This is a genomic window from uncultured Polaribacter sp. (assembly GCF_947495205.1).
Lineage (GTDB): Bacteria > Bacteroidota > Bacteroidia > Flavobacteriales > Flavobacteriaceae > Polaribacter.
Map to the genome: position 1 here is coordinate 1 of NZ_CANLXV010000005.1, position 115,343 is coordinate 115,343.

The following is a 115,343-nucleotide window of genomic DNA, read 5'->3' on the forward strand; positions in this document are numbered from 1 at the left end:
ATATCAAAAAGAGGAAATTCCAGAATCCGACGAGCCTTGTATATGCCTTCTTTAGTTGTTATTCAATGTGAAGTACAGCAATTTAAAGATTTATATGATAGAACTTATAAAAAACACGGAGTGAAGATGAAAAGCTATGTTGCTGTTCAGAAAAAGCTATTAACGATGATTTATTATTTATGGAACAAAAATGAAGCTTATAATCCAAACTATAAGGTAAAATTCCAAGAAGAGGAGCAGAAGCTTTACTCTCTGTTTGCCTTTGAAAAAGGCATAAAAAGTAGCCCCAATAAAATTGAGGCTACACAAGGTAAACTTCCAGTGAATGATCACAGTGAGCTTCCTCTCTGTTAAATCAAAAATAATAAAAATTAAGACAATAAAATTAGGAATTAAAGATAGTACCTAGCCGTGTTTGCCAACTTTTAGAATTAATGAATTGTTTTAATCATTCACAAACATAAGAGGTTTTAAAAACCTGTGAGGTCTAAAAAAGAAAAATGGGAGGTTTATTTTTTATTTTAATTGTTTTACCAATTTCACTATTGTTATTAATAATAGCTGGCATCACAAATAAAAAAATCTACGCCCAACTTGTTTTATATTTTTGGTTATTTTTAATTACTATTTCCATTTTAGCAGAAATTACACGTCCTCTTTTCACTAAAAAAGTATTAGAAAAATCAGATTTTTACGGAGAATACATAATTGATAGAAGTTATTTTCCAGGAAAACAAGCAAATTGGCAGTACAACAATTTCCGATTTGAAATCAAAGAAAATGATTCTATTTATTTTTATGTTACAGATAACAAAATCATCCTTAAAACTTATAAAGGCAAATTTTCAACCAAAAAAACATTTACATCAGAGCGTCCAAAATTTAAAATGCAAACGCCTAATCATCATATTTTAACCACAAATCCAACGGTTTATAGAGAAATTTGGGATTTTTATTTGGTTTTTAATTCTCCTAAGTTTAAAAATATGTATTTTCGAAAAGGAAAATGGAAAACAATAGATTAAAAAATGATATTTAACCTAACAGACCAGCAAAAAGTAAATTACACTAGAATAATAGCAGTTTTAGCAATACTGGTGCTAATGCTTTATGCTCCTAAATTATGGATTTCTACAAAAATTTTTCCAGTAATTCCATTGTTTGATTGGTTGCCAATTCCCACAAATCCATTAGATTATATTTTAGCAATTTTCTTTTTCGGAATTCAAATTGTGTACATTTTTCAAAATAAAAGATGGCAAGGAATTACAATTATAGTACTCTACCTTTACTTGGCTCTTGTAGATCAAAATAGGTTACAACCTTATTTTTATCAGAGTATTTTAACCATTTTAATGATCGAAATTTTTCCAAAGAAAACCAATTATAAAAAAGTTTTATATGCCGTAATTTTAGTTTTTTTTGCTACTTATTTTTGGAGTGGCATTCAAAAATTAAATCATTCTTTTTACGTACAATGGTTATCTGCTCTAAACAAACATTTTAGTTGCGTAGCAAATTCTAATTCGGCTTTAATATGCTTACCACAAAAATTTCTAGAAATTTTTACCTATGCAGTACCTTGGTTAGAAGCGCTAATGGGCGTTCTATTATTGTTTAATAAAACCAGAAAATTTGGTATTGTATTTGTGCTTTCCATGCACGGAATTATTACTTTTTTATTATTCTATTTAGGTTATGGCTACAATGTTGTACCTTGGAATATTCAAAATATGTTTTCTGTAGTTATTATATTCTGGACGTTAAAAACCACAAATGCATTGGCTTTTTTCGCAGAATTTTTTGACAAACAGAAAATAGTAGCCTTGTTTTTTACTTGTATTTTACCTTTTGCCAATTTTACAACTGGCTTTTATGATAATCTTTTATCTTTTCATTTTTTTACGGCAGATTTAAATTATTACAACATTGTTTTAAATGACGAATTAGAAGACAGTTTACCAGAACATATTAAAGCTTTTTACAGGTATAAAAATAGTAGTGCTTATTTAAACGTTAATGAGTGGGCGCAATATGATAATAAAGTACTTTTTTATCCAGAAGAAAGAATTATTAAATCTCTAGACGCATACTTAAGGTCTTTTGCTAAAAATCCGCAAGAAAAAGGTTTAACAGAATTGGTTATTTACAATCACGAAGGAGAATAGAATTTTAGTGAAGAAACCCATCTAAATAACAAATTCTAATTCAATCTGTACGAATTCTAAAACAGCTAAAATTTACCTTTGTTTTGGTTTTACTTTTACAGTGTATTCACACTTTAAAACATAAAAAATCATGAAAACACTTGTAAAAAACACCGTAATTTTTGGATTAAGTATTTTAGCTACTACCGTATTTATTAGCTGCAATTCTAACGAAATTGAAAAGCAACCAGAAACACAAATTTCAGCTCAAAACACAATTCCTGTTGCACAAAAAGTTAAAGCTATAACATATCAAAAACCAGTTGTATTTATAGCAGGTTTTGACAAAGGCAACGAAACCTTTTACAACAATGCTAGAACCTATTTTAAAGAAAAAAACCTTAAGGTTATTGATGGTAAATATTCTTTAGAAGAAATTATTCTTTGGTTAAATACTAATGGTAAATCTAGTTTATTTAGTGAAATTCATATTGTAAATAAAAGCAATCCATTTAAAGGCATGAATTTAGAAACAGTAATTCATGGAGATAAAATTACTGCAGAAACGTTAAGAAGAACTATTACCCAAGGCACATTACCTAAACTACAAAACGTAGTAAACACAAATTCTAAAATTATATTTCATGCTTCTGGTTTGGTAGAAAATTTAGAATTATTAAAAACAATAAAAGATGCATTTCATGCTAAAGAAAATCCAAAAGTTATAGCATCTCCTTATCATACTGTTTTTGGCGGCGCTTTTTCCAATCATTATTTAGCACAACCTTATTATGTGTTTTACCCAACCGCTAATTCTCCAGGAATTACAGATTTATCTAAGGAAATTGCAAAAAAATATCCAGAAGAAACAGAAATAGAATGGTTTAATGCGCTAAATAATGAAGAAGAAAGATATGTGGGTGAAGCTTACACTACACAATTTACAGTGCCAATTCTTTGGGAATTCGATTTTCATAATACAGATAATGAAATGCCAAAATTTAAAATTGCAGAAGAAGTAATGGATTGGATTGAGCAAGATGAACAACTTATGGCAGAATTAAAAACATACAACATACCACTGGAAAAATTTAGATGGAATTGGAAAGTAAAAGGAAGCAAATTAACCATAAAAGGAAGAACAACAGGTCTTTGTGTTTTAAAGCCTTTAATTAAGCCTTATGGAGACTTAAAACACATAAAACCAGATACAAACAACAAACGTTTGTATGCCATGAAATAGCATATGTAATAGCAATTGGAAGTAAATAAACGTCATTACATAAAATTTATAACCTTGTAATGACGTTTTAATTAGTAAGTTTGTTTTATGAAATTAATTTTTCAAAATTTGTTTTTATTCTTTTTAAAACTCTCTTTAATCTGGAATGGGTTTTTACTTACTATCCTACTATTTTTATCACTAAATAGTAAAGCACAAGAAAATAATTTCAAAAAAATAAATGACTCTGAAAAATTTGTAGTTCATAAAATTGCACAAGACAGCTTTAATAATATTTGGTTAGGAACCAACAATGGATTCATTAAATTTGATGGAGTTTCTTTAAAAAGTTATGATTTTAAAATTGGTAATTCATCTAGAGCAATACAATCTCTTTTTAGTAAAAACGATTCTATTTTCATTGGTAAAAACAAAAACCTTTACCTAAAAACCAAAAACAATATTTTTACTTTTGATGCTAAAAGTGTAAACACAATATGTAACAGGAAAAACGAATATTATTTTGGTACTAACCAAGGTATTTTACATTTTAGAAAAGATTATTTACAACCTTTAAAAACCACTTACAATTTAGATTTTTCTGTAATTAATACTATTGTTTTTTACAAAAATCATTTTTTAGTGTCTTCAAATAGTGGGCTTTGGCAGTTAGACGAGTTAATTCAGCCTAAAAAAGTAACTTTAATTGCTAAAGGTAATTTTTCTTCCTTATTAAAAGCAAAAAATAATTTGTATGTGCTTAAAAACAATACTGAAATCTTCGCATTAGATTCCAAAAACAAGCTACAATTAAAATACACACAAGCTGAAACAAAGAGCATTAAAAAAGTGCAAAACTATATTTATGTAATTTCTAAAAATGAAGGTATTAACATTTTAAATGACACTACGTTTATATTCCAAAAAAGAATTAATAAATACAACAGCAATCTAGATTCTAATACAATAAACGATGTATTTGAAGATGCAGAAAACAACATTTTTATTGCCACAAATACAGGTTTATTTATAAAACAAAATAGAATTGTTTCTGAAAAACCACAACTACAAATTGCAAGTATTAGCGTAAATTACAAACAGATAGACACCATTAATACAAATAATTACAACAAGCTATTAACACTGGAAACAGATCAAAATAACGTTTCTTTTCTTTTGCAAAGCATTTCTATAAATAACGCTAAAAATATACAATTTCGTTATCAGCTAAATAATGCTAACTTCTCGCCTTGGAGTGCAGAAAATCAAATTAATTTTGCAAACTTAAGTGCAGGAAAATATATTTTAAAAGCACAAACTAGGTTTAAAAACGGTGGTAAAACCTCCACAAAAATATTCTCTTTTAGTATAGACCAACCAATTTATAAAAAAACTTGGTTTATAAGTTTAGTATTTATTATGGTTTGTTTGGCAATTGCAGGTTTTGTAGAATTATACATTCGTGGCATTAAAAAGAAAATTAACAAACAAGTTAAGGCACTACAAATAGAAAATAAATTAATCTCTTTAGAGCAAAAAGCCTTGCAGTTACAAATGAATCCTCATTTTATTTTTAATGTATTAAACGGCATAAAAGCTTTAGGAAATTCTAATGATAAAAAAGAACTAAACACGAGCGTTAACCAATTTGCCATACTTTTAAGAAGTGTTTTAAATAATTCTAGATTAAAAGAAATCAGTTTACAAGAAGAAATAAAAACGGTAGACAATTATTTAAATTTAGAGCAAAAAATGAGTGCTTTATCTTTTGATTACGTTATTGAAAAAAAATTAAATGGTATTGATGCAGAAGAAATTTTAATTCCGCCAATGTTATTACAACCTTTTGTAGAAAATGCCATAAAACACGGTATTTCTAAAATAAATAAAAAAGGAAAAATCAAAGTTAGCTTTTTAGTAAAACATAGTTTTTTAGAATGTTTTATTTCAGATAATGGAATTGGGTTTTACCAATCACAAAAAAATAAGAAGAATACAAAACACATATCTCTAGCTTTAAAAATAACAAAAGAAAGAATAGAAAACATATCTAAATACAGCAATTTTTCTATAATAGAAGTGGTAGAAAACAAGGTTGTTTCAGGCACAGAAGTTTGGTTTAAAATTCCGTTAAAAACAGATTATTAAACAAATGAAAAGAAGAAAATTTATAAAAAAATCGGTTTTAGGAATTGCTGGTATTGGTTTAAGTACAGCTATTTATTCTTGGCAAATTGAGCCTTTTTGGTTAGAGTTTGTGCATAAAAAAATGCCTATAAAAAACTTACCTAACAATTTAATTGGAAAAACACTAATGCAAATTAGTGACACACATGTTGGTAATAGGTTTGATTATCAATTTATTATTGATTCTTTTAAAAAAGCAAAACAACTAAAACCAGATTTTGTAGTGTATACAGGAGATTATGTTTCTTATGAAAACGAAAAACAATTTGCACAATTAAAAGAAGTTATGCAATCGGCTGTTTTAGGTAATTTGGGTACTTTTGGTATTCTTGGAAATCATGATTATGGCATTAATTGGTACCAACAAAAAGTTGCAAATCAGATTACTTCAATTCTAGAAAATTCTAAAATCAAAATACTTAACAATCAAAAAGAAGAAGTTAACGGATTGCATATTATTGGTTTAGATGATTATTGGGGTTTAAACTTTAATCCTAAAAAAGTATTATCAGAGATAAACCACAACCACGCAAATTTGGTTTTATGTCACAATCCAGATGTTTGTGATCTTGATGTTTGGTCTAACTATAAAGGTTGGGTTTTATCTGGCCACACTCATGGTGGTCAAGTAAAACCACCTTTTTTAAATCCTCCTTTATTACCTGTAGAAAATAAAAAATATACTGCCGGAAAATTTAATTTAAGTGATGGCAAAACTTTATATATTAATAGAGCATTAGGTAACAGTAGACAAGTTCGTTTTAATGTAAGACCAGAAATTACTGTTTTTAAACTTGAAAAGGTCTAATTATGAAAAAAACAACAGCAATTTTAGTTGAAGACAATGTATTGGCGTTAGAAATGTTACACCAAGAAATTATTGATAATTTTAAAGAAATAGAAATTATTGGTACTGCAAAATCTGTTGTAGAAGCTGCCAAACTACTACGAGCCAAAACACCAGATATTTTATTTTTAGATATTATGTTGGGAGATGGAACTGGTTTTGATATTTTAGAGATTTTTCCAGAATTAACTTCTAAAATAATATTTGTAACGGCAAGTGATGCTCATGCAATTAAAGCCTTTAAATTTTCTGCAATAGATTATATCTTAAAACCATATTCAGATACAGATTTGGCAAATGCAATTACAAAAGCACATTCTCAAATTCAACCAGAAAATGAACAGTTAAGTGTTTTAAAACAAGTAATAACAAAGCCGAATACAACATTAGAAAAGATTTCTTTACATACATCAGAAAAAATAATAGTTGTAAATATTTCAGAAATTATACGTTGTAAGGCAGATAATAATTATACCACATTTTATTTTAAAGATAATTCTAAAATATTGGTTTCTAAAACTTTAAAGTTTTATGCAGATTTATTAAAAGAAGTTGGTTTTTTAAGAGTACACCAAAGCCATTTAATAAACACAAAGTACATTAAAGAATTCATAAAGTCAGATGGTGGGTATTTAATGCTTACAAACAACGCTAATGTTCCTGTTTCTGTTAGAAAAAAAGCAGAAGTTCTGGAAGTTTTAAATTCTTTTTAAGAATAATTTAAAGAGACTACAATGCACTTTTTGTTTCATTTCAACTAGAGAAATAAAATTTACTGAGGACAATACAAACTAAGTTTTCTTAAGCTGCATTTTATTAAGCTCAAAGTAACACTTGAATTCAAGAAAATTTTACGCACAAAAAAAGCTTCTTATTTCTAAGAAGCTTTTGTTTTGGGTGGAAGACGGGACTCGAACCCGCGACACTCGGTACCACAAACCGATACTCTAACCAACTGAGCTACAACCACCATATAATTGCGGGTGCAAATATAAATGTTTTTTCTATTTTTACACAATAAAAATTTAAATTAATTTATCTAAACTTTCTACAGCAACATAACGTTCTGTGTTAAAACCTTCTGCAAACTCTACTCCTATTAATCTTCCACAATCTCTAGCTCTGTAATGTATGCTATCAATAAAATTTTTGCTTGTAATTGGGGTTTCTGGTTCTTTACTGTTAGGGTCAAAAAACTGAGAAGAATAGGCTTTTACAGCCGCTGTTTTTGTAGCTATAAAACCAGTAACATTTACCACAAAATCTGGCTCTAAATTTTTCCATTGCATATAATGATAAACTAGTTTTGGTCTCCATTTTTCTTGTTTATCGCCTTGTAATGTTGTTTCTATTTTTAAAAGTCCACTTAAAAAGCAAGCATCAGAAACCAATTTACTTCCTTTACCATGATCTATATGCCTATCTTCTAAAGCATTACATAATACAATTTCTGGCTGGTATTTACGAATCATTTTTATAATCTCTAGTTGATGCTTTTTATCATTTGTAAAGAAACCATCTGCAAAACCTAAATTTTCTCTAACAGCAACTCCCATAATTTTTGCAGCATTTTCAGCTTCAATTTTACGCAATTCTGCAGAACCTCTTGTACCTAATTCTCCGCGTGTTAAATCTACAATTCCTACTTTTTTTCCAAGAGAAACTTCTTTTGCAATAGTTGCACCACAACCTAATTCTACATCATCTGGATGCGCCCCAAAAGCTAAAATATCTAATTTCATTTTTCTTTTATTTCTATCTTAATTTTATGTTTAGACTATTATTATCAATTTTATTTACAAAAAATCAATAAAAATATAATCCGAAGTTCAAAAATAATGCTTTTCAAAAGATTATATAAATTAGTTTATCATCTATTTCGTTTTTAAATTCATATTTAGATAAAAAAATAGGTTTGTTTTTATCATTATCATAAAAATGTATAGCGTTAGTTTAAGTATGATTATTATCATAAATTAGGCAAAGGAATACATTTAATTTTACCTGAAATTAAAAACCAAATTTTACAATTATGATGTATATAATGTTAACCATTTTAGTAATTACCATTGCACTTTTTGTTTGGGGCAAATACTCTCCAGATGTTATTGCCTTGGTATCTATGATTAGTTTATTTCTTTGCGGAGTGCTTACTTTAAAAGAAACTTTAAGCGGCTTTAGCAACGCTACAGTTATTATGATTGCTGCCCTTTTTATAATTGGAGAAGGCTTATCTCAAACAGGTTGGACAGCTTTGGCTGGTAAAAAACTAATTGAATTAGCGGGTAAAAGTGTACCAAAACTATTGGTAATTATTACATTAGGCTCTGGTGTTTTATCTGGTTTTGTAAGTAATACTGGTACAGTAGCAACGTTATTGCCGGCCACAATTTCTTCTGCTTGGAGCATTGGTACAATGCCTTCTAAAATATTAATTCCTGTAGCATTTGGTTCTAACACAGGTGGTTTATTAACTTTAACAGGTACACCACCAAATATTATTGCAAATAATGCTTTAATTGATGCTGGTTTTGATGGGTTTTCTTTTTTTGAATTTGGGTTAATTGGTTTGCCGCTTTTAATTATTGCCATTGTTTATTTTAGATACATTGGTTTTAAATTACTTCCAAAAAATAAAACAAACAACAAACCTATTAATATAGATTCTACTTTGCATGAATGGATAGAAGCTTATCAAATTGAAAACGATTATTACCAATTAAGAATTCGTTCTAACTCTCAGTTAATTAATACTCAAATTAGCAAATGGGATATTGAGCACAATTATAACGTAAATATTATTCGTTTAAAAAGAAGGCATCCTAATAGATTAAAAGGCAATTTACCTTTTATTGAAATGCCAGAAAATGAAACCGAATTAAGGTATCATGATATTTTAACTATTAAAGGACATACAGAAGATATTAATAAGTTAATGATTGACTTTAAATTGGGGCTTTTACCAAAAGAATCTGCTGAAAAAGAATTAAGAAGTAATTTAATTAACCAAGAAGTGGGTATGGCAGAAGTAATTGTTACTCAAAAATCTTTTTTAATTGGTAGAGAAATTAAACTGCATGACTATTTTAAAAGATATGGCATACAATTATTGGCTACTTCTAGACATCAAAAACCTTATTTAGAAGATAATTTAAGGGTAAATCCAGGTGATAGTTTTATTATTAGAGGTTCTTGGGAAGATATTGAAAACTTAAATACACAACACAAACACGTGGTTATTGTTGGTAGTCCAGAAGAAATGCAAAAAGATGTAGATGAGCTAACGCCAAAATCTTATATTGCTTTAGGTGCTTTACTTTTAATGATTGGTATGTTGGTTTTTAAAATAGTTCCTGGCGCAATCGCAGCTTTAATTGCTGCAGGTATTGTTTTATTTGCTGGTTGTGTACCCTTTACAAAAGCATACAAAAGTATTAGTTTTACAAGCGTTGTAATGATTGCTGCCATGATACCAATGGGAGTTGCAATTCAAAAAACAGGTGCAGCAGAACTAATTTCTAATTCTTTAATAAATTTCTTAGGAAAAGACAATCCAACTTTATTGCTAGCGGGTATTTTTATATTAACTACAACTTTTAGTCAATTTATAAACAACTCTGCAACGGCAGTTTTAATGGCGCCAATTGTTTTATTAGCAGCAAGTAGCGTGGGTATTTCTCCAGAGCCGTTATTAATTACAGTTGCTATTAGTGCTTCTACCGCATTTTTAACGCCAATTGGTACCACAACAAATGCTATGGTAATGAGTTCTGGAAATTATAAATTTGTAGATTATTTAAAAGTTGGTTTTCCATTATTGATGATTTTTATAATAACCACCATTATTTTAGTGCCAATAATTTGGCCTTTTTAAAGAAAAACATTTTACTTTTTTAAGCTAGATTATCTTTATTAAATAAGAAAATCTAGCTTTTTTTTTATTTTAAAGTGAAGCTTTTATGGCCTGTTCTATATCTGAAATTAAATCTTTTGGCTCTTCAATTCCTACAGAAAAACGAATTAAACCATCTCTAATACCACGTTTTAAACGTTGTTCTTCTGTTAATAAAGCATGTGTGGTTTGGGCAGGAGAAACCATTGTACTTTCTAAACCTGCTAAACTCATAGAAGGTTTTATCAATTTTAAATTATTTTGAAAAACCATGGGGTTTATACCTTCTTTTAACTCAAAAGACAACATGGCTCCAAAACCTTTCATTTGTTTTTTTGCCAATTCATAATTAGGATGACTTTTTAAACCAGGATAATACACACGATCTATATTTGTACTACCTTCTAAATATTCTGCCATTTCTTGAGCATTTTTAGTTTGCTCTTTAACACGTAAGTTTAATGTTTTTAGACTTCTTTCTAACAACCAAACTGTTTGATCGCTTAAATTTCCACCAAAATTAATCGCTGTTTTCCAGATTTGGGCAATATGTTCTTTAGTTGCTGCAATTGCTCCCGCAGAAATATCTGAATGTCCTCCCATATATTTTGTAGCCGAATGCAAAACAATATCTATACCAAAATCTGCTGGATTTTGGTTGATAGGACTTGCAAATGTATTGTCTATCATGGTAATGCAATTGTTGGCTTTTGCTAAATTTGCAACGGCTTGCATATCTGTAATTCCTAAAAGCGGATTAGACGGCGTTTCTATATAAATTACTTTTGTATTTTTTTTTACTAAAGGAATAAAATCTTTAATAGCATCTGATTCTGTGAATGAATATTCAATTCCATATTTTTCAAATTCTTGCACAATAAAATTATAGGTTCCACCATAAATTACCTGCTGAATTATAACATGGTCCCCCGTTTTTAAAAAAGCAAAAAGTGCTGCAGATATTGCTGCCATACCAGAACCAAAAATTAAGCCATCTTCTGTGTTTTCTAAAGCAGCTATTTTTTTACACAACATTTCTTGATTTGGTGTATTAAAATAACGCGGATATCTTTTAACATCTACACCATCAAAAGCATAAGAGGTAGCTGTATAAATTGGAGAAACTGCGCCTTTAAACTGCTCATCTTTTACCTCTCCTGTGTGTACACAAATGGTGTTTATTCCGTATTTTTTAGATTCTTTCATTTCCTATTCTTTCTAATTGCTAAATTAACAAATCTTAAATAATGTTTTCTTAAAATTATAATATCTTCGTTATAATGATATCAGTATTAATAATAGGTAATGGAAATGTAGCCACGCATTTATATAAAGCTTTTTTAAAGGCTGATAATATTAAGATTACCAAAATAAAATCTAGAAACATAGTAGATATTCCTAGTGCAGCTATTACAATTATTGCCGTTTCTGATGATGCCATTGCAGCAGTTTCTGCAAAAGTTAACAACTCTTTTGTAGTGCACACTTCTGGCGCCTCTAGTTTAAATACACTAAAAAACAAAAGCAACAAAGGTGTTTTTTACATGTTGCAATCTTTTTCTAAAGGTAAAAAAGTAGATTTTTCTAAAATTCCATTTTGTTTAGAAGCAACAAATGAAAACGATTATAAATTGCTGGAAAACTTGGCTAAAACTATTGGCAAAAAAGTGTATCATATTTCTTCGGAACAAAGAAAAAAAATACATGTTGCTGCAGTTTTTGTAAACAATTTTACCAATCATTTGTACAAAATAGGCCAAGATATTTGTGAAGAAAATCAAATTCCGTTTGAAATATTACAACCTTTAATTCAAGAAACAGCAGTAAAAATTAAAACAGTAGCACCAAAAAATTCGCAAACTGGTCCTGCAATTAGAAAAGATGAAAAAACAATAAAAAATCATCTAGAAATCTTAAATACACAACAACAAGATATTTATAAAATACTAACAGCATCTATTCAAGATACTTTAAAATAAAAATTATGGAAATTAGTTACAAACAATTATTGCCCAAAATAAACACCTTTATATTTGATGTAGATGGCGTTTTAACCAACGGAATGTTAACCATAATGCCAGATGGCGAATTGGTAAGACACATGAATGTAAAAGATGGTTATGCCATGAAAAATGCACTAAACAAAGGATATAGAATTTGTATAATTTCTGGTGGAACCAATTTAGGCGTTAAAAATAGATTAATGGCTTTAGGAATAGAAGATGTATTCTTAGGCGCTCATGATAAAATAAAGCAATACAATCTATTGTTAGAAAAATACAATTTACAACCAGAAAATATTTTATATATGGGTGATGATGTTCCTGATTATCCTGTAATGAAATTGGTTGGTTTACCAGCTTGCCCTAATGATGCTGTAAGAGAAATTCAACAAGTTTCTAAATACATTTCAGATAAAAAAGGTGGCGATGGTTGTGTTAGAGATGTAATTGAGCAAGTTTTACGAGTACAACAAAAGTGGGACGAAAACTTTGATGCAAGTCTATAATTTTTAAAATGAAATTTTTTTTATAAATTCACAAAAACAATCTTTAGATATGAAAAACGGTATATTATTCATCTTTTTTACAATTTTTTCAATTTCAATACATGCACAAACTATTTTTGGTAAATGGCATTCTAAAAATGACGATACAGGAGAAGTAGATTCTGTTATAGAAGTTTACGAAAAAAACGGAAAAGCATTTGCAAAGGTAATTGAAGTAAAAGATCCTGAAAGACAAGACGCAGTTTGCGAATTGTGTGAAGGCAAAAATAAAGGAAAAAAAATATTAGGTTTAGATATTTTAACGGGTTTAGAAAAAGATGGTAACGAATGGTCTGGTGGAACAATTTTAGACCCAAGAAACGGAAAAGTATATAAATGCTACATAGCATTAGAAAAACCAAACAAATTAAAATTAAGAGGTTACATTGGTTTTTCTATGTTTGGCAAAACTGCTTATTGGGAAAGAGCTAAATAAAGTTTGTTTTTCTTTTTAAACATATTTTCATGAAATTGAAAATGAGTAAAAAAATAGACCAAAGAATAAAGCGCAGCTTTTTTATGCTGATAGTGCTAGAAATAGTTGCTTGTTATTTTGCGTATTATACTTTAGGAGAGGTAAAGCAAATGTTATTGATATTTCTATTTTTTTTAAACGTAATTCCTATAATATTATATTTTTTAAGAATTAAAATAATTTCATTAGTAACTGCATTCATAATTGGGCTTTTCTTAATTCCAAATCAATTTTTATTATTAACAAAGTGGAATCAATTAAAAAGAGAATCTTTAGAAATAAAGAAGTATGTTTATCAATACAAAAAAGAAAATGAAAAATTTCCGGAAAACATTTTAACATATTCCTTTAAAAACAAAAATCTAATGGCTAATTTTTCTTATCAAAAAAGTAATAAAGAGAATTTTAAATTGCAATATTTTATTGGCACAAAGGGCACAACACATTTTTACAATCACAATTTGGGTGAGTGGGCATATTATGCTGACTAGGAAGAATATGAAAACAAATTTTTGAACTAGAAATCCAATTCTTGTTTACAATCCTAATTGTGGCTTATGGTATTTTGATAATAATTTTATTTCAATCTAAAAAATAAAAGCCCCTTTTAAAAATACTACAGGCTTAATTTTTCTCTTCTAGCATGGGCACAAAAGCAAAATCACCCAATTCTTTCTTTTCAAATTCTTTAGCAGATTTTCTAATAAAAAGTGTCATTATTTGGGTTTTATCACCCACAGGAATTAATAACATCCCTCCTATTTTTAATTGAGATAATAAAGGTTTAGGCACATAAGGTGCACCTGCTGTTACTATAATTTTATCAAACGGAGCTTGTTCTTTTAAACCTACATAACCATCACCAAAAATAAATTTTTTAGGCTTATACCCTAATTTTGGTAAAAAAAGTGATGTTTTTTTAAACAATTCTCTTTGTCTTTCAATAGAATAAACCACTGCTTTTAATTCTAGTAAAACCGCCGTTTGGTAGCCAGAACCTGTGCCTATTTCCAACACTTTTTCTCCTGGTTTTATAGCCAAGGTTTGCGATTGAAATGCAACTGTGTATGGCATAGAAATGGTTTGTTCTGCAGCAATAGGAAAAGCTTTATCTTGGTAGGCATGAGACTCAAAACTAGAATCTATAAATAAATGTCTAGGTATTTTACGAACTGCATTTAATACATTTTTATCTAATATACCTTTTGCTTCTAATACAGTAGCCAATTGATTTCTAAGCCCTTGATGTTTTGATGTATCTTTCAATTTTAACAAATTTCTAAGAGCTAAAAATAAGAATAAATATAATTACACACTCATAAAATTGTATCTTTGTTTTCATTCATTTTTTTTATGAATAAAGAGAACTAACACAAACTTATAACTCAAACCGAGTTAAACAAAATAATTTTTATGCTAAAAGCAGGAGTTTTAGGTGCAGGTCATTTAGGCAAAATTCACTTACGTTTACTACAACAATCTAATAAATACCAATTGGTTGGCTTTTATGACCCTTTTACAGAAAACGCAAAGAAAGTTGCAGATGAATTTGGGTATAAACTATTCAACTCTATAGAAGATTTAATTGCAGCAGTAGAAGTTGTAGACATTGTAACACCAACATTATCTCACTTTGATTGTGCAAAAAAAGCAATAGAAAATGGCTGCCATATTTTTGTAGAAAAACCAATTACTACCACTGTTTTAGAAGCAGAAGCAATTAGAACATTAGCTAGTCAATATCACGTAAAAGGGCAAGTTGGTCACGTAGAAAGGTTTAACCCTGCATTTACAGCTATTAAAGATAAAATAAACAATCCTATGTTTATTGAAACACATAGATTGGCAGAATTTAATCCTAGAGGAACAGACGTACCAGTAGTTTTAGATTTAATGATACATGATATTGATATTATTTTATCGGTTGTAAAATCTAAAGTAAAAAATGTACATGCAAGTGGTGTTGCTGTAATTTCTGAAACACCAGATATTGCAAATGCCAGAATTGAGTTTGAAAATGGTTGTGTTGCAAATTTAACTGCCAGCAGAATTTCAATGAAAAACATGCGTAAAACCCGCTTTTTTCAAAAAGATGCTTATATTTCTGTAAATTTTTTAAGCAAAGAATCTGAAATTGTTAGAATGAATGATGTTCCTGAAAAACCAGATGAATTTGCAATGATTTTGCAAAATGCAGAAGGTGTAAAAAAACAAATTTATTTTGATAAACCAGAAGTAGAAGACAATAATGCTATTTTAGATGAATTAGATTCTTTTGCAGACGCTATAAATAACAATACAAAACCCGTAGTTTCACTAAGTGCAGGTACTGAGGCTTTGCGCGTTGCTCAAATGATTATTGATTGTTTTTAGCATAAATTAGAAAATTAATAAATCAAAAACATTAAATGCAACCTAAAAACTTATCATTAATTCGTTAATAATTTAAGTTAAAAACCTTTTTTGTTTTAATTTCAGAAATTCGTCTTTTTAGGTGAAATTCTAGCGCAAATTAATAAAAAATATTGTAGTGAAAAGTCTTGTAAAATGCTCAAAATCATATATTAAAAATTATTATTGATGAAAAACATAGCTGTAATTGGTGCAGGTACCATGGGAAATGGAATTGCACACACATTTGCTCAATTTAATTATAATGTACATTTAATAGATATTTCTGAAGATTCTCTAACAAAAGGAATGGCTACAATTTCTAAAAATTTAGATAGAATGGTAGCGAAAGAAAAAATCTCTGAAAGTGATAAAGAAAAAACTTTAGCAAATATTAGCACTTTTACAGCAATAAAAAATGGAGTTAAAAATGTAGATTTAGTAGTTGAAGCCGCTACAGAAAACACAGACTTAAAGCTAAAAATATTTAAAGAATTAGATAAAAACTGCGCTCCAAAAACAATTTTAGCTACCAACACCTCTTCAATTTCTATTACACAAATTGCTGCAGCAACAAATAGACCAGACAAAGTAATTGGTATGCACTTTATGAATCCTGTGCCAATAATGAAATTGGTAGAAATTATTAGTGGTTACAATACTGCTGATACAGTTTTGGAAACCATAATAAATTTGTCTAAAAAAATAGCAAAAACTCCTGTAGCCGTAAATGATTATCCTGGTTTTGTGGCAAACAGAATTTTAATGCCCATGATTAATGAAGCTATAGAAACCTTATACAATGGTGTTGCTGGTGTTACAGAAATAGATACTGTAATGAAACTTGGTATGGCGCATCCAATGGGACCTTTACAATTGGCAGATTTTATTGGTTTAGATGTTTGCTTGTCTATAATGAAGGTACTTTATAACGGTTTTAAAAATCCCAAATATGCACCTTGTCCGCTTTTAGTAAACATGGTTATGGCTGGTAAATTGGGCATAAAATCTGGCGAAGGTTTTTATGATTATTCAGAAAACAGAAAAGCAGAAACGGTTGCTAAAATGTTTGCCTAAGAAAAAACTATGATAAAAAAAATAAGCAGTATTTTACTTATAATTATTAGCTTTTCTCTCTTTGCTCAAAAAAAGAAGAAAGGAATAACCAATGTTAAAAAAGTTGGTATTTTATATAATTATACAGATCAAAATAATTTTGTTTTCAACGATCCTGATTTTTTATATACTGGTGAAACTATTAAACTACAGGCTTTTTATGATTTAGGTAAGTGGAAATCTTTTGATTTTGAATTGATAGCACAACCACAATTTCAGCGCATCAATCATCAACTCATAAATTCTTTTTTCGTTTTACCTACAGAAGAAAATTTTTTAGATAAAATAGAAGAATTTACAACTCCTAAAAAGATAAATTTTTATGCTTTTGAGTTAGGTTTTGTAATGAAAAAAGAAATCTTCAACAACTTTAATGTGCTACTAACTGCAGGTTTAGGCTTAGGAAGTATAGACACTAGAACAGAGCGTTTGGCAAAGGGTTTTACCTTTTTAGAGAACTTATCTTTAGGTTTATCTTATAAGGCTTTTGCAAAAACAACTTTTTATTTAGGTAGTAATATTGGTCATATTTCTAATTTAGATACCCAAAAACCCAATAACGGTTACTCTTTTTTAGGTGCAGAAGTTGGTATTGCTTATCATTTATAAAAAATAAAAACCTCATAAAAGTACATTTTATGAGGTCTTAGTAATGTTTAAAAAAAGATTAGTTCCCTAACCAAGAATTTAGCATCCAAATTGTTTTTTCTTGTGTTGCTATAAAATCACTTACCATTGCGTTGGTACCTTCATCATCTGCTTTATCTGATAATTCTAAAATTTCTCTTTCAATTTTTAACAATTCAGATAAAGAATTTACTACCAATTTTACAGCATCTATATCTTTAGAAATGTTTTTACCAACGGGCACAGAAGCATTTGCTATATAATCTGTAAAAGTATGTAATGGTTGGCCTTGTAAAGTTAAAATACGTTCTGCTATATCATCTATTTTAATTTGAGAATCTGTATAAAACTCTTCAAACTTGGCATGCAACTCAAAAAAATTATTTCCCTTAATATTCCAATGTAATCCTCTTAAATTTTGATAATATATTTGAAAGTTTGCCAACAAACCATTCAATTTATTCACTAAATTTGCACTATCATTTTTATCTAATCCTATTATAGATTTATTCATTTTTTTTCATTTTTGTTCTACCACAAAATTAATCGAAATTTAAAAGTTTAAACTATAAATAATATTGATAGTTCTAATATATTTATAAGAAAATATTATACCATGACAATCACCCAATTAAAATATGTATTATCTGTTGCAGAATACCAAAATTTTACAATTGCCGCAGAACATAGCTTTGTAACGCAACCTACGTTAAGCATGCAAATTCAAAAATTAGAAGATGAGTTAGATATTAAAATATTTAATAGATCTAAAAAACCTATTGAATTAACAGAAGTTGGAAAAAAAATAGTAGAACAAGCCAAAGTTGTGGTAGATGAAAGTAACCGAATTCTAGATATTGTACATCAACAAAAAGGTTATATAGGTGGAGAATTTAAATTAGGCATTATACCTACAATAATGCCAACATTACTGCCAATGTTTTTGCAGAATTTTACCAACAAATACCCCAAAGTAAAGTTAATTATTGAAGAATTAACTACAGAAGAAATGGTAAGAAAGTTAACAGATGGCCACATAGATGCAGCCATTGCTGCAACTCCTTTAGAAAATGAAGCCATTAAAGAAAAACCATTATATTATGAACCTTTTATAGGACTTATACCAGAAAACCACCGTTTATTTGGTAACAAACAAATTAATGCTGATGAGTTAGAAGTAGAAGATATTTTACTATTAGAAGATGGCCATTGTTTTAAAGATAACATTATAAATCTTTGTAGAAATCATAAAATAGATAACAAAAAAAGGTTTCAATTAGAAAGCGGAAGTTTTGACACTTTAATTAAACTTTCTAAAGAAGGTTTAGGCATGACGCTTTTACCTTATTTACATACTTTAGATTTAAATGATGCAGATAAAAAGCATTTACGAGAATTTACAGCTCCATCACCTGCAAGAGAAGTTAGTATAATTTACCACAAATCTCAATTAAAAATGCAATTGATAGAAGCTCTTAAGAAAACTATAGATGGCGTGGTTAGAGGTGCTATTTCTTTTTCTGATGTAAAAATTATTAGTCCCTTAAATAAAAAGTAGTTTTAATTTTTAAAGTATTAAAAAAGTTCAGTATTTCATAAATCCTGAGCTTTTGAAATTTACGCCCTTTATAGAACACTAAAGCAAAAAGGGTGTTTTTCCCTTTATTTTAATCATCTTTTTAAAATAAATTTGAAGCATAAAATAGAAGAGTTATTCTAAAAGAAATCATTTACTAAATCAAACTAAACTCTTTATTTTTTTAATCCTTTAAAATAAAAAAGATGAAAGCATTTTACACAAAACGTTATTTATTAAGTTTCTTATTAGTATTTTTTTCAATTATTACGGTTTCATCTCAAAAACAGTCTAATACAGTTTCTGTTGGTAATAACAGTATTTATAAATCCACATCTATAAGTTCTGCAGATACTGGTAGTATATTTAAATATGTTATTAATTTTTCTATTTATGGAGGCGATAACGTTGTTATTACAGATCAAATACCTAATAATTTAGAAATTGCTGGTAATATAGTTGTCTCTCCAAGTTATCTTTTAAGTGGAAGTAATCCAATTACAAATAGCAACAAATTAATAACTATTTCATTAAAAGAAACTACAATTGGCTCCGTAACTAGCGGTGTTATAGAAATTCCTGTAAAATTTAAAGGAGGAATAACACCAAATGGAGAAATTGCTTATAATAGTGCTACCTTAAATGTAAACGGGCAAAATGCGACTACACAACCTATTTCTATTGCAGCTAATGCTGTTTCTCCTTGGAAAATTACTAAAAGTATAATTCCACCAACACTAAAAGATAGTCTTGGAAATTATTTTGTGTTACCAGGAAATATTGCTACTTATAGAATAAGAATAAGTAAAAGTAATATAACAACTGGTGTTTTAAATTTAAGTAATATCTCCATACAAGAAAACGTAATGCCAACAAATGCAAATTTAAGAATTAGCAATGTTTCTGGAAATGTTGGTATAGGTTCTTCGAATGTAAATTTAACAGGAAATATTATTACTGTAAGTGGGGTTTTATCTGCTTTAAATAGTTCAAGCTTTTTAAATATTGATTTAGAAATTACATATCCATCAAATGTAATTATAGGTAATTTATATACAAATAAAGTAACCTTAAATGGTACAGTGCCAGGTACTAATAATAGCCAAATACCTTTAAAGAATCCTAGCACTTCAATTACTAGTATAAAAATTGAAGATCCTAATACACAACCATCAACTCCAGACTATACTATAAATTTTGTTAAAAGACTTATTGCTACTCCAAATAAATCTCCAGGTTGTGGTGGTATTTATAGGATTAGTTTTGATAATCAATCCAAAACAAATGATACTATTGTAAATTTTAAATTGAGTGATATAATTCCAAATAATATAAATGTTACAAGAATAACTTCTTCGCCTTTGTACGGTTTTACTGGAAACTACACAAGTAATGGAACCTCTTTACCTTTCACTAATAATCGTTTAAGTATTATAACTAATTTACCAAATTCTGGATCTAATTTTTCTTTAGATTTAAATGGAAACTTATTATCTAATAAAGGTTTTATAATAGATATAGCTTTTACAATTAATAATGGTGTACAAGTAGGTTCTACAATATTTAATACTGCAAATATTAATTATACCTTTAAAAATAATACAAATCCTTTATCTGAAATTGCTACAAATAATTTTGTTATTGAACAACCGAAACCAAAAATTACATTAAAGAAAGATCTTTGTCAAGGAAATAATAGTTTATTTAAACCAGGTACTATTTTAAGATACAAGTTAGAGATAACTAACTCAGGTTCTGGAAATTTAAATTCTGCAATTATAAAAGATAAATTAGATTCTAATTTAACCTACATTGGCAATGCTAGCTATTATAAAACTAAAAATTCTACTGTAAATACTTGTTCTCCTCCTATAGATAATAGTTACGCTATTTTTGATTGGCCGATAAGTTTAAGTAGTAATTCTATAACCTCTTCTGGTACAGAATTAATTTGGAATGTTGCAAATATACCACCAGACTGTACATCTAATTCTGTTCATTACAGAGAAAAACATTACATTGAATTTGATGTAATGATAAAGGAAAATACTCCTCCAAATAGATACTCAAATGAATTTACCATAGAAGGAGACCAATTCCAAACTCAAACTTCTAATAAAGTATATTTTAATGTAGATGTTAACGTTGGTATAACTATTACCAAACTAATTAGTTTAGATAATGGTTTAACTTTTACCAACTCTACTCAAACGCCAAATGTAATTCAAGGTCAAAATATATTGTATAGGCTAAATATAAAAAATAAAGGAAATTTAGAATTTAAGAATTTAAAATTTACAGATGTTTTATCTAATCAAGTTTTATACACCTCTGGGTCTGCAACCTTACCTCTAAACTTTAATAATTCATCTTTTTTAGCTGGAACTTTTGAAGCAACTTCTAATAATAATCTACTATTAAAATATAATGATGAACTTAATATTGATATTCCTGTTACCATAAAAACATCTACTCCAAATAATACCCAAATATGCAATTTATTCAATTTATATGGAGAAGATCAGCTAGGTAGGTATAATCCAATAAATGTAAACTCTGTAGCTGTTTGTGTAATTATTTCCGACAATTGTCCTGGTATTGACAATAACCAGTCTGATATTGATAATGATGGACTTGGAGATGCTTGCGATAATTGTCCAACAATTGTTAATCAAAATCAAATAGATTCAGACAATGATAGTATTGGAGATGTTTGTGATAATTGCCCTAAAATTAAAAATACAACTCAAATAGACTCAAACAACAATGGCATTGGAGATGCATGTGAAGTTATAACTGAATGTCAAGATTTTGAAACAGATGAACAATTTATTAATTGGCAAGATGACTCTTCAGCCAAGATTCAAAAAGGCATTCCAACACCTAGTGGTCTAGGAATTGGATTTAGAAATAATTCGGATGCTTCTGGAATTTTTAACAATAAAGATTTCTCTGGAAATTGGACTATAAATTATAAAGATAAATGCCTTTGTTTTGATTTTAAACTAGACTACAATCCAGCAGATACAAATGCAGGTTCTGTCCCTAATATCGTAGTATATTCTGGTGCACCAATTACGTCTCAATTAGATACTAGAAATAGAAATAGACTTGTATTTGTTGGGGAAGCTTCAAATCCTAAAATCCCCGCTAACCAATGGGTTAAATATTGTTTACCACTAGAAATACAACAAGGCCAATTACCTTCTAATAATCTAGGTAAATGGATTATTCTTACACCCAATTTCAATACCATTACTGGAAATCAAATGATTACAGAGTGGAATTCTATAATGACAAATGTTACAGGAATAGCTATTTTAGGCAACTACTTCCCTTACAACAAAGAAATAAAATCTTCAATAGATAATTTTTGCTTTTCAGATTGTGAAGAAACATGTATTGGAGACGACAGAGACGAAGATGGAATTAAAGATATTTGTGATAATTGCCCTGATTCATTTAATCCCAAACAACAAGATTCTGATGGAGATGGAATTGGAGATATCTGTGATATTTGTCCTGACAGATTCAACCCAGACCAATTAGACGCAGACGGAAACGGTATTGGAGATGTATGTGAACAAAGTTGTGGAGATAAAGATTCTGATAAAGATGGCATTTTAGATTTATGTGATAATTGTCCGGAAACTATAAATCCAGATCAAAAAGATACTGATGGAGATGGAATTGGAGATAATTGTGACAATTGTTTAACGGTATACAATCCAGATCAATTAGATTTTGATGCTGATGGTATTGGAAATGTATGCGAAAATAAATGTGGAGAAAAAGATGTTGATAATGATAAAGTTTATGATTTGTGTGATAATTGTCCAACAAAATTCAATCCATATCAAATAGATTCTGATGGGGATGGTATTGGAGATACATGTGACAATTGTCCTAACACTTACAATCCTAATCAAAAAGATATAAATAATAATGGTATTGGAGATATTTGTGAAGATAATTGTGGAGAAAAAGACTCTGATAAAGATGGCGTTAAAGATTTATGCGATAATTGCCCAAATACATACAACCCAAAACAAGAAGATAAAAATAATGATGGTATAGGAGATGCTTGCTCAAATAATATTTGTTGTAAAAATGAACTTGAAATTACTGATAGTAATATAGATTCAAAGATTTTAGATAATAAAATAATTATTAGAGATGAATATAAACTTACAATTTCACCAAGTTCAATAACACAACTTAACGTTAATATGATTTATTTCGATTTAAAATCTGATGATCAAAAATGTAATGAAATATTAAATAATAGTATATACTCACAAGGAAGTTTTATACCTTTAGAAAGTAAAATGTCTGGTAATTTAAATTTAATTACTCCTACTTATGGTAATATTATTAATGAAAACTCATCTTTTAGAGAAGTAATTTGGAAATCTAATACTGGATATAATTTATCTAATGGTGAAACATTGTTACTTTCATACAATTTACCTTTCAATAAAGAATTAGAAGACTGTAATTTTGAAGCAACTTTATATTTTAGAATCTCATATTTAGATGAAGATTGCAACTATTGTGAAGAAATAGTAGTAAGAAAAATTAATTATAAAGATAATGTTCTAAAAACTGATACGGTGTCAAGCAAAGAAGAATATTTATTATATCCAAACCCGACAAAAGATAATTTAATAATATATTTAAATAAGCTAGGAAATGCAACTATTTACGATATTAATGGCAAGTTTATTAAAAAGGTAAATTTAAGTTTAGGCACTAACACAATTGATGTGAAAAATTTATCCAAAGGGAATTATATTGTAAAAATCAAAGCTGAAGGTTTCAGTAAAACTTCTAAAATTATTATTGAGTAAGTAAATGTAAAATAAATAAAGAGGCTATCTAAAAATTAGAACAGCCTCTTTTTTTTTATTATTAATTCTTCAATAAAACTCAAATTAAATAGTCTTGTTGAATTGTTTAAGCTTTTTAAAGTTTTTTTGATAAAATTAAACGAATAATTATCAGCATATACTTTTCAGACAGCCTCTTTATTCTTAAGCATACATTTTCTCACGCAACTCTTTTACTTTTGGGTCAGACAAATAATCATCAAAAGTACTATATCTATCAATAACACCTTTTGGTGTAAGCTCTATAACTCTGTTTGCCACAGTTTGTGCAAATTCATGATCATGTGTAGAAATTAGAACAGTTCCTTTAAAATTTATTAATGCGTTGTTTAAAGACTGAATCGATTCTAAATCTAAGTGATTGGTAGGTTCATCTAAAACTAAAATATTTGCTCTTTTCATCATCATTCTAGACAACATACAACGTACTTTTTCTCCTCCAGAAAGCACATTACTTTTCTTTAACGCTTCTTCTCCAGAAAAAATCATCTTTCCTAAAAAACCACGTAAAAAAACTTCTTCTCGCTCTTCTTCTGTTTGCGCATATTGTCTTAACCAATCTACTAAATTTAAATCTCCGTTTTGAAAGAAAGAAGAATTATCTAGTGGCAAATAAGATTGCGTAGTGGTAACTCCCCAAGCAAACTTGCCTGCATCTGCCTTTTGGTTGCCGTTTATAATTTCATAAAAAGCTGTAATTGCTCTAGAATTTTTAGAAATCACAGCAACTTTATCGCCTTTATTTAAATTGATGTGTACATCACTAAATAATTTTTCACCTTCAAAGTTTTTTTCTAAACCTTCTACGTTTAAAATTTGATCTCCTGCCTCTCTATCACTCTTATAAATAATTGCTGGATAACGTCTGCTAGAAGGTTTTATATCTTCTACATTTAATTTATCAATCATTTTTTTACGAGATGTTGCTTGTTTAGATTTAGCAACATTGGCAGAAAAACGTCTTATAAACTCTTCTAATTCTTTCTTTTTGTCTTCTGCTTTTTTGTTTTGCTGTGCTCTTTGTTTTGCTGCCAACTGAGAACTCTCATACCAAAACGTATAATTACCAGAATAATGATTTATTTTACCAAAATCAATATCAGAAATATGCGTACAAACGGCATCTAAAAAGTGTCTATCATGAGAAACCACAATTACACAATTGTCATAATTTGCTAAAAAGTTTTCTAACCAACCAATGGTTTCAAAATCTAAATCGTTGGTAGGTTCATCCATAATTAAAACATCAGGATTACCAAAAAGCGCTTGCGCCAAAAGCACACGTACCTTTTGCTTACCATCTAAATCTTTCATTAAAGTATAGTGCAACTCTTCAGAAATACCTAAATTAGATAGCATTGCAGCAGCAGCAGCATCTGCATTCCAACCATTCATTTCTTCAAAAACAATTTGTAATTCTCCTATTTTTTCTGCGTTTTCATCTGTATAATCTGCATACAAAGCATCTATTTGCTTTTTAATAGCAAATAACTCTTTGTTACCCATTACTACTGTTTCTAAAACAGGAAACTCATCAAACTCATTATGGTTTTGAGTTAAAACAGACATTCTTTTGCCTGTTTCTAAATGCACACTACCAGAAGTAGCTTCTTGTTTACCAGAAAGAATCTTTAAAAAAGTAGATTTTCCTGCTCCGTTTGCTCCAATAATACCGTAACAATTACCGTTTAAAAATTTTGTATTTACTTCATCGAATAAAATTCGTTTCCCAAATTGTACAGATAAGTTAGAAACTGATAACATAATTGTTGTTTTTAATTTTGTGCAAAAGTACAAATTCCATTCTTTCTAACAATTTTTAAAGCGTTTAGATTTAAGGGCTTAATTCTAAAATTTTGGCATTAATTTTAAGCCTATTTTAACACTCAATTAACACCAACCCGCTGCAATTGCCTCTATTTTTGTTGGTATAAATTTAATAAATGCTAAAGTTATTTTACACTTTTTTTCTTCTTATAACCATAACACTTTTAGGTAGTTGTGGATCTAATCTAGAAAGTAATACTACTTTTTTTGGTGGTAAAATAATTAATCCAAAAACAAAGTATGTAGTACTTTTTTCTATGGATAAAGTTATTGATACTCTAATTTTAGATAAGGATAATAAATTTTTAGGCAAATATTCTACCTTAAATGAAGGCTTGTACTACTTTAAGCATGGTAATGAAAATCAATATATTTATTTAGAACCCAAAGACAGTTTAATGTTAAGATTAAATACTTGGGATTTTGATGAATCTTTAGTTTACGCTGGTAAAGGTGCAGAAAGAAATAATATTTTAATAGATATTTTTATTGAAAATGAAAACAAGCGCTCTCTTTATTATAGTTTTAATAAATTGAAACCAGAGGTTTACCAGAACAAAATGGATTCTATTATAAACGACAGAATGCTTACCTTTAAAGACTATGCAGACAAACACCCAAATGAAACTCAGAATTATTTTAATATTTTAAAAACAGCATTAACATACCCTATTTATTCTAGAATAGAAAGATATTCTATAAATCATATTAATTTACATAATAAAGAAAACCATGTAGCCATAAATAATGACGCATTTTACAAATACAGAAAAAACATACGTTATAACAACGATAGTTTAATGTATTATACACCATATACCAGATATATTAGAAATTATTTATACAATTTAACTTATGCATTAGGCCACAAACCTATGAATGGTGCATATTCAGAAGACTTTACTGTAGACTTATTAAAAACAATAGATAAGGAAATACATGCTGAAAATTCTAAAAATGCTTTTTTAAAAAGAACCGTTTTAGATCATTTCTATAGAAAGTCTAGTTGTAATATTAATGCAAATACTTTTCAGACTTTTTTTAAATTATCTTCTAATAAAAATGACAAATTATTAATTGAAAAATTAGTTAAAGATAATAGCGTTATTCATAAAGGAGATCAAATTAAGGGTTTTAACATTTCAGATTTTACAGATAAAGCAATAAATATTCAAGATTTTACGCTAAATAAAAATTCGGTTTTGATATTCTGGAATAAAAAATATTTTTCTGAATCTTTTTTAAGTAGCAGATTGCCTTATTTAATTGCAAGTTTTCCAGATTTAAATTTTGCAATTATAGAAATTGATGGTTCTAGTGACAATCGAATTCAAAAAGTAGACATTAAAAACCAATATTACATAAATACAACTGCTCTAAAAGAAAATTTTTTAAAAAGCAAAATGCCTAGAACTATTCTTGTAAATAAAAACGGAATTATAGAAAATGGATACGCTTCTTTATCTTCTAAAAATTTCTTTAATCAACTTAAAAACTTCAACAAAAACAATTAATTAGCTCAAAATTTGCGTTCTATTTAATTTACTGTACCTTTGCACGGTTTTAATTTTGAGGGTTCTCAATAAAAAATCAAGTCGAAATTTATAATAAGATTTGCAGGTGGGCGTTCTGTGAATCTACAAAAACACAGTAATGTCAACATTTTTAGAATTAGGTCTTAAAGAACCTATAAACAAAGCATTAACAGATTTAGGTTACGAAAAACCAACTGTTATTCAAGAAAAAGCAATTCCGCAAATTATTGCTTCTACAGACGATTTAAAAGCATTTGCACAAACAGGAACCGGTAAAACTGCCGCTTTTAGTTTGCCAATATTAGAGCTTTTAGATGAAAACAACTCTAATGTACAAGCAATTATATTATCTCCCACAAGAGAACTTGCCGTACAAATTGGTAAAAATATAGAAGATTTTTGCAAATATTTAAAAAACGTAAAAGTTACTACAGTTTATGGTGGTGCAAACATGGATACGCAGATAAGATCTTTAAAAAGAGGATCTCAAATTGTAGTAGGTACACCAGGTAGAACAGTAGATTTAATAAATAGAAGAGCATTAAAATTAGGTAATGTACAGTGGTTGGTTTTAGATGAAGCTGATGAAATGCTGAACATGGGTTTTAAAGAAGAATTAGATAAAGTTTTAGAGGCTACGCCAGAAACCAAACAAACTTTACTTTTTTCTGCTACGTTTCCTAGAGAAGTAGAAGCTATTGCAAGAAATTACATGACCAAACCAGTAGAAGTTACTTCTGGTGAAAAAAACCAAGGTTCAGACAATGTAAGTCATGAGTTTTACTCGGTAACAGAAAGAACACGTTACCCTGCTTTAAAAAGAATTGCTGATTTAAACCCAAATATTTACGCAATTATTTTCTGTAGAACCAGAAGAGAAACCCAAGAAGTTGCGGATAATTTAATAAAAGATGGTTATAGTGCAGATGCTTTGCATGGAGATTTATCTCAAGGGCAAAGAGATTCTGTAATGGGTAAATTCCGTAAAAAAACAGTACAAATTTTAGTAGCTACAGATGTTGCTGCCAGAGGTTTAGATGTTACAGAATTAACGCATGTTTTAAATCATAAATTACCAGATCAAATAGAAAATTATACGCATAGAAGTGGTAGAACTGGTAGAGCTGGTAATAAAGGTATTTCTATTGTTTTAGTAAACGGAAAAGAAAAAGGGAAACTTAGAGCTATAGAAAGAATTATTAAAAAGAAATTTGTAGAAACTAAAGTACCTACAGGAAAAGAAATTGTAGAAAATCAATTAATGCATTTAATTGATAAAGTAAAAGCTACAGCTGTAAATACTTCTGAAATTGAAGAGTTTTTACCAAATATCTATAGCAAATTAGAAGATTTAGATAGAGAACAATTAATTCAGAAATTTGTTTCTTTAGAATTTAATAGCATGTTAGCCTATTATGAAAACGCTAAAGATTTGAATGATTTATCTTCTAGAGACAACGCTAGAGCAAGATCTACAAATGAAAACATGACGCGTTTCTTTATTAATATTGGTAGAAAAGATAGCTTAAACCCAGGAAAATTAATTGGTTTAATTAACGAGCAAAATATTGGCGATAAGATAGAAATTGGTGCTATAGATATTTTAGACACGTTTTCTTTCTTTGAAATTGATAAAAATTTCGAAAATGAGACTTTAGATGCATTTGGTAGCAATCAACCAGAGTTTGAAGGTAGATCTGTAAATGTAGAAATTACCAAAAAAGAACGTTCTGGTGGCGGAAGACGCGGTGGAAAAAAACCTTTTGGTAAAAAAGATGGTGGTTTTGGAAGACGTAGAAATTCAGAAAATTCTGCAAGAAGAAGTGGTGGAAGTGATTCTGGAGGAGGAAGAAGATCTGATAGACGTTCTTCTGGAAATTCTGGAAGTGATAGAAAATCTGGAGGTTTTGGAAGAAAAAGAAAAGATCGTTCTTAAAAAAGAATTTTAGAAAAATAATAATAGAAAATCGTTTAGTAAGCACTAAACGATTTTTTTGTTTTGCAAACAATTTATGAAAATTGTATTCCTACTTTCATATTGCTAGTTAATTGAATTTTATATAAACTAAAATAGTAGTATCAACCATAAAATTCGTTAAAACACAAGCAATTTAAAAATCAAAAAAATAAATCTTAAGCAAACTTAATAGACTTTGCAGGGTTTATTTTTGTGATGATATAAGAAGGAATAATCAACATTAAAAAACACAACACCAACGTACCAATATTTAATGTTAGTATTGCCCAAATAGAAATATGAACAGGCATTACAGAAACATAATAGGTTTCTGGATTTAGGGTAATAATTTCAAAGAAATATTGCATTGCCAAAATAGATAAACCAATAATGTTACCCCAAAACAATCCTTTTAAAATTAAATAAGAGGCATTGTATAAAAACACTTTTCTAATACTTGCATTGGTACTTCCTAAAGCTTTTAAAATACCAATCATTTGAACCCGTTCTAAAATTAACACCAACAAAGCAGTAATCATATTAATACCAGCAATTAATATCATAATAGCAATAATAAACCAAACATTATTGTCAAAAAGTTTAATCCAATCAAAAACGGTTGGGTACAAATCTATAATGGTTTTACTATTTAAAGTTAAACTAATTTCTTGGTAAATCTCCTCCCCTTTCTCCTGTATAGCATCAAAATTATCTAAAACTATTTCAAAACCACCAACTTGGTCTTTAGTCCATTTATTTAATTTTTGCACTTCTCTAATATCACCAATCATCATATTTTTATCAAATTGGGCAAAACCAGAATTATAAATCCCAACAATTATATACTTTCTGTTAGATGGTAATTTACTATTTGCTGTTTTTAAAAAAGTAGCACTTATAGTATCATTTAATTTTAGTTGTAAGCGATTTACTACCGTTTCAGATAACAAAACGCCCTTTGTTCTTGGTAAACTAAAATCTGGCAACCTTCCTTTAGTAATATATTCTTCAAACAAAGACCAATCATAATCACTAGAAATTCCTTTAAAAACAATGCCTTCAAAATCTGTATTTGTGCGCAAAATTCCGCCTTTAGACGCAAAAACTTGTACATTTTTAATACCTTTTATATTTTTAAATTCAGGATAAAAATCTTGTGTTTTACTTATTGGAGTTGTAGAGACGTCTGAATTATTATTGTCATAATTCAAAATTTGAACATGACCTTTAAAACCCGCCATTTTATCTCGAATTTTTAATTGCGCTCCACTAGCTGTTGCCACTGCAATTAGCATAATAATAGTACCCAACGTAATTGCCGTAATTGCAATTTTAATTATTGGAGAAGATATGCTATTTTTATACTTTTTGCCAGCAATAATGCGTTTTGCAATAAATAACTCGTAATTCAAATTGATGATTGATTTTAACCTTCGTAAAAGTACCTATTTATTTTTATTTTTATTAATGAATTTACAACTGTTTTCTTGTGCTAAGAAAATTGAAAAATCAAAAAATAAAATCTTAAAAATCAAAAAAGATACTATAGTAAAAACGGGTGCAGCAAGTACAGATTTGTATTTAAATTTATTAAAAGGTAAAAATATTGCTGTGGTTGCCAATCAAACTTCAGTAATTTTTAAAGGAAAAGATTCCATCTTTTGGGTAGATCTAGAAACTAATAAAACTGGCTTTGATAAAACTTTTAATAAAAGCACGCATCTTATTGACAGTTTGATTTCTTTAAACATCAATATTAAAAAAGTATTTTCTCCAGAACATGGTTTTAGAGGCAAAGCAGATGCCGCAGAATTGGTAAAAGATGGTTTTGATACAAAAACAGGGTTACCCATTGTTTCTTTATACGGTAAAAACAAAAAACCAACGGCAAAACAGCTAGAAAATATAGATCTTGTTGTTTTTGATATTCAAGATGTGGGCGTTCGTTTTTACACCTATATTTCTACCTTGCATTATGTTATGGAAGCTTGTGCTGAAAAAGGAATTCCTGTAATTTTATTAGACAGACCCAACCCAAATGCCCATTATGTAGACGGACCAATATTAGAAATGCAACATAGCAGTTTTGTAGGAAAACATCCTGTTCCTTTAGTTTATGGAATGACTATTGGTGAATATGGACAAATGATAAACGGCGAAAAATGGTTGAAAAACGGTATTAAATGCGACTTAAATGTGATTCCTCTAAAAAATTATACGCATCAAACAAAATACAGTTTAGCCATTAGACCTTCGCCAAATTTACCAAACGATAAAAGTATAAACCTTTACCCTAGTTTAGGTTTTTTTGAAGGAACAACGATAAACGCAGGAAGAGGAACAGAATTTCAGTTTCAAAGATATGGTGCACCTTTTTTCCCAAAAAACAACTTTACATACACTCCAAAAGCTAATTTTGGAGCAAAATACCCAAAGCATAAAAACAAAATGTGTTTTGGTGTAGATTTATCTAAAGCTAAAACACTAAATTTTGTAAATTTAGAATGGTTAATTGACGCTTATAACAAAACACCAAAAACCGAAAAATTCTTTGGTAAAACCTTTACCATACATGCAGGAAATACAAAACTGCAAAAACAAATAGAAAAAGGTTTATCTGCAAAAACGATAAGAAAAACTTGGCAAAAAGACATCAAAGCATTTCAAAAAATTAGAGAGCAGTATTTGATTTACAAATAGTTTTTATGCTCTTAAAAACTTTTCTATTTTATCAACTTAAAAATAAGTGGTAGATTTATATTTTTAAAACGATAAACCATGAAATGGAGAACAAAAAGAACAAGTAGTAATGTAGATGATAGAAGAGGCGCATCTTCTGGCAGAAGTTCTGGCGGATTAAGTGGTGGTTTTGCAAAGCTATTAATTCCTTTAGTTTTAAAGTTAATTACCACAAAAAAAGGGCTAATTATTTTAGCCGTTGGTATTGGTATTATGTACTTTACAGGTAATAACCCGCTTAATTTTTTAACTGGTAACACTAATAATCAAACACAAAATACTACTTATAAAGGCACTGCTAAAGAAAATGAATTAGCAGAATTTAGCAACCAAGTATTGCGAAGTACAGAAGATGTTTGGAACCAAATTATACCCAATTACAAAGAACCTACCTTAGTTTTATTTACCAATACTGTTTCTTCTGCTTGTGGCGCTGCATCAAGTGCAACAGGACCTTTTTATTGCCCTGGAGACGATAAATTGTATATCGATTTAAGTTTTTTTGAAGAAATGGCCAGAAAACTAAACGCTCCTGGAGATTTTGCTCAAGCTTATGTAATTGCTCATGAAGTTGGGCATCATATTCAAAATCTTACAGGTATGAGCAGAAAAGTACAATCACAAAGAGGAAGAATTAGTAAAACTGAATACAACAAATTATCTGTAATGCTAGAATTACAAGCTGATTTTTATGCTGGTGTTTGGGCACATCACGCAAAATTTGACAACTTAATTTTAGATGATAGCGATTTAAGAGAAGCTTTAAATGCTGCAAATGCTATTGGAGATGATCGTTTGCAAAAACAATCTACAGGCAGAGTTGTGCCAGATTCCTTTACACACGGTACTTCTGCACAAAGAATGCGTTGGTTTAAAAAAGGTTTTGAAACTGGTGATGTAAATCAAGGCGATACTTTTAATGCAAGAATTTTATAATTTACTACTGTAAATATTAGCATGATTACAATTAGAAAGGCAACAGCTAAAGATGTAAAAGCCTTAGCTGAAGTAAGTAAAAAAGCATTTTATGTGCCACACAAAGATGTAATTCCAGATCATATAATGCAAGACTATTTGAAAAATAGTTTTAATGAAAAAACACTTTTATCTGAAATAAACAACCCTAATTTTAAATACAATTTAATTCTTAAAGATGCTGTTTTAGCGGGTTTCTCTAAAATAATCATCAACACAAAAAACAGCAACATTAAAGCAGAAAATGTTACTAAATTAGAACGTATTTATCTTACAGAAGAGTTTTATGGTTTAGGTTTAGGAAAAGAATTGTTTGCTTACAATTTAAAATTAATTAAAGAAGCCAAACAAAAAGGCGTTTGGTTATACGTTTGGATTAAAAACGATAGAGCCATTAATTTTTACAAAAAAGCGGGTTTCAAAAAAATTGCCATGTACGATTTTCCTATTTCAGATGATGAAACAAGACCAAATGATGTTTTGTATTTAGAACTTTAGTAATGTTTTAAATGTATGACTCTTATTAAGATGAAAAATTTCTAATATCTATTTGTTTATTTACTGCAACATATATGCTTAGCCATCTAAAAATGTTTTCGTTTTTTGAAGATATAGAAATAGACCCTAAGTTGGCAACTGCAAACGAGCAACAATTTAAAGCTGCAATTATTTAAACTATAAAAAATGGTAAAATAATTACCGCTACTTTTGTGTAAGAAATTAAATTTTAGAGATTTTTGGATTAAACATTCAGATTCAGAACAACAACTAACAGCTTGGTACAGAGAAACCGAAAAAGTAAACTGGGAATCCTTAAACGAATTAAAAAATGAATATCCAAGTGCTAGTATTTAACATAAAAGGAAATAGCTATGGATTAATTGTTAAATTTAATTTAGAATACAAAATTTGTTGGATAAGATTTATAGGTACTCATGCAGAATACGATAAAATAAACGCAAACAAAATTTAGAATGAATATTAAGCCAATAAAAAACGAAACAGATTACTTAAAAGCTCTTGAAAGATTAGAAGTAATTTTTGACGCAAAAAAAGGAACTAAAAAGGGAGACGAATTAGAAGTTCTTTCAATATTGATTGACAAATACGAAAACGAAACTTCTCCTATTGGTTTTCCTGACCCTATTGAGGCCATTAAATTTAGAATGGAACAAATGGGTTTAAAACAAAAAGATTTAGCTGAAGTTATTGGTTTTAAAAGTAGAGTTAGTGAAATACTAAACAAAAAAAGAAAATTGACATTGGAAATGATTAGAAACTTAAATCTTAAACTACATATTCCAACTGAAGTTTTAGTTCAGGATTATTAGAATTATTGGTATTAAGCCATATAAATTTTATTAGCTTTAAGCTAAATCAAGGCAGGAAACTTTATACTAGAACATTACAAACCAACTATGAAAAAAAACGAATTGAATACTAAAATAATTTTTCTGATTATTTTTATGGTATTTTATAATTGTAAAAATAAAGAGGAGGAAAAAGCTTTATATAAAGAAGAAGAGAATGCATTAGCGAAACGAATGAGTATGGCAGTTCCCAAAAATTTCAGAGAAAGACTATCAGCCAATACATTTCCTAAAGACTCTGTTATTAAAGTACAACAAGAAATAAAGCAAAGTTTTATTAAAGAGTTTCCTAATTCTGCTGTAAGTACAGATATTCTTAATAGAAGTAAAATTGGTTATGGAAAATCATTAACTCAAAACCTATTTAATTTACTAACAAGAAAACAGCAAAAATCAAAAAAAGGAAAACTTATATCAAAATACTTGGAATTAAATTCAGAAGTTAAATTGTACGACCAATTTATTGATTTTGAAATGGAAGATATTAAAGGAGAGAAAAATAAAATCTCTGAATTAAGAGGGAAATATACCCTTTTAGAATTTTGGTCATCTACTTGCAAACCTTGCAGAGCATCAAATAAAGATTTAGTTAACATTTATAAGAAGTATCAACCTAAAGGTTTTGAAATTATAGGTATATCATTAGACAACAATAAAGAAAGATGGACTAACGCCATAAAAAAAGATAAAATTACTTGGAAAAATTTAAGCGAATTAAATGGTCATAATAATGCCGCTGCTTTTATTTATAATGTAAATGGAATTCCAGACAATTTCTTAATTGACCCAAATGGAAAAATTATAGCAAGAGATTTACCTTCAATCTTTCTTGAAAAAACATTAGAAATACTAATTGATGGAAAACGAAAAAATGAATTACCTTTTTTACTTACAAAAGGAAATACCTTACAAGATACTATAATTTACATTGAAAAAAGAAACATACGCTTGTAAGCTGTGTATAATTAATTACTACTCTTTGCAACGACTTAATTATGGATTATTTACCTTATGTAATCCTAATTTTGAAAGTGTTTTCATACCTAAACGCAAGAAATAATATGTAACCAAAATGTAAAACATTATGAAAAAAATACTCGCATTAATAATAATCTTATGTTCAACAATAACCTTTGGACAAGAACATACGAGAAAAATTAAAATTACTTATGGAGCTGAAAAAGAAATAATTCCAAAAATTGGAGATACAATAAAGGAATATTATTCAGAAAAAAAAGTTAGAAAAATAAAATTTAGAAATTTAGCAAAACTTACAATTCAGGAATTTAAAGAAAGTGGTGAAATATATAAATCTACGACTTTTCCCATTGAAAATCTGAAAAATAAAACATTGACTAAATATCACTCAAATGGGAATATTGTTTTAATTGCTAATTATAAAAAAGGAATAGTTAACGGCTATTTCCAAAAATTTCACTCTAATGGAAAACCAATGAAAACTGGAAATTACCTAGAAATGAAAAAAATTGGAGAGTGGAAATATTTTAACATAAATGGAGTTGTAACAAAAAAAGAAAACTACGAAAACGGAAAGCTAATTGAATAACAAAATATTTTATAACATTGTTTCTAAAACATTACTTAATTAGTTTTCAGGAATTACTCAAAATAATAGATAAGAATTCTATAACCTTTGTAAATAAATGAATAGAATAAACTCAAAACACCAATTAATTAGATGAAATTAATTCTAAAAAAATTTAAAGAACCAGTAATCATTTTAATTTCATTTATATTATATATTTTTAATCAGAAAATTTATCGACCACAAGTACTTTCAAATATTGAATCTAATAGGTATTTAGTTTTTATACTAGGAGTAATTCCTAATTTTTTAGGAGCAATAATGACTTTTCTTACTTGTCTATTCCTTCTTAAATTGCAAAATAAACAAAGTCTTGGAAAAATAATTAATTTTTCATTTTTAACAACATTAACATTAGTAATATTTATGGAGCTGGAACGATTTATTAATCAGAATATAAAATTTGATGTTTTTGATATCTTAGCATCTATTTTAGCCTTAATCACTTGTTTAATATGCTATAAAAAAGAAATTGAATTTTATAATTGAAATTGAATTAAAAAAAACGTTTTACAACACCATATAAATTTTATTGCTTTTAATGGCTTATTTTGGATAAATCCTCCCAAACTTTTAATTCAATAAAAACTTATTCACTTTAAACTAAAACAAAAATACTTTTAGAACAGTTTTGTTTCATAAAAAAATTCAACTTTCTAAGATAATTCAAAGTAATGATTGTATTTTTGATACTATCAAATGATAGTATCAAAAATGAAACCACCTTATGAAATAACAACCTCTATTTTAAAGTTAATAACTTCCATTTCTGAAAAAATAGGAGCAATCAATGCCAATTTATTAAATAAACCATCTCCTAAACTTAGAAAACAGCATAGAATTAAAACTATTTATTCATCATTAAAAATAGAGGGAAATACACTTACAGAAGCGCAAATTACAGCACTTTTAGAGAACAAAAGAGTTATTGGTCCTAAAAAAGATATTCTAGAAGTTTTAAATGCAATTAAAATCTATGAGAATTTAGAAGCATACAAACCTTCTAATGAAAAATCTTTTTTAAAAGCGCATAAAAACTTAATGGAAGGGTTAATTGAAAACGCTGGAAAATATAGAAATCAAGGTGTCGGAATTGTAAAAGGTTCTAAAGTTGAACATTTAGCACCACCTTTTGAAAATGTACCCTATTTAATGAAAGATCTTTTTGAATATTTAAAAAGGTCTAATGAAATTGAATTAATTAAAAGTTGTGTTTTCCATTACGAAATGGAATTTATACATCCTTTTTTAGATGGTAATGGCAGAATGGGAAGGTTATGGCAAACTTTAATCTTAATGGAAAAACATCCAATCTTTGAGTTTTTACCCTTTGAAACTTTAATTAGTAAAGACCAAGACAAATATTATAAAGCCTTGGCTGAATCTGATAAATCTGGTAAATCGACTAAATTTATTGAATATATGCTAAATGTAATTGATATTTCAATTGGTGAATTATTAGACTTTAATAATCGAACGTTAAATGAAAAAGAAAGGTTAAATTATTATGTTTCATTGAATAAAACAGAATTTACAAGAAAAGATTATATGGATATTTTTAAAAACATTTCTTCTGCAACAGCAAGTAGAGATTTGAAAAAAGGTACTGAACTTGGTTTATTTGAAAAAATAGGAGAAAAAAACAAAACAACGTATCAATTAAAATAACGAAACACAACACCTTATAAATGTTATTGCTTTTAATGGCTTATTTAAAAAATTCTCGAACACTTTTAATTCAGTAAATATTTATTAATTTTAGGCTAAATCAAAAAAAAAATGTAAAATAACTTTGTGTTTAATGCAAAAGAAATTTTGTGTGAGACAACCAATTGGATAAATATTGCGTCTATTTAATAAATGAACGTTAATTAAAAAACCAAAAAATGACGAAATCAAAATTCTGGAATCAACTCGCAATATTCGTAATTACTCTTTTAGCAATTTTAAGCATTAGAGAATACTTTTCTTACCAACTTATAGAAAAAGGAATTGACTCTTATCAAACTCATACATTTTTGAAGATTGGAGCAAATTTACTTTTAATCTTTGTTTCTTATTATCTAATCAAGCAAAATGGACTTACCAAAATTTCTGGATTAAAAGGAACGCAAGTTAAGATGTGGTATCTCTTAATATTTCCGCTCGTTTATTTAGTACTGGTAAATGCCATATTTATGGACGACCCAAAAATGGATTTACTTTTGCCCAATATTGGTTTACTCGTAATTTATGCAATATCAATTGGACTTTCAGAAGAATTAAGTATTCGTGGTTTTTTACAATCACACCTAATAAATGAATTTGGAAAAACAAAAAAAAATATAGTGCTATCAATTTTTGTTTCATCATTATTTTTTGGTTTAATCCATTTCATAAAATTTGACAAAGGAATATATGGGGAATTATCCCAAGTTTGTTTTGCTACTTTTATTGGTGCTATGTTTGGAGCTTTACTGGTTATTACAAAAAGACTATATCCATTAGTTATAATTCACGCATTAATAGATTTTGTAGCAAAACTAGACTCTGCAGGAAATCCTATTAAACATAGAATAGCGAATTCGATATCAATAGAAAGTGCTGTTTTAACGACATTATTTATTTTGCCGTGTTTGATTTACGCACTATTTCTAATGAAGAAATATAAATTGATTGAACAGGCGAAAATCAATAAACACAAATAAAAACCTACTCCAACTCTATATTTTTAGAATTTTCAGAATACGTTCTCCATTTCTCTAAACACGCTGTTATATCTTTTGGAACTTCAGAATTAAACTGCATAAACTCACCCGTTTTTGGATGTGTAAAACCCAATGTTTTGGCATGTAAGGCTTGTCTTGGTAAAACTTTAAAACAATTGTGTACAAATTGTTTGTACTTGGTAAAAGTAGTTCCTTTTAAAATATCGTTTCCTCCATAACGTTCGTCATTAAAAAGAGTGTGTCCAATATGTTTAAAATGTGCTCTAATTTGGTGCGTTCTTCCTGTTTCTAACTTGCATTGTACCAAAGTTACGTATGTTAAACGCTCTAAAACTTTAAAATGTGTAACTGCGTGTTTTCCAAAATCACCATCAGGAAAAACAGCCATTTGCAAACGGTTTTTTAAACTTCTACCAATATTTCCTTCTATTCTACCTTCATCTTCTTCTATATTTCCCCAAACTAATGCGTAATAAAGTCTTTCTGTAGTTCTGTCATAAAATTGTTTCGATAAATGTGCCATTGCAAATTCGTTTTTTGCAACTACCAATAAACCACTAGTATCTTTATCTATTCTATGCACCAAACCTGGCCTTTCGTTAGAATTTGTTGGTAAATTTTCTATGTGATGTATTAAGCCATTTACCAAAGTTCCAGAATAATTTCCATGTCCTGGATGTACAACCATACCTGCTGGTTTATTTACTACAATTACAGTATCATCTTCAAAAACAATATCTAAAGGAATAGCTTCTGCAACTAATAAATTTTCTGCTGGCGGATAAGACAACACAACACGAACTACATCTTTTGGTTTTACTTTATGATTTGATTTTACAGCAACATCATTTACCAAAACATTACCTGCTTTTGCGGCTTGTTGTACTTTATTTCTAGTAGCATTTTCAACAAAATTCATTAAAAATTTATCTACACGCAAAGGCTCTTGTCCATCACTTGCCACAAATTTATAATGTTCATATAAATCGTCGTTTTCTATTTCTTGATTTTTATTTTCTTGCAAAATGCTTACTTTCTTAAACTATTTATATTTCTCTCAACCTTCATACTTCCAACTTCACGCTTTCAACTACCTCCCTTTGCCATCACCTAAAACCAAATCTACAATAGAATTTAGTGGTAACTTATCACCTTCATTTACAATTTTACCATTAAAACGCAAACCTCTTACTACATCTTTACCAATGTCATTTACATAAGTATAATTTATGCCCACATTTAAACCCATTGCTCTTAACTGAGAACTGGCTTGTCTTTTGGTTCTACCATTTAAATTTGGTATGGTAATATCTCTGTATTTAGACGGGTTTAAGGTTAAATAAATTTTACGTTTTTCCTTTACAAAATCTCCTGCTACTGGTGTTTGTTCTATAACAGATTTTTTAGGATAATCTGGGTTATAACTAGCACTATCTATAATTTTATAACTTAAATTAAGTTCGTTCAATTTTCTATCTACTTCATTTAAAGACATTTTTTGCAAATCTGGTACTTGTATTTTTTGATTATGATTGGTAGTAATGCCCAACCAATATTGCAATGCAAATACAAAAATTAGCAAACCAATAACAGCAATAGCAATTTGTATAAAAAAAGTTTTACTTTTTAAAAACTGAAACAAACTCATTCTTAGATATTTTTAACACTACAAATATATAAAAAGTAAACGTTGCTGTTTCTATTTATATTTTGATAAATTTGTTTTATTATTTTTACCAAAATGAAGAAAAATATTGCCATTGCAATGGGTGGTTATTCATCCGAAAAAGACATTTCTATAAAAAGCGGAAATGTAGTTTATAAAAATTTAAATCCTAAAAAATATAATGCATACAAAGTATTACTTTTAAAGGAGAAATGGGTAGCTTTAGATGCAACTGAAAATGAATATGTAATTGATAAAAACGATTTTTCCTTTATTATAAACGGAAAAAAAATTAATTTTGATTGTGTTTTTAATGCCATACATGGTGCTCCTGGAGAAAATGGACAATTATTAGCCTATTTTAACCTTATTAACTTAAAACACACTTCTGCCCCATTTTATCAAATGGCACTAACCTTTAATAAAAGAGATACTTTAAGTGCTGTGAAAGCTTATGGAATACAAACGGCAACTTCTATTTATTTGAATAAAGGCGATAAAATAAACCTAGATGCTATTATAACAAAAGTAGGTTTACCTTGTTTTATAAAACCAAATAATGCAGGCTCTAGCTATGGAATTTCTAAAGCGCATAGTAAAGATGCTGTTTTACCTGCCATAGAAAAGGCGTATAAAGAAGATTCAGAAATTTTAATAGAATCTTTTTTAGAAGGTACAGAAGTCTCTGTTGGTGTGATTCAATATAAAGGAAAAATTAAAGTTTTGCCAATTACAGAAATTGTTTCTGAGAACGATTTTTTTGATTATGAAGCCAAATATGAAGGAAAATCCCAAGAAATTACACCCGCAAGAATTAGCAGTATTCAGCAAGAAAAAGTAGAAAAAACAGCCAAAAAAGTATACGAAGTTTTAAATATGACTGGTTTTTCTAGAGCTGAATATATTTTTGTAAATGATGAACCTTTTTTCTTAGAAATAAATACAGTACCTGGTTTAACCGAAGAAAGTATTTTGCCACAACAAGCACAAAAAGCAGGTATTTCTTTAGAGGAGTTGTTTGACAATGCTATTGAAGAAAGTTTGAGTTAAGTTGGAAGTTGGATAAGTAATTTAAAATTATACCAGAAAACATCAAAATTTAGAGAAGCTATTGAAAAATAATTTTTAAAATTCTAAAAATTCTGTTTTGTAATTAAATAAGACAAAAAAGTAAAAGCATAATTTATGAAAAGAGCAATATTTCCAGGATCTTTTGATCCATTAACTTTAGGACATTATGATATTATAGAAAGAGGTGTAAAGCTTTTTGACGAACTAATTATTGCTATTGGTGTTAATTCCAGTAAAAAATACATGTTTTCTTTAGAAGAACGTAAAAAATTTATAGCAGAATCTTTTAAAGACAATCCTAAAATTAAAGTAGTTACTTACCAAGGTTTAACAGTAGATTTTTGTAAAAAAAATAATGTAGATTTTATATTTAGAGGCCTTAGAAATCCTGCAGATTTCGAATTTGAAAAAGCAATAGCACACACAAATAGAGATTTAGCACCAGTAGAAACTGTGTTTTTATTAACAGCTGCAAGTACTTCTTACATCTCTTCTTCTATTGTAAGAGACGTTATTAGAAATAATGGAGATTATACCAAACTAGTTCCTAAAGCAGTGCGCGTTAAATAATTAAGAATGAAAAAAACACTATTTTTAGTACTTACTATTTTTATTATTTCTTGCAATTCTAAAACGGAAAGTGAAGTTGATTTTACCACAATTTTCGAAAAATCTAACGGAAAAGAAACGCCAGAATACAAAGATGTAATTTCTTATTATGAAGATTTGGCGAAAGAGTATTCGCAAATATCTTTGTTTTCTTTTGGTCAAACAGATGCTGGTAAACCTTTACATTTAGTTGTTTTTAATAGTAATGCTATTTTTAATGTTGATGAAATTACGAAATCTACAAAAAATAGAATTTTAATAAATAATGGCATTCACCCAGGAGAATCAGATGGTATTGATGCCTCTATGTTGCTTTTAAGAGATATTGTACAAAATGATTCGCTTCAAAAAAAGTATAAAAACACTTTAATTGCAGTAATTCCTGTTTACAATATAGGTGGTGCTTTAAATAGAAATTCACACACAAGAGCCAACCAAAATGGTCCTGTTTCTTATGGCTTTAGAGGAAACGCTAGAAATTATGATTTAAACCGAGATTTTATCAAACAAGATACCAAGAATGCAGCCGCTTTTGCAGAAATATTTCACACGGTAAATCCAGATGTTTTTATAGACAATCATGTTAGTAATGGTGCAGATTATCAATATGCTATTACGCATCTGTTTACACAACATAACAAGTTGGGTGGCAATTTAGGTGCATTTTTAGAAAATGAAATGCGGCCACAAATAGAAAAGTCTTTAGAAGAGAAAAACATTTTAATTACGCCTTATGTAAATGTTTGGGGCACTACACCAGAAAAAGGATTTTCTCAATTTTTGGACTCACCAAGATATTCTACAGGATACACAACTTTGTTTCACACACTGGGTTTAATGGTAGAAACACACATGCTTAAACCTTATAAAATACGTGTTGAACAAACGTATCAATTAATGCTATCTGCCTTTGATTTTACTGAAAACAATTCAGCAAAAATTAAAGAATTACGTAAAAATGCTGTTGCTGAACTCTTAGCAGAAAAAAGTTACGCAATTGCTTTTAAAGAAGATAAAGAAAACCCAACAAAATTGCAATTTAAAGGTTATGAAGCTCAAACTTTAGAGAGCAAAGTTACCAATGGAAGACGCTTATTTTACGATACAACTAAACCATTTACGAAAGCAACAAATTATTACAACAATTTTATAGCTACAAAAGAAATAGACATACCAAAAGCTTATATTTTAAAACAAGGTTGGCACAAAATTGTAGAAAGATTAGATAATAATAAAATTGAATATACGCGTTTAAAAAAAGATACTAGTCTTATGGTTGAAACAAACCATATTGCAGATTTTAAAACAAGAACTGCGCCTTATGAAGGGCATTATTTGCATTACAACACCAGTATTACAAAAAGTAAAAAAGAAATTCATTTTAAAGCAGGAGATTTGTATATTTCTACAAACCAAAAAGGTGTTAGATATCTGTTAGAAACTTTAGAAACAGAGGCTACTGATTCTTTTTTTAATTGGAATTTTTTTGATACTATTTTACAGCAAAAAGAAGGTTATTCTGCATATGTTTTTGAAGATATTGCTGAAAAAATTCTGCTAGAAAATACTTCAATAAAAGCAAAATTTGAAGAAAAAATGAAAGATGATTCTTTTGCTAAAAGCGCAAGTGCTCAATTAGATTTTATTTATAAAAATTCACCTTATTACGAATCTGCACATTTACAATTACCAATTTATAAAATTTATTAATGAAATATTTTACCACATTTATACTACTAATTGCATTTTTTGGATGTAAGCAAGAAAAAGAGACAATGAACACAGCACAAACTTTTTACGTAGGTACTTACACCAAAAAGGACAGCAAAGGTATTTATAAATACGGCTTATCTAAAGCAGGAAAATTAAGCAAAATTGGCTTACAAGCAACTATTGTAAATCCTACTTTTTTAGTAAAATCTAACGATAAAAAATCATTATTTGTTATTGGTGAAACAGATAAAAATGGTGTTGGATTTATCCGTTCTTTTAAAATTGAAAAAGATTCTTTAACACAAATAAGTAAAGAAAAAACTGGTGGTGCAGGACCTTGTTTTGTTGGTATAAATAAAGATAATTACATTGTCACCGCCAATTATAGAGCAGGCACTGTTGGTTTACTAAAAACAGATACAAATGGTAAATTAAGTAAATTATTAGATGTACAACAACATTTTGGTAAAGGCACCACAGAAAGACAAAAAGCACCTCATGCACATTCTGCTTGGTTTCATCCAGCAAAAAAAGAAGTAATTTCTATAGATTTAGGAACCAATGAAATTTGGTTTTCTAAAATTGAAAATGACAAATTTACATTTACAGCGCAACAAAAATTGGCAATGCCAATAGGTTCAGGTCCAAGACACTTAACCTTTCATCCTAACAAAAAATGGATGTATGTTTTAAATGAATTAGGAAATACCGTTTCTCTAGTAAAAGAAAACAACGGAAAATATTTTGTAGAAAGTACCATTACTACATTACCAGCAGATTTTACTGAATTTAGCAAATCTGCAGATATTCATATTACAAAAGATGGTAAATTTTTATACGCCTCTAATCGTGGGCATCAATCTATTGCTATTTTTGAAGTAAACAAAGAAAACGGGTCTTTAAAAACCATTGGATATGAAAATGTTAGAGGCGATCACCCAAGAAACTTTTCTTTATCGCCAAATGAAGATTTCTTAATTGTTGCAAACCAAAATACAGATAATATTATTTCTTTTAAAAGAGATGAAAAAACAGGTAATTTAACTTTTGTAGATGAGATTAAAGCACCAATGCCAGTTTGTATTTTATTTTAAAAATTACTATTTCAATTGAAAAGCGATTTGTAGAAACTTATGCTTTATGCAATATTATTACCTGAATTACTATAATTAATGGGAATTTTAATTCTTAAATTCGCTTTAATTTTTAACAAAAATTGCTGTAATTCATATAGAAGTTATCTAATTTTATCTAATAAATCACTTAACATTAGCGCTTCTAAATCGGTTAATTTGTCTAAAAAAGATAAGTTTTTATTTTTATCTATATTAGTAAGTAATGCCAAGCCTTGTTTAGATATTTGTACATAAACTACGCGCCTATCATGTTCGCTGCGTGTTCTTTCTATTAAGTTTTTATCACACAATTTATCCATTAAACGTGTTGCGTTAGGCGCTCTTTCTATCATTCGATCTTTTACAACTTGCACCTTAACTGTTTTTTTTGCGCCTCTTAAAATTCTAAGAATATTGTATTGTTGTGGCGAAATACCATAAGGTTTAAAAAACTCATTTTCTTTACTGCTCAACCAATTGGCTGTATATTTTAAGTTGATTAAAGCTTTTAACTTATCACTTTTAAAAGTAGATTTTATGTCTTTAGATATATCTCCCATATCTTATTTAAATGTTGGGTTTTTGTTTTATACATCCTTAAAAAAAATACGAAACCAAAATAACTGTTGTTAAAAATTATCTATTGTCAGTTTTGGGTTGTATTTGATTTCTTTTTCTAAAATTAAAAAACTACGCTCTTAACTTTAAATCTTGCATTATTTTATTGAATTCTTCTGTTGTAGGTGTTAAAAAAACTTGGTCATCTACAAACAAGGTTGGGTATTTTGCAATGCCATTGTAAAGTGTTTTACTATGTTCTCTGGCATCAACATCTTTAGAAATGTCTCTATAAACATAAGGAACATCTGTAGAATTTAAGAAATTTTTAAATGCAACTGTATATGCATGCCCTTGTTTACCATATAAAACTATTTTCATATTTTATTGATTTATCTTGTTTTCAAATTGTACTACTTTTTTCTGCAAATCATCCAAAAGACTACTATTGGTGAGTTTACCAAATTTAAAATTATCGGAAAAATTTGGTAAAGAAAAAGTGACTATTTCTTTAGCAGCATGTCTTGGAAAACGTTGTTCAGCTGCAGCTAATACAAATCTGCCTCCCATAGCACCAGGTGAAGTTGCCATTAACAATACTGGCTTTTCTCTAAATATTTTACCATTTACTACAGAACACCAATCAAAAATATTTTTAAAAGCGGCAGCATAAGATCCATTATGCTCTGCTAAAGAAACTATAAAACCATCATAATTATCTAAACTTTTAGAAAAGTTAACAATATCTTCTGGTATCCTATTTTCTTTCTGTTCATCTTCACTATATATTGGTACAGTAAAATCCCTAAAATCTAGAATATCAAAATTAGTTTTAGTTAAAATGTTAGTAGTAAAATTTACCAGCTGTTTATTTATTGAAGTTGAACTGGTAGTGCCTGCAAAAGCTAATATTTTTTTCATACTGTTATTAAGATGAATTTTAATTATTAATTTATTCTATAATCTTGGTAACTATTGGTGTTTCTCCTTTTACCATTTTAGCAACAGGACATTTACCGGCAAATATTAACAAGCTTTTTTTTGATAATCAGAAACTTCTTTCTCAAATGAAATTTCTTCAGATAATATATAACTTCCGTCTTCATTTTTAATTTGCGTAACATCTACAGCAATTGCTCCTAAATCCCAACCTTTTCTTTCTGCATACATTCTTAAAGTTATAGAAACACAGCCGCCAATTGCAGATAATAAATATTCTACAGGTGATGGTCCTGTATCTCCTCCTCCATAAAAACCAGGTTCGTCTATTACCGCAAAATGATTTCTCATTTTTGCTTCTGCCAAGTACTTTTTAGTGCTTAAAACTACTTTTGAATTTGCCATTATTGTATTTTTTTACTGAAAAAGTAGGAAACCAGTAGCAAAACTAATGCGATTAAAGCTCCCATTTGTTCGCCATCTGAAATCATATAATGTGCAAAAAATGCCAAAACAAAATTGAAGAAAAAACCTGCATAAGCCCATTCTTTAACAGTTTTATTTTTTACAAACCAAATTGCAATTAATCCTAATATTTTTGCAGTTGCTAAAGGATAAATAATGTAGGTTGGATACCCAAAACTTATAAATGCTTTTGTAATGGCATCATTATTAAAAAGATACATACTTACAGAAAAAAGCATTAGTAGAGTTAATAAACCAGTAGCTATGTAATAAACTATTTTATTTGTTTTCATTTGAAATACTTCTATTTATAAACAAAAATACGGTTTTCTAATTTATTTACCAAGGAAAATAACTCCGTGGAAATATAATATTTAGAAAATAAGCAGTTTTAAGTCAATTTTTAAGTCAAAAACGGTATAACTAAAACGTCTTAGTTTTACAACTAAGACGCTTACAATATATTTAGCTATTTCTTATCGGTAAGTGTATCGTTCTTTTTCTCCTTTAGGATTTTGCATTTCTAAAGTAATTCTATATCTATTTGCGCCTAATTTATCTAATAAAATAGCGGTTTCTTTTGCGTTTTTCACTTCCATGTCATTTACCTTCGTAATCACGTAGTTGTTTAAATTTTCTTCCTCATCATCTTTACCAGTTCTTATAATTTTTACACCACTTTCTAAACCTAACTTTTTTAATTCTTTTTTTGTTAAATCTTTTAATTCCCATTGAAAAACGGAAGTAATATATTGTTCTATGGATTCAGATAGTTTTACTTTTTTAATTAAAGTTTCTCCATTTCTATCAATTGTAACAGCTACATAATCTCCTGGTCTTTTTGCCGTTAATTGCCCTTTTAAATCAGAAAATTTAGCAATTTTCACGTTATTTATCATCTTAATAATATCACCAGATTGCAAACCTGCTTTTTTCGCATTTTCTGTTTCTTCTGCAACACCAATTACCTTAACACCTTCTTGATCAAATTCAGGATCGTAATTAATACCTAAAATAGCCTGTTGTACTTTACCAAATTCTAAAATATCATCAATAATTTTTTTAGCAATATTAGAAGGTACTGCAAACGAATATCCAATAAAAGAACCCGAATTAGAAGAAATTGCAGTATTAATACCAATCAATTCTCCATTTGTATTTACCAATGCACCACCACTATTACCAGGATTTACAGCTGCATCTGTTTGTATAAAAGACTCTATATTTCTGTTGCCTTCTAAATCTCTTCCTTTAGCAGAAACAATACCTGCAGTTACTGTAGAAGTTAAATTATACGGGTTACCTACTGCCAAAACCCATTCGCCAATTTTTACAGAATCTGAATTTGCAAACGGTGTGTATGGTAAATCCATATCTGTGTTTATTTTTAATAATGCAATATCATTTGAAGCATCTGCACCAATTAATTCTGCTGGATATTTCTTTTGATTGTTTAAAGTAATCTCAATATTAGTAGCATTAGCTATAACATGATTGTTAGTTACAATATAACCATCTGGAGAAATTATTACACCACTTCCTGTACCAATTTGTTCGTATTTTCTAGTACCACTACCACTGCCATAAAACAATTCTGCCCAAGGATTGCTTTGAGTTCTAACAGCCGTATTTTTTACGTGCACTACAGAATGTACTGTTTTTTCTGCAGCTGCTGTAAAATCTGTAGTTGTTTCAATAGAATTTACTTTTTTATACGTTGGTATATAATTGGTTTTTACAATTTCTGATGATGGAGTTTGTGCAGTCTGTTCAATAACTACAGGTTCTTCAAAAAGCAATTTATAACCACCTAGAGTTAAGGCACCTCCTAAAATTGCCATACTTATAAAACTGATTGTTTTTTTCATTTTAATTCTTTTTTTATTACTCAAATATATAATTTTAACAGATTAAAAAAATCTGTTTAACTACATTTTAACTGTCTTTAACCGGTTTTTAACAAAGCCAATTTACGCTTCAAATACTTATATTTGTGTTTATGAATTTAGCATTTTACAAATATCAAGGAACCGGAAATGATTTTGTTATGATTGATAACAGAGCAAATACCTTTCCAAAAGAAAATACTGACAAAATTTCACTTTTATGCAATAGGCACTTTGGTGTTGGTGCAGATGGTGTTATTTTAATTGAAAATGATCTTAATTTTGATTTTAAAATGCTGTATTTTAATGCAGATGGTAGCCAAACCTTTTGTGGTAATGGAGGTAGATGTGCAGTTGCCTTCGCAAAAAAATTAGGTATTATTAATACTGAAACTAATTTTATGGCTTATGATGGGCCACATTTTGCAACTGTAAAAAATAACATTGTTTCTTTAAAAATGATTGATGTAAGTGAAATCGAAGTCAAAGAAAAATCGGTTTTTGCATATACTGGTACCCAACATCATGTAGAATTGGTAGAAAACTTAAGCGATTATCCTGTTTTTGAAAACGGCAAAAAAATAAGATATTCTTATGATAATCCTGGTAGTAATGTAAATTTTGCAGAGCAATTAGATGATAAAACTTTTAGAGTAAGAACATATGAAAAAGGTGTAGAAAATGAAACCTTAGCTTGCGGCACAGGAGTTACAGCTGTAGCAATTGCCATGCATAAAACTGGTAAAACTAAAAGTAATGAGGTTACATTACCTGTAGAAGGTGGTCTTTTAAAAGTTTCTTTTAGTGAAGAAAATAGCTTGTATACAAATGTGTTTTTAACAGGGCCTGCAACATTTGTTTTTAAAGGACAAATAGTAATTAATGAATAAAATTAAAAATAATTCCATTCTACTAAGGGCATTAGAGCCAGAAGATTTAGATTTTTTATATCAAATAGAAAATAATGAAAATTTCTGGCAAATAAGTCATACGCAAACCCCATTTTCTAAATTTATTTTAAAACAATATTTAGAAAACGCACATTTAGATATTTATGAAGCCAAACAACTGCGTTTACTAATACAAGAAAATAAAACAAACAAACAAATTGGTATGATAGATTTGTTTGATTTTAATCCACAACACAAAAGAGCAGGAATTGGCATTTTAATTCATCCTGATTATCAAGGTAAAGGTTTTGCAAATCAAGCACTAGCACTTGTAATAAATTATAGTTTTTCTCATTTAAATTTGCATCAATTGTATGCAAATATCACTTCAGAAAACAGAAAAAGCATTGGTTTATTTGAGAAAAATAATTTTAATAAAATAGGTGTAAAAAAAGATTGGCTTTTTTCTGAAGGAAAATTTAAGGACGAATTATTGTTTCAATTGATAAACTCGTAACTTTACAACCTAAAATTATTTCAATTGAAAAAAAAATCGTTTTATCTTTTACTTTTTTTTATAGCTTTAGGCAGTATTTTAAGCTATAACTACTATCAAAAAATTTTTGGGAAAGCTATTACAAAAGAATTTATATTGTTTGTTAAAGAAAATACTACTTTAATAGATATTAAAGAAAAAATTAAAGATTACACTAAGCATCCAAACACTTTTCTTTGGGTTGCTGCAAGAAAAGATTTTATAAACCCAAAATCTGGACGATATGTTTTAAAAGAAGGCATGTCTAACAACGATTTGGTAAATATGTTACGCAGTGGCAACCAAACTCCATTAAAAATAGCTTTTAATAATCAAGATACATTAGAAAAGTTTTCGGGTAGACTAGCTTCTCAAATTGCTGCAGATTCTATTGCATTATTAGAAAGTTTTACGGATAAAGAATTTTTAAAGAATAACAATTTTACAAAAAAATCTGTTTTACAAATTTTTATTCCTAATACATATGAGGTGTATTGGACTATTCCTGCAAATCAATTTAGAGCTAAAATGTTATCGGCTTACAAACGCTTCTGGAACAAAAGCAGATTACAGAAAGCCAAAGATTTAAATTTATCAAAAGAGGAAGTAATTATTTTAGCATCAATTGTACAAAAAGAAACTGCAAAAAATACAGAAAGACCAATTGTTGCAGGTTTGTACTTAAACCGATTAAAAAAAGGCATTCCTTTGCAGGCAGACCCAACCATTATATATTGTGTTAAAGCGCAAAAAGGACAAGATTATGTTGTAAAAAGAGTTTTAACGGCAGATTTGGCTATAAAATCGCCATACAATACTTACAAAAACAGAGGCTTACCTCCTACTTTAATTGCCATGCCAGATATTTCTGCAATAGACGGAGTTTTAAACGCACAAAAACACAATTATATATATATGTGCGCTAGTGTAGATAAAATAGGATATCATGCTTTTGCAAGAACATTGGCACAGCATAATAGAAATGCGGCAAAATACCATAGATGGCTAAATAAACAAAGGATAAATAGATAGTTGTTGGCCGAAGTTTCATAAAAAAGAATTTTAAATACTGAAATGGATTTTAGTAATCGCACAAAATGGTTCTTAATTACTTTACTTTTAATTTCTGTATTTATTTACGGACAAAACGCTCCATTTTTAAAAAAATCAGATACCCTAAATAAAAAAAGGCGCACTAGTGTTATTGTAACAGAAAGTATTTTAGCCGGCGGAACTTTATTGGCTTTAAATGAACTTTGGTATAAAGATTTTCCTCAATCTAACTTTCACTTTATAAATGATAATAAAGATTGGAAACAGATGGATAAAATGGGCCATATAATGACATCTTATTATTTTGGTAAAGTTGGTATGAACGTTTTAGATTGGGCGGGAGTTTCCAAAAAAAATCAATTAATTTATGGCGCTACTTATGGTTTCGCTTTTTTAACTGCTGTAGAAGTGCTAGATGGTTTTTCTAAACAATGGGGTGCATCTATAGGCGATATATTAGCAAATGCAACAGGAACAGGCTTACTAGTTGGCCAAGAATTACTTTGGAATGAACAAAGAATTATCATGAAATATTCTTTTAACCAGACCCGTTTTGCAGAATTAAGACCAAATACTTTAGGAGAAAATTATTTACAACAAGCCTTAAAAGATTATAACGGACAAACGTATTGGCTCTCTGCAAATATCTGGTCTTTTGCTAAAGAAAGTAATTTTCCTAAATGGTTAAATGTTGCGTTTGGATATGGCGCAGAAGGTATGTTATATAGCAGAACAAGATCTACAAACTCTTTATCGCAAGATCCATTTAGACAATTCTATGTTAGTTTGGATGTTGATTTAACTAAAATAAAAACAAAATCAAAAATCTTAAAATCTTTGTTTTCTGTTGTTAATTTCATAAAAATACCGTCTCCTACCCTAGAAATTAACACCAAAGGTAAAATAAAATTTCATTATTTGTATTTTTAAAAAAAATTAACATATTGATAATCAATTACATTCATATTATGTTATACTTTTGCACCCGCTAAACAGAAAGATAGTTTTTTATCAAAAATAAAATCCTTGTTTTAAGTATTGTATTTCTTTTTATAAATGCAGCACCAAAAACTAAAAAAAGCAATTTTAAAGTAGCTAAAATGGTTACTTTAAATTATCCAAAACCATTAAACAAAAACCTGCTTTACTTAAGAAAAGATTTTGTAGCGTTTAAAGAGGCACTTGCTTTTAAAGAATCTCAAGGCAAATATAGTGTTGTAAATACTTTAGGATATTTAGGCAAATACCAATTTGGCAGCACTACTCTGCAACGTTTTCGCATTTATGATACCCAAAGTTTTCTTAGAAACCCAGAATTACAAGAAAAGGCATTTGTAGCTTTATGCAAAGTAAACAAATATATTTTAAGAAAAGATATTAAGCGTTTTAACGGTAAAACCATAAGTGGAATTAAAATTACAGCATCTGGTATTTTAGCTGCAGCCCACTTAAGCGGTGCAGGAAATGTAAAAAAGTTTTTGAGAAGTAATGGTACTAAATGCTTTTCAGACGCTTATGGCGCAACTATTAAATCTTACTTAAAAAAGTTTAATGGTTATGATGTAACCAACATAATTGCAGATAAAAAAGCGCGTATATAATTACTTGTGAATTATAAAAATAGCTGGTTTTTTATGTAAATCTGGTTGTTGTTGTTTCCAATCTTTAACAGCTAATGTTTTTATATATTCTGAAGGTAAAGTAATATCTGCAGCAATACACAAATTTGTAGTTGGTGATAAAGTGGTTTTTAAATCTGCAAACATTTTATCATTTCTATAAGGTGTTTCTATAAAAATTTGAGATTGGTTTTTATCATTAGATAAGCGCTCCAAATCTTTAATGGCTTTTTTTCTATCTGTTTTGTCTATTGGCAAATAGCCATTAAAAGCAAAATTTTGTCCATTAAAACCAGAACTCATCATTGCCATTAAAATAGAACTTGGTCCTACCAAAGGCACAACCTTAATATTGTTTTCGTGCGCTAGCTTTACAATGCTAGCACCAGGATCTGCAATTGCAGGTACACCAGCTTCAGATAACAAACCAACATTTATGCCCTCTTTACAAACATCTAAATACTTTCTAGTTTCTAACTCTTCTGCATATTTGTCTAAAGACATAAGTTGTAATGCAGGTTGTGATTTTTTTGGGCTTATTTTTTTGATAAATCTTCTGGCAGACTTTTCATTTTCTACTATATAATAATCTATTTGTTCAATTACTTTTTTTACAGATAACGGCATTACCTCTAAAGGTTCTGTTTCGCCCAAGGTAGTCGGAATTAAATAAAGCTTACCAAACATATTTTTAAAATTAAAGTACTATTGTAAAACTAAGGCTTTTTTATAGGATATGCAGAAAATCTTCTGAAAATAAAATTTGAATTACTTTAATTTATCTGCAATAACATCACAGGCATCATCTAGCATTCTATAAACGTTTTCAAAACCTGCATCTCCTCCATAATAAGGATCTGGAACTTCGTAATTTTTATTAGGTTTAACCTCGTTTAAAATCATTTTTACCTTTAACAATTCTTCTTCACTGATAGATAATGCTATTATATTTTGATAATTATTTTTATCCATTGCATAAATTACATCAAATTCTTTAAAATCATCAAAAGAAAACTTTCTTGCTTTCTGATTGGTAATGTCTATACTATATTTTTTTGCAACTGCAATAGAACGAGAATCTGGCAAATTACCAACATGATAAGCTCCAGTACCAGCAGAATCTACAAAAACTTTATTCGAATTTACTTTAGATTTTAAAATACCTTCTGCCAAAGGAGATCTACAAATATTGCCCAAACATACCATAAGTATCTTTTTCATAACTATAAAGTTTAAATTAATTGTAATAAAAAATGAATTTTATAAACTAGTGAAAGCCTATAAAATTCATTAGAAAAATTCAAAAATAAAAGTATTAAAAGGTTAACTTTTTTGTTAAATCTTCTACATATTTTTTAAATTGCTTATCTGTTTCTGTAAGATTATCTACAGTTTTACAAGCATGTAATACAGTAGCATGGTCTCTTTGCCCTATTTGATTACCAATACTTGCCAAAGAAGTTTTAGTTAATCTTTTTGCAAAAAACATAGCCAATTGTCTTGCTTGTACAATATGCCTTTTTCTTGTTTTAGATTGTAAAGTGGCTACATCCATATCAAAATACTTAGAAACTTCTTTCTGAATATAATCTATAGAAACTTCTTTTTTGGTGTTTTTTACAAACTTATCTACAATTTGTTTTGCCAATTCTAAAGAAAACTCTTTTCTATTGAAAGAAGCTTGGGCAATCATAGAAATAATAACACCTTCTAACTCTCTAACGTTAGATTTTATGTTTTTTGCAATGTATTCTACAATATCATCTGGCATTTCCACACCATCTCTATACAATTTGTTTTGTAAGATAGAAATTCTAGTTTCATAATCTGGTGCTTGTAATTCTGCAGATAATCCCCATTTAAAACGAGACAATAAGCGCTGTTCAATATCTTGCATATCTACAGGAGCTTTATCTGAAGTTAAAATTACTTGCTTACCATTTTGATGTAAGTGATTAAAAATATGGAAAAACACATCTTGTGTTCCTGCTTTACCAGATAAAAACTGAACGTCATCTATTATTAACACATCTATCATTTGATAAAAGTGAATAAAATCGTTTCTGGTATTAGACTTTACAGAATCTATAAACTGTTGTGTAAATTTTTCTGATGAAATGTATAAAACCGTTTTATCTGGATATTTATCTTTAATATCTACACCAATAGCGTGCGCCAAATGTGTTTTACCTAAACCAACACCTCCGTAAATTAATAACGGATTAAAAGAAGTTCCTCCTGGTTTGTTAGCAACTGCCATACTTGCAGAACGTGCTAATCGGTTAGAGTCTCCTTCTATAAAGTTGTTAAAATTATAATTAGGATTTAACTGAGATTCAATTTTTACTTTTTGTAAACCTGGTATTACAAAAGGATTTCTTAACTCTCTTTTGTTAGATTCTAAAGGAACTGTAACTTTTTGAGGTTTTAAAGGATCTCTGTTAGAACTTGGTATTTTAACTATTTGCGGCCTATTACTGCTATAGTTATTTTCCATTTTAACATCATAAATCAATTTCGCATCATTACCCAACTGTCTTACCAATGCTACTCTTAATAATTTAATGTAATGTTCTTCTAACCATTCGTAAAAAAATTTACTTGGCACCTGAATTGTTAAAGCCTCCCCAGACAATTTAACAGGTTTTATTGGTTCAAACCAAGTTTTATACGCTTGTGGTTTAATGTTGTCTTTTATAAAAGACAGGCATTCATTCCAAACTGATTCAGCAGTTAAAGTCATTTATTTTATTGGATGCTTTGGGATTATTGATAATTATTACGTCGCAGTAATTTGCGTTTCTTAGGGCAATACAAAAGTGTGAATAAAAAACAGGATAAAAAAATGAAATTACTATTGATTATTAACTTTTTTTTGCGTAAAATGAAAAAATAAATTTTATCTATTACAATTGAAAAAATCATCAACAAAAACCAGAATAAGATATTCTGAAACAGATCAAATGGGCGTTGTTTATCATGGCAATTATGCTCAATTTTTTGAAATGGGCAGAACAGAATGGTTAAGATCGCTTGGGGTAACATACAAAGATATGGAAATGAATGGAATAATGCTACCTGTAATTTCTTTATCTTGTAATTTTATTAAATCTGCATTGTATGATGATGTACTAACAATAACTACTTTTCTAAAGAAAAAACCTTTGGTTAAAATTGAATTTGATTATGAGATTGTAAATCAAAATAACGAATTAATTTGTACCGGTAATTCTGTTTTGGCTTTTATGAATTCTAAAACAATGAAACCTACACGTTGTCCAATTTATTTATTAGAAAGCTTAGGGTTTTAAATTACTATAGTTTTTTAATAGAAACTTTATACAAGTTATTAAAAATAGTAAAAAATGCTTCTGCGTTTTTTTTTCGAATGGCAAGCGTATACTGGCAATCTAAAGCTAATTTTTGTTGTAAAATTCTTAGTTTTTTTTCTTTGATAATGCGCTGTACTTTATTCATCATGTCATAATCAAAATTTAGTAGATAATACACGTCTATTGTTTTTTCTTTAATTTCAGACGCCTCTAAAGCCATTTTTGCAGAAAGTTTATACGCAGAAATTAAACCTCCAACGCCTAATTTTGTTCCACCAAAATAACGCACAGAAACTACTAAAATATTGGTAACTTCAAAAGATTGAATTTGACCATAAATTGGCAAACCTGCAGAATTATTAGGTTCTCCATCATCATTTGCTCTAAACCTTTGTATTTCTGTACCCAATTGCCACGCATAACAAATGTGTCTTGCAGAAGAATGTAATTTTTGTAAACTTTCTAAGGCTATTTTTATTTCTTCTTCAGAGGTTACAGGAAAGGCATAACCAAAAAACTTACTCCCTTTTTCTTTAAAAAGTGTTTCTTTTGATGGTTTTTCTATAGTTTTATAAATATCGCCCATTAAGTAGCTTTTTATCTTTTTTGTCTTTCAGAAATTTTTCCAAAGAAAAAAAACGAACCAATCCTAGTTTGTATTAATTATTACCTTTTATCATCTTCATAAAGCCTTCAATCTTTAAAACCTTAATAATTTAATACTGAAAAGAATTAAGCAATCGCAACAATTACAATACCTAAAATTGCCAAAGCCACACCAATTATATTTTTAACGCTAAATTTCTCTTTAAACAAAAGCAATCCTATTAAAGTAGATACAATTACAATAGCTACATTATTCACAGTAAATAATGTTGAACTTTCAAAATTTTTATTTTGTAATGCTTTTATTAGAAATATAATAGAAAAATAATTAGGAACACCCAATACAATACCAGCAATTACATTCTTTAAACCAAAAGGCGTACTCTTTTTTAGACTTTTTATGCCTAAAATTACAATTCCAAATACAAAAGCAATACCAAACAAAGTACCAGAAAATATAGAAATATCTCTATCATCTACATAAGTACTTTGTATGTATTTAATTAAAGTATCTATGGCGCCAGATCCTAAAAATAGTAAAACGGGGAGAAGTAATGTGCCTTTATTTTCTGATTTTTCATCTTTTACAGATGATAAATAAACTGCTATTAAAGCAATAATAATTCCTGTTATTTTTAAAAAAGTTACAGATTCATTATATAAAATAACCCCAAAAAAAACAGGAACCACAACAGACATTTTACCTGCAATAGATGTAACAGAAACGCCATTCTTTTGAGCTGTCATAGCCATAACAAAAAAAATGGTAATAAATAAAGCCCCTAAAACTAGAGCTCCAGGAAACCAATTTTGCGTATAAATTTCTGTAATTGGTATTTTTCTTTCAGCAAATAAAAACCCCAAAGAAAAAGCAACCATGTAATTTACAATAATAGCTTTTAGAACATCTACTTTATAAATGCCAAAATATTTAAAAATTACAAATAAACCCGATGAAAATAAAATACTTAGTAGTAAATAAAACAAATTATAGCAAGTTTTTGGTTTTTAAATCAGTTACATCTTCTTTACCAGGAATTAAATTCCAAATATGAATTCCTAAAGTTTTTGCGGCATCTGTATTTTCTTTAGTATCGTCTATAAAGAGCGTTTCTTTGGCATTTAAATTATTTTCTTTTAGCACAAATTGATAAATATTTGTGTTGGGTTTTTTTAAATTTATTTGGTGCGTTAAATAAAATTGTTGAAAACAATTTTTAAATTTGGTATACAATTCTATACCCCAATTATTCTGAATCCAAGAAATATGCATATCATTAGTGTTGCTTAACAAAAATAATCTGTATTTTTTTTCTTTGGATAATTGCTGAATAAAACGCAATCTTTCCTCTGGAAAATCTAGTAAAATTGAAGTCCAAGCTGTTTTTAACGTTTCTTTAGAAATGGATAATTTTTCTTCAAAATAATTTAAAAATTTATCGGTTGTAATAAGTCCCATTTCATAATCGTCTAAAATGGGCTTCCATTTTTTATCTAAGGGAGAAATTCCTAATTTTTCTAATTCTTTGGCAAATAACTTTTTATCTAAATTGATAAATATATCTCCAAAATCGAAAATGATATTTTTAATCATTTGTATATTTTTTTAAAATATCGTTTTTAATGTTTTTTTGAGTAAAATCTCCTTGTAAAACTGGCGCTTTTATTCCTCTTTTAAAAGAATTATCGCCAATAAAAACAAAAGCTTCATCCCAAAGATTTTCGTCTATAAAAGTTTGTAAAGTTTGTGTACCACCTTCAATAATTACAGACATTATATTGTGTTTGTGTAAAATATTACAAACTGTAGCCGCTTTTAATTTCCCCAAAGGGGAAAAATCTGCTTGTTCAAAAATTGTATTCTCAAGAGGTTGAAACTCCTTGTTATTCCGTTTAATATTCTCATCGTAAATAACAATTGTTTTTACACTTCCGTCTAAAATGTTACCGTTTTTAGGAATTCTTAAAGTTCTGTCTAATACAATTCTAATAGGATTTTGCCCAGACCAACTTCTAACATTTAATTTTGAATTATCTGCCAAAACAGTGTTTGTACCTACTAAAATAGCATGTTCTTTAGCGCGCAATTTATGCACTACTTGTTGGGAGTAAGCGTTAGAAATCCAAACTGGTTTTGCGTCATTACGAATTATGCTTTTTTCAGCTTTATTTGGCAATTCATTAGTAAATTTATTTACTTTTTCTTCACTTTTGCTTTCTGCTAAATATGTATTCTTAAAATCTTTTATAGGAGCAATAAACCCATCTTTGGTTTCTGCCCATTTTAAAATTACATAGGGTCTTTTTTTATGCTGATTGGTAAAAAAACGTTTGTGATGTGCCAAACATTCTTTTTCTAAAACACCTACTTTTACATTAATTCCCGCTTTTTTAATACGCTCAATTCCTTTTCCTGCAACCAAACTATTACTATCTACACAACCAATAACTACTGTATTTAATTGGTATTTTACAATTAAATCTGCACAAGGTGGGGTTTTACCAAAATGCGAACAAGGTTCTAGAGTCACATAAATGGTAGCTTGTTTTAAAAGTGTTTTATCTTCAACTGCATTTATAGCATTTACTTCTGCATGGTTTTCGCCATAAGGCGATGTAAAACCTTCACCAATAATTTTATGATCAAATACAATTACAGCGCCAACAGATGGGTTTGGTCTTGCAGTTCCCAACCCGTTTTTAGCAATTTGTAAAGCTCTTTTAATAAATTTTTCGTGTGTTTTTTGCATGATTAAAGAAATTCTTAAAATTTAATTTCTTGCACCTTATCTACTGCATACACTTTAGAAAAACCAAATACTTTGTACTTTAAATCTCCTTTAAATTGCACTTTTATAGATTTATTTAAAACCGAATTTAACAAACCTCCTAAAATGCCTCCTTTGCTATTTTCAAAAATTTTTCTTGTTGGTATTACCACTTTTAAAGGTACTACAAACGCTTTTCTTGCGGGCACTTTAAATTCTCCTGAAGATACTTGGGCAACATCTGCCCCATTTACAATTACCTTAATTCCATCTGTAGCAATTTTGCCACCAATATCATTTGGGTTTTCAAAAAAAGCTTCTGCTTTTAAGTGAATTGTATCTCCTTTAAAAGAAATTACTTTTATATGATCCACTTTTTTAAATATGGGTTCTTTGTCTATAGAACAACTTGTAATTACTAAAAATAAAAGACCAAAATAGATTGTGTTTTTCATCGAAAAAAAAATTAAATTAGGTAACTTGCTGCTGCAAAAATACAGTAATAAATGCCAAGTGAAAATTTTATTATTAGAGAAATAAAACCAACAGATAATTTAGCTATATCTAAGGTAATTAGAACTGTAATTTTAGAAATGGGCGCACCAAAAGTAGGCACAGCTTATGAAGATAAAGCTACAGACAAAATGTTTGAAACCTACCAAAAAAACAAAGCGGTTTATTACGTTTTAGAGCATCAAAATAAAGTAGTTGGTGGTGCAGGTATTGCGCAATTAGATAATTTTGATGGTACTATTTGCGAATTACAAAAAATGTATCTTTTACCCATAGCAAGAGGCAAAGGTTTGGGTTCTAAAATGATAAACAAATGTATAAAAACTGCAAAAACATTTGGTTTTACATCTTGTTATTTAGAAACCTTACCTTACATGACAGCTGCCGTAAAATTGTACAAAAAAAATAATTTTAAACATTTAGATGGGCCAATGGGAAATACAAACCATTATTCTTGTAATGTTTGGATGCTTAAAAAAATATAAAATTTGATATTTTACACACTTTTTTTAATTCATATTCTATTTTTTAGTTGGGCATTTTACAACATTCTTTATTTTGGTGTAAAACCTTCTAAATCTTTAAGTTGGATTTTAATCACCTTCTTTTTTCCGTTTATTGGTGTGCTTAGTTTTATAATTTTTGGTATTAATAGAAGGCGATTAAAGTTTTTTGAATTAAAAGAAACTAAAAAACGTAAAAACTACATAAAAGCTTCTTTTACGAACAAAGAAAATTCTCAATTAGACGGATTAGCATCTGTAAAAGCAAAAAAAATATCAACATTAATCTACAATAACACTAATTTTCCGCTAGAAAGCAATAACAACGTAACAATTCTAAAAAACGGAAAAGAAACTTTTAATGCACTTTGCGATAGCATTTCTAAAGCTGAAAAATTTATTCATCTGCAATATTTTATCATAGAAAATGGAAAAGTTTTTAACCGCATAAAAAAATTATTGCTAGAAAAAAGAAAAGAAAATGTAGAAGTTAGAATACTGTACGATTCCTTTGGAAGTTATTATTTAAACAAGAAATCTATAACAGAATTAAAAGAAGCCGGTTGTAAAATATACCCAGAAACCCCTTTAAAATATGGTACTTTTTTATTCTCTTTAAATTTTAGAAATCATAGAAAAATTGCTGTAATAGACAATAAAATTGGTTTTACGGGTGGTGTAAATATTTCTGATGAATACATTACAAAAGACACCAATTTAGGTATTTGGCAAGATACTCATGTTAAAATTGAAGGGAAAAGTGTATCTCATTTGCACAAATCTTTTATAAAAGATTACTATTATGCTACCAACAAAGATTTAAGCAAAAACAAAAAATACAATATTATTTATAAAAGTGAAGGCCACACAAAACTACAAATTATAAATAGTGGGCCAGATTACAAGCAAGCTATTGTTATGCAACAATATTTAAGTTTTATAAACTTAGCAGAAAAAAGTATTTGTGTTTTAAACCCCTATTTTATTCCTACATTTTCCATTTTAGAGGCATTTAAAATTGCAGCGTTAAGCGGTATTAAAGTGCAGTTATTATTACCCAAAAAAGGAGATTCTAAAGTTGCTACCTATAGCATGTATTCTTATTTTGAAGTTTTAATAAATGCAGGTGTAGAAATTTATTTGAGAGAAGATTTTTCGCACAGTAAAGTAATTTACATAGATGATGAAATTTTATCTATAGGCTCTACAAATTTTGATTGTAGAAGTTTTGAACATAATTATGAGCTAAATGCGATTATCTTTGATAAAGAAAAAACAAAAGAGGTAAAACTAGAGTTTGAAGAACGCCTAACAAAAGCCACAAAAATAAACCTAGAAACTTTTAAAAATCGTTCTAAGAAACAAAAAACTTTAGAACGTTTGTGCCGTTTCTTTAGCCCTTTATTATAATTGTATGACCCTAAAAGATTTCAAATTTTTTTTTACTGATGAATTGGTTTCCATTTATCCAACTACAGAAATAGATACATTTTTCTTTATTTTAATTGAAGAGAAACTGCAACTGCAAAGAATTGATACTGTTTTAAAACCCAATTTCTTAATAGCTGTTGAAAAATTAAAAGTTCTAAAAAAAATTATTGATAGATTAAAAAAAGAAGAGCCATTACAATATATTTTAGGAAATACAGAATTTTATGGCTTGCCTTTTTTGGTAAATAAAAATACATTAATTCCAAGACCAGAAACAGAAGAATTAGTCGCCTGGATTCTTTTAGAGAGTGAAGGAGAGAGAAGAAAGAAAAAAGAAAGCAATCTTTATATTATAGATATTGGCACAGGAACTGGCTGCATACCAATTTCTTTGGCTAAAAACCTAGAAAATGTAAAAATTTCTGCAATAGACATTTCTAATAAAGCCTTACAAGTTGCCAAACAAAATGCCAAATTAAATAAAGTTGAAATTAACTTTTTGGAGTTAAATATTTTAAAAGCGGACAAATTACCAGCAAAGTATGATATTATTGTTTCCAATCCGCCTTATGTTAGAGTATTAGAAAAAGTAGCAATTAAAAACAATGTTTTAGAGAATGAACCTCACTTGGCTTTATTTGTAGACGATGATAATCCGCTTATTTTCTATAAAAAAATAGCAGATTTAGCAAAACAACATCTTACAAAAAATGGATTGTTATTTTTTGAAATTAATCAATATTTAGCGCAAGAAACTGTAGAAATGTTAAAGCACAAAGGGTTTTCTAATATCGTATTGAAAAAAGATTTTTTTGGCAATTATAGAATGATAAAGTGCGAATTCATTTAGTTTGTTTTTAAATTTTAAAAAACTAAAATCTTTATGCATCATAAAGTTATCTAAGACTTAATTTTTTATTTGAGTTGTGCACAATGCGAAAAACGCATAAAAACCAACACACAAACAGCACATTTATTTTTTGCCAAGACGTATAAAAATATTTTGAGGCTTACTATATTAATCGTAATATTGCAATGAATTAATAAATAATAAAAATGGGATTAGCAAAAACTGAAATGTTTACCGATCAACAAAATGAAATTTCTCTTTTTGCAAAAGTCTTTGGTCATCCTGCAAGAGTTGCAATTTTACAACATTTATTTAAAATTAACTCCTGTGTTTGTGGAGATTTGGTAAACGAAATTGGCTTAGCACAACCAACAATATCACAACATTTAAAAGAACTAAAACATTTAGGCTTAATTAAAGGTAATGTAGAAGGAACAAGTGTTTGTTACTGCATTCACAAAGAAAACTGGACCGCAATGAAAACAGTAATGAATGAATTTTTAAATCAAGACTTAACAGAAAAACAAGATTGCTGTTAAAAAAATTTGAATCAATTAATCGTATAATCGCAATAAACTAATATCATTACAAAAATGACCACAACAAAATCAACTTTATTTTCAGCAATAGAAAATTTAGTCAAATCATTACATCCAGAAACTATTTCAAGCGAACGTAAAACTGTTTTACAACCGTTGGCTGATTTTATTCAGTCAAAAGTTTCTGAAAACAAAGAAATCCGCATCAATTTCATTTGTACTCACAATTCAAGAAGAAGTCATTTATCTCAAGTTTGGGCGCAGACAATGGCAAATTACTTCCATATCAAAAACGTGTTTTGTTATTCAGGCGGAACAGAAGCAACAGCGCTTTTTCCAATGGTTGCAGCAACTTTACAAAATTCTGGTTTCCAAATAAACAAAATTTCCAAAGACCAAAACCCTGTTTACAGCATTAAGTACGCTAATAATGAACATCCCATAATAGGATTTTCAAAAAAGTTAGATAACGATTTTAATCCAAAATCTGAATTTGCTGCAATTATGACTTGTGATTCTGCAAATGAAGCTTGTCCTTTTGTTCCAGGTGCAGAAAAACGTATTCCCATAACTTTTAAAGATCCAAAAGCATTTGATAACACACCACAACAAGCAGAAAAATACAATGAAAGAAGTGTACAAATAGCAACTGAAATGTTTTATGTTTTTTCACAAATAAATTCTTAAAAAATGGCTTCAAAAAAATTAAGTTTCCTTGACAGAAATCTAACACTTTGGATATTTGTTGCAATGGCCCTTGGCGTTGGACTTGGATATTTTATTCCAACTTTTCCAAATATTATAAACTCATTTAGCAGTGGAACAACAAATATTCCGATTGCCATCGGTTTGATTTTAATGATGTATCCACCTTTAGCAAAGGTTAATTATGCTTTGTTGCCAAAGGTTTTTAGAAATACAAAAATACTTTCTATCTCACTTATTCTAAATTGGGTAATTGGTCCTGTTTTAATGTTTGTTTTGGCAATTACATTTTTACGAGATTATCCAGAATATATGGTTGGTCTAATTTTAATTGGTTTGGCGCGTTGCATTGCCATGGTATTGGTTTGGAACGATCTCGCAGAAGGAAGTAGCGAATATGGTGCAGGTTTAGTCGCATTAAATAGTATTTTTCAAGTATTTGCATACAGTTTTTACGCTTGGCTTTTTATAACCGTTCTTCCACCCTATTTTGGTTTTGAAGGAGCTATTGTAGACATTTCAATTGGTACAATTGCAGAAAGTGTAGCCATTTATTTAGGCATTCCGTTTGTAATGGGAATTTTAAGCAGACTAATTTTAGTAAAATTAAAAGGAGAAGATTGGTACACAAAAAAGTTTATTCCAACAATTTCGCCATTAACTTTAATTGCACTTTTATTTACAATTGTAGTTATGTTCTCTTTAAAAGGAGAATTGATTGTGGAAATACCAATGGATGTTTTAATTATTGCAGTTCCTTTACTTATCTATTTTACACTTATGTTTATTATTGGATTTTTCTTTACTAAAGCAACAGGTGCAGCATATGACAAAACAACTTCGGTTGCATTTACAGCAGCAGGAAATAATTTTGAATTAGCAATTGCTGTTGCAATTGCCGTTTTTGGTCTAAATTCTGGACAAGCATTTGCAGGAGTTATTGGTCCTTTAGTTGAAGTACCTGCATTAATTTTATTGGTTCGCGTTTCTTTCTGGTTAAAGAAAAAATACTATTCTTAAAATAAAAAACTATTGTTTTGGACTACCATATAAATTTGGTAGTCCAAAATAATATTAGTGCTGCTAATTAAAAAAACATACAATTAATCTATTGAATTTCAATATTTTAAAAGCATACAAATTTTCTAAAAATTTTAATATTGTAGTTTTTCAATCTGCCTTATGTTAGAAAAAATATTTTTAGGAACAAACTTAATTTAGCTTTGTTTGTAGATAATTAAAAACCGCTTATTTTCTATAAAAAATAGCAGATTTAGCAAATAGTGTATAATAAAATTTGAATTAGTTTAGTTCGTCTTTAATTTTTAAAATTAAATCCGTTTATTCGTCTTAAAGAGGAATGCAGCTTAACTTATAATTTAACTAAGTGGCTAGTAAGAAGCTGATCTAATTGAGACTTTATATTTTCAAAATCTGTATAACCATTAGTTAATACAACTTGTTTGTTTTCGGTTTCTAAAACTAGCGTAGGCATTCCAGAAAAGTTACTTGCACCAAATTTTTCAAATTCTTTTTCTGCTAATTTCTTGTATTTGGTATCTTTCATTTTAACCAAAAACTCACCTTTATCCAATCCTATTTTTTCAACATATTTAGTGTAATTATCCAGATTTATGGGATTTATTCCATCAAAATAAACAGCATGCAATAACATTTCTGCAAATTTCAATTCTTTTTCAGGAAATTTTTCTTTAACAATGCATAAGGCAATTGAAGGAGGTAAAGAGTTTAATACTATTTTTTCTTTACCAAACAAATCCTCTAAAAAAGATTCTCCAAATTTTACACCAGTCCTTTCCTCTACACTTTTATATGCACCTGCTTTTATATATGGCGCAACTTCATTTACTAATCCTGTTCTATTTCCTAAAAACAAACCACCACTTACTACTTCAATATTAAATCTATCTGCATACGCTTCACTTATTTTTGACATTACTGAACTAAAACCAAAACACCAGCCACAAAGTGCATCATAATAATAAATCAGTTTTGTCTTAGGTAACTGTATCGCATCAATATCTTCTGATTTTTGTTGCTTAGTTATTGGGGCATTAGAACAAACCCCTGTTTCTTTATCACAAAAGAAACTTTCATTTTCTTTAGTTTTCATATTTTGTTTTTTTTTTAAAACAGACTATTACTTAGTTTAAACAATAGTTTGTTTCTTTCTATTGATTGTTTTATGATCAATTAACAGACTTCGTATACGTGTTTAAATCTTGTGAATCAGCACCAAACAATTTATTTGTATACTTTAAATCTTTAGTAATTAAAGCATCCTAATTTGCATTTAAAAATCTATATAAATTTGAATTTTCTTTTCCTGAAAATCAATTATAGTTGACTCAATTTGTTACTCAAAATCATTTGATATCATTCTTACAAAGTTAACTATTTTATCACTTTAGTAGATATTGCTGATGGAGTTTCTTCTCCATTCCAAATATTTCATAAAAAAGATAAAACTTGAACTACCAATTCTGACTGATTAATAGCTACTGATTCAAAAATTAAAAAAATTAACCAAAGTTGGAATTTTACATAGAAAATCCGGTAAAAAAAAATCCACAAAAAGTTAAGTATTGATGAATATAACAAGATCTGAAATCACTTGCTGTAAAAAATCAAATAAATGAATTTGGTGCTGGATTAATCAATAAAAACAACCGGCAACAAAATGTATAATTAATTATTGTTTTTTTGTATAATCAAAAAATCTTAAAGATTACATTCTATTTCATAATCATTTATTTTCTTTAAGACTGCCAATTCAATAAATTTTATACAACAGCGCTGGCAAAACCTCTAAAAAACACTCAAATTTCTTTTAAAAAATCATTTTAAATTTAAGTACTTTTGCCAAATGGTTAAAGAGATTCAGCTTCGTGTAAATTTAATAGAAGAACGCAAAGAAAACGTTTTGGCTTTTAAAGCGAGTAAACAACTTAAAATTGCCGAAAAAGAGATTTCTGCAGTTAAAGTTTTGCGTAAATCTATAGATGCTCGTAAAAAAGACATCATTTTTAACTACAAAGTAGCGGTTTACATTAATGAACCGGTTCCAGAAAAATCTGACTATGAATTTGATTATAAAGATGTTTCCAACGCAAAAGAAATACACATTGTTGGTTTTGGTCCTGCAGGAATGTACGCTGCTTTGCGCTGTATAGAACTGGGTTACAAACCTATAGTTTTAGAAAGAGGTAAAAACGTACAAGAACGCAGACGAGATTTAAAAGCGATTAACAGAGATCATGTTGTAAATCAAGATTCTAATTATTGTTTTGGTGAAGGTGGCGCAGGAACCTATTCTGATGGTAAATTGTATACCAGAAGTTTAAAACGTGGCGATGTAAGACGTATTTTTGAAAACCTGGTTTTTCATGGCGCAACAGAGCAAATTTTAATTGATGCGCATCCGCATATTGGTACGAATAAGTTGCCAAAAATAATTCAGAATATTAGAGAAACAATTCTAAATTTTGGTGGCGAAGTTCATTTTAATACCAAAGTTGAAGATTTTATTATAAAGCAGAATAAATTAAAAGCCATTCACTTACAAAATGGCAAAGAAATGCTTGTAAATTCTGTTATTTTAGCAACAGGCCATTCTGCAAGAGACATTTACGAACTCTTAGATAAAAAGAAAATCCATTTAAAAGCAAAATCTTTCGCTATGGGCGTTCGTGTAGAACATCCGCAAGAAATTATAGATCAAATACAATACAGTTGTTCAGGAGAAAGAGATGAACTTTTACCTGCTGCTGCATACAGTTTAGTGCATCAAGTAAACAATAGAGGTGTATATTCTTTTTGTATGTGTCCTGGTGGTTTTATTGTACCTGCAGCTACTGCTAATGGTGAAGTTGTGGTAAATGGAATGTCTCCTTCTAGAAGAAATAATAAATTTGCCAATTCTGGTATTGTTGTAGAATTAGACATTGATAGAGATTTTAAAAAGTACGAAAAATTTGGCGCTTTAAAAGGTTTAGAATTTCAAAAAGATTTAGAAAAAATTGCTTTTTACGCAGGCGGAAGAACACAAACGGCACCTGCACAAAGACTAACGGATTTTGTAGATGGTAAATTATCTGCAGATTTAAATGACACCTCTTATCAACCAGGTTTAAACTCTGCTCCACTACACTCGCTTTTACCAAAAATTATTGGAGGTAGATTACGAAAAGGATTTACAGCTTTTGGCTCAAAAATGCATGGTTATTATACCAAAGAAGCCAATATAGTTGGTGTAGAATCTAGAACTTCATCACCCGTAAACATACCCAGAAAAGAAAATTTAGAGCACACACAAATTACAGGTTTATTTCCTTGTGGAGAAGGTGGTGGCTATGCAGGTGGTATTGTTTCTGCTGCTATGGATGGTGAACGTTGTGCAGAAGCGGCAATTGCAAATTTGTAAGAGATTTCTAAGGCTATTCCATTTACAATCTATAAATTTACAGCAAACAAATAATATTTATGAAACTTATTATTGGAAGGGAAGATAAAGCAGATTTTCCTGAATTTAATTTAGAAAACATAGCTATTAAAATAGATTCTGGTGCCTACACCTCTTCTTTAAGTTGCTGTAATATAGAAGAAACAATAAAAGACGGTGAAAAAGTACTTAAATATAACGTTTTAGATAAAAAACATGAGCAATACAAAAGTGAAGCATTTTTTACTAAGTTTTATGACCTTAAAAAAGTAAAAAGTTCTAATGGTATTGTTGAAGAGCGTTACAGAATAAAAACAGAAATTATTATTTTTAATGAAAGATTTAATATTTATCTAACATTAACCGAAAGAAAAAAGATGAAATTCCCCGTTTTATTGGGAAGAAAATTTTTAAACAAAAAATTTGTGATTGACACCGCAAAAAAAAACATATCACACAAATTAAAATACAAAAATACATGAGAATTGTAATTTTATCTAGAAATCCAAAACTCTATTCAACCAAAAGATTAGTGGAAGCTGCAGAAAAAAGAAACCATGAGGTTTTTGTTGTAGACCATTTAAAATGTGATATTGTTATTGAGAAAAAATCGCCTAAAATTTATTATAAAGGCGCATATTTATCTAACATAGACGCTATTATTCCAAGAATTGGGGCGTCTGTAACTTTTTACGGTACAGCAGTAATTCGTCAGTTTGAAATGATGAAAGTTTTTACTTCTGTAACCTCGCAAGCCTTAACCAGAAGTAGAGATAAATTAAGCAGTTTGCAAATTTTAGCTAGAGCTGGTGTAGGTTTACCAAAAACGGTTTTTACCAACTACACTAAAGATGTAGAGCATGTTGTAGATTCTGTTGGTGGTGCACCTATGGTTTTAAAATTACTGGAAGGAACCCAAGGTTTAGGCGTAGTTTTAGCAGAAACTAAAAACGCAGCAACTTCTGTTTTAGAAGCTTTTAATGGTTTGGGCGCAAGAGTAATAGCTCAACAATTTATTAAAGAGGCTGGCGGTGCAGATATTAGAGCATTTGTAGTAGATGGTAAAGTTATTGGCGCTATGAAACGTCAGGGAAAAGAAGGAGAATTTCGTTCTAATTTACATAGAGGTGGCAATGCAACTGTTATAGAGTTAACAGAAGAAGAAGAGAGAACTGCTCTAAAAGCAACCAAAGCAATGGGCTTAGGTATTGCAGGTGTAGATATGTTACAATCTTCTAAAGGTCCGTTAGTTTTAGAAGTAAACTCTTCTCCCGGTTTAGAAGGTATTGAAGTTGCCACAGGAAAAAATATTGCAAAAGAAATTATACGTTATTTAGAATTACATGTCGAGTAATCCATTTAAAATATTAGGCAAAGATATTCCTGAAGGTAAAAGAACCATAATTGATTTAAAAGTTGCCAAATTACATACCAGAACTACTGTAAATGTTCCTGTAATTATAGAACATTCTAAAAACCCAGGACCTGTAGTTTTATTGCTAGCAGGTATTCATGGAGATGAAACCAATGGTGTTGGTATTATTAGAGAAATTATAAATTTAAAATTAAACAAACCTCAAAAAGGTACTATTATATGCATTCCTGTGTTTAATATTTTTGGGTATTTAATTCAAACTAGAGAGTTTCCTGATGGTAGAGATTTAAACCGCATGTTTCCTGGCACTCAAAACGGTTCTTTAGCCAGCCAATTTGCCTATCAATTTTCAGAAAAAATAGCTCCTTTTGTAGATTATGTTATCGATTTTCATACTGGTGGTGGAGAACGAGATAATGTGGCTCAAATTCGTTGTAATAAAGATGACGAAAAGGGTTTAGAGTTGGCAAAAATATTTAATCCACCAATGATTATGTATTCTAATACTATCATTAAATCCCTTAGAGAAACCTTACACAAAATGGGTAAAACAGTGTTGCTTTTTGAAGGTGGAAAATCAAATGAATTAAACCCGACTATTATTAATGAAGGTGTAAATGGCACTAGAAATGTTTTGATACATTTAGGACTAATCTCTGGAGAAATTGCTGTTAGAGAAACACCTATTTATGTAAAAAACTCTAAATGGTTAAGAGCTTCTGATTCTGGCATGTTTAAAATTAGCATTGCCAATGGTAGTTTTGTAAAAAAGAAAGAAGTTTTAGGTGTAATACAAGACCCTTTTGGTGAATTTAAAAAAAAAGTTTATGCTCCTTTTGATAGCTATGTTTTTTGCATAAATAAAACGCCAATTGTAAATAAAGGTGATGCTTTATTTCATTTAAGTGTAGAAAAATAATATTTTATTACTCATTTGCTTTTTTAAATGTAGCAATTATCTTTTTAAAATTACTTTTTTCTGACAGTGAAGGAAATAATTCTTGTAAAACAATATGGTAATCGAAATCTGTTTCTAATCCAGAAATTAAATGCGTTTTTGCATAACGCTCTTTATTTAAAATAGAAAATAAACCTGCAAAACGATATGAAATTTCAGCAAGATTTCCACAAGATTTATATGCTTCAAAAATAATACGTAAAGCTTCTTTAAACTCACCTAAAAAAATTAAAACATCTGCTAAACCAATATAAATTTCTAAAGAAATATCGCCTAATTGCAAACAGTTGCTAAAACCAACAATAGCCTCTTCAAAAAAACTAAGTTTTAAGTTTATTTCTGCATAACGTTTCCAATATAATGCATTATCATCTTCTATCTCTATGGCTTTTGATAAGTAATATAATGCTTTTTGATATTTTTTTTGATCAGCATAAATATTGGTTAACAAAATCCAACCTTTATCTAAAAGCGGATCTTCATGTATTGCTTTTTTATAATAGGTAATTGCAGTATCTAATTGTCCTAATTTTTGGTAACACTCTCCTACTCTTACATAGGCAAATGAAGTTGGGTCTCCAAGCTCTAAACTAATTAAATAATTATCTATCGCCTCTTTATAATTACCTAATTGCTCTAACGTTTTTGCTTTTTCTAAATATCCACCAATAAAAGTTTCATCAATTAAAACAGCATAATCAAAAGCTTGTAATGCCTTATGATACCTTTTTAAAATAAAATACTGCCTTCCTATTTGGTGCCACGCAACTTCGCAATACGGATTTTTGTCTACATAAGCAGTTAAATAAGTTATGGCTTCGTTGTGTTTTTCTTCAATATCAAAACAATACACAATATTATACAATGCTGCATAATCTTCTAAATCTTCTGCAACACATTTTTCAAAATTAATACGTGCCTCTTCAAAATTATCTAAATACAGAAACTCCATTCCTAACAAAGACCAAATATCAAAAGGTTCATTAGTTAAAGTTAATGCTTTTTCAAGATAAACTATCGCTTCTTTATGCAAACCTTTTTTAGAAGCTATTGTGGCTTTTTGAATATAAACCTCATCATTATTAGGAGAAATTAAGGCAATTCTTTTTAAAAGTTTAGAAGCTTTATCTACCTCATTATCTGTTAAATACAACTCTACTTGCAACAACTTTAAATCTACAGAAGTTGGGTGCTGTTCTAAGCCTAATTGCAACGCTTTTTTTGCCAAAGAAATTTTACCCACATCTAAATAATGGATAATTATCTCTTCGAATTCAACCAAATCAAAAAAATAAATGCTATTGGTTTTTAGCATCGATTCAAACTTTATATGCGACATAATTATTTAAGCTTTGAATTGCCCGATTAAAACTACATTAATAATGGCATTTTACTTGAAAAAACACTTTTTGTTTTCAACAATTTAATTAACAAACAAGCCATTTTATTTAAGGCTAATAATTTTGCGCATAGATATATTTACATTAATTTTGATTTTCAATAACCATCTTCTTAAACTGATGGATTTCTTATGAGCAGAAAAAACTTATTAAACTCAAAAGATATTGAAATTATATTACATCGATTAGCGTGTCAGTTAATTGAAAATCATGATGATTTCTCAAACACCGTTTTAATTGGTTTACAACCAAGAGGTACTTTTTTAGCCAATAGATTAGCCCAATTACTAAATACAGAATACGCTATAAAAGATTTAAAATTAGGACTTTTAGACATTACTTTCTATAGAGATGATTTTGGTAGAAAAGACAAACCTTTAGCTGCAAAAACCAATGAAATGGATTTTTTAATTGAAGGTAAAAAAGTTGTAATTATAGATGATGTTTTGTTCTCTGGAAGAAGTATTAGAGCCGCTTTAACGGCTTTGCAATCTTATGGTAGGCCAGAACAAATTGAATTATTAGTGCTCATAGACAGACGTTTTAGCAGGCATTTACCCATACAACCTAATTATAGAGGCAGACAAGTAGATGCTATTAATAAAGAAAAAGTACTGGTTACTTGGGCAGAGACACATAAAAAAGATGCAGTTTACATAGAATCACTATAATATGTCAGAATTAAGCGTAGAACATTTATTGGGTATTAAATATCTAAAACCAAATGATATTGATGTAATTTTTAAAACTGCAGATCATTTTAAAGAAGTAATTAATAGACCTATTAAAAAAGTACCTTCTTTAAGAGATACTACCATTGCAAACTTATTTTTTGAAAACAGTACAAGAACAAAACTAAGTTTTGAGTTGGCAGAAAAAAGACTTTCTGCAGATGTTATAAACTTTTCTGCAGGACAATCTTCCGTTAAAAAAGGAGAAACGTTAATAGACACTGTCAATAATATATTGGCAATGAAAGTAGATATTGTAGTAATGCGTCATGGTAATGTTGGTGCAGGTGTTTTTTTATCTAAACATGTAGATGCAAAAATTATAAACGCGGGCGATGGCACGCATGAACACCCAACACAAGCCTTATTAGACTCTTACTCAATTAGAGAAAAGTTAGGAACTGTAAAAGGAAAAAAAATACTTATTGTTGGCGATATTTTACACTCTAGAGTAGCACTTTCTAACATTTTTGCCTTACAATTACAAGGAGCAGAAGTTAAAGTTTGTGGGCCAACTACTTTAATACCAAAGTACATTTCTAGCTTAGGTGTTACTGTAGAAACCAATCTTAAAAAAGCATTAGAATGGTGCGATGTTGCCAATGTTTTAAGAGTGCAACATGAAAGAATGGATATTAAATATTTTCCGTCTACAAGAGAGTACACGCAACTTTTTGGAATAAATAAAGAAATTTTAGACAATCTTGGCAAGAAAATTGTAATAATGCATCCAGGACCAATAAACAGAGGTGTAGAAATTACTAGTGATGTGGCAGATTCTAATGATGCAATTATATTGAATCAAGTAGAAAATGGAGTTGCTGTAAGAATGGCCGTTATATATTTATTGGCACAACAAATAAAAAGATAAAATGCAAATTCAAAATAAAGAAAATTATATTTTTATTTCTTCGGAAGAAAATACGTTTGAAGAATTTTACAATGCTTTATTAAAAGAAAAAACAACATGGATAAATACACACACTATTGTCCAAATTTCTGATAATATTAATATAACGACTAAAGATTTTTTGTTATTTTTGGATGTTGTAGAAGAAAAAAGAGCCTTAAAAACCTCTTTTATTATAATTTATAGTGCTGTTGATGTAGATGAAGTTTCAGAAGAAATTAGTATAGTACCAACATTACAAGAGGCAGAAGACCTCTACGAAATGGAAAATATTGAAAGAGAATTAGGGTTTTAGATAATTAAAAAATGATTAAAAAAATACTTTTTATTGCTTTATTAAGTGTTTCTTTTATTGGTTTTTCTCAAAATATTGCAGAAAAAACAGTAAAAGAGCTAACTGCTAGCCCAAATCCTTTTACAAATAACACTAAAATAACATTTACTGCAACTCAAAAAACTAGTGTTTTTTTTACTGTGAAAAATGTTTTAGGTAAAACAGTATTTAAAAAAAACATAAAAGTTATTCAAGGTAAAAATACGATTCCTTTTTACAAAAATAACTTATCAAATGGTATGTACATTTACAGTATCAGAGACAAAAAAAATATTACCTCTAAACGTTTTGTAATTCAATGATAAACCTAACCATACTAGGTTGTCATTCTGCAACACCGCGTGTAAAGGCATTTCCTACATCACAGTATTTAGAAATTAATAACAGACACTTTTTAATAGATTGTGGCGAAGGCACACAACGCCAAATGCGTAAATATAAAGTTGGTTTTGCTAAAATTAATCATATTTTTATTTCTCACTTACATGGCGATCATTTTTATGGTTTAATGGGATTGCTATCTACTTATGGTATTTTAAGTAGAGAAAAAGACATGCATATTTTTGGGCCAAAAGGTATTAAAGAAGCTACCCTTCAAATTTTAAAAATATCTGAATCCCACGCAAAATTTAAAATGATTTTTCATGAATTGTCTTCCAAAAAAAGTGAAGTTATTTTTGAAGATGATAAAGTTACTGTGCGTACAATTCCGCTAAACCACAGGGTGTATACAAACGGATATTTATTTACAGAAAAAGAAAAACCTAGAAAATTAAATATGTTAAACATTTCTGGATATCCAGAAATAGACAAAGCAGATTATTTAAATATTAAAGCGGGTAAAGATGTAATTTTAAGTTCTGGTGAAGTTATTGACAACAACAAATTAACCACAGACCCACCAAAATCTCTAAGTTTTGCTTTTTGTAGTGATACTGCGTACAAACCAGACATTATCCCAATTATACAAAATGTAGATTTACTTTACCATGAAGCTACTTTTTTAGCAGATAAAGAAGATTTAGCAAAAAAAACAAAACACGCTACAGCTGCACAAGCAGCTCAAATTGCTAAAGATGCAAATGTAAAAGAATTGATTATTGGCCATTATTCTGGCAGATACAAAGACATTTCTGTATTTAAAACTGAAGCTAAAACCATATTTGAAAATGTTTTTTTAGCTGAACCTGGTAAAAACTTTAAAATACATAATTAATATTGCTTTGTAGCCAATAATACCAAAGTACAAGCCACCTCTGCTTTAATATCATGTGCTTGCAAAATGTTTACAAAATCTAAATTTTCTGTTCCTGGGTTAAAAATTACACGCTTAGGTTTTAAATTTACAATAAAATTGTAATACGCTTTTTGCCTTTTGGGGTTTAGGTACAATGTTACTGTATCTATATTTTTATAAGCTACTTCTGTTGTATCTATATTTACATCTAAAACACTCCCTTTTTTTAAGCCAATTGCAACTACAGGTATGTTATTTTCTCTAAGCTTTTTAATTGCTTTGTTAGAATATCTTTCCGCTTTTAAAGAAGCACCAATTACTAGCGTTTTCTTTTCCATAAAATTATTTCTTATTTACTTCGTTAAAAGAAGCTCTTAATGCAATAGCAATATTGGCCATAGAAAAAACAAATATTAATGTACCATTTATCCAAGAATTAGGAAAAATAATAAAACCCACAAAGGCATTTAATATAAATACTAACAACAAAAGATTAGCGAGCAATAAAAGTAATTTGTATTTCTTAGTCATATCAATTTATAAACCACAAATATCAATAAAAAAAGATTAACCTCTTCTTCTTCCTCTATTATTTCTCATATCTAACATTTTAGCTTTTATAGTTTCAGCATATTTGGCTTTTGTAATTTCTAAACCTTTTTTAGGTGGTTTAATTGCTACCACTTCATTTTTGTTAATCACAATTTCTGTGCACAATAATGTAGTATTCTGAGCACTAACTTCTAAGATAAAACCTGGTAAACCCCAAAATTCTGCTGGCCCATGTGCTAAAGGTATTTGTGGTGTATACCAAGCCTCTACAATTACCATTTTTTCTTCTTGCTCCTGCCCTTTCTCTTCCTTAGGTTTTCTTAAATCTCCCCAAGAAAAATTATACCAATTCAACTCTTTGTAAGGCACAAAGGCTTTTGCTTTAAAGCAGGTGTAATTTCCTATTTGTTTCGTTTCAGTACCAATAGTCCAATCTATTTTATATAACTTATCTTTTATTAAAAACCATTTTCCATAAAACTCTTGGGCTTGTACTATTTTGTTTTCAGAAATATTTTTATACTGATTTCCTCTAGAAAAATAACTTCCCCAAGAGTCTGTAGCTCCAGAAATAGCGTCAATTTTAACATCTTCCACAAAAGAAGCTTCCTGTTTATTAAAATTTAAAACATAGGTTTTTTCTAACCTATTTTTTAAACGTTCAGCAATTTGTTTTTTTTGAGCTTCACTCATGCGAGCGCCCCAATTTCCTAATTCCATTTTAGATTTAGACATATACACTGCTTTGCCACTAAAATTTTGTGCTTGAAACGATATTGAAAAAACACCTACAAATATTAGAATTATAATTTTTGAAATGGAAATTCTCATAAGATAAAAGTTTGCGTAATTGTTTAAAGATTAATCAAAAATAGCAAACAAAACCTGCTATTGTGTTAAAATTGATACAATATTTAGCAGCAACAGCCAAAAGGACTTTTAGAAATGAAGCGTATGATTATATGATAAATTACCCTTTCACAACTTTAATTCTGTAATTAATCACTTACTTTAGACATCAACATAAAACCAAGTTTTAAAATTGATTACAGAAATTTGTAAATGCATTTTTGTGCAAAAAAATACCTAGATTTTTAGCCATAAAAAAATCAAAATTATGAGAAAAACAATCTTACTTATGTTAACTCTATTTTTATTTAATAGTTGTACAAATAACAATCAAGATGAAATTGATTGTCGTCTTTTTGATCCTGTTATACAGCATCTTTTAGTAGTACTAGTAGACGAAAATGGAATTAATTTATTAGAAAACGGAACTTTTGATAAAGAAACCATTAAAATACGTTTGAATTCTGCAGAATTTCAAGCAACAAAATTAGACATTTTTGAAAATAGCATTGCCATACAATTGTTAGAACAAGGAGCTAACACCTACGAAATTGTACTTTCTGAAACAGAAACTGATACACTTGTACTTAACTTAAGTATAAGAGAACAAATTTGTGGATTTCAATTTTATAATTTAGATAAAGCCATTTACAATGGAGAAGCACAAACCATTATTTTTGAAAACAATTCTGATCCTAAAATACGCGTAATCAAATAATAGAGCGAATTTATATTAAGTTCTAAATTCAAAAAAAATAGTAAAGAACCTATTAATCAATCATGTTTTTAAGATAAAATTGTTCTACTTTTTCTCTAGCCCAAGGCGTTTTTCTTAAAAATTTTAAAGAAGATTTATACGTTGGGTTGTTTAAAAAAGCTTTAATTCCTAAAGAGTAGCCTAACTCTTCCCAACCATATTCTAAATATAATTGTTCTAATATTGTGGCTAATTTAATGCCATGTAAAGGATTATTCGGTTGTTCTTTACTCATTATTATTCATCTAAATTGGGTAAAACAAAATCATCTAAAACAGACTTTTTTGCCATCATTTTTTCAATAGCCTTCACAGTTCTTGGTGCTCCTTCAGAAAGGTTTACGGGACCATTTTTAGTAACTAAAATATCATCTTCTATTCGAATTCCAATTCCCCACCATTTTTTATCGCAATTACTACCTTCTGGTATGTAAATTCCAGGTTCCATGGTAACTACCATATGTTCTTCAAAATTACCATAATTACCAGGATCATGAACGTCTAAACCAATGTGATGAGATGTACCATGAGGAAAATAAGGATGTTTTTCATCTTTAGATTTAATAATTCCTAAATCAAACAATCCTTTATTTACTATTGCTCTTGCAATTTGATTTGGTTTTGCCATACTTTCTCCTATTTTGTAAGCTGCAATACCAGCATTTTGTGCCTCTAAAACAATGTTGTAAATTGCTTTTTGTTCTTTGGTAAATTTACCGTTTGCAGGTATAGTTCTAGTAACATCTGCAGTGTAACCTCTATATTCTGCACCCAAATCCATTAAAACCAAATCGTTACCTACTTTTGTTTTGTTATTTTCTATATAATGTAAAATACAACCATTGTTTCCTGCGCCTACAATACTAGGATAACCTTCGTATTCTGCACCATATTTTTTGTATACAAATTCATGAATTCCCTGCAATTCTGTTTCAGACATGTGTGGTTTCATGGCTTTCATAACCTCTATTTGGCCAACTGCAGAAATGCGTATAGCTTTGGTTAATAACTTTAGTTCTGCTGCTGTTTTTACTTCTCTTAAAGTTGCAAGATTGTTAGATAAAAAAGAAACATCAATATTGGTTTTGGCATCTAATTTTAAGGTTATTTTTTCTTTTAAATCTTTTTTTACAGCAATTTCAGTAGCATCTTTAAAATTCATTAAATCTGTATCTGACTTTAATGACGGATCATAAGCCAAAGCTCTACCAATTATTTGTGCAACATTGGCACTGTTTTCTATTGGTGTAGATTTTACCAATTCATAAATCTGTTTTTTTAAGGGCGATAAAAAATTCTTTGGATTGTAATTTGCCTGCTCTTTAAAAGCTTTTACCAAATCATAAATTTCCCCTTTGTTTCTGGCAGAGTTTCTATAATCATCATTAAATTTTTCAATAAAAACTCTATCAAACGCTTTAAAATTGATATTTGCCGATTTAAAATCTTCACCATTCATAACCCTATTAAAACCCAATTCGCTTTTTGCACCTTCAATTCCCAAACGTTTTCCATCCCATTGTTCTGCTCTTTTATCCTTTTTTTGAACAAATAACATTTCATTGTATGTTTTACCATCTTCTGTTTGCTGCATATCAGAAAACAAAACCAAAACACCATTGGGTTCTCTATAACCTGTTAAATAATAAAAATTTGGATCTTGATGAAACACAAAATCTACATCATTTGCTCTATTTCTTAAAGGGTTTGCAAAAATAACTGCTACAGAATTTGTTGGCATTTTTGCGCGTAATGCCTCTCTTCTACTTTCGTGAAAATCTTTTGGCAAATAATCTGCAGGAATTTGGCTATAAGCCTTAAAACCCATCAGTATAAAAAAGACAAAAAGCAATTGATTAACCTTCATTTTAAGTATTTTTAATATTGAAAATCAAAAATAGCGGAAATTAAATTGTGAATGAAAAAATTTAAGAAAAAATAATGCTACTTTTTTATACTTTTTTCAATAATTTAGCTGAAAACTTAAGAATTCTATAGCAATGAAAAATATAGCTTTAAATGATATACATGTTGCCTTAGGCGCAAAAATGGTTCCTTTTGCAGGTTATAACATGCCTGTACAATATGAAGGTGTTACTGCAGAACATTTAACAGTAAGAGAAAATGTTGGTGTGTTTGATGTAAGCCACATGGGCGAATTTTTAGTTAGTGGAGAAAATGCTTTGGCTTTAATACAAAAAGTAACCTCTAATGATGCTTCCAAACTAGCTATTGGTGATGCACAATACAGTTGTTTTCCTAATACAGAAAATGGTATTGTAGATGATTTAATTTGTTATAGAATTAAAGAAAACACCTATTTATTGGTTGTAAATGCTTCTAATATTGAAAAAGATTGGAATTGGATTTCTAATTACAATAAAGATTTTAATGCAGATTTAAAAGATTTATCTGAAGGATATTCTTTACTAGCCATTCAAGGACCAAAAGCAATTGAAGCAATGCAATCTTTGTCGTCTTTAGATTTGGCGGCAATACCTTTTTATAAATTTAAAGTGGGTGATTTTGCAGGAATCGAAAACGTAATTATCTCTGCAACAGGCTATACAGGTTCTGGTGGTTTCGAAATTTATTGCAAAAACAATGAGGTAGCACAAGTTTGGAACAAAGTACTTGAAGCTGGTGCAGCTTTTGGTATTAAACCTATTGGTTTGGCTGCAAGAGATACCTTAAGAACAGAAATGGGTTATTGTCTATATGGCAATGATATTAATGAAACTACATCTCCAATAGAAGCCGGTTTAGGTTGGATTACAAAATTTACCAAAGATTTTGTAAATGCAGATGCGCTAGCAAAACAAAAAGAAATGAAACCAAAAAAACGTTTGGTTGGTTTTGAGTTAGATGAAAGAGGCATTCCAAGACATGGCTATGATATTGTAGACGAAAATGGAAACCTTATAGGAAATGTAACCTCTGGCACTATGAGCCCTTGTCTACAAAAAGGAATTGGTATGGGCTATGTACCTGCTTTATTTGCAAAATCTGGTTCTAAAATTTACATACAAGTGCGTAAAAAAGCAATACCAGCAACAGTAGTAAAATTGCCTTTTTATAAAGGGTAACTTGCTTATCTCTTAAAATTAACAAAACCTTACGCGTACAAAATTTTAGATAACAGGTTTTTTTATTTTTAAAGAAGTATTTTTACCACATTAAAGCAAATATTGCAGAATTATGAATTGTCTTTTAACCGGCGGAACAGGAATTGTAGGTAGTCATGTTATTTTTGATTGGATACAAAAAGCACTTGTAGAAAAAACGGTAAACCATTTATATGTAGTTATAAGGGCAAATGAAAAATCTGCAAAACAACGTTTAATAGATATTTTACAAGACAATTCTAGACCACAATTTTTAAATAACTTTAGTTTAGAACAATGTTTAGAGAAAGTAACTGTAGTAAGCTCAGATTTGGCTACGATTTCTAAAAAAAACCTAGTTAATCTTAATTTTGATACAGTTATACATTGTGCAGGTTCTACTAATTTAGCCAATACAGCAGATTCAAAAAACACGGTACACAATCAAAATTTTTTAGTAACTCAACAACTTTTAAATCAATTACCAGATTTTGTAAAACGCTTTATTTACATTAGTACGGCTTACTCTTTTGGTATTCAAAAAAACAAAGTAAATGATGCTATTGCCAATTACAAGGCAGAAAAATTTAGAAATCCGTATGAAAAATCTAAATATGAAAGTGAGCGTTTTGTAAAGGAAATTTGTGCGGCTAAAAATATAGATTCACAAATTTTAAGACCGAGTATTATTTGTGGACGTTTAATTGACAAACCTTTTTTTGAAACACCAAAATTTGATGTTTTTTATGCGTGGCCAATATTTTTAAATAAATATGCCAATACAACTTTAGACAATTTTAGAATTTGGATTGATAAAAAAAGTGGGCTAAATATTGTTCCTGTAGATTTTGTTTCAAAAACAATTATACATGCCTTTTTAAATCCATCTATAAAAGAATTAAATATTGTAAATCCTAAACAGATATTGCATAAAAATTATGTAGGTAAAGTTTTAGAATCTTTTAAAATGACTTCTTACGAATATGTAACTCAAAAACCAGAAAATTTAAATGGTTTTGAGCAATTGTACTATAAAACAATTGGTGCAATTTTTGAAAACTATATATCTATACCCGATTTGCAATTCAATTCAGAAAAAATTGTAAAAATAATTCAGCAATTACAACTCGATGTTACCTTAGGTGTTCATGATAATTTTATGAACTTAATTAATTTTTCAGTAGAAAAAAACTTCAAGAAAAGTTATCAATCTAGCTAAATATTAAAACTAAAACCTTTGGATTCTTTAACGCAAATTGTTTTAGGTGCTGCTGTTGGTGAAGCTGTTTTAGGCAAAAAAATAGGCAATAAAGCGCTTTTGTATGGTGCTGTTGCAGGTACAATTCCAGATTTAGATGTTGCAGCTTCTTATTTTACAGATACTGTTACTGCTTTAGAAATTCACAGAGGTTTTACACATTCCATTTTATTTTCTGTGCTGTTTGCACCAATTTTTGCTTTTTTAGTAAGTATATATGAGTCTTATAAAAACATAAAAAACTGGAGTTGGCTTTTCTTTTGGGCTTTTATAACGCACCCAATTTTAGATGCCCAAACCACCTGGGGCACACAATTGTTTTGGCCTTTAGATGTAAGATTAGCATTTAAAAATATTTTTGTAATAGACCCTTTATACACTATTCCTTTTTTAGTTTTTCTAATTCTAACAATGCGTCAAAAAAGAGGAACTCAAAAAAGATGTTTCTACAATAATTTGGGTTTAATAATTAGTAACAGTTATTTAATTATTACATTAATTTTAAAAAGTATTGCTTTTACTAATTTTAAAAAAGAATTAAAAATTCAAAATATTACCTACCAAGAGTTAGCAACCAAACCTAGCCCTTTAAACACTATGTTATGGACAGCAAATGTGAAAACTAAAGATGCTTTTTTAATAGGAAACGCTTCTTTTTTTGATACAAAACCGACTTATTTTTCTAAATATTATAAAAATCATCATTTATTAGGTGAACTTGCAAATCACCAAAAAATTAAAAGAATGATTGCCATTACCAAAGGTTGGTACACCATTAACAAAATAGAAAATCAACTTTATTTTAATGATTTAAGATTTGGAACTTTAAGTTTAGCACCAAATGCAGAAAATTTTGTTTTTAAGTATAAAATTAAAATTGATGCCAAAGGAACTCCCTTTTTTATCGAACAAAAAAAAGCAAAAAGAGATGGCAAAAAATTAATTTTTGAACTTTATAAACGAATAAAAGGGAATTAAAAACCTTTTTTTGTAAGGAACTTCATAAAGTTTCGATTACTAAAAAAAATCTATTAACCTATTAAACTAAATTATGAAAAAATCTATTATTACCTTATTTTTAGGAGCTGCAATACTTTTAAGTTGTAAAAAAGAAACTGTCAAAGAAAATACGGAAACATCAACAAAAAAAGAAAACATAGCTACTAATCTCTCAGAAAAAATTGAAATAGCACACAACAAAGAAGCTTTTTTATCTCAAGAAGCTATTAAGTTTAATGTTGTAATTAATTTTGGAGGTAATGAAATTTTAAATGCTACAATTTCTGCAGCCACAAACTCTGAATATGCAATTATAGAAAAGAAAGATGGTAGCAAAATTTATGTAAATAAGGAAAATGTTTTTGCCTCACCAGAATTAAAAGAAGATGCATCTGTTAGGTTTCATGCATACACTTGGTCATACTTTTTCTTATTGCCTTATAAATTAAATGATGTTGGTACAAAATGGAATTTTGATTACAAATCAAACGAAACCAAAAATATATTTAATACTGCAAAACTAAGCTTTGAAGAAAATATTGGCGATGCACCAAAAGATTGGTATGTAATTTACGCAAACAAAAATACAAATGTATTAGAGCAAGCAGCTTATATTGTTACTGCTGGCAAAACGCAAGAAGAAGCAGAAAAAGATCCTCATGCAATAAAATATGAAAATTATGAGCTAACAAAAGGAATTCCTATTGCTAACAATTGGTCTTTTTGGGGTTGGAATAATAATGATGGAATTACACAAAAAATTGGCTTTGCTAAAATATCTGACATTCAATTTATAAAAGGCTTTAAAAATAAAGTACAAAATATACCTAATGGATTTGTAAAAAAATAGTGCATTCATTTTATAAAAAATCCATTAAGAAAATTCTGAATTCAAAAAAAGAGACTGATAAAAACAGTCTCTTTTTTTTTTTGAAGTTTGTCTAATTCTAAAATAGTGTTACCTTAAAATTATTAATGTAATAAAAGGTAAAAATCAATATGAACAACCTTTAATTCAACATTCTGATAGTTGATTGCAGTATTGCTTTAATAATTATCAAGAATTGCTTAGTGAACATGTATTTAAGTTTAGTATGACAGAAAAATAAAATCTTAATGATATTGTAGTTTTAGAGAGCGTTTATGTAATTTTAAAAGAAGAATTTCATACCAAAAGTTGTACTGTAAAATTAAAACTCAAAAAACAACTTATTGAAAAATCAAACGAAAATTACAATCAAGAAAAACCTCATTTGTCTAATTATATGCTAATTCATGATCAAATAAACAAATAAGTTGAAATACAAATGAAAACATATAAATCAAAAAAACTGAACAATGCTAGTATTGTTCAGTTTTAATTGTAATCCTTTATAATCTGTAACGGTTATTTAGAACTTAAAAAAGCTTACTAATTAACTAATACTCACTGTACAATTTTTATTAATTTCTGCTATTTCTTTCTCAAAATTTTCTATTTGAGTAATAATGGTTTCAAATTGATTTAAATCTGCTGTTAAACTATTTATAGCATTTTCTATACTATTAAAAGGCGCGTCCAATTCATTTGCTAACTGATTCAGTTTATCTAAACCAGGAATACTTGGCAAATTAATATTTAAATGCAATGCTTTTAAAACCGGATTTAAAACAGCGTTCATTGCTTTGTTTAATAAATCCATAACAGGACCAATAACGCTTAAACCGCCTTTTAAAATTTGTTCTACAGAAAAAGAAAAATAAACGGTATGCCAACCACAAGGGTAAGGTACGCCCCATTTTTTGCACATTTTAGGGTAACCTCCATAAGGAACTCTAATGGTGTGTGAAAGTACATTTTGTACCGCTTTTAACGCGCTAATTACAGGATTTAAAACTGTAAAAACAGCATCTATATGTGCACTAATAGCTGTTAAGCTACTTGCCAAACTTAACATACTTTTTAATTGGTTTTCTGCATCATTTATAGCATTTAATAAGGTGGTTTGCAGCTTATCAAAACCTAAAACTACAGGATCTATTGTTGCAGATACTTTGTCTAGCTGCCCAACTAAACCGTCTTTTACAGTTCCGTTTGGTAAAGAATTTATACAATGAGTTGCACCACCTAAAGCTGCTATCAATTTGTTTTCTTCATTCATGGTATTTAAAAGCGCAGTATCTACCTGTTTTACTTTTGGCGTTATTTGTTCTATTTTATTTCTTACAGGGCCAACAACATTTTCTAATTTATTAGATGCTGTTAACGCTTCTGAAATTGGACCTTTAAAAGTAGAAATTACATTTCTAAGTTCTGCAGCTTCTTCACCAATTTCTGGAATAATAGAAACCACTTCTAGCAATTGATCTGCTTCTCCTAAAGCAGTATTTAAATCACTTAAAGAAGTGTTTATTTTTTTTGAAATTAATAAATCTTGATCTATTGTTTTTAAATCTTGATCTACCTTTTTTACATCACTCTCTAATTGTGCTGTATGATTTTCTGTTGTACTTAAGTCGTGTAGTAATTTGTTAGTACCTTCTGTTACCATTTCTTAAAATATTTAAACTCTTACTCTATTTATTTTTTGGCTTTTCAGATTCCGCCATTGCAAATAATATTTGCTGTTTGATTACATGACAAATATCTTATGAAACCTTGGTGTTTTTTAGCGTGTAAATACGCTATTCAATAAAATGTAATTAATACGCAAGTAATTTAACTTGCTAGAAAAAAAAGTAGTTTACCCTAATTAATATATTTAATATCAATTATTTAAAACTAATATATTGTAAATTAAATCGTGGTGATTTTTAAAAAACAGTGTATTGTGTAGTACGAATTTCTCCTTTATTATTAGGTAAAGAAATACGAACCAATTCTTTACAATATATAGGCTTAAAGTTAAAAGGCGGCTTTAAAAGATGAATTCCACTTTGTTTTTTAATACGAATTCCTTGACCAGAAATAATGTCTTTATTGGGGGTAAATTCGCCAGTGGGCAAATGTTCTGTAAGCAATACATATTTGTAGTTGGCAAGTTTTTTAACAATACACTGTACTTCTGCATTAGAAAGATGCTGTAAAACTTGTCTTACAATTACACAATCTGCAGTGGGTAAAACTGCTTTAGTAATGTCTAAAGTTTTAAAAGTTAAATTACTATGTTTAAAAATAGACTTATTTCTTTCAATTAAAGATGCTACAATATCTATAGCAATATACGTTTTTGCATAATTAACTAACTGATTTCCAATATTAAAATCTCCACAACCTAAATCACAGACCGTAAGTTTATTTTTAAAAGATGATAAAAAAGCCTGTATTGCGTTAATGTAAGGTGTAACCATTTCTGGGTTATGAGAACCTTCTCCAGAATAAAATTCTTTTTCATTTCCTCCCCAAAGACTTAAATCATAAACTTGTTCCATGGCTTTTTGTGTTGGCCACGGTTGCTTGGTCTTCGTTTTTTTTTGATTTGGATTTGGCAAATTATTTTAATTTTTCCAAAAATACAAATTGAAGTTATTATTATTTCATTTAAAATACAGAAAACACTAAACAAAAAAATCCCAATCTTTTCAATTGGGATTTTTTAGAAACTAAATACTAATTTTAAACCTATACTTAATTCTCTATTTCTTTATAAGAAATACAATGGAAACACTGAAACGAGTTTAGTATTACATCTTTATTATACATTAAATCTAAAATGCATAACATCGCCATCTTTTACAATGTATTCTTTACCTTCTACTCTCATTTTACCCGCTTCTTTTACTTTGGCTTCAGAACCAAAAGCAACATAATCTTCATAAGCAATAGTTTCTGCTCTAATAAAACCTTTTTCAAAATCTGTATGTATTACACCTGCTGCTTGTGGTGCAGTTGCTCCAATAGGAATTGTCCAAGCTCTCACCTCTTTTACACCTGCAGTAAAATAAGTTTGTAAATTTAAAAGTTTATAAGCAGAGCGTACCAAACGAGAAACACCTGCTTCTTCTAAGCCAATATCTGCTAAGAACATTTGACGCTCTTCATAATCATCCAATTCTGTAATATCTGCTTCTGTACCAACTGCTAAAACAATAACTTCTGCATCTTCATCTTTAACGGCTACTCTTACTTTTTCTACATAATCGTTACCAGAAACGGCCGCACTTTCATCAACATTACAAACATACAATACTGGTTTTGCTGTAATAAATTGTAAAGATTGTACGTATTCTATTTCTTTTTCAGAAAAATCTAAAGCTCTTACAGAAACACCAGATAATAAGGTTTCTTCTACTTTTAATAAAACAACCAATTCTGCTTGTGCTTCTTTGTTGCCTGTTTTTGCGGTTCTTTTTACGCGTTCTAATCTTTTTTGAACAGTTTCTAAATCTTTTAATTGCAGTTCTATATCAATAGTTTCTTTGTCTCTAACTGGGTCTACAGAATTATCTACATGAATAATATTATCGTTATCAAAACAACGTAAAACGTGCAAAATAGCATCTGTTTCTCTAATATTTGCCAAAAATTGATTTCCTAAACCTTCCCCTTTACTCGCTCCTTTTACCAAACCTGCAATGTCTACAATTTCTACAGTTGCTGGTAAAACTCGTTCTGGATTAACCAATTCTTCTAATTTTTCTATACGTGTGTCAGGAACATTTACCACTCCTAAATTAGGTTCTATAGTACAAAACGGAAAGTTTGCACTTTGTGCTTTTGCATTAGATAAACAGTTAAATAAGGTTGATTTTCCTACGTTTGGTAATCCTACAATTCCAGCTTTCATTTGTTATTTTCTAGTTTAATTAACTTAATTTTAGTTAATCTTTTATAATTTTTTCAAAATGCAAATATAATACTTTGTTAAACTTAAATCTCTTTTTTTTGGGAATATAAAATTGCCCTACATTTCTAAAAAAATCAACCAACCATGCTTAAAAAATTACTTTTTATTACCTTTTTTCTTTTTGGATTTTTTACGATTTCTGCACAAGAAATCTCAGGAAAAGTTATTGACTTTGCTTTTAAAAAAGCAATTGAAAATGTTGCCATACAAACTAGTAAAGAGATTGGAACTGTTTCTAATACAGATGGAAGTTACACCATTTCTGCTAAAAAGATAAGTTATATTACTTTTTCTAAATTAGGTTTTGAGACTAAAACACTTTCTTTAAAGGACTTAGAATACATCAATTTTTTAGTTGTTTTAAAAGAAAAAAGTACATTATTAAAAGGCTTTCAGCTAAATATTGCAAAAATAAGTTTAGATAGCTTGTTGTTTAAAACGCAAAAAAGTATGGAAGAAAATTATTTAAAGACGCCTGTTCAGCAAGACATTTTTGTTATTGATGATCAAAAAATGGACTTTAAAAAATTGAATTTAGATTTAAAGTCGAGTTCTATTCTAAATAAACAAGACAAAACTTTAGCGGAAGAAGAATTAGATAATTTTGCCAAAGAAATAAAACAAAATAAAGCGAACTTTACAAGAGAATACAAAGCCATCATTTTGTCTAAAGACTTTTACATTCCAAAAACAGAAAAAACCTTTAGCATGGTTAGATTAGAAAAAGCAGCAGGTTTTAAAAAAGAAGGTTTTGGCGAAGATTTAACTTTAGACAATATTATTGAAAAATTACAAAACATAGTTTTAAAACATTTAAATAAAAATGTTTCTTTCAAATTAAAATCTGGTTTTTTTAAGGTGGAAGATTCACTTTCTTTCAAAAAAGTTAAAGCTGTAAAAGATTCTATTGATAAAGAAAACTCTTTTAGTAACACAAATCTTAGAGGTTATAAAAACAAAATAAAAGCGAACACTAAATTTTTTGAAGAAAATAAAGAGAAAAACTTTTTAAATAGAAAATATTACAAACATTTCTTAGAGAAAAACGAGCTTTTAGGCACAAATAAATATTATGTTGTTTCTTTTCAACCAATAAAATCGAAATCTAAATTTGCTGGTAAAATCTATATTAACCCCAAAGATTTTTCTATTAGAAAAATAGATTATCATTATGCAGAAAACAAAAAGGGCAACCACATAAATTTAAAGTTTTTATTTGGTGTAAAATTTTCTGAAAACATTAAAAACTGTACTATTTATTTTGAAAAAACAGAATCTGGTAAAATTTACGAATCTTATTTTAAAAATAGTACAACCAGTTATGCGTTTTTAAATAGACCGCTGAAATTTATAGAAAATTCTAAAGAGAAAAACAAAGTAAAATTTAACATTCAATTAGAAATAAACGTTACAGAAGGTTTAGAAATGCTTTTTCTTAATACAACTTCAATAGAAGATTCAAAAATTAAACCTTTAAAAAAAGAAGATTTTAATAAAAGAACCAACTATTTACTAAAAGAAGAATATGCCAATTCTAATTGGAAAGAAAGACAAAAAATTATTGAATATTTAGAAAAATACAAATAAAAAATCCCGAGTTTAAAAAACTCAGGATTTAAATTATTTCTAAAACCTTAAAAGATTAATCATTATGCATAAACGCTTGTTTTGCCAATAACTCTTCTTCTGTTTCTACAATATCTTCATCTGGCACGCAACAATCTACAGGACAAACGGCCGCACATTGTGGTTCATCATGAAATCCTTTACATTCTGTACACTTATCTGGTACAATGTAATAAAGCTCATCAGAAACAGGTTCTTGATCTTCATCTGCATTTACAGCTTTACCACTTGGTAAAACTACATCTCCACTTAAATCTGTACCATCTGCATACTTCCAATCGTCTGCACCTTCATAAATTGCAGTATTTGGGCATTCTGGTTCACAAGCCCCACAATTTATACATTCATCTGTTATTATAATTGCCATAATTTTCTTTTCTGTTTTGTACCTTTGTAACTGCAAAAATAAGTCCAAAAAAAGTTACAACCAAAATAAATGACTCCAATTCAAGATAGAATTAACGCTTTTAACAAATTAGGCGTTTTTTTAAGTCAGTTTTCTAATGAAAAAATAGAAAAAAAAGACAACGTACCCTTTAACGATTTATTTTTTGATGGATTTAAACATCAACTAAAATTAGCACAAGAAAAAAACTCTTGGTTTACCAAAGATAACATCTTACTGTCTTTAGAAAATTGGTCTAAAGCATTAAACACAAGTAATTTAAATAAATGGACCACTAATTTAAAACCAATTTCAGCAGAAAAAACAGTAGCCATAATTATGGCTGGTAATATTCCTTTAGTAGGTTTTCATGATTTTTTAGCCGTTTTAATTTCCGGACATCATGTATTGGTAAAACAATCTTCTAATGACCAACACCTGTTGCCTTTTTTAGCAAAGTATTTAGAGTATGTAGCTGAAAATTTTAAAGGAAAAATAACTTTTACAGCCCAAAAACTAGAAAATTTTGATGCAGTTATTGCAACAGGAAGCAATAATACAGCCAGGTATTTTGAATATTATTTCAAAAATAAACCAAATATTATTAGAAAAAACAGAAATTCTGTGGCTGTAATTACAGGTAAGGAAACCGAACAAGATTTGGAAAAATTATCTGATGATGTTTTTACTTATTTTGGTTTGGGTTGCAGATCTGTTTCTAAATTATACGTTCCTAAAAATTACGATTTTAATCATTTTTTTAATGGAATGTACAACAAAAAAGACATTATAAACAACGCAAAATATGCCAATAATTACGATTATAACAAGGCTGTTTATTTAATGAGTGAATTTGATTTGTTAGAAAATGGTTTTTTAATGATTAAGGAAGATGAGAGTTACTCCTCTCCTATTGCTACCATTTTTTATGAATATTACAACAATCCAATCGATTTAAAAATAAAATTACACGAAGACAAAGATAAAATTCAATGTATTGTATCCAAAGACTTTTTAGCAAATGAAGTTGCCTTTGGTGAAACGCAAAACCCTAAGTTGTGGGATTATGCAGATAATGTAAATACCTTAGAATTTTTATCAGAAATATAAATTAGTTTTTAGTTGATGTTTTTTAGTTTTTAAAAAAGCTTTGAAACTCAAAATAGAATGAAACTCAAAATAGAATGAAAAAACATAATTTTAGTGCAGGACCTTGTATTTTACCTCAGGAAGTACTGCAAAAAGCATCAGAAGCAGTTCTTAATTTTAATAATGATAAGCTGTCTTTAATAGAAATATCACACAGAAGTAAACCTTTTGTTGCTGTTATGGAAAAAGCCAGAAGTTTGGCTTTAGAGCTTTTAGGATTAGAAAACAAAGGCTACAAAGCATTATTTTTACATGGTGGTGCTAGTATGGAGTTTTTAATGGTAGCTTACAATTTATTAAATAAAAAAGCAGCCTATTTAAACACAGGAACTTGGGCGGACAAAGCCATAAAAGAAGCCAAAGAATTTGGTGAATTGGTAGAAGTTGCCTCTTCTAAAGACAAAGGATATAATTATATTCCTAAAGATTTTAGCATTCCTAAAGATGCAGATTATTTTCATTGCACAAGTAACAATACGGTTGCTGGTACACAAATGAAAACGTTTCCAGAAACAAATGTTCCATTAGTTTGTGATATGAGCTCAGATATTTTTTCTCGCCAGTTAGATTTCGAAAAATTCGATTTAATTTATGCTGGCGCTCAAAAAAACATGGGACCTGCAGGCACAACATTGGTCATCATTAAAGAAGCTATTTTAGGAAAAGTAGAAAGACACATTCCAGCTATGTTAAATTATCAGATTCATATAGACAAAGACAGTATGTTTAATACACCAGCCGTTTTTCCTGTTTATGTTTCTATGCTAACACTGCAATGGTTAAAAGATTTGGGTGGTATTCCTTTTATTGAAAAAGTAAACAATAAAAAAGCAGCACTTTTATATGCAGAAATCGATAGAAATTCGCTTTTTGAAGGCATTGTTGCCAAAGAAGATAGAAGTACTATGAACGCAACGTTTATTTTAAAAGATGATTCTTTAAAAGAAAAATTCGATAAAATGTGGGCAGCAGCTGGCATAAACGGTTTAAACGGTCATAGAAGTGTTGGTGGCTATAGAGCGAGTATGTATAATGCTTTACCTTTATACAGTGTACAAGTTTTGGTAGATGTAATGCAAGAATTAGAATCTCAGCTTTAAAGCTTTCTAAAGAGAAAAAAACTAGTTTAAAATTAATACTAAATAAAAACTCCTTCCTATTAGGAAGGTTGGGATGGAATGAAAATATTAGCAAATGATGGCATTTCTAATGGTGGAAAAGACCTTTTAGAAAAAGCTGGTTTTGAGATTTTAACTACCAAAGTAGCTCAAAATCAATTAGAAAATTATATAAACGAACATAATATTGATGCAATTGTAGTTAGAAGCGCTACACAAGTGCATCAAGAATTAATAGAAGCTTGCCCAAGTTTAAAATTAATTGGGCGTGCTGGTGTTGGCTTAGATAATATTGATGTAGCGTTTGCAGAAGACAATGGTTTACACGTAATTAATACTCCAGAAGCCTCTTCTAGTGCTGTAGCAGAATTGGTTTTTGCACATTTATTTGGTTTGGCTAGGTTTTTACATGTTGCAAACAGAGAAATGCCTTTGGAAGGAGATACCCATTTTAAAGAACTCAAAAAAGCATTTGCAAACGGTACAGAATTAAGAGATAAAACCTTAGGTATTATTGGTTTTGGAAAAATAGGACAAGAAGTTGCTAAAATTGCACTTGGTATTGGAATGAAAGTTTTAGCAACCGATCAATTAATTGAATCTGCACCTATTGCATTAGAATTTTTCAACGGACAAAAAATTACTTTTCATATTGATACCGTAGAAAAAGATGAACTTTTAAAAGAAGCAGATTTTATTTCTTTACACGTTCCTGCTCAAGAAGAGTATTTAATTGCTGAAGAAGATTTTAATAAAATGAAAGATGGTGTAGGCATAATAAACACTGCAAGAGGTGGTATTTTGCATGAAGTAGATTTGGTAAAGGCAATTGCAGATGGTAAAGTACAATTTGCTGGTTTAGATGTTTTTGAAACAGAACCAACACCTGCAGTACAATTATTAATGAATCCAGAAATATCTTTAACACCACATATTGGTGCTGGTACAATTGAAGCACAAGAAAGAATAGGTTTAGAATTAGCTAACCAAATAATTGCATTGTTAAAAAATTAATTTTTGTTTTTTAGTTGATGTTTTTTGTAAAACTTTGAAATTTATAAAATGATTCAAAAAAATTTAGAAAATATAAAAAGTCAAATTCCTGCTAACACTACTTTGGTTGCTGTTTCTAAAACCAAACCAATTGAAGATTTACAAGAAGCTTATACTGCTGGTCAGCGTATTTTTGGTGAAAATAAAATACAAGAAATGGTAGATAAGTATGAAGCTTTACCTAAAGACATTAAATGGCATATGATTGGCCATTTGCAAAGTAACAAGGTAAAGTATATGGCTCATTTTGTAGATTTAATTCATGGCGTAGATAAGTTTTCTACCTTAAAAGAAATTAATAAACAAGCCAAAAAGCACAACAGAGTAATTAATTGTTTGCTACAAGCCAAAATTGCAAAAGAAGCTACTAAATTTGGTTTACCTTTTTCGGAAATTGAAGAAATTTTAAATTCATCTTCATTTACAACCTTAGAAAACATTAAGGTTGTTGGTTTTATGGGAATGGCGACATTTACAGACAATCAAAAGCAATTACAAGAAGAATTTTCTTCTTTAAAAACCTTTTTTAATACACAAAAACTAAAAACTGCTGCTAAAAATTGCGAGCTAAATGTATTGTCTATGGGTATGAGTGGCGATTTTAAATTGGCAATTCAAGAAGGTAGCACAATGATTCGCGTAGGAAGTTCTATATTTGGAAATAGAAATTACAATTAAAAAACAATTTAAAAAGAAAGTTTGTACGCAGTTTTAGATATAGAAACAACAGGAGGTAAATTTAATGAAGAAGGCATTACAGAAATTGCCATCTATAAATTTGATGGATTAGAAGTTGTTGATCAATTTATAAGTTTAGTAAATCCAGAAAAAGCAATTCAAGAATTTGTTGTTAAACTTACAGGTATCAACAATAAAATGCTACGTAATGCTCCTAAATTCTACGAAGTTGCCAAACGCATTTTAGAAATTACAGACGGCTGCACTTTAGTGGCGCACAATACTTCTTTTGATTACAGAATTTTAAGCACAGAGTTTGACAGATTAGGTTACAGTTATAATAGAAATACACTTTGTACGGTAGAGCTTAGTAAGCAATTAATTTTAGACCAACCTTCTTACAGCCTTGGAAAACTAACAAAAGCTTTAGGAATACCTATGACAGATAGACATAGAGCCTCTGGCGATGCGTTGGCAACTGTGCAACTATTTAAGTTATTATTAGATAAAGATAACGGAAAAACAATTATACAAAATACTGTAAAATACCACGACAAAAGAATAGAAAAAGAACGCCTAAAAAAATTAATTGAATCTGTACCAAAAGAATTGGGGCTTTTTTATATACATAATAAAGAAGGTAAAGTAATCTTTTTAGGTCGTGGCAAAAATGCAAAAGCAGAAGTAAACAAATTGTTTTTAAAACAAACCAAACGCGCTTTAAAAATTCAAGAAAGAGCAAGTACAATTACTTTTGAAAAATCTGGTAATGATTTATTTATGCGCCTAAAATACCAAATGGAGTTAGATAACTTATCACCAAAATATAACATCAGAAAAAAAAGAAAACCTTATTTATTACATTTTAATAATAATGATTTTATTGTAATTGATAAAGGCAGAACTATAGAAGAACATGCAGTTATCTTAATAGAAAATAATGAAGTATATGGTTATGGCTATACTAATTTAGCCTATCAAGAAAATAAGTTAGCTATTCTTAAAAGTGTTTTAACCATTATTGATGATAAAAACTTAGCAAAAGGAATTGTAAAAGAATATTTGAATAAAAACAAAGTTCAAAAAATTATCCGCTTAGAAAAATGAAAAAAATAGTAACCCTTATTTTAATTTTAATTAGTACTAGTAATTTATGTGCTCAAAATAAAAAATCTACTCAAATGGGGCAAACCAGTATTAAGGAACTACAAATGCCTTTATATGATAAAGATAGTACAGCCAATGCAGTAGTTTTGTATGAACATGCCAATGTTTATTTAGATGCAGAAGAAAACTATAATACTAGAACTGATTATTACTACCGAATAAAAATTTTTAATAAAAATGCATTTGATCTTGCCAACATCATTGTAAACTTATATAAAGAAAAAAAAATTAAAGATATCATGGCCATTTCTTATAATTTGGTAGATGGTAAAATAAACACAACTTCTTTAGATAAAACTAAAATATTTTCTTTAAAAGAAGGAGATAATTGGACCGTTAAAAAATTTACTTTACCCAACATTAAAGAGGGAACAGTAATTGAATACAAATACAGTATTATATCTCCATATTTAGGTTTAGAAGACTGGGTTTTTCAATCTAAAATACCAAAAATAAAGAGTGAATATGATGCCGCTATTTTAGGCAATTATAAATACAATGTTAGAATAATTGGCTTTAACAAACTTGATAAAGATAAACCTTCTATAGATAAAAAATGTATTTTTATAGACGGTTTAGGGCAAGGTGCCTGTGCTGTTTATGCCTATGGAATGTATAATATTCCTGCATTTAAAGAAGAAGATTATATGTTAAGTAAGAAAAATTACTTGTCTAGATTGTCTTTTGATTTAGAATCTTATCACAGTCCTACAGGAGGTGTAGAAAAATATACAACCACTTGGGCAGAAGCAGATAAAAAACTGAAAAGTCAGTTTTTTAACAATCAACTTTCTAAAAAAAGATATTTCAAAAAAAGAATCCCTTTAAACATTTTAGAAACGCCAGATGATTTAGAAAAAGCCAAGAAAATATATAGCTTTGTGCAAAATCATTTTACCTGGAATTCTAATTATTGGACTAGTGAAGACGCAAAAATTAAAGATGCTTTTTTAGAAAAAAGCGGTAATGTAGGTGAAATTAATTTGGCTTTATTTAATAGTTTACAGGCTGCAGATCTTAATGCAAACTTAGTAGTACTTTCTACCAGACAAAATGGAATACCAACAAAATTATATCCTATTATTTATGATTATAATTATGTTGTGGTGCGTACTAAAATCAATGGCATTAATTATTATTTAGATGCTACAGAAAAGTTTTTACCTTTTGGGCAATTGCCAATAAGAACATTAAATGGTGAAGCAAGAATTATAAATTTTAAAGAAGATGGCAATTGGGTAAAACTAAAACCACTTTATAATACTGTTAAAAATTCAAATGCAAAATTAATACTAACTGAAACAGGAGACTTAACCGGCACTTTAAAAATTAATAATACTGGTTATTACGCTGCCAAACAAAGAGAAAAACTAGCAACTATTACGCAAGAAGCTTATCTTGATGATTTTGAAGATAAAGAAATAGACATAGAAGTTGAAAACTATACAGTTTCTGGAGAATTGGAGTTGGATAAACCTTTAAATGAAACATTTGATATTAAAATTTTTATAGCTGAAGATTTAGGCAATACCTTTAGAATTAATCCCTTTTTATTTGATCGTTTTAAAGAAAACCCTTTTAAATTAAGAGAAAGATTGTATCCAGTAGATTTTGGACATCCTATAAATCGTAATTTTGCAATTAGCTTAGAAGTGCCAGCGAACTATAATATTGTAAAAATACCAGAAAATAAAAGTATACAACTGCCAAACAAAGGTGGTTATTTTATTTTAAATACCAATAAAGAGGAAAATAAAATAACCGTATACACGCGATTTAGAATTGCAAAAAAAACTTATAGTAGTGCAGCGTATTTTGCTTTAAAAGAATTATTCAAACAAATTATAATATCTGAAAATTCTTATATTGTTTTAAAAAAGAAAGCTTAACGTAAAATAAATATCGCAATTATAATAAACACTATTATTTGCAACCACTTTAAATAAATTCCTATAGTTTCTTTTTGTTTTATAGTATCTGAAATACTTCCTGCTAACAAAGCAATAGTTGAAAATATAAATAAAGAAACCAGCATAAAAACAACTCCTAAAACGTAAAATTGTGCAATTGTACTTAACGTTTCACTAAATAAAAAACCAGGAAAAAAAGCCAGAAAGAAAATAGATACTTTAGGGTTTAAAACATTCATTACAAAACCTTGTTTAAACAATTGCTTTGTTGTTTTCTTTTGAATGCTTTCTGAAGAAAATAAAATTTTTGAATCGGATTTAAAAACAATATAAGCCAAATATAAAAGGTATAAAGCACCAAATATCTTTATTGCTAAAAATAGCTTTTCTGATTGTTGTATAATTACACTAATACCAAATGCCAATAAAGTTGTATGTACTAAACAGCCAGAAATTAAACCAAAAACAGTGGCTAAACCATATTTTTTTCCATTTACAATGCTTTGCATTAAAACAAAAATATTGTCTGGTCCAGGAGAAATGGCCAAAATAGCGGTTGCAATTGCAAAAGACAATAGTGTTTCTATCATCTTAACAATTTAGCCATTTATGTTTTGTAACAATGCTTTATTAATTTTTTTTATCAATTTAGGACCTTCATAAATAAAACCTGTATACACTTGTACCAAATCTGCACCCGCATTTATTTTTTCTAAAGCATCTGCTGCTGAATGTATACCACCTACTCCAATAATTGGAAATGCCTTGTTAGATTTTTCTGCCAAATATTTTATAACTGCTGTACTTTGTGCTTTAATAGGTTGCCCACTAACACCACCATTGCCTATTTCTTTTAATCTTTCTTCTGAAGCTTTTAAATTATCTCTGGTAGTAGAAGTGTTTGATGCAATTACACCATCAATTTTAGTTTTTGCAACTAATGAAATAATTTCATCCAATTGCATCTCATTTAAATCTGGCGCAATTTTTAATAGTATTGGTTTTTGTTGATCAAACTTTATATTTTCTTCTTGGCAAGACGTAATTAATTCAACTAAATAATCTACATCATTTAATTTTGCATGACTCCCAACATTTGGGCAACTAACATTTAACACAAAATAATCTACATGAGCGTGCAACTCTTTAAAAACTGCCAAATAATCTGCTGTGTAATTTTCTGGAGCAGTTTGGGTATTTTTACCAATATTACCACCAATAATTACTTTACCTTGGTTTCCTTTAAGATTTTTAATTGCCTCTGCTACTCCATCATTATTAAAACCCATCCTATTAATAATTCCTTGATCATCTTTTAAACGAAATAATCTTTTTTTAGGATTACCAACTTGTCCTTTTGGAGTAACTGTACCAATTTCTATAAAACCAAAACCAAAATTTGCCAATTCATTATATAAAACTGCATTTTTATCAAAACCAGCAGCTAAACCAGCAGGGTTCTTAAAGGTTAAACCAAATAAGTTTCGTTCTAATTTTTTATCATTTACTTGATACAAACCTCTAAAAATAGCTGCAAAAAAAGGAATTTTACAAAGCGTTCTTATTAATGAAAATGTAAAATAATGTACTTTTTCTGGATCGAATAAAAATAAAATGGGTCTTATAATTAATTTATACATATGTACGTATTTGTTTGGTCCTAAAATGATAACTAGTGCCAAAAAAAGCCCCAAATAAATGGAGCTTTTAAATTATCTTAAAACAGCTTCTAAATTTTTCTCAAAAGTCTGTTGTAATTTTTGCATTATTTTATCTATCTGCTTGTCTGCTAAAGTTTTGGTTTCATCTTGTAATAAAAAACTTACTGCATAAGATTTTTTGCCTTCTGGTAACTTATCACCTTCATAAACATCAAATAAATCTACAGCTTTAAGTAATTTCTTTTCAGATTGAAAAGCCAAATTATATAATGTTTTAAATTCAATTTTTGAATCTAATAACAAAGCTAAATCTCTTTTTACTGCTGGAAATTTTGGCAACTCAGTTACTTTAACTTTTTTATTGCCTACTAATTTTAAAATTGTATCCCAATTAAAATCTGCAAATAAAACCTCCTGCTTAATTCCAAATTCTTTAAGTATGGAGCGTTTTACAACTCCAAATTCTACCAACTTCATTTTTCCCAAACCTAAAGAAATTCCTTCAGCAAAAACATCTTGTTTGCTTGGTGATGCTTTGGTATTATCTAAACCTAATCTGTTTAAAATATTTACAATAATTCCTTTTAGATAGAAAAAATCTGAATTTTCAGAAGTAACATTCCAACTCTCTACCGTTTTATTTCCTGTAACAAATAAAGTTAAATGCTTGTCTTCTTGATATTTTTCATTGTATTTATGATAGGTTTTACCAAATTCATAAAACTTTAACGCATTATTTTTTCTATTGATGTTGTAAGCAATAGATTCTAAACCGCTAAACAATAAAGACTGGCGCAACACTTTTAAATCGTTACTTAACGGGTTTAACATGGTAACCCCATTTTCTTCATTTATATTTTCAGATAAATCTGTATAAGCTGCTTTTGTTAGCGAATTTGCCATGGTTTCATTAAAACCTAACGCACTCAATTGATTGGCAACAATGTTTTCTACCTTTGTTTCTTTATTAGAATCAAAAGAAATAGAAGTATTTAATTTATGAGAAAATTCGATATTATTATAACCATAAACTCTTAAAATTTCTTCAATAATATCTGCTTCACGTTGCACATCTGTTCTGTAAGAAGGTATAGTTAACCCTAAACCACCCGCTGTTTCGCTATTAATTTTAATTTCTAATGAAGCTAAAATTTTCTTGATAGTTTCTTTAGGTATTTCTTGACCAATTAAACGATATGCATTTTCGTAAGACAAAAACACTTGAAAATCTTCTATTTTTTCTGGATAAAAATCAGATATATCAGAAGCCATTTTACCTCCTGCAAACTCCTCTATTAAAAGTGCAGCTCTTTTTAATGCATATTCTGTTAAATTGATATCTATACCTCTTTCAAATCGGAAAGATGCATCTGTATTTAACGCGTGCCTTTTAGCTGTTTTTCTAACAGAAACCGGATTGAAATAAGCACTTTCTAGAAAAATTGATGTGGTGTGTTCTGTAACTCCAGATTTGCTTCCACCAAAAACACCTGCAATACAAAGTGGATTAGAATCTGCATCACAAATCATAATATCTTCTGCAGATAATTCTCTTTCTACGTCATCTAAAGTGGTAAATTTTGTACCTTCTTCTAAAGTTTTTACAAGAATTTTATTGCCTTTAATTTTTTGCGCATCAAAAGCATGTAAAGGTTGCCCCAATTCGTGCAAAACGTAATTTGTAATATCTACAACATTGTTCTTTGGGCTTAAACCAATGGCCTTTAACCTATTTTGAATCCATTCTGGAGAATCTTTAACCTCAATATCTGTAATTGTAATTCCACAATATCTTGGCGCTAATTCTTTTTTGTCTACTTCTACATCAAAACGTAAAGTTCTTTCATCTACATGAAAATCACTAACAGAAGGTGTAATTAATTCTAAATTTATGTCATTTTGCAGTAAACCTGCTTTTAAATCTCTAGCTACACCAAAATGGCTCATAGCATCTGACCTATTTGGAGTTAAACCAATTTCAAAAACTTGGTCGGTTTCTATATTAAAAACTTCAGCAGCAGGTTTACCAACTTCTAAATCTTCATCAAGAATCATAATCCCATCATGACTAGCACCTAGACCTAATTCATCTTCTGCGCAAATCATTCCATGGCTTTCTTCTCCTCTAATTTTACCTTTTTTAATTTTAAAACCTTCACCTTTATCATCATACAAAGTTGTGCCAATAGTAGCTACAGGCACTTTTTGGCCAGCGTCTACATTTGGTGCTCCACAAACTATTTGCACAGGCTCTCCATTACCTAAATCTACAGTAGTAACCTTTAACCTATCTGCATTTGGGTGTTGTTTACATGTTAAAACATGCCCAACAACAATACCTTTTAAGCTTCCTTTTATAGATTCTTTGGTTTCTATTCCTTCTACTTCTAATCCTAAATCGGTTAATAATTCTCCAGTTTTAACTGCCTCCCAGTCTGTTTGCAAAAACTGTTTTAACCAATTGTATGATATTTTCATAATCTCTTTTTGTGATTTTATAGCGCAAATTTACTGAATTAATATCTTTTTTTTAAGAGATTTATCACTTTAAAAATAGAAGTTTTACAAGGTAATTTATCTAAACAGAAAACTATTTCCAAATTTTAGCAATTGCAATACTTCATGTAAACTAAAAGTTTTATTCAAAAAATTTTAACCATGCTAGTATCAAAAGATTTTAAATTTTGTACTTGAATTTTATTTCCTTTTTACTGAATCAGAAAATGCTGTTGCAAAAGAAGTTTAAAGCAGTTTTTCTTGGGTTTTCGTTTCGATTTAAAACTAAATTTCATAATGCCTTTCCCTTTAAATAGTGGGTATTAATTATAAATTATCCATTTTTCGAAAAGAAATATGCTAAAAGGTTTTTTGTAAAAAAGTGTTACTTCAGCTCAAAAACAAACAGTTTATTTGATTTAAAAACTACAAATCAATGCATTGTAAAGCAAAATAAATAAACAGTTAATTACAGGCCTTTTACTATAGCAAAAGTATTTGTAATTCAAACAAGAAACAGATTAATCAAAAATAGCTTTATCTACTTTTTTGTAGAGTTTATAATATAAATTTGCAAAGGTTGTACCAATTAAAATTCCAACGAGTATATCTATTGGAAAATGTACACCCAAATACAATCTGCTATAAGCAAAAACTGCTGGAAAAATAAGCATAAAGTATATTGCTTTTACTTTATCTCTTAACAAAAGAATGGTAAAAACAGTAAAAAAGGTAGATGTAGTTGCATGACCAGACATAAAACTAAAGCCTTTGGGTCTAATAAAAGTTCTTAAAATGTGCATGATTTCAGGATCGTTGTTTGGCCTAAGACGTCCTACAGTATTTTTAATTAAATTGGTAAATTGATCTGAAAAAGCAACCAAAACAATCATACTTAAAATTACAAATCCACCACGTTTCCAACCAAAATACTTAATTACCAAGAAAATAATTAATAAAAAAAGAGGTATCCAGTTAAATTGTTTTGTAATCATTAACCAAAGCGTATCCCAATTTTCGTTTCCTAAACTATTTAAGAAAATTAATAAATCTTTGTCTTTTTGTATGATATCTTCTAACATACTATTTGCCTACTTTTAAAATTTCTACTTCAAAAACCAAATCTGATTTTGCTGGAAATGGACCATATTTTTGTTCGCCAAAACCAATATAATAAGGTATAAATAACCTTGCTTTTTCTCCTTCTCTTAACGTTAAAACACCTTCTTTAAAACCAGTAATCATTGGTCTTTGCTCATCATTTAGTTGAAAAACTAAAGGTTTTCCACCATCTTCTGTAGATTGTATTTTTTTACCATCTGCCAAATAAATGGTATAATTAGCGGTAATTGGTTTATGGTCTACCACCTTTTTACCATTGGTTTCTTTTAATTTTAAAATAGATAAGCCAGATTCTGTCTCTTTCGCTTTTAAAATTTCCATTTTACCAAAAAACAGTTCTTTTTCTGCTAAATACTTTGCATATCTTTTTTCTTCACTATCTTTTTGTATCGCATTTTTCTGTTCTTGTAATTTATTAAATGCAGCAACTTCCTTAGCAAATGTTTCTGCCGCATTAAACTTTTTAGCAAAACTACCTATTCTAACAATATTAATAGTTTTAATGGTATCATTTTGCACAATTTTACGCACTACTGCCATTCTAGCAGAGTCTATGGCTTTATTTAAAGCTAAAGAATCTTTATATTCTAACTGTAATGCTTCTATTTGATTAGAATTTACAGTTGTTTTACCAAAAACACTATGCTTTTCATCTAAATGTGGTATCGCTCTATGCGTTATAAAAAATTGGCTATTATTTGTTGTAGGTCCACCATTTGCCATAGAAAGCACACCAAAATTATCATGCTTAAAAAGTAAATCTCCATTTTTATCTTTTGGAAACTCGTCTCCAAAAAGATATCCTGCACTTCGCCTACCTTCTGGTGTAAAGCCACCACCTTGTATCACAAAATTATTTACTACTCTATGAAAAATAATGCCCTCATAAAAGTTTTTTCCCTTTAATGAATCTGGTAAAAATGAATTGGTACCTTCTACCAAAGCCACAAAATTACCAACAGTTTTAGGTACTTCTTTGGCATAAAGCTCTAAAAATATTTGACCTTTATTGGTTTCTATCTCTGCATATAAACCGTCTTCTAAGTTCTTGTATTTTTCTGAAATACAAGAACTTAAAAAAACGGCTATAAAAGTAAATAATATAAAAATTCTCATTGTTACTTTACAATATCTAATAACTCTACTTCAAAAATTAAAGTAGAAAAAGGTTTAATTTGTGGACCTCTTTGTGCTGCTTTATATGCTAATTCTTGTGGTATAAAAAATTTATATTTAGAACCAACAGACATTAATTGTAAACCTTCTGTCCAACCAGGAATAACTTGATTTAAAGCAAATTCAGATGGTTCTCCTCTATCTACAGAGCTATCAAACACTTTGCCTTCTAGGTTTGTACCATGATAATGTACTTTTACTTTTGTTGTTGGGGATGCTGGTTTTTCTCCAGTTCCTTCTTTCATTACCATATATTGTAAACCACTTGCAGTAGTTTTAACACCAGGTTTGTTTTTATTTTCTGCTAAGAAGTCTTCTCCTGCTTTTTTGTTATCGCCAAATTTAGCAGCTGCTTCTTCCGCTTGTTTTGCTTGCTGTTCTTTCATCATTTCTTCTCTTTTTTTATTGAAAAAAGGAGTTAAAACAGCTTGTGTATCACTATAAGCAATTAATAGATTAGTAGAATCTAAACCGTTAGAAATTGCTTGTAATAAAACATCTTTATCTACTTCTTTAAAATTGAATTTTAACTGATTTGCCATACTTAAACCAACCGCATAACTTACAGAGTCTATTTCCGTTTCTAAAGATTTTACTTCTTTTATTTGCTTTCCGCAAGAAAAAAGAGATGCTGTAACTGCTACTATTGCTAAGCTTTTAATTACTTTCATTGTGTTTCTAATTTAAAATTTAATTTATGTTAATTAATGTTACTGTACTTTTTATCGTTTTGTTAATACCAATTTTTTTTCCATCGCCAGCAACACCAAAGGCATTGTAAGAAGGAATAACAAAGGTAATTGTTTCTCCCTTTTTCATCAACTTTAATCCTTTTTGAATTCCAGAAATAAAGTCTTCTTTATCTACTTTATATTTCTGAACTCCTAAAAATTCTTTGGTGTATACAATGGAATCATTTAAAGTACTAATATTGTAGCTAAATGTAACCAAATCTCCTGTTTTAGGACTTGGTAAATTTTCGTCAACTTTAGTTTTATAAGTGTACCAAAATGCATTTGAAGAAGATTGATATTTCTTTAAAGAATCTTTTTTTATAAATTGTAATATCTCTTTCTCTTCTTGCTGAAATAATTGCTTGGTAACGGCTATATTCTCTTGAAAAATAGTGGTGGATGGTTTAGGTTGTATAGGTCTTCTTGGTGTTGTTTTTTTACAACCCAAAAGTACAACTAATGCAAAAAAAACGAATATCTTAAACTTCATATGAATTGTTTAATTCGTCTTTATAATTTGGTAAATGGTTTTTAAAATCTGTAATCATTGCTTCCATAGTGCCATCAAACTTTCCTCCAGCAGCATTATCATGCCCACCACCATTAAAATGATTTCTGGCAAATTGGTTTACAGAAAATTTGCCTTTAGAACGAAAAGAGATTTTAATAATATTTTGTTCTTTGTCTTCTATAAAAATAGCCGCAAAAATTATTCCTTTTAAAGAAAGTGCATAATTTACAACGCCATCTGTATCTCCTTTCTGAAAATCGAACTTGTTTTTTTCTGCTTCTGTTAACGTAATAAATGCTGTTTTAAATTCTGGAAAAATTTGTAAATTACTTAACGCTTGCCCCAACAAAAGCAATCTACCATAAGAATTTGCATCATATACGTTATTATGTATTTTATCGTTTTCTGCTCCTTTATCAATTAAATTTGCAATAATTCTGTGTGTTTTGCTTGTAGTAGATCTAAATCTAAAAGAACCTGTATCTGTCATAATTCCTGTATACAAACAAGTTGCAATGTCTGAATCAATTAAATCTACATCGCCATTCATTTCTATAAACTGGTACACCATTTGGCAAGTTGAACAAATGGTAACATCAGAATACATATATTTTACATCATCTGGCTGTTGATGATGATCTATCATGGCAAAATCTTTGGGATATTGCTCTAAAGTATTTTGCATATCTGAACCAACTCTGTGCAAAGCATTAAAGTCTAATAAAAATATAATTTCTGAAGCATTAATTGCTTTTTGAGATTGACTATTTTGCCAATCAAAACGATAAACCGTATCTGAACTTGGCAGCCAATGTAAAAAATCTGGATATTCATTTGGCATAACTACTGTGGCTTTATGCCCTTTTTTATCCAAATACAATTTCAATGCCAAGGTACTACCAACAGCATCTCCATCTGGGTTTCTATGCCCAACAATTACAATATTTCTTGACTGTGCAAGAAAGGTTTTTAAAGCCTCAAATCCTTTTAAAATCATACGTTGCGAATATACAATTTAATTAAAAAAATTGTGTAATTTTGCGCCGAATTTATGAGTAGATTCACAAGAATAAAAATGAATTTTAAAAGTCTATACAATGGCAACAAATAGAACATTTACAATGCTAAAACCAGATGCTGTAGAAAACGGTTATACTGGTGCAATATTAGAAAAAATTAACGCTGCAGGTTTTAGAATTGTAGCTTTAAAGAAAACACAAATGACAAAAGCAGATGCAGAAACTTTTTATGCGGTGCATAATGAGCGTCCGTTTTTTGGTGAATTAGTTGAGTTTATGACACGTGGACCAATTGTAGCTGCAATCTTAGAAAAAGACAATGCAGTAGAAGATTTTAGAACCTTAATTGGTGCTACAAATCCTGCTGATGCTGCAGAAGGAACTATTAGAAAATTATATGCAACTTCTATGGGAGAAAATGCTGTACATGGTTCTGACTCTGATGAAAATGCTGCTATTGAAGGAAACTTTCACTTTTCTGGAAGAGAGCAGTTTTAGTTTTTAGTTTTTAGTTTTTAGTTAAAACTAAAAAAAACTCGTAATCAAAATTGATTACGAGTTTTTTATTAGCTGTGCTTTTAATATTTTATTTGAAGAAAGAGTCTACAAATTCGTGTTTGTTAAAAACTTGTAAATCGTCTATACCTTCTCCTACTCCAATATATTTTACGGGTATTTTAAATTGATCTGAAATGCCAATTACAACACCACCTTTTGCTGTACCGTCTAATTTTGTGACTGCTAAAGAGGTTACTTCTGTTGCTTTGGTAAATTGTTTGGCTTGCTCAAATGCATTTTGTCCTGTAGAACCATCTAAAACTAGTAATACATCGTGTGGAGAATTGTCTACCACTTTTTGCATTACTCTTTTTATTTTGGTTAACTCATTCATTAAATTCACCTTATTATGCAGTCTACCAGCTGTGTCTATTATAACAACATCTGCATTTTGATTTACAGCAGATTTTAAGGTATCAAAAGCTACAGAAGCTGGGTCTGAACCCATTTCTTGCCTTACAATTGGCACATTTGTTCTGTCTGCCCAAACTTGTAATTGATCTATTGCTGCTGCTCTAAAAGTATCTGCAGCTCCTAAAACAACTTTTAAACCTTGTTTTTTAAACTGACTTGCCAATTTACCAATTGTAGTGGTTTTACCAACACCATTTACACCAACTACCATTAAAACATAAGGCATTTTATTGCCGTCTTTGTCTTTTGCTATAGTAGGAATTTTAAATTCGGTTTCGTTACCAACATTGGTTTCTGATAAAAGGCCTGCAATTTCTTGTCTAAGAATTTTATTAAGTTCATCTGTACCAACGTATTTGTCTTTGGCAACGCGTGCTTCTATTCTATCAATTACTTTTAATGTAGTTTCTACACCAACATCAGAGGCTACTAAAACTTCTTCTAGATTGTCTAAAACATCGTCATCTACTTTAGATTTTCCTGCAACTGCTTTAGATAGTTTATCAAAAAAATTAGTTTTGGTTTTTTCTAAACCTTTGTCTAATGTTTCTTTTTTTTCTTTTGAAAATATTTTTTTAAAAAAACTCATAATTAGAGTTGTGGGTTATTTGGTTAGTGTTAATTATTTGTCTAAAATTATACCAAAGTAAAAATTTGACAAATTGTCTGATATTTAATTACGCTTGCAAACAAGTTGCGTTAGGGATTGGAATGGCATCCTTTTTTATTTTTCATAAAAAAGATATAATGTAAAGCCCGACCTTTAGGTAACGCCCAAATTTATATAATATCCTAAATATTACAAATATAGGACAAAAAAAAAACTACTTTCTAAAAATAGAAAGTAGCTTTTTATGATTTATGCTGTAAAATTTACTTTTTTGCTAAAAAGTCATTTACTTTAGAAGGATCCATAATTGCTTCTACAAACATGTAAGCTCCTGTTTTTGGAGATTTTACCATTTTTATAGCTTTGCTTAATCTTTTTGACCCTGTTTGTAACGATGCTACTGATTTTTTTGCCATTGTCTAAATGTTTTTTATCTATGTGCTCTGTTCTGAGTTCTAGATGTTTTAATTATTTAATTTCTTTGTGAACAGTCATTTTATTTAAAATAGAGTTAAATTTCTTAATCTCCATTCTATCAGGACTATTTTTCTTGTTCTTAGTTGTAATGTATCTAGAAGTACCTGGTTTACCAGAAGCTTTATGCTCTGTACATTCTAAAATTACTTGAACTCTGTTACCTTTTTTTGCCATTTGTATAAAATTTTAAATTGCTTGAGCTTACTTTGTTAAAAATCCGTTAGCTCTAGCTTCTTTTATAACTGCAGAAATTCCTTTCTTGTTAATATTTTTTAAAGCAGATGCAGATACTTTTAAAGTAATCCATTTATCTTCTTCTGGAATGTAAAAACGCTTTGTCATTAAATTAGCGTCAAACTTTCTCTTTGTTCTATTTAAAGCCTTAGAAACATTGTTTCCAACCATTGCTTTTTTTCCTGTTAATTCACAAACTCTAGACATCTTTTCGACAGTATTTATAGTGTTATCTCTAAACGAGGTGCAAATCTACGAATAATTAAAAGATTGAACAAAACTATTTTGCAAATTTTTAAAGAATTTCTCTTTGCAACATTTCTAATGCTTTGCTTACGGTTCTGTTGATTACTTTCTCTCTGGGTTGACCAAAATCGAACTTTTCTACAACCTCCTTATTATCAGATACTATGGCTATAAAAACAACACCTAGATTGGTGGTGTTTTTATCTGCAGTAGGACCTGCATTACCTGTAACTGACACCGCAAAATTAGTGTTTAGTTTCTCTTTAGCTCCTTTTGCCATTTCTAAAGCTACTGCTTTACTTATAACTGTATGTTCTTTTATAGTTTCTTTGTTTACTTTTAAAAGGTTTATTTTAGTTTCTGCGTTATAAGCAATTATGCTACCTTTATAATACGCTGAAGAACCTGCAACTGCAACTAAATTGGCTGCTATTTTACCACCTGTTACACTTTCTGCAGTACAAATGGTTTGGTTTTTTTCTTTTAATAAGGTTCCTATTCTTTTTTCTAAAGAAGCCTCATCATCTAAACCTGTAATAATTTCTGGTATTAATTGATATACTTTTGCTACTTCTGCGTCTAACTCTTTTTCTAATTTTTCCTTATGATTACTTTTACCAGACAAACGCAAACGCACTCTGCCATAAGATGGCAAATAAGCCAACTTTATATGTGGTGGCAAATTATTTTCAAATGCTTCAATTTTTTCTGCAATATTACTTTCTCCTTCTCCATAAGTCATAATTGTTTTATGGATGATAAACGGCAATTTAAATTGTTCTTGAATTTTAGGCAATACCTTATTGGTAATTAATCCTTTCATTTCATAAGGCACTCCTGGTAAGGATACAAAAACAGTATTATTCTCATAAAACCACATGCCTGGTGCTGTGCCAAATGCGTTATGTAAAACAGTTGCTTTAGATGGTATTTGCGCTTGTGTTTTTTGAATGGGTTTAAAAGGCCTGTTTAATCTTGCAAAAATACCTTTTACATGTGCTATAACTTCTGGGTGTTCTATAATTTCTGTATCGTTAAAGTATTTTGCTAGTGTTTTTTTGGTGATATCGTCTTTTGTTGGTCCTAAACCACCTGTTATTATTACAATATCTGCTCTTGATTGTGCTTCTTGCAGTGCTTTTAATATGTGTTGCTCTTCATCTTGTATAGAACTTATTTGATAAACAGAAACACCAATTTTATTTAATTCTTTCCCAATCCATTGTGAGTTTGTGTCTATAATTTGACCGATTAAAATCTCGTCTCCAATAGTTATAATTTCTGCTTTCATTTATTTTACAATTTTTCTAACTGCAATTTCACTAAGAGAATTTTCTATTTTTACTATATACATTCCTTTTAAAAGCATAGATATATCTATGTTTCTTTGTTGAGTTTCTATAAGTTGTTTTCCTAGAAGGTTAAATATTTTTACACTCTTAATAGTTGCATTTGTTTTTAATGAAATTTGTAAAATATCTTCTAAAGGATTTGGATATATTATTATTTGTTCAGAAAAAGACTCTTTATTTACACTAGCTGTTTCACATTTTTCACTATAATTGGTTTCTTCATCTACACACCAACCATTTCTTCTATTACTAACACAAGTTGGCGGCACAAAATTATTACCTTCTATTTTTATGCAACTTAAATTAGCATTTGCATAGGCTAATAATCTAGTTGTATTTGATCTTTTAGACATGTCTAAAAAAGTTAAATTATTACCAATAAGTACAATATCATCTAACCTGAAATTTGTAGAAAAGTCTATGCTTTCTAAATCATTTGCCCTTGCATAAAAAGTTAATAAATTTCTATTATTAGAAATATCTATATTGGTAAAATTGTTTTTACTAATTACTAAAGTAGTTAGTTCTATATTCTTAGAAACATCTAGATTTGTAAATTGATTTTCTTCTATTTCCAAAAGTCTTAATCTCACATTTTTAGTTACATCTAAATTTGATAATAAGTTATTATTACACCATAGTTTTACCAACTCTAAATTTTGACTTATGTCTAAAGTAGTTATTTTATTATTGAAACATTCTAATTCTTCTAAATTAGTGTTTTTAGAAACATCTAAACTACTAATTTGATTATTAGAACAATGCAAGTCTAAAAGTTTAATATTTTGTGATACATTAATATTGGTTAACCCATTAAACTCACAATCTAAAGCTGTTAAAGATGTAAAAGCTTCTATACCTGTTAAATCCTTTACTCTTAGACTTTCAAGTTTTCCAGAACCTTTTACATCAATTTTACCTGAAAAAGCTTCTGCTTCTGCTACTTGAATTTCATTATCATTATTTGCATTAATACTTGAATTTTCTAATAAATAATTTTTAAAATTTACATCTGGAATGTTAACAATATTAGATTGAGAAAACATCTGAGTAATCGAAAAAAATAGAGTGAAAAAAATAGGGTAATTTATCTTCATTTTTAGTTATAATTTATTTAAGTTATAAATATTTATTTTTTATTGAATAGGGTTTTCATTTTATAAAATGAATATTTTTATTTTTTTTAAAATAGGGAATTATGAATCTCTAACTTATCCTAAAATCCTCATAAATACTGCTAGTCTTTTTCTATTCCTATTTCATCAATATCTACATACTCTGTAGTATTTTCTTTTATTTTTTTTCTAATGACTACAAAAAGTATATATGAAATTATAAGACTACATAAAACAGATAGGTTTCTGTGATAATCTAAACCTTCATTCACTTTAAAATCTGTAAAAAAACCATAAATAATTAAATAAAGTATTCTTACAGAGAATGATGAGAGAAAACCAATACAAAAAAATATAAACTTGTTTTTACAGTATCTTTTTGCTAAAACCACAAAACAAATTCCCATAAATATGGAAACAATTATTTGTATTATAAAGTTTATCAAGATTATTTTACTCTTATATTAAATGTTTCTCTATCTTCTAAAACCCCTTTTAAACGATCGTTTTCTGCTACTTTACCAACTCCTGCTGGAGTACCTGTAAAAATAAGATCTCCTTTTTTTAAGGTGAAATATTGCGAAACGTAACTTATTAATTCGTCTATTTTCCACAACATCGTTTTTGACTCACCATCTTGTACTAAAACATCGTTTTTATACAATTGAAATTTAATATTTTCTAAGTCGAAATTTTCTTTAGCATAAAACTCACCCACAACTGCACTTCCGTCAAACGCTTTTGCTTTTTCCCAAGGCAACCCTTTTTCTTTGCAGTTTTGTTGTACATCTCTTGCTGTAAAATCGATTCCTAAACCAATTTCATCATAATATTTATGTGCAAACTTTGCATCTATGTGTTTCCCAACTTTATTAATTTTAACCAAAACCTCTACTTCATAATGTACATCATTGGAAAACGGTGGTATAAAAAAAGGATTTTTTCGTGGTAAAATTGCAGAATCTGGCTTTAAAAAAACCACAGGATGTTCTGGTTTCTCGTTAGCCAATTCTTCTATATGCTTTGCGTAATTGCGCCCAATACAAATTATTTTCATATTCAATTATAAATTATTAATTACGAATTCAAAATTGATAATTCGTAATTCGTAACTTTTTATTCCCCAGCTTCTGGAAAAACAATTGCTTTATTGCCGTTTACAATAATTTGATTATTCAAATGATTTTTTACTGCTTTTGCTAAAACCAGTTTTTCTATATCTGCGCCAATTCTTTTTAGTGTTTTAGCTGTACTTTCATGCGTTACTCGCTCCACATCTTGTTCTATAATTGGGCCTTCATCTAAATCTTCTGTAGCGTAATGTGCTGTTGCCCCAATTAACTTTACTCCTCTTTCATAAGCTCTCTTATAAGGATTTGCTCCTTGAAAAGCCGGTAAAAATGAGTGATGTATGTTTATAATTCTTTCTGCATAATGATTGATGAAATCTGAAGATAAAATTTGCATATATCTTGCCATAACCACCAAATCTACCTGATTAGTCTCTAATAGACGTATAACTTGTGCTTCTTGGTCTTGCTTGGTTTCTTTAGTTACTGGCAAATGATAATAAGGTATACCAAACATATCTGCAATAGGTCTTAATTTATTATGATTGCTAATTACCATTTTAATATTACAATCTAACAAGCCTTCTTTTTGTCTAGACAATAAATCATATAAATTATGACTGGTATGAGAAACCATAATGGCTACATTTTGTTGCTGATCTTCATAATGTACAGACCAATCTAATTGTAAAGATTTTGCCAAGGTTACAAAACAAGTTTCTAAATCTTTTTTGGTGATTTTTGTGCCGTCTGCATCTAAACGAATTCGCATAAAATAGCGATTTTCTTCTGCATTTACGTACTGCTGACAGCTTACAATATTAAATCCTTTATCAAAAAAAAAGTTGCTTACTTTAGCCAAAACTCCTTTTTGATCTGGACATTTTATTAAAAATGTTACTATTTGTGATTTCATTTTTTATTTAGTTGTTTATTGATGGTTTGTGGTTGTTGGAATTCTTTTTTACTAAAAACCAACAACTAAAAACTAATAACCATAATTTATGGTATCCACTTTTTAGGAAAATTAGGTTTACGTTTTTCAAGAAAAGCATCTCTTCCTTCCTTTGCTTCATCTGTCATATATGCCAAACGTGTTGCCTCACCAGCAAAAACTTGTTGGCCAACCATACCATCATCTGTAAGATTCATAGCAAATTTTAGCATTTTTATAGAAGTAGGACTTTTTTCTAAAATTTCTTGTGCCCATTGGTAAGCTGTGCTTTCTAATTCGTCATGAGGAATTACAGCATTTACCATTCCCATTTCATACGCTTCTTGTGCAGAATAATTTCTACCTAAGAAAAAAATTTCTCTGGCTTTTTTCTGCCCTACCATTTTTGCCAAATATGCAGAACCATAACCACCATCAAAAGAAGTTACATCTGCATCTGTTTGTTTAAAAATAGCGTGTTCTTTGCTGGCTAAAGTTAAATCGCAAACCACATGTAAACTATGGCCACCACCAACTGCCCAACCAGGAACTACACAAATTACTGCTTTTGGCATAAAACGAATTAAACGTTGTACTTCTAAAATATTTAATCTGTGGTAACCATCATCACCAACATAACCTTGGTGACCACGAGCTTTTTGATCTCCACCAGAACAAAAAGAATACACACCATCTTTGGTACTTGGTCCTTCCGCAGAAAGTAAAACTACACCAATATTTACATCTTCACCTGCATCATAAAACGCGTCATATAATTCTGAAGTTGTTTTAGGTCTAAACGCATTTCTTACATTTGGCCTGTTAAATGCAATTCTTGCAACTGCACCACTTTTCTTATACGTAATATCTTCATATTCTTTAGCGGTTTTCCATTCCGGTTGTATCATATTTTTGTATTTTAGGCGTTAGTTATTTCAACGACACTTGTATTACAAAAATAAACATTCTAAATGATGATTAAGAAAACCTTACCATTAATATTCTTATTTTTTTCGCTATTGGGGTATTCTCAAAAAATTATTACAAAAAAAATTAAATCAGATTTTGTTGAAGGTGAAAGACTTATTAAAATTTACATTCCTGAAGGTTATGATAGCAAGGAAGAAAAAAATTACCCACTGGCTATTGTGCTAGATGCTGAATATTTGTTTGATGCGTATGTGGGAAATGCTGTTTTATTTGCTGCAAAAGATAAAGCTCCTAAGCAAATTGTGGTTGGCATAAATATGGCCAAAACTAGAAAAAAAGATACTTACTTTAACCAAAATACTGGGAAACTAACAAATTCAAATCAGCAATTTTATAATTTTATACGAGACGAAGTAATTTTTGAAATTGAAAGTACCTACAAAACATCTCCTTTTATAACGATTATGGGTGCTGGCACCGCTGCAAATATTGTAGCGAGTTTTTTAAGTGAAGCTACACCTTTTGTAAACGCATATATTTGTATAAATCCTCTTTTCTCTGACTATATTGGAGCACAAATGGAATCTTACCAACTTAGCCGTTATGAGAATGAAGACAATACTTTTTATTTTTACACAAACAATTCCAACACTTTTTCAGAAAAAAAACAAACAATTATTAACAATCTACAAACCGGTTTAACTAACTTAACTATTAAAAACTTTAACGTTGTAAATGATAATATAACTACAGCAAGTAGCATTTCTGCAATTAGTGAAGCCATACCAAGAGCCTTTACTAAAGTTTTTGAAATATACTCAGCAATTTCTGAAGAAGAATTCGATAAAAACATTAAAGAACTTTCTCCTATAGATGCTATTGCTTATTTAGAAAATAAATATTTAGATATTGAATTTCTGTTTGGCAGCAATTTAGGAATTAGAGAAGCAGATATTTATGCGGTAGAAACAATAGTTATTGAAAAAGAAAATGGAGATCAATTATTAAATTATGGTATCATGATTTTAAAATTATTTCCGTCTTCTCCTTTAGGAGATTATTATATTGGTAGGTATTATGAAAGTGGCAAAAATCTAAAAAAGGCTTTAAAACATTATAAAATAGGTTATGGAAAAATGGATCCTGCTGATCCTAATGCTGATGCCTTTTATGAAAACATATTAAGAATTGGTGGACAATAAGTTGTATTTGGTTTTTGGTTGTTGGTTGATGGTTTTTGGTTTTTAGTTTTTAGTTTTTAGTTTTTAGTTTTTAGTTTTTAGTTTAATTTAATAAAAACTAACTACTTCTTAATCCATAGAAAAATACAAACAATTTTTGCGTAAAACTTAATTACTTTTAAACCAAAGCGAGCTAAACCAAAACAATTCTATCTGACTCTAAAGTAATTAGCTTTTGCTTGTACAAATTGCCAACTGCTTTTTTAAATGCTTTTTTACTCATTTTCATATGAAAACGAATAGCATCTGGACTACTTTTATCGGTTAACATTATAAAACCGTCTTTACTATTTTTTAATTTATCTAAAACTTTTTGAGTATCTGTATCTATTACATTTCTAAAACCCTGTGGTCTTAAAGAAACATCTATTTTACCATCTTCTCTTATATTTTTAATATAACCAGTAACTTCCATGTTTTCTTCTAAATCTTGATAAACTTCACTTCTAAACAGTAAACCATCAAACTCTTCATTAATTAAAACAGTGTAACCTAAACCGGTTTCAGTTTCTATAACCAAATTTACTTTATCACCTTCTTTAAAGTCATAATCAAATTCTGGCATGCTATTTTCAGTATTTAAATTACTGTCTTCTTGGTTAAAAT

At 28.9% G+C, this 115,343-nt stretch carries 119 protein-coding genes, 1 tRNA gene and 1 pseudogene (1 of these 121 running past the window's edge); 68 read left to right on the plus strand and 53 right to left on the minus strand.

The genetic code is table 11. The features are described 5' to 3' along the window. The 7 genes from Q0762_RS05830 to Q0762_RS05860 all read left to right on the plus strand — a co-directional run. Positions 1-354: transposase (locus Q0762_RS05830; protein WP_298764737.1), on the plus strand; the 354-nt coding region annotated here is incomplete at its 5' end. Between the two features lie 146 nt (positions 355-500). Further along, positions 501-1,025 carry a hypothetical protein gene (locus tag Q0762_RS05835; protein ID WP_298764740.1) on the plus strand — a complete coding sequence of 175 codons (525 nt, stop codon included), beginning with the start codon at positions 501-503 and terminating at the stop codon, positions 1,023-1,025. A 3-nt stretch (positions 1,026-1,028) separates the two neighbouring features. Then, the gene (locus Q0762_RS05840) at positions 1,029-2,168 is read left to right on the plus strand and encodes a MauE/DoxX family redox-associated membrane protein (protein ID WP_298764742.1); all 1,140 of its coding nucleotides are present in this window, start codon (positions 1,029-1,031) and stop codon (positions 2,166-2,168) included. Positions 2,169-2,298: 130 nt separating this feature from the next. Continuing rightward, entirely contained in the window at positions 2,299-3,390 is a 1,092-nt protein-coding gene (locus Q0762_RS05845) for a hypothetical protein (protein WP_298764745.1), read from the plus strand. A gap of 87 nt (positions 3,391-3,477) precedes the next feature. Further along, positions 3,478-5,517: a histidine kinase gene (locus Q0762_RS05850; RefSeq protein WP_298764747.1), complete on the plus strand. Its 2,040-nt coding sequence runs from the start codon at positions 3,478-3,480 to the stop codon at positions 5,515-5,517. Between the two features lie 4 nt (positions 5,518-5,521). Then, positions 5,522-6,364: a metallophosphoesterase gene (locus Q0762_RS05855; protein WP_298764750.1), complete on the plus strand. Its 843-nt coding sequence runs from the start codon at positions 5,522-5,524 to the stop codon at positions 6,362-6,364. Positions 6,365-6,366: 2 nt separating this feature from the next. Continuing rightward, entirely contained in the window at positions 6,367-7,116 is a 750-nt protein-coding gene (locus Q0762_RS05860; protein ID WP_298764752.1) for a LytTR family DNA-binding domain-containing protein, read from the plus strand. A 182-nt stretch (positions 7,117-7,298) separates the two neighbouring features. Here the strand turns inward: Q0762_RS05860 and Q0762_RS05865 are convergent. Next, positions 7,299-7,374, minus strand: a tRNA-His gene (locus Q0762_RS05865). A gap of 54 nt (positions 7,375-7,428) precedes the next feature. Beyond that, complete coding sequence (gene bshB1 / locus Q0762_RS05870) at positions 7,429-8,145, minus strand: bacillithiol biosynthesis deacetylase BshB1 (RefSeq protein WP_298764755.1); 717 nt, start codon at positions 8,143-8,145, stop codon at positions 7,429-7,431. A gap of 290 nt (positions 8,146-8,435) precedes the next feature. On the opposite strand from bshB1, the gene Q0762_RS05875 reads away from it, so the two are divergent. Further along, positions 8,436-10,277 (plus strand): SLC13 family permease, encoded by a 1,842-nt coding sequence (locus tag Q0762_RS05875; protein WP_298764756.1) that lies wholly within the window; start codon positions 8,436-8,438, stop codon positions 10,275-10,277. A gap of 69 nt (positions 10,278-10,346) precedes the next feature. Here the strand turns inward: Q0762_RS05875 and Q0762_RS05880 are convergent, their stop codons facing one another. Continuing rightward, on the minus strand, positions 10,347-11,501 hold the full coding sequence (locus tag Q0762_RS05880) for a PLP-dependent aspartate aminotransferase family protein (protein ID WP_298764758.1): 1,155 nt from the start codon (positions 11,499-11,501) through the stop codon (positions 10,347-10,349). Between the two features lie 74 nt (positions 11,502-11,575). Between Q0762_RS05880 and Q0762_RS05885 the strand changes: the two genes are divergently transcribed. The 4 genes from Q0762_RS05885 to Q0762_RS05900 are packed head-to-tail and all read left to right on the plus strand — an operon-like array spanning position 11,576 to position 13,809. Then, positions 11,576-12,274 carry a Rossmann-like and DUF2520 domain-containing protein gene (locus Q0762_RS05885; protein ID WP_298764761.1) on the plus strand — a complete coding sequence of 233 codons (699 nt, stop codon included), beginning with the start codon at positions 11,576-11,578 and terminating at the stop codon, positions 12,272-12,274. Between the two features lie 5 nt (positions 12,275-12,279). Further along, a complete protein-coding gene (locus tag Q0762_RS05890) occupies positions 12,280-12,804 on the plus strand; it encodes an HAD family hydrolase (RefSeq protein ID WP_298764763.1) in 525 nt (174 codons plus the stop codon). Between the two features lie 49 nt (positions 12,805-12,853). Further along, complete coding sequence (locus tag Q0762_RS05895; protein WP_298764765.1) at positions 12,854-13,279, plus strand: DUF2147 domain-containing protein; 426 nt, start codon at positions 12,854-12,856, stop codon at positions 13,277-13,279. A gap of 41 nt (positions 13,280-13,320) precedes the next feature. Continuing rightward, a complete protein-coding gene (locus Q0762_RS05900; protein ID WP_298764767.1) occupies positions 13,321-13,809 on the plus strand; it encodes a hypothetical protein in 489 nt (162 codons plus the stop codon). 133 nt (positions 13,810-13,942) lie between these two features. Here the strand turns inward: Q0762_RS05900 and Q0762_RS05905 are convergent, their stop codons facing one another. Continuing rightward, positions 13,943-14,584: a protein-L-isoaspartate(D-aspartate) O-methyltransferase gene (locus tag Q0762_RS05905; RefSeq protein ID WP_298764769.1), complete on the minus strand. Its 642-nt coding sequence runs from the start codon at positions 14,582-14,584 to the stop codon at positions 13,943-13,945. 147 nt (positions 14,585-14,731) lie between these two features. On the opposite strand from Q0762_RS05905, the gene Q0762_RS05910 reads away from it, so the two are divergent. From Q0762_RS05910 to Q0762_RS05920, 3 genes are all read left to right on the plus strand, one after another. Then, entirely contained in the window at positions 14,732-15,691 is a 960-nt protein-coding gene (locus Q0762_RS05910; protein ID WP_298764770.1) for a Gfo/Idh/MocA family oxidoreductase, read from the plus strand. 207 nt (positions 15,692-15,898) lie between these two features. After that, on the plus strand, positions 15,899-16,786 hold the full coding sequence (locus Q0762_RS05915) for a 3-hydroxybutyryl-CoA dehydrogenase (protein WP_298764772.1): 888 nt from the start codon (positions 15,899-15,901) through the stop codon (positions 16,784-16,786). 9 nt (positions 16,787-16,795) lie between these two features. After that, complete coding sequence (locus Q0762_RS05920) at positions 16,796-17,434, plus strand: acyloxyacyl hydrolase (protein ID WP_298764774.1); 639 nt, start codon at positions 16,796-16,798, stop codon at positions 17,432-17,434. A 58-nt stretch (positions 17,435-17,492) separates the two neighbouring features. On the opposite strand, the gene Q0762_RS05925 is transcribed toward Q0762_RS05920, so the two are convergent. Continuing rightward, positions 17,493-17,966: a Dps family protein gene (locus Q0762_RS05925; protein ID WP_298764777.1), complete on the minus strand. Its 474-nt coding sequence runs from the start codon at positions 17,964-17,966 to the stop codon at positions 17,493-17,495. A gap of 102 nt (positions 17,967-18,068) precedes the next feature. Here Q0762_RS05925 and Q0762_RS05930 point away from each other — a divergent pair, with 102 nt between their 5' ends. Together Q0762_RS05930 and Q0762_RS14000 are read left to right on the plus strand one after the other, a co-directional pair. Continuing rightward, a complete protein-coding gene (locus Q0762_RS05930; RefSeq protein WP_298764780.1) occupies positions 18,069-19,010 on the plus strand; it encodes a hydrogen peroxide-inducible genes activator in 942 nt (313 codons plus the stop codon). Between the two features lie 224 nt (positions 19,011-19,234). Then, positions 19,235-23,878 (plus strand): thrombospondin type 3 repeat-containing protein, encoded by a 4,644-nt coding sequence (locus Q0762_RS14000; RefSeq protein ID WP_366940986.1) that lies wholly within the window; start codon positions 19,235-19,237, stop codon positions 23,876-23,878. Positions 23,879-24,061: 183 nt separating this feature from the next. Here the strand turns inward: Q0762_RS14000 and Q0762_RS05950 are convergent, their stop codons facing one another. After that, the gene (locus Q0762_RS05950) at positions 24,062-25,681 is read right to left on the minus strand and encodes an ATP-binding cassette domain-containing protein (protein ID WP_298764785.1); all 1,620 of its coding nucleotides are present in this window, start codon (positions 25,679-25,681) and stop codon (positions 24,062-24,064) included. A 179-nt stretch (positions 25,682-25,860) separates the two neighbouring features. On the opposite strand from Q0762_RS05950, the gene Q0762_RS05955 reads away from it, so the two are divergent. Beyond that, positions 25,861-27,258, plus strand: a complete 1,398-nt coding sequence (locus tag Q0762_RS05955; protein ID WP_298764787.1) for a hypothetical protein — start codon at positions 25,861-25,863, stop codon at positions 27,256-27,258. Between the two features lie 139 nt (positions 27,259-27,397). After that, entirely contained in the window at positions 27,398-29,215 is a 1,818-nt protein-coding gene (locus Q0762_RS05960; protein ID WP_298764789.1) for a DEAD/DEAH box helicase, read from the plus strand. Positions 29,216-29,412: 197 nt separating this feature from the next. Here the strand turns inward: Q0762_RS05960 and Q0762_RS05965 are convergent, their stop codons facing one another. Further along, on the minus strand, positions 29,413-30,648 hold the full coding sequence (locus Q0762_RS05965) for an FtsX-like permease family protein (RefSeq protein ID WP_298764791.1): 1,236 nt from the start codon (positions 30,646-30,648) through the stop codon (positions 29,413-29,415). A 4-nt stretch (positions 30,649-30,652) separates the two neighbouring features. On the opposite strand from Q0762_RS05965, the gene Q0762_RS05970 reads away from it, so the two are divergent. The 10 genes and pseudogenes from Q0762_RS05970 (at position 30,653) to Q0762_RS06015 (ending at position 38,613) form a co-directional block, all read left to right on the plus strand. Next, positions 30,653-31,936 carry a DUF1343 domain-containing protein gene (locus tag Q0762_RS05970; protein ID WP_298764793.1) on the plus strand — a complete coding sequence of 428 codons (1,284 nt, stop codon included), beginning with the start codon at positions 30,653-30,655 and terminating at the stop codon, positions 31,934-31,936. A 78-nt stretch (positions 31,937-32,014) separates the two neighbouring features. Then, positions 32,015-32,911 (plus strand): neutral zinc metallopeptidase, encoded by an 897-nt coding sequence (locus Q0762_RS05975; RefSeq protein WP_298764795.1) that lies wholly within the window; start codon positions 32,015-32,017, stop codon positions 32,909-32,911. A 21-nt stretch (positions 32,912-32,932) separates the two neighbouring features. Continuing rightward, the gene (locus Q0762_RS05980; protein WP_298764796.1) at positions 32,933-33,448 is read left to right on the plus strand and encodes a GNAT family N-acetyltransferase; all 516 of its coding nucleotides are present in this window, start codon (positions 32,933-32,935) and stop codon (positions 33,446-33,448) included. A gap of 210 nt (positions 33,449-33,658) precedes the next feature. After that, positions 33,659-33,923, plus strand: a pseudogene (locus tag Q0762_RS05985) (type II toxin-antitoxin system HigB family toxin). Between the two features lies 1 nt (position 33,924). Then, positions 33,925-34,281, plus strand: a complete 357-nt coding sequence (locus Q0762_RS05990; RefSeq protein ID WP_298764798.1) for a helix-turn-helix domain-containing protein — start codon at positions 33,925-33,927, stop codon at positions 34,279-34,281. Positions 34,282-34,368: 87 nt separating this feature from the next. Further along, a complete protein-coding gene (locus Q0762_RS05995) occupies positions 34,369-35,274 on the plus strand; it encodes a peroxiredoxin (protein ID WP_298764800.1) in 906 nt (301 codons plus the stop codon). 130 nt (positions 35,275-35,404) lie between these two features. Then, entirely contained in the window at positions 35,405-35,887 is a 483-nt protein-coding gene (locus Q0762_RS06000; RefSeq protein ID WP_298764802.1) for a hypothetical protein, read from the plus strand. A 132-nt stretch (positions 35,888-36,019) separates the two neighbouring features. Further along, complete coding sequence (locus tag Q0762_RS06005) at positions 36,020-36,415, plus strand: hypothetical protein (RefSeq protein ID WP_298764805.1); 396 nt, start codon at positions 36,020-36,022, stop codon at positions 36,413-36,415. 225 nt (positions 36,416-36,640) lie between these two features. After that, on the plus strand, positions 36,641-37,594 hold the full coding sequence (locus Q0762_RS06010; RefSeq protein WP_298764806.1) for a Fic family protein: 954 nt from the start codon (positions 36,641-36,643) through the stop codon (positions 37,592-37,594). A gap of 218 nt (positions 37,595-37,812) precedes the next feature. Beyond that, positions 37,813-38,613, plus strand: coding sequence for a CPBP family intramembrane glutamic endopeptidase (locus tag Q0762_RS06015; protein WP_298764808.1), 801 nt, complete (start codon positions 37,813-37,815; stop codon positions 38,611-38,613). A 4-nt stretch (positions 38,614-38,617) separates the two neighbouring features. Here Q0762_RS06015 and Q0762_RS06020 read toward each other — a convergent pair whose 3' ends face one another. Then, the gene (locus Q0762_RS06020; protein ID WP_298764810.1) at positions 38,618-39,658 is read right to left on the minus strand and encodes an RluA family pseudouridine synthase; all 1,041 of its coding nucleotides are present in this window, start codon (positions 39,656-39,658) and stop codon (positions 38,618-38,620) included. 66 nt (positions 39,659-39,724) lie between these two features. Further along, positions 39,725-40,282 (minus strand): PASTA domain-containing protein, encoded by a 558-nt coding sequence (locus Q0762_RS06025; RefSeq protein WP_298764811.1) that lies wholly within the window; start codon positions 40,280-40,282, stop codon positions 39,725-39,727. 93 nt (positions 40,283-40,375) lie between these two features. On the opposite strand from Q0762_RS06025, the gene Q0762_RS06030 reads away from it, so the two are divergent. From Q0762_RS06030 to Q0762_RS06045, 4 genes are all read left to right on the plus strand, one after another. Then, a complete protein-coding gene (locus tag Q0762_RS06030; protein ID WP_298764814.1) occupies positions 40,376-41,350 on the plus strand; it encodes a D-alanine--D-alanine ligase in 975 nt (324 codons plus the stop codon). Positions 41,351-41,485: 135 nt separating this feature from the next. Then, on the plus strand, positions 41,486-41,941 hold the full coding sequence (gene coaD, locus Q0762_RS06035; RefSeq protein ID WP_298764817.1) for a pantetheine-phosphate adenylyltransferase: 456 nt from the start codon (positions 41,486-41,488) through the stop codon (positions 41,939-41,941). A gap of 6 nt (positions 41,942-41,947) precedes the next feature. Then, positions 41,948-43,690, plus strand: coding sequence for a M14 family metallopeptidase (locus tag Q0762_RS06040; protein WP_298764819.1), 1,743 nt, complete (start codon positions 41,948-41,950; stop codon positions 43,688-43,690). Positions 43,691-43,755: 65 nt separating this feature from the next. After that, positions 43,756-44,787 (plus strand): lactonase family protein, encoded by a 1,032-nt coding sequence (locus Q0762_RS06045; protein ID WP_298764821.1) that lies wholly within the window; start codon positions 43,756-43,758, stop codon positions 44,785-44,787. A gap of 143 nt (positions 44,788-44,930) precedes the next feature. On the opposite strand, the gene Q0762_RS06050 is transcribed toward Q0762_RS06045, so the two are convergent. The 6 genes from Q0762_RS06050 to Q0762_RS06075 all read right to left on the minus strand — a co-directional run bounded on the left by Q0762_RS06050 (position 44,931) and on the right by Q0762_RS06075 (position 48,638). Beyond that, positions 44,931-45,368, minus strand: coding sequence for a MarR family transcriptional regulator (locus Q0762_RS06050; RefSeq protein ID WP_298764823.1), 438 nt, complete (start codon positions 45,366-45,368; stop codon positions 44,931-44,933). A 130-nt stretch (positions 45,369-45,498) separates the two neighbouring features. Continuing rightward, the gene (locus Q0762_RS06055; protein ID WP_298764824.1) at positions 45,499-45,747 is read right to left on the minus strand and encodes a glutaredoxin domain-containing protein; all 249 of its coding nucleotides are present in this window, start codon (positions 45,745-45,747) and stop codon (positions 45,499-45,501) included. 3 nt (positions 45,748-45,750) lie between these two features. Next, positions 45,751-46,287 (minus strand): NAD(P)H-dependent oxidoreductase, encoded by a 537-nt coding sequence (locus tag Q0762_RS06060; protein ID WP_298764826.1) that lies wholly within the window; start codon positions 46,285-46,287, stop codon positions 45,751-45,753. A gap of 105 nt (positions 46,288-46,392) precedes the next feature. Further along, positions 46,393-46,710: an OsmC family protein gene (locus Q0762_RS06065; protein WP_298764829.1), complete on the minus strand. Its 318-nt coding sequence runs from the start codon at positions 46,708-46,710 to the stop codon at positions 46,393-46,395. Continuing rightward, positions 46,710-47,063: a DoxX family protein gene (locus Q0762_RS06070; RefSeq protein WP_298764831.1), complete on the minus strand. Its 354-nt coding sequence runs from the start codon at positions 47,061-47,063 to the stop codon at positions 46,710-46,712. The genes Q0762_RS06065 and Q0762_RS06070 overlap by 1 nt, the downstream gene beginning before the upstream one ends. A 183-nt stretch (positions 47,064-47,246) precedes the next feature. Next, positions 47,247-48,638, minus strand: a complete 1,392-nt coding sequence (locus Q0762_RS06075) for a trypsin-like peptidase domain-containing protein (RefSeq protein ID WP_298764833.1) — start codon at positions 48,636-48,638, stop codon at positions 47,247-47,249. 131 nt (positions 48,639-48,769) lie between these two features. On the opposite strand from Q0762_RS06075, the gene dapF reads away from it, so the two are divergent. From dapF to Q0762_RS06100, 5 genes are all read left to right on the plus strand, one after another. After that, positions 48,770-49,546, plus strand: coding sequence for a diaminopimelate epimerase (dapF, locus tag Q0762_RS06080; RefSeq protein WP_298764836.1), 777 nt, complete (start codon positions 48,770-48,772; stop codon positions 49,544-49,546). Further along, complete coding sequence (locus Q0762_RS06085; RefSeq protein WP_298764839.1) at positions 49,539-50,063, plus strand: GNAT family protein; 525 nt, start codon at positions 49,539-49,541, stop codon at positions 50,061-50,063. Before dapF ends, Q0762_RS06085 begins: the two co-directional genes overlap by 8 nt. 24 nt (positions 50,064-50,087) lie before the next feature. Further along, positions 50,088-51,113: an endolytic transglycosylase MltG gene (gene mltG, locus Q0762_RS06090; RefSeq protein WP_298764842.1), complete on the plus strand. Its 1,026-nt coding sequence runs from the start codon at positions 50,088-50,090 to the stop codon at positions 51,111-51,113. A gap of 42 nt (positions 51,114-51,155) precedes the next feature. Continuing rightward, positions 51,156-52,064 carry a DUF2279 domain-containing protein gene (locus tag Q0762_RS06095; protein WP_298764844.1) on the plus strand — a complete coding sequence of 303 codons (909 nt, stop codon included), beginning with the start codon at positions 51,156-51,158 and terminating at the stop codon, positions 52,062-52,064. Positions 52,065-52,234: 170 nt separating this feature from the next. Next, positions 52,235-52,735: a peptidoglycan-binding protein LysM gene (locus Q0762_RS06100; protein ID WP_298764846.1), complete on the plus strand. Its 501-nt coding sequence runs from the start codon at positions 52,235-52,237 to the stop codon at positions 52,733-52,735. Here the strand turns inward: Q0762_RS06100 and Q0762_RS06105 are convergent, their stop codons facing one another. The 3 genes from Q0762_RS06105 to dnaA all read right to left on the minus strand — a co-directional run bounded on the left by Q0762_RS06105 (position 52,736) and on the right by dnaA (position 55,496). Next, entirely contained in the window at positions 52,736-53,440 is a 705-nt protein-coding gene (locus tag Q0762_RS06105; protein ID WP_298764848.1) for an SAM-dependent methyltransferase, read from the minus strand. It lies immediately after the preceding gene. A gap of 81 nt (positions 53,441-53,521) precedes the next feature. Further along, a complete protein-coding gene (locus Q0762_RS06110; RefSeq protein ID WP_298764851.1) occupies positions 53,522-53,974 on the minus strand; it encodes a low molecular weight protein-tyrosine-phosphatase in 453 nt (150 codons plus the stop codon). A gap of 94 nt (positions 53,975-54,068) precedes the next feature. Further along, entirely contained in the window at positions 54,069-55,496 is a 1,428-nt protein-coding gene (gene dnaA, locus Q0762_RS06115) for a chromosomal replication initiator protein DnaA (protein WP_298764853.1), read from the minus strand. Positions 55,497-55,665: 169 nt separating this feature from the next. Between dnaA and Q0762_RS06120 the strand changes: the two genes are divergently transcribed. Beyond that, on the plus strand, positions 55,666-56,064 hold the full coding sequence (locus tag Q0762_RS06120) for a thioesterase family protein (protein WP_298764855.1): 399 nt from the start codon (positions 55,666-55,668) through the stop codon (positions 56,062-56,064). Positions 56,065-56,068: 4 nt separating this feature from the next. On the opposite strand, the gene Q0762_RS06125 is transcribed toward Q0762_RS06120, so the two are convergent. From Q0762_RS06125 to Q0762_RS06145, 5 genes are all read right to left on the minus strand, one after another. Then, positions 56,069-56,671, minus strand: coding sequence for a YigZ family protein (locus tag Q0762_RS06125; protein WP_298764857.1), 603 nt, complete (start codon positions 56,669-56,671; stop codon positions 56,069-56,071). Positions 56,672-56,817: 146 nt separating this feature from the next. Continuing rightward, on the minus strand, positions 56,818-57,678 hold the full coding sequence (locus Q0762_RS06130; protein WP_298764860.1) for a DMT family transporter: 861 nt from the start codon (positions 57,676-57,678) through the stop codon (positions 56,818-56,820). A 1-nt stretch (position 57,679) separates the two neighbouring features. Beyond that, positions 57,680-58,285, minus strand: a complete 606-nt coding sequence (locus Q0762_RS06135; protein ID WP_298764861.1) for an HAD-IA family hydrolase — start codon at positions 58,283-58,285, stop codon at positions 57,680-57,682. Beyond that, positions 58,278-59,441: a bifunctional diaminohydroxyphosphoribosylaminopyrimidine deaminase/5-amino-6-(5-phosphoribosylamino)uracil reductase RibD gene (gene ribD / locus Q0762_RS06140; protein ID WP_298764862.1), complete on the minus strand. Its 1,164-nt coding sequence runs from the start codon at positions 59,439-59,441 to the stop codon at positions 58,278-58,280. Before ribD ends, Q0762_RS06135 begins: the two co-directional genes overlap by 8 nt. A 14-nt stretch (positions 59,442-59,455) precedes the next feature. Next, on the minus strand, positions 59,456-59,914 hold the full coding sequence (locus Q0762_RS06145) for an LEA type 2 family protein (protein WP_298764864.1): 459 nt from the start codon (positions 59,912-59,914) through the stop codon (positions 59,456-59,458). Between the two features lie 51 nt (positions 59,915-59,965). Here Q0762_RS06145 and Q0762_RS06150 point away from each other — a divergent pair, with 51 nt between their 5' ends. The 6 genes from Q0762_RS06150 (at position 59,966) to arsB (ending at position 65,020) form a co-directional block, all read left to right on the plus strand. Then, on the plus strand, positions 59,966-60,457 hold the full coding sequence (locus Q0762_RS06150; RefSeq protein ID WP_298764866.1) for a GNAT family N-acetyltransferase: 492 nt from the start codon (positions 59,966-59,968) through the stop codon (positions 60,455-60,457). 3 nt (positions 60,458-60,460) lie between these two features. Then, positions 60,461-61,885, plus strand: a complete 1,425-nt coding sequence (cls, locus tag Q0762_RS06155) for a cardiolipin synthase (protein ID WP_298764868.1) — start codon at positions 60,461-60,463, stop codon at positions 61,883-61,885. Between the two features lie 4 nt (positions 61,886-61,889). Further along, positions 61,890-62,756, plus strand: a complete 867-nt coding sequence (gene prmC / locus Q0762_RS06160; protein WP_298764870.1) for a peptide chain release factor N(5)-glutamine methyltransferase — start codon at positions 61,890-61,892, stop codon at positions 62,754-62,756. A gap of 206 nt (positions 62,757-62,962) precedes the next feature. Then, positions 62,963-63,295: a metalloregulator ArsR/SmtB family transcription factor gene (locus Q0762_RS06165; RefSeq protein WP_298764872.1), complete on the plus strand. Its 333-nt coding sequence runs from the start codon at positions 62,963-62,965 to the stop codon at positions 63,293-63,295. 54 nt (positions 63,296-63,349) lie between these two features. Beyond that, the gene (locus Q0762_RS06170) at positions 63,350-63,982 is read left to right on the plus strand and encodes a protein-tyrosine-phosphatase (RefSeq protein WP_298764873.1); all 633 of its coding nucleotides are present in this window, start codon (positions 63,350-63,352) and stop codon (positions 63,980-63,982) included. 3 nt (positions 63,983-63,985) lie between these two features. Then, on the plus strand, positions 63,986-65,020 hold the full coding sequence (arsB, locus tag Q0762_RS06175; RefSeq protein WP_298764874.1) for an ACR3 family arsenite efflux transporter: 1,035 nt from the start codon (positions 63,986-63,988) through the stop codon (positions 65,018-65,020). Positions 65,021-65,372: 352 nt separating this feature from the next. On the opposite strand, the gene Q0762_RS06180 is transcribed toward arsB, so the two are convergent. Next, positions 65,373-66,134 (minus strand): DsbA family protein, encoded by a 762-nt coding sequence (locus tag Q0762_RS06180; protein WP_298764876.1) that lies wholly within the window; start codon positions 66,132-66,134, stop codon positions 65,373-65,375. A gap of 753 nt (positions 66,135-66,887) precedes the next feature. Between Q0762_RS06180 and Q0762_RS06185 the strand changes: the two genes are divergently transcribed. From Q0762_RS06185 to Q0762_RS06200, 4 genes are read left to right on the plus strand one after another with little or no spacing between them, the layout of a single operon-like run. Beyond that, positions 66,888-68,444 (plus strand): NAD(P)/FAD-dependent oxidoreductase, encoded by a 1,557-nt coding sequence (locus Q0762_RS06185; RefSeq protein WP_298764878.1) that lies wholly within the window; start codon positions 66,888-66,890, stop codon positions 68,442-68,444. 59 nt (positions 68,445-68,503) lie between these two features. Next, positions 68,504-68,944 (plus strand): RimK/LysX family protein, encoded by a 441-nt coding sequence (locus Q0762_RS06190; protein WP_298764880.1) that lies wholly within the window; start codon positions 68,504-68,506, stop codon positions 68,942-68,944. Beyond that, on the plus strand, positions 68,941-69,816 hold the full coding sequence (gene rimK, locus Q0762_RS06195; protein ID WP_298764883.1) for a 30S ribosomal protein S6--L-glutamate ligase: 876 nt from the start codon (positions 68,941-68,943) through the stop codon (positions 69,814-69,816). Before Q0762_RS06190 ends, rimK begins: the two co-directional genes overlap by 4 nt. Then, positions 69,806-70,756: a succinylglutamate desuccinylase/aspartoacylase family protein gene (locus Q0762_RS06200; protein ID WP_298764885.1), complete on the plus strand. Its 951-nt coding sequence runs from the start codon at positions 69,806-69,808 to the stop codon at positions 70,754-70,756. The genes rimK and Q0762_RS06200 overlap by 11 nt, the downstream gene beginning before the upstream one ends. 7 nt (positions 70,757-70,763) lie before the next feature. Here the strand turns inward: Q0762_RS06200 and Q0762_RS06205 are convergent, their stop codons facing one another. Then, positions 70,764-72,134, minus strand: a complete 1,371-nt coding sequence (locus Q0762_RS06205) for a tetratricopeptide repeat protein (RefSeq protein ID WP_298764888.1) — start codon at positions 72,132-72,134, stop codon at positions 70,764-70,766. A 192-nt stretch (positions 72,135-72,326) separates the two neighbouring features. On the opposite strand from Q0762_RS06205, the gene pyrR reads away from it, so the two are divergent. The 5 genes from pyrR to Q0762_RS06230 are packed head-to-tail and all read left to right on the plus strand — an operon-like array spanning position 72,327 to position 75,386. Beyond that, positions 72,327-72,866 (plus strand): bifunctional pyr operon transcriptional regulator/uracil phosphoribosyltransferase PyrR, encoded by a 540-nt coding sequence (pyrR, locus tag Q0762_RS06210; RefSeq protein ID WP_298764891.1) that lies wholly within the window; start codon positions 72,327-72,329, stop codon positions 72,864-72,866. A 1-nt stretch (position 72,867) separates the two neighbouring features. Further along, on the plus strand, positions 72,868-73,797 hold the full coding sequence (locus tag Q0762_RS06215) for an aspartate carbamoyltransferase catalytic subunit (RefSeq protein ID WP_298764893.1): 930 nt from the start codon (positions 72,868-72,870) through the stop codon (positions 73,795-73,797). Between the two features lies 1 nt (position 73,798). Continuing rightward, positions 73,799-74,131: a hypothetical protein gene (locus Q0762_RS06220; RefSeq protein ID WP_298764895.1), complete on the plus strand. Its 333-nt coding sequence runs from the start codon at positions 73,799-73,801 to the stop codon at positions 74,129-74,131. 11 nt (positions 74,132-74,142) lie between these two features. After that, positions 74,143-74,472: a T9SS type A sorting domain-containing protein gene (locus Q0762_RS06225; protein ID WP_298764897.1), complete on the plus strand. Its 330-nt coding sequence runs from the start codon at positions 74,143-74,145 to the stop codon at positions 74,470-74,472. Then, positions 74,469-75,386, plus strand: a complete 918-nt coding sequence (locus Q0762_RS06230) for a ribonuclease Z (RefSeq protein WP_298764898.1) — start codon at positions 74,469-74,471, stop codon at positions 75,384-75,386. The genes Q0762_RS06225 and Q0762_RS06230 overlap by 4 nt, the downstream gene beginning before the upstream one ends. Here Q0762_RS06230 and Q0762_RS06235 read toward each other — a convergent pair. Genes Q0762_RS06235 through Q0762_RS06245 form a run of 3 tightly spaced genes read right to left on the minus strand, consistent with a single transcriptional unit; the run spans position 75,383 to position 76,790 of the window. Then, positions 75,383-75,745, minus strand: a complete 363-nt coding sequence (locus Q0762_RS06235; protein WP_298764899.1) for a CoA-binding protein — start codon at positions 75,743-75,745, stop codon at positions 75,383-75,385. The genes Q0762_RS06230 and Q0762_RS06235 overlap by 4 nt on opposite strands. A 4-nt stretch (positions 75,746-75,749) precedes the next feature. Beyond that, on the minus strand, positions 75,750-75,938 hold the full coding sequence (locus Q0762_RS06240) for a hypothetical protein (RefSeq protein WP_298764901.1): 189 nt from the start codon (positions 75,936-75,938) through the stop codon (positions 75,750-75,752). A 36-nt stretch (positions 75,939-75,974) separates the two neighbouring features. Beyond that, positions 75,975-76,790 (minus strand): GLPGLI family protein, encoded by an 816-nt coding sequence (locus Q0762_RS06245; protein WP_298764903.1) that lies wholly within the window; start codon positions 76,788-76,790, stop codon positions 75,975-75,977. A gap of 286 nt (positions 76,791-77,076) precedes the next feature. On the opposite strand from Q0762_RS06245, the gene Q0762_RS06250 reads away from it, so the two are divergent. After that, a complete protein-coding gene (locus tag Q0762_RS06250) occupies positions 77,077-77,526 on the plus strand; it encodes a hypothetical protein (protein WP_298764905.1) in 450 nt (149 codons plus the stop codon). A gap of 52 nt (positions 77,527-77,578) precedes the next feature. Here the strand turns inward: Q0762_RS06250 and Q0762_RS06255 are convergent, their stop codons facing one another. Together Q0762_RS06255 and Q0762_RS06260 are read right to left on the minus strand one after the other, a co-directional pair. Continuing rightward, entirely contained in the window at positions 77,579-77,800 is a 222-nt protein-coding gene (locus Q0762_RS06255; protein WP_298764907.1) for a VF530 family protein, read from the minus strand. A 2-nt stretch (positions 77,801-77,802) separates the two neighbouring features. Then, on the minus strand, positions 77,803-79,431 hold the full coding sequence (locus tag Q0762_RS06260; RefSeq protein ID WP_298764909.1) for an aminopeptidase P N-terminal domain-containing protein: 1,629 nt from the start codon (positions 79,429-79,431) through the stop codon (positions 77,803-77,805). A gap of 133 nt (positions 79,432-79,564) precedes the next feature. Between Q0762_RS06260 and gcvT the strand changes: the two genes are divergently transcribed. The 4 genes from gcvT (at position 79,565) to Q0762_RS06280 (ending at position 83,775) form a co-directional block, all read left to right on the plus strand. Further along, a complete protein-coding gene (gene gcvT, locus Q0762_RS06265) occupies positions 79,565-80,650 on the plus strand; it encodes a glycine cleavage system aminomethyltransferase GcvT (protein ID WP_298764913.1) in 1,086 nt (361 codons plus the stop codon). Between the two features lie 112 nt (positions 80,651-80,762). Further along, entirely contained in the window at positions 80,763-81,887 is a 1,125-nt protein-coding gene (locus Q0762_RS06270; protein WP_298764916.1) for an SDR family oxidoreductase, read from the plus strand. Positions 81,888-81,905: 18 nt separating this feature from the next. Next, complete coding sequence (locus Q0762_RS06275; RefSeq protein WP_298764919.1) at positions 81,906-82,904, plus strand: metal-dependent hydrolase; 999 nt, start codon at positions 81,906-81,908, stop codon at positions 82,902-82,904. 73 nt (positions 82,905-82,977) lie between these two features. Beyond that, a complete protein-coding gene (locus Q0762_RS06280) occupies positions 82,978-83,775 on the plus strand; it encodes a hypothetical protein (RefSeq protein WP_298764920.1) in 798 nt (265 codons plus the stop codon). A 565-nt stretch (positions 83,776-84,340) separates the two neighbouring features. Here the strand turns inward: Q0762_RS06280 and Q0762_RS06285 are convergent. The 3 genes from Q0762_RS06285 to ychF form a co-directional block, all read right to left on the minus strand. Then, positions 84,341-85,456, minus strand: coding sequence for a hypothetical protein (locus Q0762_RS06285; protein ID WP_298764921.1), 1,116 nt, complete (start codon positions 85,454-85,456; stop codon positions 84,341-84,343). Positions 85,457-85,718: 262 nt separating this feature from the next. Continuing rightward, the gene (locus Q0762_RS06290) at positions 85,719-86,336 is read right to left on the minus strand and encodes a class I SAM-dependent methyltransferase (RefSeq protein ID WP_298764924.1); all 618 of its coding nucleotides are present in this window, start codon (positions 86,334-86,336) and stop codon (positions 85,719-85,721) included. A 263-nt stretch (positions 86,337-86,599) separates the two neighbouring features. Then, positions 86,600-87,691 (minus strand): redox-regulated ATPase YchF, encoded by a 1,092-nt coding sequence (ychF, locus tag Q0762_RS06295; protein WP_298764926.1) that lies wholly within the window; start codon positions 87,689-87,691, stop codon positions 86,600-86,602. Positions 87,692-87,835: 144 nt separating this feature from the next. On the opposite strand from ychF, the gene Q0762_RS06300 reads away from it, so the two are divergent. After that, on the plus strand, positions 87,836-89,338 hold the full coding sequence (locus Q0762_RS06300) for a carboxypeptidase-like regulatory domain-containing protein (protein WP_298764928.1): 1,503 nt from the start codon (positions 87,836-87,838) through the stop codon (positions 89,336-89,338). A 55-nt stretch (positions 89,339-89,393) separates the two neighbouring features. Here Q0762_RS06300 and Q0762_RS06305 read toward each other — a convergent pair whose 3' ends face one another. Further along, positions 89,394-89,744: a 4Fe-4S dicluster domain-containing protein gene (locus Q0762_RS06305; RefSeq protein ID WP_298764930.1), complete on the minus strand. Its 351-nt coding sequence runs from the start codon at positions 89,742-89,744 to the stop codon at positions 89,394-89,396. A 69-nt stretch (positions 89,745-89,813) separates the two neighbouring features. On the opposite strand from Q0762_RS06305, the gene Q0762_RS06310 reads away from it, so the two are divergent. The 6 genes from Q0762_RS06310 to Q0762_RS06335 all read left to right on the plus strand — a co-directional run bounded on the left by Q0762_RS06310 (position 89,814) and on the right by Q0762_RS06335 (position 96,816). After that, positions 89,814-90,872 (plus strand): acyl-CoA reductase, encoded by a 1,059-nt coding sequence (locus Q0762_RS06310; protein ID WP_298764932.1) that lies wholly within the window; start codon positions 89,814-89,816, stop codon positions 90,870-90,872. A 74-nt stretch (positions 90,873-90,946) separates the two neighbouring features. After that, entirely contained in the window at positions 90,947-92,011 is a 1,065-nt protein-coding gene (gene serC / locus Q0762_RS06315) for a 3-phosphoserine/phosphohydroxythreonine transaminase (RefSeq protein ID WP_298764935.1), read from the plus strand. A 78-nt stretch (positions 92,012-92,089) separates the two neighbouring features. Next, on the plus strand, positions 92,090-93,043 hold the full coding sequence (locus Q0762_RS06320; RefSeq protein ID WP_298764938.1) for a D-2-hydroxyacid dehydrogenase: 954 nt from the start codon (positions 92,090-92,092) through the stop codon (positions 93,041-93,043). Between the two features lie 48 nt (positions 93,044-93,091). Next, positions 93,092-93,760, plus strand: coding sequence for a YggS family pyridoxal phosphate-dependent enzyme (locus tag Q0762_RS06325; RefSeq protein WP_298764940.1), 669 nt, complete (start codon positions 93,092-93,094; stop codon positions 93,758-93,760). A gap of 21 nt (positions 93,761-93,781) precedes the next feature. Further along, the gene (locus Q0762_RS06330) at positions 93,782-94,867 is read left to right on the plus strand and encodes a 3'-5' exonuclease (RefSeq protein WP_298764943.1); all 1,086 of its coding nucleotides are present in this window, start codon (positions 93,782-93,784) and stop codon (positions 94,865-94,867) included. Then, complete coding sequence (locus Q0762_RS06335; protein ID WP_298764945.1) at positions 94,864-96,816, plus strand: hypothetical protein; 1,953 nt, start codon at positions 94,864-94,866, stop codon at positions 96,814-96,816. The genes Q0762_RS06330 and Q0762_RS06335 overlap by 4 nt, the downstream gene beginning before the upstream one ends. Here Q0762_RS06335 and Q0762_RS06340 read toward each other — a convergent pair. The 8 genes from Q0762_RS06340 to Q0762_RS06375 form a co-directional block, all read right to left on the minus strand. After that, the gene (locus Q0762_RS06340) at positions 96,813-97,427 is read right to left on the minus strand and encodes a LysE family translocator (RefSeq protein ID WP_298764947.1); all 615 of its coding nucleotides are present in this window, start codon (positions 97,425-97,427) and stop codon (positions 96,813-96,815) included. The two genes, Q0762_RS06335 and Q0762_RS06340, sit on opposite strands and share 4 nt — an antisense overlap. Positions 97,428-97,436: 9 nt before the next feature. Beyond that, on the minus strand, positions 97,437-98,477 hold the full coding sequence (locus Q0762_RS06345; protein WP_298764949.1) for a quinone-dependent dihydroorotate dehydrogenase: 1,041 nt from the start codon (positions 98,475-98,477) through the stop codon (positions 97,437-97,439). A 72-nt stretch (positions 98,478-98,549) separates the two neighbouring features. Further along, positions 98,550-100,976 (minus strand): phenylalanine--tRNA ligase subunit beta, encoded by a 2,427-nt coding sequence (pheT, locus tag Q0762_RS06350; protein ID WP_298764951.1) that lies wholly within the window; start codon positions 100,974-100,976, stop codon positions 98,550-98,552. 539 nt (positions 100,977-101,515) lie between these two features. Then, the gene (locus tag Q0762_RS06355; RefSeq protein WP_298764954.1) at positions 101,516-102,076 is read right to left on the minus strand and encodes a phosphatase PAP2 family protein; all 561 of its coding nucleotides are present in this window, start codon (positions 102,074-102,076) and stop codon (positions 101,516-101,518) included. Position 102,077: 1 nt separating this feature from the next. Then, a complete protein-coding gene (locus Q0762_RS06360) occupies positions 102,078-103,232 on the minus strand; it encodes a peptidylprolyl isomerase (RefSeq protein ID WP_298764957.1) in 1,155 nt (384 codons plus the stop codon). A gap of 2 nt (positions 103,233-103,234) precedes the next feature. Continuing rightward, positions 103,235-103,963, minus strand: a complete 729-nt coding sequence (locus tag Q0762_RS06365) for an FKBP-type peptidyl-prolyl cis-trans isomerase (RefSeq protein ID WP_298764960.1) — start codon at positions 103,961-103,963, stop codon at positions 103,235-103,237. A gap of 19 nt (positions 103,964-103,982) precedes the next feature. After that, complete coding sequence (gene gldI, locus Q0762_RS06370) at positions 103,983-104,516, minus strand: gliding motility-associated peptidyl-prolyl isomerase GldI (RefSeq protein ID WP_298764962.1); 534 nt, start codon at positions 104,514-104,516, stop codon at positions 103,983-103,985. Next, positions 104,506-105,534, minus strand: a complete 1,029-nt coding sequence (locus Q0762_RS06375; RefSeq protein WP_298764965.1) for a DHH family phosphoesterase — start codon at positions 105,532-105,534, stop codon at positions 104,506-104,508. Before Q0762_RS06375 ends, gldI begins: the two co-directional genes overlap by 11 nt. A 100-nt stretch (positions 105,535-105,634) precedes the next feature. Here Q0762_RS06375 and Q0762_RS06380 point away from each other — a divergent pair, with 100 nt between their 5' ends. Continuing rightward, entirely contained in the window at positions 105,635-106,054 is a 420-nt protein-coding gene (locus Q0762_RS06380) for a nucleoside-diphosphate kinase (protein WP_298764968.1), read from the plus strand. Between the two features lie 88 nt (positions 106,055-106,142). On the opposite strand, the gene ftsY is transcribed toward Q0762_RS06380, so the two are convergent. The 10 genes from ftsY to Q0762_RS06430 form a co-directional block, all read right to left on the minus strand. Continuing rightward, positions 106,143-107,117 carry a signal recognition particle-docking protein FtsY gene (gene ftsY / locus Q0762_RS06385; RefSeq protein ID WP_298764971.1) on the minus strand — a complete coding sequence of 325 codons (975 nt, stop codon included), beginning with the start codon at positions 107,115-107,117 and terminating at the stop codon, positions 106,143-106,145. Between the two features lie 284 nt (positions 107,118-107,401). After that, positions 107,402-107,554, minus strand: coding sequence for a DUF4295 domain-containing protein (locus Q0762_RS06390; protein ID WP_298764974.1), 153 nt, complete (start codon positions 107,552-107,554; stop codon positions 107,402-107,404). A 52-nt stretch (positions 107,555-107,606) separates the two neighbouring features. Continuing rightward, the gene (gene rpmG, locus Q0762_RS06395; RefSeq protein ID WP_298764976.1) at positions 107,607-107,789 is read right to left on the minus strand and encodes a 50S ribosomal protein L33; all 183 of its coding nucleotides are present in this window, start codon (positions 107,787-107,789) and stop codon (positions 107,607-107,609) included. Between the two features lie 27 nt (positions 107,790-107,816). Next, positions 107,817-108,056, minus strand: coding sequence for a 50S ribosomal protein L28 (rpmB, locus tag Q0762_RS06400; protein WP_298764978.1), 240 nt, complete (start codon positions 108,054-108,056; stop codon positions 107,817-107,819). 88 nt (positions 108,057-108,144) lie between these two features. Next, positions 108,145-109,386, minus strand: coding sequence for a competence/damage-inducible protein A (locus tag Q0762_RS06405; RefSeq protein WP_298764981.1), 1,242 nt, complete (start codon positions 109,384-109,386; stop codon positions 108,145-108,147). Next, entirely contained in the window at positions 109,387-110,544 is a 1,158-nt protein-coding gene (locus Q0762_RS06410; protein WP_298764983.1) for a T9SS type A sorting domain-containing protein, read from the minus strand. It lies immediately after the preceding gene. 140 nt (positions 110,545-110,684) lie between these two features. Continuing rightward, a complete protein-coding gene (locus tag Q0762_RS06415; RefSeq protein WP_298764985.1) occupies positions 110,685-110,969 on the minus strand; it encodes a hypothetical protein in 285 nt (94 codons plus the stop codon). 41 nt (positions 110,970-111,010) lie between these two features. After that, positions 111,011-111,619, minus strand: coding sequence for a fumarylacetoacetate hydrolase family protein (locus Q0762_RS06420; protein ID WP_298764986.1), 609 nt, complete (start codon positions 111,617-111,619; stop codon positions 111,011-111,013). A 59-nt stretch (positions 111,620-111,678) separates the two neighbouring features. Continuing rightward, on the minus strand, positions 111,679-112,548 hold the full coding sequence (gene purU, locus Q0762_RS06425; RefSeq protein WP_298764987.1) for a formyltetrahydrofolate deformylase: 870 nt from the start codon (positions 112,546-112,548) through the stop codon (positions 111,679-111,681). 86 nt (positions 112,549-112,634) lie between these two features. Next, positions 112,635-113,474 carry a 1,4-dihydroxy-2-naphthoyl-CoA synthase gene (locus tag Q0762_RS06430; protein ID WP_298764988.1) on the minus strand — a complete coding sequence of 280 codons (840 nt, stop codon included), beginning with the start codon at positions 113,472-113,474 and terminating at the stop codon, positions 112,635-112,637. A gap of 63 nt (positions 113,475-113,537) precedes the next feature. On the opposite strand from Q0762_RS06430, the gene Q0762_RS06435 reads away from it, so the two are divergent. Further along, a complete protein-coding gene (locus Q0762_RS06435; RefSeq protein WP_298764990.1) occupies positions 113,538-114,698 on the plus strand; it encodes an alpha/beta hydrolase-fold protein in 1,161 nt (386 codons plus the stop codon). Positions 114,699-114,870: 172 nt separating this feature from the next. On the opposite strand, the gene Q0762_RS06440 is transcribed toward Q0762_RS06435, so the two are convergent. After that, positions 114,871-115,343 carry the 3' portion of a DNA-binding protein gene (locus Q0762_RS06440; RefSeq protein WP_298764993.1) on the minus strand. 16 nt of this gene lie beyond the right edge of the window, so the window shows 473 of its 489 coding nt (coding positions 17-489); its start codon lies off the right edge, out of view; its stop codon occupies positions 114,871-114,873.

What these genes read in the sequence shown, in the direction of transcription:
- Q0762_RS06250 (WP_298764905.1), top strand. Translation starts at nt 77,077, where the DNA reads ATGAGAAAAACAATCTTACTTATGTTAACTCTATTTTTATTTAATAGT.
- Q0762_RS05890 (WP_298764763.1), top strand. Translation starts at nt 12,280, where the DNA reads ATGGAAATTAGTTACAAACAATTATTGCCCAAAATAAACACCTTTATA.
- purU (WP_298764987.1), bottom strand. Translation starts at nt 112,548, where the DNA reads ATGAAATCACAAATAGTAACATTTTTAATAAAATGTCCAGATCAAAAA.
- Q0762_RS06380 (WP_298764968.1), top strand. Translation starts at nt 105,635, where the DNA reads ATGGCAACAAATAGAACATTTACAATGCTAAAACCAGATGCTGTAGAA.
- Q0762_RS06030 (WP_298764814.1), top strand. Translation starts at nt 40,376, where the DNA reads ATGAAGAAAAATATTGCCATTGCAATGGGTGGTTATTCATCCGAAAAA.
- Q0762_RS05950 (WP_298764785.1), bottom strand. Translation starts at nt 25,681, where the DNA reads ATGTTATCAGTTTCTAACTTATCTGTACAATTTGGGAAACGAATTTTA.
- Q0762_RS06200 (WP_298764885.1), top strand. Translation starts at nt 69,806, where the DNA reads ATGTCGAGTAATCCATTTAAAATATTAGGCAAAGATATTCCTGAAGGT.
- Q0762_RS06305 (WP_298764930.1), bottom strand. Translation starts at nt 89,744, where the DNA reads ATGGCAATTATAATAACAGATGAATGTATAAATTGTGGGGCTTGTGAA.
- Q0762_RS06245 (WP_298764903.1), bottom strand. Translation starts at nt 76,790, where the DNA reads ATGAGAATTTCCATTTCAAAAATTATAATTCTAATATTTGTAGGTGTT.
- Q0762_RS06320 (WP_298764938.1), top strand. Translation starts at nt 92,090, where the DNA reads ATGAAAATATTAGCAAATGATGGCATTTCTAATGGTGGAAAAGACCTT.
- Q0762_RS05930 (WP_298764780.1), top strand. Translation starts at nt 18,069, where the DNA reads ATGACAATCACCCAATTAAAATATGTATTATCTGTTGCAGAATACCAA.
- Q0762_RS06185 (WP_298764878.1), top strand. Translation starts at nt 66,888, where the DNA reads ATGGTTAAAGAGATTCAGCTTCGTGTAAATTTAATAGAAGAACGCAAA.
- Q0762_RS06360 (WP_298764957.1), bottom strand. Translation starts at nt 103,232, where the DNA reads ATGAGAATTTTTATATTATTTACTTTTATAGCCGTTTTTTTAAGTTCT.
- Q0762_RS06150 (WP_298764866.1), top strand. Translation starts at nt 59,966, where the DNA reads ATGCCAAGTGAAAATTTTATTATTAGAGAAATAAAACCAACAGATAAT.
- Q0762_RS05955 (WP_298764787.1), top strand. Translation starts at nt 25,861, where the DNA reads ATGCTAAAGTTATTTTACACTTTTTTTCTTCTTATAACCATAACACTT.
- Q0762_RS05925 (WP_298764777.1), bottom strand. Translation starts at nt 17,966, where the DNA reads ATGAATAAATCTATAATAGGATTAGATAAAAATGATAGTGCAAATTTA.
- ribD (WP_298764862.1), bottom strand. Translation starts at nt 59,441, where the DNA reads ATGCAAAAAACACACGAAAAATTTATTAAAAGAGCTTTACAAATTGCT.
- Q0762_RS14000 (WP_366940986.1), top strand. Translation starts at nt 19,235, where the DNA reads ATGAAAGCATTTTACACAAAACGTTATTTATTAAGTTTCTTATTAGTA.
- Q0762_RS05915 (WP_298764772.1), top strand. Translation starts at nt 15,899, where the DNA reads ATGAAAAACATAGCTGTAATTGGTGCAGGTACCATGGGAAATGGAATT.
- Q0762_RS06065 (WP_298764829.1), bottom strand. Translation starts at nt 46,710, where the DNA reads ATGGCAAATTCAAAAGTAGTTTTAAGCACTAAAAAGTACTTGGCAGAA.
- Q0762_RS06085 (WP_298764839.1), top strand. Translation starts at nt 49,539, where the DNA reads ATGAATAAAATTAAAAATAATTCCATTCTACTAAGGGCATTAGAGCCA.
- gldI (WP_298764962.1), bottom strand. Translation starts at nt 104,516, where the DNA reads ATGAAGTTTAAGATATTCGTTTTTTTTGCATTAGTTGTACTTTTGGGT.
- Q0762_RS06125 (WP_298764857.1), bottom strand. Translation starts at nt 56,671, where the DNA reads ATGGGCGATATTTATAAAACTATAGAAAAACCATCAAAAGAAACACTT.
- Q0762_RS06075 (WP_298764833.1), bottom strand. Translation starts at nt 48,638, where the DNA reads ATGAAAAAAACAATCAGTTTTATAAGTATGGCAATTTTAGGAGGTGCC.
- Q0762_RS06180 (WP_298764876.1), bottom strand. Translation starts at nt 66,134, where the DNA reads ATGAAAACTAAAGAAAATGAAAGTTTCTTTTGTGATAAAGAAACAGGG.
- Q0762_RS05855 (WP_298764750.1), top strand. Translation starts at nt 5,522, where the DNA reads ATGAAAAGAAGAAAATTTATAAAAAAATCGGTTTTAGGAATTGCTGGT.
- Q0762_RS06280 (WP_298764920.1), top strand. Translation starts at nt 82,978, where the DNA reads ATGAAAAAATCTATTATTACCTTATTTTTAGGAGCTGCAATACTTTTA.
- Q0762_RS05975 (WP_298764795.1), top strand. Translation starts at nt 32,015, where the DNA reads ATGAAATGGAGAACAAAAAGAACAAGTAGTAATGTAGATGATAGAAGA.
- gcvT (WP_298764913.1), top strand. Translation starts at nt 79,565, where the DNA reads ATGAAAAATATAGCTTTAAATGATATACATGTTGCCTTAGGCGCAAAA.
- Q0762_RS06220 (WP_298764895.1), top strand. Translation starts at nt 73,799, where the DNA reads ATGCAAATTCAAAATAAAGAAAATTATATTTTTATTTCTTCGGAAGAA.
- Q0762_RS06405 (WP_298764981.1), bottom strand. Translation starts at nt 109,386, where the DNA reads ATGAAAGCAGAAATTATAACTATTGGAGACGAGATTTTAATCGGTCAA.
- Q0762_RS06430 (WP_298764988.1), bottom strand. Translation starts at nt 113,474, where the DNA reads ATGATACAACCGGAATGGAAAACCGCTAAAGAATATGAAGATATTACG.
- Q0762_RS06310 (WP_298764932.1), top strand. Translation starts at nt 89,814, where the DNA reads ATGACTCCAATTCAAGATAGAATTAACGCTTTTAACAAATTAGGCGTT.
- Q0762_RS06225 (WP_298764897.1), top strand. Translation starts at nt 74,143, where the DNA reads ATGATTAAAAAAATACTTTTTATTGCTTTATTAAGTGTTTCTTTTATT.
- coaD (WP_298764817.1), top strand. Translation starts at nt 41,486, where the DNA reads ATGAAAAGAGCAATATTTCCAGGATCTTTTGATCCATTAACTTTAGGA.
- Q0762_RS06240 (WP_298764901.1), bottom strand. Translation starts at nt 75,938, where the DNA reads ATGACTAAGAAATACAAATTACTTTTATTGCTCGCTAATCTTTTGTTG.
- Q0762_RS06005 (WP_298764805.1), top strand. Translation starts at nt 36,020, where the DNA reads ATGAAATTAATTCTAAAAAAATTTAAAGAACCAGTAATCATTTTAATT.
- Q0762_RS06100 (WP_298764846.1), top strand. Translation starts at nt 52,235, where the DNA reads ATGGTTACTTTAAATTATCCAAAACCATTAAACAAAAACCTGCTTTAC.
- Q0762_RS05980 (WP_298764796.1), top strand. Translation starts at nt 32,933, where the DNA reads ATGATTACAATTAGAAAGGCAACAGCTAAAGATGTAAAAGCCTTAGCT.
- Q0762_RS05990 (WP_298764798.1), top strand. Translation starts at nt 33,925, where the DNA reads ATGAATATTAAGCCAATAAAAAACGAAACAGATTACTTAAAAGCTCTT.
- Q0762_RS06410 (WP_298764983.1), bottom strand. Translation starts at nt 110,544, where the DNA reads ATGAAGATAAATTACCCTATTTTTTTCACTCTATTTTTTTCGATTACT.
- Q0762_RS05845 (WP_298764745.1), top strand. Translation starts at nt 2,299, where the DNA reads ATGAAAACACTTGTAAAAAACACCGTAATTTTTGGATTAAGTATTTTA.
- Q0762_RS05840 (WP_298764742.1), top strand. Translation starts at nt 1,029, where the DNA reads ATGATATTTAACCTAACAGACCAGCAAAAAGTAAATTACACTAGAATA.
- Q0762_RS06095 (WP_298764844.1), top strand. Translation starts at nt 51,156, where the DNA reads ATGGATTTTAGTAATCGCACAAAATGGTTCTTAATTACTTTACTTTTA.
- Q0762_RS06055 (WP_298764824.1), bottom strand. Translation starts at nt 45,747, where the DNA reads ATGAAAATAGTTTTATATGGTAAACAAGGGCATGCATATACAGTTGCA.
- Q0762_RS06110 (WP_298764851.1), bottom strand. Translation starts at nt 53,974, where the DNA reads ATGAAAAAGATACTTATGGTATGTTTGGGCAATATTTGTAGATCTCCT.
- Q0762_RS06255 (WP_298764907.1), bottom strand. Translation starts at nt 77,800, where the DNA reads ATGAGTAAAGAACAACCGAATAATCCTTTACATGGCATTAAATTAGCC.
- Q0762_RS06040 (WP_298764819.1), top strand. Translation starts at nt 41,948, where the DNA reads ATGAAAAAAACACTATTTTTAGTACTTACTATTTTTATTATTTCTTGC.
- Q0762_RS06325 (WP_298764940.1), top strand. Translation starts at nt 93,092, where the DNA reads ATGATTCAAAAAAATTTAGAAAATATAAAAAGTCAAATTCCTGCTAAC.
- Q0762_RS06015 (WP_298764808.1), top strand. Translation starts at nt 37,813, where the DNA reads ATGACGAAATCAAAATTCTGGAATCAACTCGCAATATTCGTAATTACT.
- Q0762_RS06025 (WP_298764811.1), bottom strand. Translation starts at nt 40,282, where the DNA reads ATGAGTTTGTTTCAGTTTTTAAAAAGTAAAACTTTTTTTATACAAATT.
- Q0762_RS06345 (WP_298764949.1), bottom strand. Translation starts at nt 98,477, where the DNA reads ATGTATAAATTAATTATAAGACCCATTTTATTTTTATTCGATCCAGAA.
- Q0762_RS06045 (WP_298764821.1), top strand. Translation starts at nt 43,756, where the DNA reads ATGAACACAGCACAAACTTTTTACGTAGGTACTTACACCAAAAAGGAC.
- Q0762_RS06420 (WP_298764986.1), bottom strand. Translation starts at nt 111,619, where the DNA reads ATGAAAATAATTTGTATTGGGCGCAATTACGCAAAGCATATAGAAGAA.
- Q0762_RS06170 (WP_298764873.1), top strand. Translation starts at nt 63,350, where the DNA reads ATGACCACAACAAAATCAACTTTATTTTCAGCAATAGAAAATTTAGTC.
- rimK (WP_298764883.1), top strand. Translation starts at nt 68,941, where the DNA reads ATGAGAATTGTAATTTTATCTAGAAATCCAAAACTCTATTCAACCAAA.
- Q0762_RS06270 (WP_298764916.1), top strand. Translation starts at nt 80,763, where the DNA reads ATGAATTGTCTTTTAACCGGCGGAACAGGAATTGTAGGTAGTCATGTT.
- Q0762_RS06365 (WP_298764960.1), bottom strand. Translation starts at nt 103,963, where the DNA reads ATGAAAGTAATTAAAAGCTTAGCAATAGTAGCAGTTACAGCATCTCTT.
- pyrR (WP_298764891.1), top strand. Translation starts at nt 72,327, where the DNA reads ATGAGCAGAAAAAACTTATTAAACTCAAAAGATATTGAAATTATATTA.
- Q0762_RS05860 (WP_298764752.1), top strand. Translation starts at nt 6,367, where the DNA reads ATGAAAAAAACAACAGCAATTTTAGTTGAAGACAATGTATTGGCGTTA.
- Q0762_RS05895 (WP_298764765.1), top strand. Translation starts at nt 12,854, where the DNA reads ATGAAAAACGGTATATTATTCATCTTTTTTACAATTTTTTCAATTTCA.
- Q0762_RS06390 (WP_298764974.1), bottom strand. Translation starts at nt 107,554, where the DNA reads ATGGCAAAAAAATCAGTAGCATCGTTACAAACAGGGTCAAAAAGATTA.
- Q0762_RS06070 (WP_298764831.1), bottom strand. Translation starts at nt 47,063, where the DNA reads ATGAAAACAAATAAAATAGTTTATTACATAGCTACTGGTTTATTAACT.
- Q0762_RS05885 (WP_298764761.1), top strand. Translation starts at nt 11,576, where the DNA reads ATGATATCAGTATTAATAATAGGTAATGGAAATGTAGCCACGCATTTA.
- Q0762_RS06105 (WP_298764848.1), bottom strand. Translation starts at nt 53,440, where the DNA reads ATGTTTGGTAAGCTTTATTTAATTCCGACTACCTTGGGCGAAACAGAA.
- dnaA (WP_298764853.1), bottom strand. Translation starts at nt 55,496, where the DNA reads ATGACTTTAACTGCTGAATCAGTTTGGAATGAATGCCTGTCTTTTATA.
- Q0762_RS05880 (WP_298764758.1), bottom strand. Translation starts at nt 11,501, where the DNA reads ATGAAAGAATCTAAAAAATACGGAATAAACACCATTTGTGTACACACA.
- Q0762_RS06290 (WP_298764924.1), bottom strand. Translation starts at nt 86,336, where the DNA reads ATGGAACAAGTTTATGATTTAAGTCTTTGGGGAGGAAATGAAAAAGAA.
- Q0762_RS05875 (WP_298764756.1), top strand. Translation starts at nt 8,436, where the DNA reads ATGATGTATATAATGTTAACCATTTTAGTAATTACCATTGCACTTTTT.
- Q0762_RS05850 (WP_298764747.1), top strand. Translation starts at nt 3,478, where the DNA reads ATGAAATTAATTTTTCAAAATTTGTTTTTATTCTTTTTAAAACTCTCT.
- Q0762_RS05970 (WP_298764793.1), top strand. Translation starts at nt 30,653, where the DNA reads ATGATTGATTTTAACCTTCGTAAAAGTACCTATTTATTTTTATTTTTA.
- Q0762_RS06205 (WP_298764888.1), bottom strand. Translation starts at nt 72,134, where the DNA reads ATGTCGCATATAAAGTTTGAATCGATGCTAAAAACCAATAGCATTTAT.
- serC (WP_298764935.1), top strand. Translation starts at nt 90,947, where the DNA reads ATGAAAAAACATAATTTTAGTGCAGGACCTTGTATTTTACCTCAGGAA.
- Q0762_RS06190 (WP_298764880.1), top strand. Translation starts at nt 68,504, where the DNA reads ATGAAACTTATTATTGGAAGGGAAGATAAAGCAGATTTTCCTGAATTT.
- Q0762_RS06135 (WP_298764861.1), bottom strand. Translation starts at nt 58,285, where the DNA reads ATGATTAAAAATATCATTTTCGATTTTGGAGATATATTTATCAATTTA.
- Q0762_RS06435 (WP_298764990.1), top strand. Translation starts at nt 113,538, where the DNA reads ATGATGATTAAGAAAACCTTACCATTAATATTCTTATTTTTTTCGCTA.
- ychF (WP_298764926.1), bottom strand. Translation starts at nt 87,691, where the DNA reads ATGAAAGCTGGAATTGTAGGATTACCAAACGTAGGAAAATCAACCTTA.
- Q0762_RS06165 (WP_298764872.1), top strand. Translation starts at nt 62,963, where the DNA reads ATGGGATTAGCAAAAACTGAAATGTTTACCGATCAACAAAATGAAATT.
- Q0762_RS05835 (WP_298764740.1), top strand. Translation starts at nt 501, where the DNA reads ATGGGAGGTTTATTTTTTATTTTAATTGTTTTACCAATTTCACTATTG.
- Q0762_RS06215 (WP_298764893.1), top strand. Translation starts at nt 72,868, where the DNA reads ATGTCAGAATTAAGCGTAGAACATTTATTGGGTATTAAATATCTAAAA.
- Q0762_RS06375 (WP_298764965.1), bottom strand. Translation starts at nt 105,534, where the DNA reads ATGATTTTAAAAGGATTTGAGGCTTTAAAAACCTTTCTTGCACAGTCA.
- pheT (WP_298764951.1), bottom strand. Translation starts at nt 100,976, where the DNA reads ATGAAAATATCATACAATTGGTTAAAACAGTTTTTGCAAACAGACTGG.
- Q0762_RS06335 (WP_298764945.1), top strand. Translation starts at nt 94,864, where the DNA reads ATGAAAAAAATAGTAACCCTTATTTTAATTTTAATTAGTACTAGTAAT.
- Q0762_RS06235 (WP_298764899.1), bottom strand. Translation starts at nt 75,745, where the DNA reads ATGGAAAAGAAAACGCTAGTAATTGGTGCTTCTTTAAAAGCGGAAAGA.
- Q0762_RS06010 (WP_298764806.1), top strand. Translation starts at nt 36,641, where the DNA reads ATGAAACCACCTTATGAAATAACAACCTCTATTTTAAAGTTAATAACT.
- Q0762_RS05995 (WP_298764800.1), top strand. Translation starts at nt 34,369, where the DNA reads ATGAAAAAAAACGAATTGAATACTAAAATAATTTTTCTGATTATTTTT.
- Q0762_RS05910 (WP_298764770.1), top strand. Translation starts at nt 14,732, where the DNA reads ATGCTAAAAGCAGGAGTTTTAGGTGCAGGTCATTTAGGCAAAATTCAC.
- prmC (WP_298764870.1), top strand. Translation starts at nt 61,890, where the DNA reads ATGACCCTAAAAGATTTCAAATTTTTTTTTACTGATGAATTGGTTTCC.
- Q0762_RS06145 (WP_298764864.1), bottom strand. Translation starts at nt 59,914, where the DNA reads ATGAAAAACACAATCTATTTTGGTCTTTTATTTTTAGTAATTACAAGT.
- Q0762_RS06000 (WP_298764802.1), top strand. Translation starts at nt 35,405, where the DNA reads ATGAAAAAAATACTCGCATTAATAATAATCTTATGTTCAACAATAACC.
- Q0762_RS06050 (WP_298764823.1), bottom strand. Translation starts at nt 45,368, where the DNA reads ATGGGAGATATATCTAAAGACATAAAATCTACTTTTAAAAGTGATAAG.
- rpmG (WP_298764976.1), bottom strand. Translation starts at nt 107,789, where the DNA reads ATGGCAAAAAAAGGTAACAGAGTTCAAGTAATTTTAGAATGTACAGAG.
- Q0762_RS06355 (WP_298764954.1), bottom strand. Translation starts at nt 102,076, where the DNA reads ATGTTAGAAGATATCATACAAAAAGACAAAGATTTATTAATTTTCTTA.
- Q0762_RS06060 (WP_298764826.1), bottom strand. Translation starts at nt 46,287, where the DNA reads ATGAAAAAAATATTAGCTTTTGCAGGCACTACCAGTTCAACTTCAATA.
- bshB1 (WP_298764755.1), bottom strand. Translation starts at nt 8,145, where the DNA reads ATGAAATTAGATATTTTAGCTTTTGGGGCGCATCCAGATGATGTAGAA.
- Q0762_RS05960 (WP_298764789.1), top strand. Translation starts at nt 27,398, where the DNA reads ATGTCAACATTTTTAGAATTAGGTCTTAAAGAACCTATAAACAAAGCA.
- Q0762_RS05900 (WP_298764767.1), top strand. Translation starts at nt 13,321, where the DNA reads ATGAGTAAAAAAATAGACCAAAGAATAAAGCGCAGCTTTTTTATGCTG.
- Q0762_RS06285 (WP_298764921.1), bottom strand. Translation starts at nt 85,456, where the DNA reads ATGGTAACAGAAGGTACTAACAAATTACTACACGACTTAAGTACAACA.
- rpmB (WP_298764978.1), bottom strand. Translation starts at nt 108,056, where the DNA reads ATGTCTAGAGTTTGTGAATTAACAGGAAAAAAAGCAATGGTTGGAAAC.
- arsB (WP_298764874.1), top strand. Translation starts at nt 63,986, where the DNA reads ATGGCTTCAAAAAAATTAAGTTTCCTTGACAGAAATCTAACACTTTGG.
- Q0762_RS06415 (WP_298764985.1), bottom strand. Translation starts at nt 110,969, where the DNA reads ATGGGAATTTGTTTTGTGGTTTTAGCAAAAAGATACTGTAAAAACAAG.
- dapF (WP_298764836.1), top strand. Translation starts at nt 48,770, where the DNA reads ATGAATTTAGCATTTTACAAATATCAAGGAACCGGAAATGATTTTGTT.
- Q0762_RS06260 (WP_298764909.1), bottom strand. Translation starts at nt 79,431, where the DNA reads ATGAAGGTTAATCAATTGCTTTTTGTCTTTTTTATACTGATGGGTTTT.
- Q0762_RS06340 (WP_298764947.1), bottom strand. Translation starts at nt 97,427, where the DNA reads ATGATAGAAACACTATTGTCTTTTGCAATTGCAACCGCTATTTTGGCC.
- ftsY (WP_298764971.1), bottom strand. Translation starts at nt 107,117, where the DNA reads ATGAGTTTTTTTAAAAAAATATTTTCAAAAGAAAAAAAAGAAACATTA.
- Q0762_RS06300 (WP_298764928.1), top strand. Translation starts at nt 87,836, where the DNA reads ATGCTTAAAAAATTACTTTTTATTACCTTTTTTCTTTTTGGATTTTTT.
- Q0762_RS06230 (WP_298764898.1), top strand. Translation starts at nt 74,469, where the DNA reads ATGATAAACCTAACCATACTAGGTTGTCATTCTGCAACACCGCGTGTA.
- Q0762_RS05920 (WP_298764774.1), top strand. Translation starts at nt 16,796, where the DNA reads ATGATAAAAAAAATAAGCAGTATTTTACTTATAATTATTAGCTTTTCT.